The organism is Marinobacter sp. bablab_jr008 (assembly GCF_016464145.1).
Lineage (GTDB): Bacteria > Pseudomonadota > Gammaproteobacteria > Pseudomonadales > Oleiphilaceae > Marinobacter > Marinobacter nauticus.
This window is the reverse complement of sequence record NZ_JACDWW010000070.1, coordinates 115344-211135: the sequence shown is the minus strand read 5'-3', so window position 1 is coordinate 211135 and position 95792 is coordinate 115344. Positions and strand designations below refer to the sequence as shown.

86 protein-coding genes and 1 pseudogene (1 of these 87 only partly in view) are annotated in these 95792 nt (G+C 59.1%); 42 read left to right on the top strand and 45 right to left on the bottom strand.

Going from position 1 to position 95792, the window contains the following annotated elements; genetic code table 11:
- Positions 1-52 precede the first annotated feature (52 nt).
- The 6 genes from JIF53_RS19490 to JIF53_RS14085 all read right to left on the bottom strand — a co-directional run bounded on the left by JIF53_RS19490 (position 53) and on the right by JIF53_RS14085 (position 4467).
- Positions 53-421: a histidine kinase sensor domain-containing protein gene (locus tag JIF53_RS19490; protein WP_323127187.1), complete on the bottom strand. Its 369-nt coding sequence runs from the start codon at positions 419-421 to the stop codon at positions 53-55.
- The gene (locus tag JIF53_RS14105; protein ID WP_023012034.1) at positions 418-1122 is read right to left on the bottom strand and encodes a response regulator transcription factor; all 705 of its coding nucleotides are present in this window, start codon (positions 1120-1122) and stop codon (positions 418-420) included. The genes JIF53_RS19490 and JIF53_RS14105 overlap by 4 nt, the downstream gene beginning before the upstream one ends.
- A 71-nt stretch (positions 1123-1193) precedes the next feature.
- Entirely contained in the window at positions 1194-1811 is a 618-nt protein-coding gene (locus JIF53_RS14100) for a DUF4202 domain-containing protein (protein ID WP_199452996.1), read from the bottom strand.
- 109 nt (positions 1812-1920) lie between these two features.
- A complete protein-coding gene (locus JIF53_RS14095; RefSeq protein WP_199452994.1) occupies positions 1921-2538 on the bottom strand; it encodes a glutathione S-transferase family protein in 618 nt (205 codons plus the stop codon).
- Between the two features lie 80 nt (positions 2539-2618).
- A complete protein-coding gene (locus tag JIF53_RS14090) occupies positions 2619-3365 on the bottom strand; it encodes an alpha/beta fold hydrolase (protein ID WP_199452992.1) in 747 nt (248 codons plus the stop codon).
- 1 nt (position 3366) lies between these two features.
- Positions 3367-4467 carry a M14 family zinc carboxypeptidase gene (locus JIF53_RS14085; RefSeq protein ID WP_199452990.1) on the bottom strand — a complete coding sequence of 367 codons (1101 nt, stop codon included), beginning with the start codon at positions 4465-4467 and terminating at the stop codon, positions 3367-3369.
- 144 nt (positions 4468-4611) lie between these two features.
- On the opposite strand from JIF53_RS14085, the gene JIF53_RS14080 reads away from it, so the two are divergent.
- On the top strand, positions 4612-5445 hold the full coding sequence (locus JIF53_RS14080; protein WP_113879149.1) for a substrate-binding periplasmic protein: 834 nt from the start codon (positions 4612-4614) through the stop codon (positions 5443-5445).
- On the opposite strand, the gene JIF53_RS14075 is transcribed toward JIF53_RS14080, so the two are convergent.
- On the bottom strand, positions 5421-6398 hold the full coding sequence (locus JIF53_RS14075; protein ID WP_023009513.1) for an META domain-containing protein: 978 nt from the start codon (positions 6396-6398) through the stop codon (positions 5421-5423). The genes JIF53_RS14080 and JIF53_RS14075 overlap by 25 nt on opposite strands.
- 129 nt (positions 6399-6527) lie before the next feature.
- Entirely contained in the window at positions 6528-6965 is a 438-nt protein-coding gene (locus JIF53_RS14070; protein ID WP_011786952.1) for an META domain-containing protein, read from the bottom strand.
- Positions 6966-7074: 109 nt separating this feature from the next.
- On the opposite strand from JIF53_RS14070, the gene JIF53_RS14065 reads away from it, so the two are divergent.
- The 7 genes from JIF53_RS14065 to JIF53_RS14035 all read left to right on the top strand — a co-directional run bounded on the left by JIF53_RS14065 (position 7075) and on the right by JIF53_RS14035 (position 13326).
- Positions 7075-7812 (top strand): glutathione S-transferase family protein, encoded by a 738-nt coding sequence (locus JIF53_RS14065; RefSeq protein WP_199452988.1) that lies wholly within the window; start codon positions 7075-7077, stop codon positions 7810-7812.
- Positions 7813-7923: 111 nt separating this feature from the next.
- Positions 7924-8907, top strand: a complete 984-nt coding sequence (locus tag JIF53_RS14060; protein ID WP_153740232.1) for a sterol desaturase family protein — start codon at positions 7924-7926, stop codon at positions 8905-8907.
- A complete protein-coding gene (locus tag JIF53_RS14055) occupies positions 8873-9826 on the top strand; it encodes an alpha/beta hydrolase (RefSeq protein ID WP_199452986.1) in 954 nt (317 codons plus the stop codon). The genes JIF53_RS14060 and JIF53_RS14055 overlap by 35 nt, the downstream gene beginning before the upstream one ends.
- 9 nt (positions 9827-9835) lie before the next feature.
- A complete protein-coding gene (gene modA, locus JIF53_RS14050) occupies positions 9836-10603 on the top strand; it encodes a molybdate ABC transporter substrate-binding protein (protein ID WP_199452984.1) in 768 nt (255 codons plus the stop codon).
- Entirely contained in the window at positions 10603-11283 is a 681-nt protein-coding gene (gene modB, locus JIF53_RS14045) for a molybdate ABC transporter permease subunit (protein WP_199452982.1), read from the top strand. Before modA ends, modB begins: the two co-directional genes overlap by 1 nt.
- Positions 11280-12359 carry a molybdenum ABC transporter ATP-binding protein gene (gene modC / locus JIF53_RS14040; RefSeq protein WP_199452980.1) on the top strand — a complete coding sequence of 360 codons (1080 nt, stop codon included), beginning with the start codon at positions 11280-11282 and terminating at the stop codon, positions 12357-12359. Before modB ends, modC begins: the two co-directional genes overlap by 4 nt.
- An 85-nt stretch (positions 12360-12444) precedes the next feature.
- On the top strand, positions 12445-13326 hold the full coding sequence (locus JIF53_RS14035) for an alpha/beta fold hydrolase (RefSeq protein WP_199452978.1): 882 nt from the start codon (positions 12445-12447) through the stop codon (positions 13324-13326).
- An 89-nt stretch (positions 13327-13415) separates the two neighbouring features.
- On the opposite strand, the gene JIF53_RS14030 is transcribed toward JIF53_RS14035, so the two are convergent.
- Positions 13416-14324, bottom strand: coding sequence for a PEP-CTERM sorting domain-containing protein (locus JIF53_RS14030; RefSeq protein ID WP_199452976.1), 909 nt, complete (start codon positions 14322-14324; stop codon positions 13416-13418).
- 269 nt (positions 14325-14593) lie between these two features.
- Positions 14594-15235 (bottom strand): cAMP-activated global transcriptional regulator CRP, encoded by a 642-nt coding sequence (crp, locus tag JIF53_RS14025; RefSeq protein ID WP_007153756.1) that lies wholly within the window; start codon positions 15233-15235, stop codon positions 14594-14596.
- A 249-nt stretch (positions 15236-15484) separates the two neighbouring features.
- Between crp and JIF53_RS14020 the strand changes: the two genes are divergently transcribed.
- The 3 genes from JIF53_RS14020 to JIF53_RS14010 all read left to right on the top strand — a co-directional run bounded on the left by JIF53_RS14020 (position 15485) and on the right by JIF53_RS14010 (position 17936).
- On the top strand, positions 15485-15907 hold the full coding sequence (locus JIF53_RS14020; protein WP_199452974.1) for an OsmC family protein: 423 nt from the start codon (positions 15485-15487) through the stop codon (positions 15905-15907).
- 233 nt (positions 15908-16140) lie between these two features.
- Positions 16141-16932, top strand: a complete 792-nt coding sequence (gene speD, locus JIF53_RS14015; RefSeq protein ID WP_011786962.1) for an adenosylmethionine decarboxylase — start codon at positions 16141-16143, stop codon at positions 16930-16932.
- A 149-nt stretch (positions 16933-17081) separates the two neighbouring features.
- Complete coding sequence (locus tag JIF53_RS14010) at positions 17082-17936, top strand: pirin family protein (protein ID WP_199453004.1); 855 nt, start codon at positions 17082-17084, stop codon at positions 17934-17936.
- On the opposite strand, the gene JIF53_RS14005 is transcribed toward JIF53_RS14010, so the two are convergent.
- Positions 17937-18803 (bottom strand): phosphoribulokinase, encoded by an 867-nt coding sequence (locus JIF53_RS14005; protein WP_199452972.1) that lies wholly within the window; start codon positions 18801-18803, stop codon positions 17937-17939.
- Positions 18804-18829: 26 nt separating this feature from the next.
- Positions 18830-22579, bottom strand: a complete 3750-nt coding sequence (locus JIF53_RS14000) for a DUF1631 family protein (RefSeq protein ID WP_199452970.1) — start codon at positions 22577-22579, stop codon at positions 18830-18832.
- Positions 22580-22765: 186 nt separating this feature from the next.
- Between JIF53_RS14000 and JIF53_RS13995 the strand changes: the two genes are divergently transcribed.
- Entirely contained in the window at positions 22766-23836 is a 1071-nt protein-coding gene (locus JIF53_RS13995) for an aminopeptidase (protein WP_199452968.1), read from the top strand.
- On the opposite strand, the gene argA is transcribed toward JIF53_RS13995, so the two are convergent.
- The 7 genes from argA to coaBC all read right to left on the bottom strand — a co-directional run bounded on the left by argA (position 23810) and on the right by coaBC (position 32997).
- Positions 23810-25117, bottom strand: coding sequence for an amino-acid N-acetyltransferase (gene argA, locus JIF53_RS13990; RefSeq protein WP_199452966.1), 1308 nt, complete (start codon positions 25115-25117; stop codon positions 23810-23812). The two genes, JIF53_RS13995 and argA, sit on opposite strands and share 27 nt — an antisense overlap.
- 84 nt (positions 25118-25201) lie before the next feature.
- Positions 25202-26365, bottom strand: coding sequence for an acetylornithine deacetylase (gene argE / locus JIF53_RS13985; protein ID WP_014422828.1), 1164 nt, complete (start codon positions 26363-26365; stop codon positions 25202-25204).
- A gap of 21 nt (positions 26366-26386) precedes the next feature.
- Positions 26387-27628, bottom strand: a complete 1242-nt coding sequence (locus JIF53_RS13980) for an acetylornithine deacetylase (protein ID WP_199452964.1) — start codon at positions 27626-27628, stop codon at positions 26387-26389.
- Between the two features lie 23 nt (positions 27629-27651).
- Positions 27652-28548 carry an acetylglutamate kinase gene (gene argB, locus JIF53_RS13975; RefSeq protein WP_014422830.1) on the bottom strand — a complete coding sequence of 299 codons (897 nt, stop codon included), beginning with the start codon at positions 28546-28548 and terminating at the stop codon, positions 27652-27654.
- Positions 28549-28582: 34 nt separating this feature from the next.
- Positions 28583-31228, bottom strand: coding sequence for a phosphomannomutase/phosphoglucomutase (locus JIF53_RS19660; protein ID WP_323127183.1), 2646 nt, complete (start codon positions 31226-31228; stop codon positions 28583-28585).
- A 96-nt stretch (positions 31229-31324) separates the two neighbouring features.
- Positions 31325-31786, bottom strand: coding sequence for a dUTP diphosphatase (gene dut / locus JIF53_RS13965; RefSeq protein ID WP_011786972.1), 462 nt, complete (start codon positions 31784-31786; stop codon positions 31325-31327).
- Complete coding sequence (gene coaBC / locus JIF53_RS13960) at positions 31783-32997, bottom strand: bifunctional phosphopantothenoylcysteine decarboxylase/phosphopantothenate--cysteine ligase CoaBC (protein WP_199452962.1); 1215 nt, start codon at positions 32995-32997, stop codon at positions 31783-31785. Before coaBC ends, dut begins: the two co-directional genes overlap by 4 nt.
- A 172-nt stretch (positions 32998-33169) precedes the next feature.
- Here coaBC and radC point away from each other — a divergent pair, with 172 nt between their 5' ends.
- The 3 genes from radC to rpmG all read left to right on the top strand — a co-directional run bounded on the left by radC (position 33170) and on the right by rpmG (position 34468).
- On the top strand, positions 33170-33844 hold the full coding sequence (gene radC, locus JIF53_RS13955; protein ID WP_199452960.1) for a RadC family protein: 675 nt from the start codon (positions 33170-33172) through the stop codon (positions 33842-33844).
- A gap of 220 nt (positions 33845-34064) precedes the next feature.
- Entirely contained in the window at positions 34065-34301 is a 237-nt protein-coding gene (gene rpmB / locus JIF53_RS13950; RefSeq protein WP_011786975.1) for a 50S ribosomal protein L28, read from the top strand.
- Positions 34302-34312: 11 nt separating this feature from the next.
- Positions 34313-34468 (top strand): 50S ribosomal protein L33, encoded by a 156-nt coding sequence (gene rpmG / locus JIF53_RS13945; RefSeq protein WP_008173465.1) that lies wholly within the window; start codon positions 34313-34315, stop codon positions 34466-34468.
- 69 nt (positions 34469-34537) lie between these two features.
- Here the strand turns inward: rpmG and JIF53_RS13940 are convergent, their stop codons facing one another.
- The 3 genes from JIF53_RS13940 to JIF53_RS13930 all read right to left on the bottom strand — a co-directional run bounded on the left by JIF53_RS13940 (position 34538) and on the right by JIF53_RS13930 (position 36871).
- Entirely contained in the window at positions 34538-35398 is an 861-nt protein-coding gene (locus JIF53_RS13940; protein ID WP_011786976.1) for an endonuclease/exonuclease/phosphatase family protein, read from the bottom strand.
- A gap of 54 nt (positions 35399-35452) precedes the next feature.
- Complete coding sequence (locus JIF53_RS13935; protein WP_011786977.1) at positions 35453-36091, bottom strand: thiol:disulfide interchange protein DsbA/DsbL; 639 nt, start codon at positions 36089-36091, stop codon at positions 35453-35455.
- A 171-nt stretch (positions 36092-36262) separates the two neighbouring features.
- The gene (locus tag JIF53_RS13930; RefSeq protein WP_199452958.1) at positions 36263-36871 is read right to left on the bottom strand and encodes a c-type cytochrome; all 609 of its coding nucleotides are present in this window, start codon (positions 36869-36871) and stop codon (positions 36263-36265) included.
- A 182-nt stretch (positions 36872-37053) separates the two neighbouring features.
- Here JIF53_RS13930 and yihA point away from each other — a divergent pair, with 182 nt between their 5' ends.
- Positions 37054-37698 carry a ribosome biogenesis GTP-binding protein YihA/YsxC gene (gene yihA / locus JIF53_RS13925; protein WP_153740240.1) on the top strand — a complete coding sequence of 215 codons (645 nt, stop codon included), beginning with the start codon at positions 37054-37056 and terminating at the stop codon, positions 37696-37698.
- A 200-nt stretch (positions 37699-37898) separates the two neighbouring features.
- On the opposite strand, the gene JIF53_RS13920 is transcribed toward yihA, so the two are convergent.
- Positions 37899-38576: a TetR/AcrR family transcriptional regulator gene (locus tag JIF53_RS13920; protein ID WP_199452956.1), complete on the bottom strand. Its 678-nt coding sequence runs from the start codon at positions 38574-38576 to the stop codon at positions 37899-37901.
- 180 nt (positions 38577-38756) lie between these two features.
- On the opposite strand from JIF53_RS13920, the gene JIF53_RS13915 reads away from it, so the two are divergent.
- The 4 genes from JIF53_RS13915 to coaD all read left to right on the top strand — a co-directional run bounded on the left by JIF53_RS13915 (position 38757) and on the right by coaD (position 43451).
- Positions 38757-40202: a coniferyl aldehyde dehydrogenase gene (locus JIF53_RS13915; protein WP_199452954.1), complete on the top strand. Its 1446-nt coding sequence runs from the start codon at positions 38757-38759 to the stop codon at positions 40200-40202.
- Between the two features lie 197 nt (positions 40203-40399).
- Positions 40400-41035, top strand: coding sequence for a hypothetical protein (locus tag JIF53_RS13910; protein ID WP_199452953.1), 636 nt, complete (start codon positions 40400-40402; stop codon positions 41033-41035).
- A 37-nt stretch (positions 41036-41072) separates the two neighbouring features.
- Entirely contained in the window at positions 41073-42671 is a 1599-nt protein-coding gene (locus JIF53_RS13905) for a GMC family oxidoreductase (RefSeq protein WP_199452951.1), read from the top strand.
- Between the two features lie 297 nt (positions 42672-42968).
- Positions 42969-43451, top strand: coding sequence for a pantetheine-phosphate adenylyltransferase (gene coaD, locus JIF53_RS13900; RefSeq protein WP_199452949.1), 483 nt, complete (start codon positions 42969-42971; stop codon positions 43449-43451).
- Positions 43452-43528: 77 nt separating this feature from the next.
- Here the strand turns inward: coaD and JIF53_RS13895 are convergent, their stop codons facing one another.
- The 5 genes from JIF53_RS13895 to JIF53_RS13875 all read right to left on the bottom strand — a co-directional run bounded on the left by JIF53_RS13895 (position 43529) and on the right by JIF53_RS13875 (position 48734).
- A complete protein-coding gene (locus JIF53_RS13895) occupies positions 43529-44821 on the bottom strand; it encodes a DUF945 family protein (RefSeq protein WP_199452947.1) in 1293 nt (430 codons plus the stop codon).
- Between the two features lie 41 nt (positions 44822-44862).
- A complete protein-coding gene (ppk1, locus tag JIF53_RS13890) occupies positions 44863-47001 on the bottom strand; it encodes a polyphosphate kinase 1 (protein ID WP_199452945.1) in 2139 nt (712 codons plus the stop codon).
- Positions 47002-47053: 52 nt separating this feature from the next.
- Entirely contained in the window at positions 47054-48103 is a 1050-nt protein-coding gene (gene hemB / locus JIF53_RS13885) for a porphobilinogen synthase (protein WP_199452943.1), read from the bottom strand.
- Between the two features lie 149 nt (positions 48104-48252).
- Positions 48253-48474, bottom strand: a complete 222-nt coding sequence (locus JIF53_RS13880) for a hypothetical protein (protein ID WP_199452941.1) — start codon at positions 48472-48474, stop codon at positions 48253-48255.
- A complete protein-coding gene (locus JIF53_RS13875; RefSeq protein WP_199452939.1) occupies positions 48471-48734 on the bottom strand; it encodes a hypothetical protein in 264 nt (87 codons plus the stop codon). Before JIF53_RS13875 ends, JIF53_RS13880 begins: the two co-directional genes overlap by 4 nt.
- A gap of 9 nt (positions 48735-48743) precedes the next feature.
- Here JIF53_RS13875 and JIF53_RS13870 point away from each other — a divergent pair, with 9 nt between their 5' ends.
- The 4 genes from JIF53_RS13870 (at position 48744) to panP (ending at position 53460) form a co-directional block, all read left to right on the top strand.
- The gene (locus JIF53_RS13870; RefSeq protein WP_199452937.1) at positions 48744-49373 is read left to right on the top strand and encodes a TetR/AcrR family transcriptional regulator; all 630 of its coding nucleotides are present in this window, start codon (positions 48744-48746) and stop codon (positions 49371-49373) included.
- Positions 49374-49375: 2 nt separating this feature from the next.
- Positions 49376-51067, top strand: a complete 1692-nt coding sequence (locus tag JIF53_RS13865; RefSeq protein WP_199452936.1) for an isovaleryl-CoA dehydrogenase — start codon at positions 49376-49378, stop codon at positions 51065-51067.
- 187 nt (positions 51068-51254) lie between these two features.
- Positions 51255-51602, top strand: coding sequence for a DUF503 domain-containing protein (locus JIF53_RS13860; protein ID WP_199452934.1), 348 nt, complete (start codon positions 51255-51257; stop codon positions 51600-51602).
- A gap of 181 nt (positions 51603-51783) precedes the next feature.
- Positions 51784-53460: a pyridoxal-dependent aspartate 1-decarboxylase PanP gene (gene panP / locus JIF53_RS13855; protein WP_199452932.1), complete on the top strand. Its 1677-nt coding sequence runs from the start codon at positions 51784-51786 to the stop codon at positions 53458-53460.
- A gap of 225 nt (positions 53461-53685) precedes the next feature.
- Here the strand turns inward: panP and JIF53_RS13850 are convergent, their stop codons facing one another.
- Both JIF53_RS13850 and JIF53_RS13845 read right to left on the bottom strand, forming a co-directional pair.
- Positions 53686-53952, bottom strand: coding sequence for a hypothetical protein (locus tag JIF53_RS13850; protein ID WP_031210303.1), 267 nt, complete (start codon positions 53950-53952; stop codon positions 53686-53688).
- A 100-nt stretch (positions 53953-54052) separates the two neighbouring features.
- Positions 54053-55618, bottom strand: coding sequence for an inorganic phosphate transporter (locus JIF53_RS13845; protein WP_199452930.1), 1566 nt, complete (start codon positions 55616-55618; stop codon positions 54053-54055).
- A 195-nt stretch (positions 55619-55813) separates the two neighbouring features.
- On the opposite strand from JIF53_RS13845, the gene JIF53_RS13840 reads away from it, so the two are divergent.
- The 3 genes from JIF53_RS13840 to JIF53_RS13830 all read left to right on the top strand — a co-directional run bounded on the left by JIF53_RS13840 (position 55814) and on the right by JIF53_RS13830 (position 60093).
- On the top strand, positions 55814-56917 hold the full coding sequence (locus JIF53_RS13840) for a GGDEF domain-containing protein (RefSeq protein WP_199452928.1): 1104 nt from the start codon (positions 55814-55816) through the stop codon (positions 56915-56917).
- Between the two features lie 66 nt (positions 56918-56983).
- On the top strand, positions 56984-57430 hold the full coding sequence (locus tag JIF53_RS13835; protein WP_199452926.1) for a flavodoxin: 447 nt from the start codon (positions 56984-56986) through the stop codon (positions 57428-57430).
- Positions 57431-57537: 107 nt separating this feature from the next.
- Positions 57538-60093 carry an EAL domain-containing protein gene (locus tag JIF53_RS13830; protein WP_199452924.1) on the top strand — a complete coding sequence of 852 codons (2556 nt, stop codon included), beginning with the start codon at positions 57538-57540 and terminating at the stop codon, positions 60091-60093.
- On the opposite strand, the gene tesB is transcribed toward JIF53_RS13830, so the two are convergent.
- The 3 genes from tesB to JIF53_RS13815 all read right to left on the bottom strand — a co-directional run bounded on the left by tesB (position 60060) and on the right by JIF53_RS13815 (position 62384).
- Positions 60060-60920: an acyl-CoA thioesterase II gene (gene tesB, locus JIF53_RS13825; RefSeq protein WP_199452922.1), complete on the bottom strand. Its 861-nt coding sequence runs from the start codon at positions 60918-60920 to the stop codon at positions 60060-60062. The two genes, JIF53_RS13830 and tesB, sit on opposite strands and share 34 nt — an antisense overlap.
- 123 nt (positions 60921-61043) lie before the next feature.
- Complete coding sequence (locus JIF53_RS13820; RefSeq protein ID WP_199452920.1) at positions 61044-62201, bottom strand: NAD(P)/FAD-dependent oxidoreductase; 1158 nt, start codon at positions 62199-62201, stop codon at positions 61044-61046.
- A gap of 15 nt (positions 62202-62216) precedes the next feature.
- Positions 62217-62384: a rubredoxin gene (locus JIF53_RS13815; protein WP_008173532.1), complete on the bottom strand. Its 168-nt coding sequence runs from the start codon at positions 62382-62384 to the stop codon at positions 62217-62219.
- Positions 62385-62665: 281 nt separating this feature from the next.
- Between JIF53_RS13815 and JIF53_RS13810 the strand changes: the two genes are divergently transcribed.
- The 5 genes from JIF53_RS13810 (at position 62666) to phoR (ending at position 66943) form a co-directional block, all read left to right on the top strand.
- Positions 62666-63223 carry a hypoxanthine-guanine phosphoribosyltransferase gene (locus JIF53_RS13810; protein ID WP_011787001.1) on the top strand — a complete coding sequence of 186 codons (558 nt, stop codon included), beginning with the start codon at positions 62666-62668 and terminating at the stop codon, positions 63221-63223.
- The gene (locus tag JIF53_RS13805; RefSeq protein WP_199452918.1) at positions 63204-63770 is read left to right on the top strand and encodes a chorismate--pyruvate lyase family protein; all 567 of its coding nucleotides are present in this window, start codon (positions 63204-63206) and stop codon (positions 63768-63770) included. Before JIF53_RS13810 ends, JIF53_RS13805 begins: the two co-directional genes overlap by 20 nt.
- A gap of 66 nt (positions 63771-63836) precedes the next feature.
- Complete coding sequence (gene ubiA, locus JIF53_RS13800) at positions 63837-64721, top strand: 4-hydroxybenzoate octaprenyltransferase (protein ID WP_199452916.1); 885 nt, start codon at positions 63837-63839, stop codon at positions 64719-64721.
- A 121-nt stretch (positions 64722-64842) separates the two neighbouring features.
- Positions 64843-65535, top strand: a complete 693-nt coding sequence (phoB, locus tag JIF53_RS13795) for a phosphate regulon transcriptional regulator PhoB (protein ID WP_199452914.1) — start codon at positions 64843-64845, stop codon at positions 65533-65535.
- Positions 65536-65620: 85 nt separating this feature from the next.
- Complete coding sequence (gene phoR / locus JIF53_RS13790; protein ID WP_199452912.1) at positions 65621-66943, top strand: phosphate regulon sensor histidine kinase PhoR; 1323 nt, start codon at positions 65621-65623, stop codon at positions 66941-66943.
- Positions 66944-66954: 11 nt separating this feature from the next.
- Here the strand turns inward: phoR and JIF53_RS13785 are convergent, their stop codons facing one another.
- Positions 66955-67851 carry a response regulator gene (locus JIF53_RS13785; protein WP_022993202.1) on the bottom strand — a complete coding sequence of 299 codons (897 nt, stop codon included), beginning with the start codon at positions 67849-67851 and terminating at the stop codon, positions 66955-66957.
- A 218-nt stretch (positions 67852-68069) separates the two neighbouring features.
- On the opposite strand from JIF53_RS13785, the gene JIF53_RS13780 reads away from it, so the two are divergent.
- From JIF53_RS13780 to JIF53_RS13765, 4 genes and pseudogenes are all read left to right on the top strand, one after another.
- Entirely contained in the window at positions 68070-69302 is a 1233-nt protein-coding gene (locus tag JIF53_RS13780) for a lytic murein transglycosylase (RefSeq protein WP_199452910.1), read from the top strand.
- Positions 69303-69455: 153 nt separating this feature from the next.
- A pseudogene (locus JIF53_RS13775) lies at positions 69456-70193 on the top strand (THxN family PEP-CTERM protein).
- Positions 70194-70310: 117 nt separating this feature from the next.
- Positions 70311-71339: a metal-dependent hydrolase gene (locus JIF53_RS13770; protein WP_199452908.1), complete on the top strand. Its 1029-nt coding sequence runs from the start codon at positions 70311-70313 to the stop codon at positions 71337-71339.
- A complete protein-coding gene (locus JIF53_RS13765; RefSeq protein ID WP_199452906.1) occupies positions 71339-72034 on the top strand; it encodes a pseudouridine synthase in 696 nt (231 codons plus the stop codon). The genes JIF53_RS13770 and JIF53_RS13765 overlap by 1 nt, the downstream gene beginning before the upstream one ends.
- Positions 72035-72045: 11 nt before the next feature.
- Here JIF53_RS13765 and JIF53_RS13760 read toward each other — a convergent pair whose 3' ends face one another.
- Together JIF53_RS13760 and pbpG are read right to left on the bottom strand one after the other, a co-directional pair.
- On the bottom strand, positions 72046-72525 hold the full coding sequence (locus tag JIF53_RS13760; protein WP_199452904.1) for an asparaginase domain-containing protein: 480 nt from the start codon (positions 72523-72525) through the stop codon (positions 72046-72048).
- Positions 72526-72541: 16 nt separating this feature from the next.
- Positions 72542-73468: a D-alanyl-D-alanine endopeptidase gene (gene pbpG / locus JIF53_RS13755; protein ID WP_199452902.1), complete on the bottom strand. Its 927-nt coding sequence runs from the start codon at positions 73466-73468 to the stop codon at positions 72542-72544.
- A gap of 229 nt (positions 73469-73697) precedes the next feature.
- Between pbpG and JIF53_RS13750 the strand changes: the two genes are divergently transcribed.
- Both JIF53_RS13750 and JIF53_RS13745 read left to right on the top strand, forming a co-directional pair.
- Positions 73698-76301, top strand: a complete 2604-nt coding sequence (locus JIF53_RS13750) for an EAL domain-containing protein (RefSeq protein ID WP_199452900.1) — start codon at positions 73698-73700, stop codon at positions 76299-76301.
- Between the two features lie 150 nt (positions 76302-76451).
- Positions 76452-78872, top strand: a complete 2421-nt coding sequence (locus JIF53_RS13745) for a xylulose 5-phosphate 3-epimerase (protein WP_199452898.1) — start codon at positions 76452-76454, stop codon at positions 78870-78872.
- Here the strand turns inward: JIF53_RS13745 and JIF53_RS13740 are convergent.
- From JIF53_RS13740 to JIF53_RS13730, 3 genes are all read right to left on the bottom strand, one after another.
- Complete coding sequence (locus JIF53_RS13740; protein WP_199452896.1) at positions 78853-81585, bottom strand: cation-translocating P-type ATPase; 2733 nt, start codon at positions 81583-81585, stop codon at positions 78853-78855. The two genes, JIF53_RS13745 and JIF53_RS13740, sit on opposite strands and share 20 nt — an antisense overlap.
- A 103-nt stretch (positions 81586-81688) precedes the next feature.
- The gene (locus JIF53_RS13735; RefSeq protein ID WP_199452894.1) at positions 81689-83416 is read right to left on the bottom strand and encodes an alkaline phosphatase D family protein; all 1728 of its coding nucleotides are present in this window, start codon (positions 83414-83416) and stop codon (positions 81689-81691) included.
- Between the two features lie 211 nt (positions 83417-83627).
- On the bottom strand, positions 83628-84239 hold the full coding sequence (locus tag JIF53_RS13730; protein ID WP_199452892.1) for a Yip1 family protein: 612 nt from the start codon (positions 84237-84239) through the stop codon (positions 83628-83630).
- A gap of 260 nt (positions 84240-84499) precedes the next feature.
- On the opposite strand from JIF53_RS13730, the gene JIF53_RS13725 reads away from it, so the two are divergent.
- The gene (locus tag JIF53_RS13725) at positions 84500-85303 is read left to right on the top strand and encodes a dienelactone hydrolase family protein (RefSeq protein ID WP_199452890.1); all 804 of its coding nucleotides are present in this window, start codon (positions 84500-84502) and stop codon (positions 85301-85303) included.
- 62 nt (positions 85304-85365) lie between these two features.
- Here JIF53_RS13725 and JIF53_RS13720 read toward each other — a convergent pair whose 3' ends face one another.
- From JIF53_RS13720 to cysZ, 5 genes are all read right to left on the bottom strand, one after another.
- Positions 85366-85572 carry a cold-shock protein gene (locus JIF53_RS13720; RefSeq protein WP_008172950.1) on the bottom strand — a complete coding sequence of 69 codons (207 nt, stop codon included), beginning with the start codon at positions 85570-85572 and terminating at the stop codon, positions 85366-85368.
- 260 nt (positions 85573-85832) lie between these two features.
- On the bottom strand, positions 85833-86213 hold the full coding sequence (gene crcB / locus JIF53_RS13715; RefSeq protein ID WP_114433684.1) for a fluoride efflux transporter CrcB: 381 nt from the start codon (positions 86211-86213) through the stop codon (positions 85833-85835).
- Positions 86214-86227: 14 nt separating this feature from the next.
- A complete protein-coding gene (locus tag JIF53_RS13710; RefSeq protein ID WP_199452888.1) occupies positions 86228-88675 on the bottom strand; it encodes an acyl-CoA dehydrogenase in 2448 nt (815 codons plus the stop codon).
- Positions 88676-88813: 138 nt separating this feature from the next.
- Positions 88814-91675 (bottom strand): RNA polymerase-associated protein RapA, encoded by a 2862-nt coding sequence (rapA, locus tag JIF53_RS13705; protein WP_199452886.1) that lies wholly within the window; start codon positions 91673-91675, stop codon positions 88814-88816.
- 18 nt (positions 91676-91693) lie between these two features.
- Positions 91694-92443, bottom strand: coding sequence for a sulfate transporter CysZ (gene cysZ / locus JIF53_RS13700; protein WP_011787023.1), 750 nt, complete (start codon positions 92441-92443; stop codon positions 91694-91696).
- Positions 92444-92538: 95 nt separating this feature from the next.
- Between cysZ and JIF53_RS13695 the strand changes: the two genes are divergently transcribed.
- Positions 92539-92943 carry a VanZ family protein gene (locus JIF53_RS13695; protein WP_199452884.1) on the top strand — a complete coding sequence of 135 codons (405 nt, stop codon included), beginning with the start codon at positions 92539-92541 and terminating at the stop codon, positions 92941-92943.
- Between the two features lie 463 nt (positions 92944-93406).
- On the opposite strand, the gene JIF53_RS13690 is transcribed toward JIF53_RS13695, so the two are convergent.
- Positions 93407-94063: a 50S ribosomal protein L11 methyltransferase gene (locus JIF53_RS13690; protein ID WP_199452883.1), complete on the bottom strand. Its 657-nt coding sequence runs from the start codon at positions 94061-94063 to the stop codon at positions 93407-93409.
- A 114-nt stretch (positions 94064-94177) separates the two neighbouring features.
- Between JIF53_RS13690 and mnmH the strand changes: the two genes are divergently transcribed.
- Together mnmH and JIF53_RS13680 are read left to right on the top strand one after the other, a co-directional pair.
- Positions 94178-95281, top strand: coding sequence for a tRNA 2-selenouridine(34) synthase MnmH (gene mnmH, locus JIF53_RS13685; protein ID WP_199452881.1), 1104 nt, complete (start codon positions 94178-94180; stop codon positions 95279-95281).
- A gap of 133 nt (positions 95282-95414) precedes the next feature.
- Positions 95415-95792, top strand: partial view of a mechanosensitive ion channel family protein gene (locus JIF53_RS13680; RefSeq protein WP_011787027.1) — the 5' end (the start) only. It continues 456 nt past the right edge of the window; the window shows 378 of its 834 coding nt (coding positions 1-378); the start codon lies at positions 95415-95417; its stop codon lies off the right edge, out of view.

Below are 95792 nucleotides of genomic sequence, written 5' to 3'. Positions count from 1 at the left end.
TGAGGTGTGAAAGCTCGGAAACTGGGGGGAATTCAATCGAGAAGAGCGGAATTCAGCCCTGGTTTGAGGCTATCAGGTAATGAAGCGAGGGATAGAACCGAGGGATAGAACGACAGCAGTCTGCGCGGGTTCTCTGGAAAAAGGCTTTTATTCTTCCTATCCTCTCAGACTGAACCACAGCGGCCCAGGTGTTTTCCTCACGTTGCAGTTGCTCCAGCCAACGGGCAAAGGCCTGTTCGTCGCCGGCCAGGTACAGACGCTCTGCTGTGTGCCCCCAGTCTTGCAGGGTCTCCTGATGCTTGCGGGCGATAAAACTTATCTGCTGTTCGGTGGTGGTCCCCAGAAAGGAAATCACCCAGAACAACACCAGGGTTCCCAGCGCCAGGGTGCCTGACAGCTTCCACCACAAACGGTGATTCACTGGAAGCAATACCCCTTGCCGTGCACCGTCTGGAGACGATCGCCGGCAACACCAGCCTCCACCAGCTTGCGACGTACCCGGCTCAGGTGCATGTCCAGACTTCGGTCATAGCGACTGAATTCCTTCTCCAGCACCACCTGGTAGAGATAGGGTTTGCTCAAGGGTTCGCTCTGGTGCAACACCAGAATCCAGAGCAGGCGAAACTGGATCGGAGTCAGGACGACCGGATTACCCTGAACGCTGACGGTCATGGCGTGGCGGTCAAGCTTCAGCTCACCGGCAGACAGTGTCGCAGGGTCTGCACGTTGATCGGTTTCGCCCAGGGTGCACCGCAGCAACGCCTCGATTCGCAGCAGCAATTCGGTGAAACTGAAAGGCTTTGGCACATAGTCATCGGCCCCCTGCTGATACCCCATAATGCGCTCTTGCTCGGCACCACAGGCGGTCAGCATCATGACCGGGGTCTGGCGGGTTTTACGGAGCTTCTCCAGGAATTCGAACCCGTTCATCCGCGGCAGCAGCACATCCAGAAGAATCAGGTCCAGCCGTTGGCCCAATGCGGTAACCAGTGCCTGATCACCCTCATAGCGCTGCACCACGTGATAGCCGCGGGAGGCCAGTAATCCGGACAGCTGATCACTGAGGGATTGGTCGTCTTCGACAATCAGAATCTTCGGGTTTCGGTTGGCCAGCGTTGCCATGGTTTGACATCCATTACCAAATGATAACGAATATCATATGCAACAGAGGGCGGTAGCTCAAGTGTCAGGGCTCACTCGGCAGGCGCAGAAAGCGCTTCCTGCAGCAAAGCCAACAAATGGGCGGGCATGCCCTCGGCCAGCTTCAGGGCAGCACGGTGGCCACGGGGCGTCATTTTGGCCCAGGTCCGGCGCACAATGCGCAGCCATTTTTCTTTGTCGTAATCGGGATTATCTTCAAAGAACTGCGCAAAATAGCGCTCCAGAAACACCATACACGCCACGTCTTCCAGCAACTGGGTATCTTCGTCTTCCCGCAGTTTACGCTTGGTCAGAATGGTTTCGACCCGCTCGCACTCGGCTTGCGGATAGCCGCACTTCGCCATGATCTCAGCCGCCCGGCGGCCATGCATTCGGCCGCACGCCTGTCGCCACTGATAGTAATTCTTGCGGCCCTCACCATAGTCACTCCGGGGCATGGTCCAGCGCTCGATATGCTGGGCCCGACAGGCAATCTGCATGCGTTCGGAAGGTTCCGGCTCCAGCTCAAACAGCCAGCGGGTCATGTGCAGGCTATAGGCGTATTCCCTGGGAAGGGATTCACCGCCTATTTCCTCACGGTTGGGATCCTGCTGGTTTGCCTGGTCGATGGCATTGATCGCACATTCAAGGTTGGCACTGTTGCTCATCATTCAGTCCTTCAAGTCGCACGGCTCGCTCCTGGCGCCCCCGTGTGAACAGGGCGCGCCATCCCATCAAGCGATACTATCAGCCGGCTGGACTTCAGGTCACCGGCAAACGTCAGGCCTGCGCCGAAGGCCGAGCCTTGATCCGGTCGAACCAGGCCTGCAGGTGTTCCTGTTCCGGCTTGATACGGATATTGACCACCCGGGCAAAGGCTACGGTGGTGAAAGCGTTAATGTCGGCGGCGGTGAACCGGTCACAGCAAAGGTATTCCTTGCCCTCGAGCTGCTTGTTCAGGAAATGCATGAATTTCTCGACACCCTGGCCGCACTCATCCCCCCACTCCTTGATGGGATTCATCCGATCCTTGAAATAGCCGGTGGTGTGCTGAAAGCACATGCCGGTGGGCATCATGAAATAGAACTCGATCCAGCGCAGCCACTGCTCCACCAGAGCTTTCTCCAGCGGTGATTCACCCAACAGACTGGGCGTGTCCGGATAGCTTTCCTCAAAATAGCGGCAGATGGCCATGGTTTCGGCAATGCAGGTGCCGTCGTCCAGTTCCAGTACCGGCACTTTCTTCATCGGGTTGCGGGCAACAAATTCCGGGCTCAGGTTCTCCCCTTTTTCAATATCCACCTGCACCAGTTCAACCTGGTCCAGCAAGCCTTTCTCGGCCAGGAACATGCGCACCCGGCGTGGGTTGGGGGCGGTTCGGGTCTCGAAGAGTTTCATCTTGTTATTGGCTCCGTTCACTCAATGAATTGACGGCAATGAGCGTGACTGCAAAAAACAGTTGCGTCAAGCAACCCCTATTAGCCAGACAGGGCACCGGGCAACCAGTTTTTCATCTGCCGGATGATCCAGTCGGGTTCATCCAGCGGCAGATCGTGCCCGGCATCCGGATGCAGCCGGAGCGTCCAGCACCAGCGTCGTTCCAGTTCGGCGCTGCAATGCCAATGCACAATACGGTCACCCTTACTGGCAAGCAGCAGGGCATCTGCCATGGGCCGCTCGGGCAAGGGCTGAAACCGGGCCGCCGCCCGCAACTGGTTTAACGCCGTGCGATAGCTGACCGGGCGCTGGCGCTGGATGCTGTACCAGGCTTTGCACAAAGACAGGGGAATTTCACGATTTGACGTCAGGCGCAAGATATCCCGCTCCCGGTGAAACAGCTCTCGACGGGCCAGCAGCTGAGTGACGCGCGGCCAGGCCAGCGGGCGCATGCGTTTCCAGAAAGGACTGAAACCGGAACTGGTGTTGACCAGAACCAGGTGCTGGAGCTCCCCGGGTTCGGCATGCTGGGCCCAGTCAAGGGCCACCATACCGCCCATTGACAGAGCCAGCAGGCTGAAGGGCCTGGGTATGTGATTCACCTGTTCACAGACGCGCCGCCGGATCTCAGGGATGGAGTCGGGTGAATCCTCGCGGAACAGCGTGCCGGTGCCCGGCAGATCGACGGTGTAAAACCGGTGTTCAGGAAAGGCCGAGCGAAGCTGTGCCGGAAAATGGCCCCAGTGGCCCTGCTCCCGAGTCAGGCCTCTCAGAAGGATCCAGTGCATGTCATCGGCTATCCCTGTACCAGTGCATAATGGCAGCTTCCCTCAGCATGGACTCTTCCTCCGGCCCGGGCAACCAGTTCTCATAACTGGCGGCGGCGTTAAGCAGAAAATCGATCCACGGCATATGACTGCGCAACACGCGCTGGTGACGATGGGGAACCAGTGGATTGAAGAAGCCTTCCAGCCGGAACAGCTGACGCGGGCGTTTCCGAATCCAGCGCCAGGATCCCATTTCCAGGGTGAGCGGCAGAAAAACACCGTCGCTGGTTCGGTTAACCTGTTTGTAAAAGTAGTCCCATAGATCACCATGGGTCAGATAGTGGGTAGATTGCGGCTCAAACCGGTACGTGTGATTGGGGTAGGCCTGTTCCCAGATCAGCTTGAGCGCCATGACCGAGCCAATACGGCGCATGGGCCGGCGGCGGTAGGCGTAGGGAAACCATATCTGGTCCTGCCAGCCAAACCCGGAGTGACAATCCAGCGCCAGGCTGAATGGACGGCCCGGGAGCAGTTCCCGGATCACCGACTCGAGGGCCAGGTTCTCGGCTTCCATCCTCTGTTCGGGATCACCGGTATACCAGGGCAAGCGTGGTGAAAGCCGCTGCCCTCCCAACAGGAAGGCACTGCGATCCTGGGCCGTAATCGGCGCATTGCGCATCAGATCAACCCCGTTCGGATTGCTGCGCTGGTTCAGGTACATGCCACCCGGGTTCAGCATGGGCAGGAGCGTGATGTGCACCCGTTCCAGCAGCGCCTGCACGCTGTCGTCCCAGGCCATCCGGGCGAGGAATGAGGCCAGCCAGGCCATCACCACCTGCGTACCAATACGTTCCAGCCCGTGGACACCGCCAATCAGCACGACAACGGGCGCATCCGGACGCTCGGTACCCAGGTCGACCCGATAGACCGGCAGCTCCAGGTCCCGAACGTTCACACGGGACAGGACAGAACTGGAGACACCCTCCGGCGCCTCCGCCAGCAGCCGCTCCAGCTGGATCAGCTCCGGCAGGAAGGTGCGAAGCCTTCGTTTCTGGCCTCTGTCCCGGCGGGCTTGCTCCGCTGGTATCACAGCGTGGGGCGTCAATGCTTTCAGTTCGGTCATTTCAGGCTCTCTGGCAACGGCTGCTGACAGTGTGCGCCAGAAATGCTTCAGTCCGTTGACAGTGCCGAACCTGTTATTGCAAATAGTATGCAAGGGTATACTATGAAAATGCACCTTCGCAGATTACCGTGACCCAGTCCGCTCATGCCCAGATTCCCGTTGCTCATCCTGGCCCTGTTGATGGCCGCCTGCTCACCCGATGAGGCTACAGAACCAGGGCGGCATGAAGCCACGGAAAGCGCCACGCGTCAGCAACCTGCCCCCCACCCTGATCAACACCGGATCATTCTCGCCGCCGACCCCTGGTGCCCCCATAACTGCCGGGCTGGTGCGCCGGAGGAAGGTTATATGGTGGATATTGCGCGGGAGATTTTTGCCGCATCCGGCTTTGACGTTGAGTACAGAAACTATGGCTGGGCCCGTTCCCTGAGCCTGGCCCGGGAGAACCGGATTGATGGCGTTATCGGCGCCCTGAAAGGCGACGCCCCGGACTTTGTCTTTCCGGAGCGCCCCATGGGCACCGCCCGTATCGGCTTGTACACGCATCCGGAGAGTCAATGGCAATACCGGGGGCTGGAGTCGCTTAACGGAAAAACCCTGCTGGTGATCAACGGTTACTCCTACTCTCCGGAGCTGGATCGTTATATTGCAGACTATACCGATGATCCCGAACGAGTGTGGGTCCTCTCCGGAGCAGCGCCCCTCGGGCGAGCCCTCAGACTACTGGCACAGGAACGTACCGATACCTTCGCCGAAGACCAGGCGGTCATGAGCTGGTTTTTGCGGGAGCATTCAGGATATCCACCTCCAAGACTGGCCGGGATCGCCCACCAGGCCCCCGTCTACATCGCCTTCTCGGCTGGCAACTCAAGATCGGAGGAACTGGCCAGACTACTGGATGCAGGTCTGGCCAGGCTGGCTGAAACTGGCCGTCTGGACGTGATCAAGGCGTCCTACGGGCTTTCCACCTCAGACTGAAAAGCCTTTATGGTATCGCCAGCGGGTGTTTGCAGCAGCAATTCACCATGCCGGCCGATCCGGCCATCCGTTACCTCTTCCAGCAGCTCCAGGAAACGCCTTTCCTGATTCATCAACGCCGGCGCACAGGCCATCATGGTGGTGGCCTGGAGACTGAAGGACAGCCCTTCTCCCGTCAGGTTATAACTTCCCATATAGCGATTACAGGAAGCCCGGCCAGCTACCCGGTTGTCCGCCAGAAACCTCAGGGTCATTCTGGAGCGGTCAATAATGCCGGCACCGGCAAGGTCTTCCACCACCCATTCGGCACCCCGGAACAGTCGCTGACGATCCCCGCCACAACCCTCAAACGTCTCATCGCCGAGTGTCAGACGCACCTGAGCCGGATACTGAGCACCGGCCATCTGGTCTTCACACAACTGATGAGCGATCCGCACTTCCATCCGCTCGTCACCCAGCGTGGCTTCATAGGCGCGACCATGACGATTGGCAAGAATCTCGTTCAGGCGGATATCTTCGGTGACTTGCTGGTCGTAAGGACGGGTCAGCCGCATCTGGCCATTCTCGATGACAACAGACCAGAACGGTTCCGTGCCTATCCCACGAAACGAGGATTCAATGGCGCCCGGCTCCAGGCACTCGGGAAGCGTCTCGCCACGCAGGCTCAGCGTTGCCCGCTCCCCCTTGCTCCAGAACCGGGTATCCGGGTCGCCGGGCGCGACAAACAAGGCGCCGGAGGCGCTCTCGGCCGGCTTGAGCAGAACCCGGCGATTCAGGTATTCCAGCCCTACCAGTTCGTCGTCACCGGAGCTGGTGACCGTAACTTCGAGCTGGCCACACTGGTAACGGCCAAACTCCGACAGGCCCGTTTTCGTCGGGCTGGAGACACAGGCACTGATCAGTGCACCCGCAAGAACCACGACAGACAGCGATACACCTTGTCGCAAAAACATGAACACATCCTCTGTTGTTCCAGACTACAAGTCGCCATTGTAGAGATTCCATCCTGGATTCACCACGATCGAGGCAAAGCGCTGAGGCAGAAGCGTATCTGTGTCACGTCATCGCCAAGGCGACCGGAACTACTCCTGTTCAGCGGCTGGCGAGGCCAGGATGGTAACGCCCTGCCCGGTCTCAAGCACCAGACGGCCATCTGCGGCGAACTGATACCCGTGAACGTCGCCCAGCAGTTTCAGAAACCGGTTTTCCTGCTGCATCAGGGTCTCGGGGCAGGCCATTCGCGTCGCGGCCATCTGGGAAAACACCAGTTCTTGACCCTGAATGTGCCAGCCTCCGTTGTAACGGTTGCAGGACGATGAGCCAAACACCCGCCCTTCATCGGTGAACCCGATGGTAACCTCACTACCCTCAAGCACCGGCTCACCATCAATCTCTTCCACCAACCACTGGCTACCGGCCAGCGACCCGGGCTTTCCACCCTCTTTCTCGGCATTGAGGGAGCAGCCCCAGAGCGACCCGGTAATCAGCAACATCGCCATGACATTCTTTGCAAGACTCATATAACCCCCTGATAGATAGTGAGATAACCATTACATTCTACGCCTGCCGTCTTGGGAATTCGCATACAGAAAGGTTAATCTTGAGTTACCAGACATCCGGAGCAACACCATGGCGATCAAACTCTATCAGTTCTGCATTTCGCACTACTGCGAAAAGGCGCGTTGGGCCCTGGACTACAAGGGCATCAACTATCAGACCGTCAACCTGCTCCCGGGCCAGCATGTAAACACGATTCGCAAACTGACCGGGGCCGAGTCGTCTGTACCGGTACTCGAACACGACGGCCAGATCATCCAGGGGTCCGCACAGATCCTGGACTACCTCGACAAGGTCTTTCCAGACAAGCCCCTGTTGCCGACGGATCCAAGCCTTCAGGCCAGGGCCCTGGAATGGGAACAAAAGCTGGACGAACAGGCCGGCCCCGCTCTGCGCACCTGGGTGTACCACTATTTTCTGCAGCGCCCGAAAGTGGTGGTACCCATGCTGGCAGCGGGTACGCCGTTCTATAATCGCATCCTGCTTAGCCTGGCCTTCAGCCGGGTTGATGAGATCATGCGCAAGTGGATGAAGATCAACCAGAAAACCGCCGATAGCTCACAGGCAACCCTGGAGGCCCTGGTCAAGGAACTGGCAGAGATCTACCAGCAACGTCCGTTCCTCGTCGGTGACCAGTTTACCCGCGCCGATCTCACTGCATGCTCACTGCTGGCGCCGTTGTTCCAGCCGCCCGAGTACCCGGTACCATGGCCAAAGCCAACCAGGGTTCCGAAGCCTGTGCAGGCCTGGCTATCCGAATGGCAGGCTGCCATCGATCCCATCGCCGCGGTGTATCGCCAGAACCGGTGACGCTGGCCAGGCGGTGGCGGAATAGGCCAGCAACCCTGGCGCAATAGGACATCGCCTTTACCCGGCGCTGTGCGATGATGACTCCCAACAAAAATAATTCGGGGAGCGGCCATGGTGTTGATCGACATGATGCGGACAGTGCTGGAAGACAGCGGGCTGATCAGCCTCTGGCAGTTCCTGGCCCCCTGGCTGGCTCTTGACGAACGACAGCTGATTTTCGTCATCGCCACCCCCGTGTTCATTGCCGTTACCTTGTGGGAATACCTGAAGATACGGCATGACCCACGGTTGATGAACGTGCCGGAGGCTATTCGCAACTTCGCCCTCGGTGCCGGCTACCAGGTTACGGAGCTACTTTTTGCCGGCCTGATCGCCTTTCCCGTCTACGCGCTCTGCTATCACTATCGCTTGCTGGAACTGGAGCTGAACTGGGCGACCGGATTTCTGACCTTTCTCGGCGTGGATTTCTGTTTCTACTGGATGCACCGTGCCAGCCACCGCATGCGCTGGTTCTGGGCCGCCCATGTAGTCCATCATTCGTCCGAACGCATGAATTTCTCCACCGCCATGCGCCAGAATGCCACCAACATTTTCAACGGCATGTGGATTTTCTATTTGCCCATGGCGCTGATCGGTTTCAACCCGGTGTGGATCGGCATCGCCTATGCTTTCTCCCTGGTGTACCAGTTTTTCGTGCATACCACGCTGGTGGGGCACCTGCCGGCCTGGGTCGAATTCCTTTTCAACACCCCGAGCCATCACCGGGTACACCATGGCCGCAATCCGGAATACATCGACCGCAATTACGGTGGCACACTGATTATCTGGGATCGCCTGTTCGGAACCTTTGTCCCGGAGAGCGACAGCAACCCACCGGAATACGGCATTACCCGGCAGATTCATTCCAATAACCTGATTGTGCTCTGGACCCACGAATATGTGGACATGTTCCGCGACATGGCCCGCCCCGGCAGCTTATTGTCCCGTCTTCAGCATTTATGGAATCCGCCGGAGTGGCAGCGCCCGGCACCTCAGAACAACAAGGATGCGGGCCGAAACCATGACCGAACACCCTCTGACGCTGAATACCCCTGATGGCCACACCATTGCCGGACGGCAATACCGGCCGGCACAGCCAGTTGCCATTCTGGTGATCAGCCATGGCATGGCGGAGCACGGTGATCGCTACCAGGAGCTGGCCCGCTGGCTCGGGGCTCACAACATTCTTGTCATCACCTATCACCACCGGGGCCATGGCCCCCACTGCCCGGCCGAACATCAGGGGCACTATGCTGATCAGAACGGATGGCAAAGGGTGGTGGACGACCTGACGCAAGTGGTAGAGACTGCCCGCAAGCAGCATCCAGGCCTGCCAGTAAATCTGCTCGGCCACAGCATGGGCTCGTTCATCGCTCAGAGTTATGCCCAGCAATACGGCGACCGTATCAACGCCCTGATCCTCAGTGCCACCAACCGCATCCACCGGCCCCAACTGCTGGCCTCGCGGCTACTGGTTAACCTGATTGCCGGCGTCCGTGGCCGGCGCCATCGCAGCCGGCTCATCGGCAAGATGACCTTTGGCCAGTTCAATCGTGCTTTCCGGCCCAACCGTACCGGCAGCGACTGGCTGAGCCGTGATCCCGAGCAGGTAGACCGCTACGAAGCCGATCCTTGCTGTGGTTTTGATTGCTCCGTGGGGCTCTGGCAGGACTTCATTGCCGGCATGCTGAGCATCCGACCGGCAACCTGGCATCGGGATCTGCCGGTACACTTGCTGTCCGGCACCGCCGATGCCGTGGGCGAGATGGGGAAAGGCGTCCGCCAGCATTTTCAGACCATCCGGGAGTCGGGCATCGAGCAGGTAACGCTGCGGTTGTTCGACGGCGGGCGCCATGAGATGCTCAATGAAACCAATCGCATGGAAGTGTGGCAATACGTGCTAACCTTATGCCGTATTCAGTCGCCCGCTCGCTCGGAGGCCGGCGACCTGCCACTGGCCCAGTCACTACCATAAGGAATCGCTATGAGCCGCCGTACCTGCTGGCGTTTTTTCCGTTTGCTGGCAATCTGGCTGCTTCTGCCCCTGAGCAACGTTTACGCGGGGAATCTGACCCTCGCCGTCGCTGCCAATTTCACCGACACCACCGCCAGTCTGGTGGAGACATTCGAGGCTGCAACCGGCCACCAGGTCACCGCCAGTTTTGGCTCCACGGGCAAACTCTACGCCCAGATTCGCAACGGTGCTCCGTTTGATGTGTTCATGGCAGCCGATGCCCAACGCCCCCAGTTACTGGAATCCGAGGGGATGGCCGTTCCCGGTTCGCGTTTCACCTATGCCAGAGGCAAGCTGGTGCTCTGGAGCCCCGAAACCGCGGCCTTCCTCTCGCCCATCGCTTACCTGAACGAACAGCCGTTCTCCCGGCTGGCCATCGCGAATCCTAAAACGGCCCCCTATGGCCTGGCCGCACAGCAGGTCCTGGAACACCTGGAACTCTGGTCACCTCTGCAACCCAAACTGGTCCGTGGCGACTCCATCGCCCAGACCTTCCAGTTCATTGCCAGCGGCAATGCCCAGGCCGGTCTGGTGGCGCTGGCTCAGGTCAAAGCCTGGCCAGATCAGGACGGAACACTCTGGCGCATTCCTCAAAGCTATTACGCCCCCATCGACCAGCAGGCGATTCTGTTGAAGCGTGGTGCCGACAATACTGCTGCCAGAGACTGGCTCGCCTTCCTGCAATCCCCGGAGGCTGTTGCGATTATTCAGGGCTACGGATACGACACGGCGGACTGATGCTGGAAACCTATTGGCAGCCGGTCTGGCTGACCCTGAAGCTGGCTTCACTGACAACCCTGGTACTGCTGCTGGTGGGAACTCCGATCGCCTGGTGGCTGGCGCGATCCCGTCACTGGCTGCGCCAGCCCATCGCTGCCGTCGTCGCCTTGCCACTGGTCTTGCCGCCCACCGTGCTCGGATTTTATCTTCTGCTGCTGCTTGGCCCGAACGGCTGGGTCGGCCAGCTGACCGAACGTCTTGGTCTGGGTTTACTGCCGTTCACCTTTGAAGGCCTGGTAGTGGCCTCGGTTATCTATTCCCTGCCCTTTACGGTGCAACCCCTGCAGAACGCTTTCGAGGGTATCCGTGAAGGCTTTCTGGAGACCGCTGCCACCCTCCGGGCCGGGCCCTGGGACCGGTTTTTCTTTGTCGTGATTCCACTGGCCCGCAACGGTTTCATCACCGCCAGCGTGCTGACCTTCGCCCACACGATCGGCGAATTCGGCGTCATCCTGATGATTGGCGGCAATATCCCCGGCGAGACCAAAGTGCTGTCGGTGGCCATCTACGATCACGTGGAGTCCCTGGAGTACACCCAAGCCCACTGGCTGGCAGCGGGCATGGTGGTGTTCTCCTTCCTCGTTCTGGTCACCCTGTACGCTCTCAATGGCAGGGCTCGGGCGGGGGCACTGCGATGACTTCCACAGCCATCGAGGCGCGCTTTGTCTGCCGGTTCCCCGGATTTGAACTGGATGTCGACCTGAAACTGCCGGGCAACGGAATTACCGCGTTGTTTGGTCACTCCGGATGCGGCAAGACCACGCTGCTCCGCTGCATCGCCGGGCTGCAGCAGGCCCAGGGACAACTTTCCGTATTCGGCACGCCCTGGCAGACAGACACCCTGTTCAGGCCGGTTCATCAAAGGCCCCTGGCCTATGTGTTCCAGGAGACGCATCTGTTTCCTCACCTGTCGGTGCGCCGGAACCTGACGTTCGGGCAACGCCGGGTTCCAGCCCAGCAACGCCAGATCCGGTTTGACGATGCCGTCTCCTGGCTCGGGCTGGCCCACCTTCTTGAGCGTATGCCAGCCGGACTGTCCGGTGGCGAACGGCAACGGGTAGCCATTGCCCGGGCCATACTCACCAGCCCTCGACTGCTGCTGATGGATGAACCTCTGTCGGCGCTGGATCAGAACTCAAAGCAGGAGATACTGCCCTACCTTGAGCGCTTGCGAGACCACCTGGCGACTCCGATGCTCTACGTTTCCCACTCCACCAGCGAAGTGGCGCGCCTGGCCAACCATATTGTGATGATGGACAAGGGGCGTGTTATCGCACAGGGACCACTGCAAGAGACTCTCGCGCGGGTAGACCAGCCGTTTCGGCTGGAGGAAGATGCTGGCGTGCTGGTTCAGGCAACACTGGACACACTGGATGACCAATGGCACCTCGCCCGTTTCAGCTTTGACGGTGGCAGCCTGTGGCTGCGACAGGATCCGCGCTTCCGGCCCGGCGACCCGGCCCGCATACAGGTACTGGCAAGAGATGTGAGTATCGCGTTGACGGAGCATCGCGACCAGAGTATCCAGAATCTGCTGCCCGCGCGGGTGGACCGTGTCGAGACAGACGTCACCCCCGGCACCACCCTGGTGCGACTGCTGGCCGGCAATACCCCGTTTCTATCCCGGCTCACCAGCCGCTCCGCGGCCCAGCTGGCACTCACCCCCGGCCAGCCGGTGTGGCTCCAGATCAAATCGGTTGCCCTGGTGGACTGAACGACTTCTGGCCCCTTCGGCCACAGAGTGTGACCAGTGATACCGCTACTCTGGCGTTTGAACACACCATGCCGGGAGCAGAGACATGCCGACCAAACGTGAACACTGGGTGACCAGTGGAGACCTTCTTCTCTACGCCGTTGCGGAGGGCAACCCCGAGGCAACGCCCATTGTTCTGGTACACGGCTACCCCGACAACCACAGTGTCTGGGACAAGGTGGCGGCAGCACTCAGCCAGGAATATCTGGTGATTCGTTATGATGTCCGCGGGGCTGGCCGCTCCGACAAGCCAGCTCGCACCCGGGACTATCGCCTGGCGCTGCTGGCAAAAGATCTGCAAGCAGTCGTCAACGCCATTGTCCCCGACCAGTCATTTCATCTGGTTGCCCACGACTGGGGCTCCATCCAGAGCTGGGAATCAGTGACGGACCCCGATCTTCAGCAGCGTATTCGCTCCTACACCTCCATTTCCGGCCCCTGCCTGGATCATGTCGGCTTCTGGATTCGCAATCAGATAGGCTCACCTGCGAACGGAGGCACCACCAAAGTACTGCGTCAGTTGGCGAGCTCCTGGTATGTTTTCCTGTTCCAGCTGCCGCTGCTACCGGAAATGATCTGGAAAGCCGGGCTTGACAAAGTCTGGCCGAACTATCTGAAGACACAGGAACAGGTTGAAGACGCCCGTTTCAGCCCCTGGCAGAAAGCAGACGGACAATATGGTGTGAAGCTCTATCGGGCAAACTTCCTGCCCAGGCTGCTGCGCCCAAGGCCCCGGCACACCCGCTGCCCCGTTCAGGTGATCATTCCCACGCGGGACGCCTACGTCGGCCGCCACCTGACCGAACACCTGGTGCACTGGACCGGTAAGCTCACGCTGCAGGAACTGGATGCCCCGCACTGGGCGCCACTGACCGAGCCCGACGCCATCTGTCAGTCTGTATCAACGTTTGTTGGGAATAACGCTTAGCGGACTTCAAAGCCCCTGATGATAACATTTACAAAAACAACAAGGGCGCCCGGAGGGCGCCCTTGTTACTGCAAGCCTCAATCGAACGATCAGGCTTTCTTGCGGCGGAATGCCAGGCCAGTCAGACCCAGACCCAGCAGGGCCAGGGTACCGGGCTCCGGCACAGAAACCGGAGGCTGCTCGGTAATTTCCTGTACCTTGGTGTCAACAAACGATGCGGTGAACGAATCTGCGTTAGTACCACCGGAACGGAGAATGTTCAGGTTCCAGGCGGCACCGCCGGAATTCAGGGCCAGATCGACGTAGTCGCTGCCAGTGGTTCCGTTACCACTACCGATGTTGCCAGCGCCTTCACACTTGGTGAAACCACCCAAACCATCGGTCAGAAAACCGTTATCATCGCTGTCGATACCAATGGCATTGGTAGAGGACCCACCACAACCAAAGCGGTTGTTTACTACCACGTTGAGCAGGGCGTTCTTGCTGCCCAGACCCGCCAGCAAACCCTCTTTAGTAAGGTTACCATTGGTGTTGTCACGATCCTCGTCGGTAACCAGCACGAAGTTAACTGCGGCATCCGCGCGATAGCTCAGTTTATTCAGTGCCCAGTCCAGCGCGCTCCAGCCGTCTTCCGTGCCACCGTTGGTAACCAGCGTCGACGTTGCAGCAGCAAAATCGGTGGAACTGCCCCACTCCTGAGTGCCCGCCGTTACTGAATCCATATCATGGGCATGGGGATCCAGATGGTTGCTGGATGACCTGCCCCCGAAACCAACCAGCGAGTACCGGTTGCTCACCGAAGAGCCAACGCCCTCACCGACCAGACCACTCTCAAGGCTTGCAATCATATTGCTGAGCCAGGCGTGCTCTCCACCCATGGAGCCGGATTCATCGACCAGAAACACAACATCTGCCGTAATCGGCGCGGCAACAGAAGCGGAACTCATCAGGGCGGCTGCGGCCAGGCCAGCAGTGCCGGCAATCCATTTTCTTTTCATGGTTAAACTCCTTTTTGTGAGTCAATGTGTGACTCAACCGTCCCTGCGCGATTCCTGCCAGAATTCAAAAGATGATTATATTTCAGTTAGTTAGAAACCACACACTTAATGTGTCTGCGCACAACTGTAAAGTGCTTCGACACCATCAAAGCTGAGAAGGTAACGGAGCAGAAAACGGCAAATATACCGACGGAGATGCTGGGAAAAAGCGGTGCCCGTCAACAGCGGAGCACCGTTTTATGCAGAGATTACAGGGAGGGAGAGAGCAATCAGCGGGTACCGTAAACCACCATGGTTTTACCCTTGACCCGCACCAGACCTTGATCTTCAAGAGTTTTCAGAACCCGACCGACCATCTCCCGGGAGCAACCAACAATGCGTCCAATTTCCTGACGGGTAATCTTGATCTGCATGCCGTCCGGGTGAGTCATGGCATCCGGCTCTTTGCACAGATCCAGCAGTGTTCTGGCAACCCGGCCAGTGACATCAAGGAACGCCAGGTCCCCTACCTTACGGGTAGTCTGGCGCAGGCGCGAGGCCATCTGTTCACCAATAAAGTACAACACCCGCGGATCCTGCTGAGCGATTTCCCGGAACTTGGTGTAGCTGATTTCTGCCACTTCGCACTCAGTCTTGGCCTTGACCCAGGCACTCCGGGAATCCATGTTGTCGAACAGCCCCATCTCGCCGAAGAAATCACCGGCATTAAGGTACGCCATGATCATTTCACGACCATCGTCGTCTTCAATAATGACAGTGACCGAGCCCTTGACGATGTAGAACAGGGAATCGCTTTTATCACCCGCATAGATGATGGTGCTTTTGGCTGGGTAACGCCGGCGATGGCATTGGGAAAGGAAGTAATCCAGGTGTTTGGTCTTCTGCTCAACCGGCTTGACAATGGTAGCCATAATGCGAGACATGCCTCCTCAGAGTCTGGCGATTCCTGATCGTTTTTATATCCCCGCCTGTCCGTGCGGGTTAGGGGTTTTACTGATATGCCACGCAACTTATAACAAGAAGGTAACTTCTGGGCAACTCAAAAGCGGATACAGGATGTATCTGAAGGCAATACCGCTTTGGTCCCAACCACATCATGCCGCAGGGAGTTAACTGTGCTAGCATCCTGCCCATTCATTCAGGCACCAGGGGTAACTCCGATGAAAGCAACCGTCGACTGGACAGGCAATGCCAGCTTCAAAGCAACCAGTGGCAGTGGCCACAGCGTTCAACTGGACGGCCCCCCGGATCACGGTGGCGAGAATCTGGGTCCGCGCCCGATGGAGTTGCTGCTGATGGGCGTGGGCGGCTGCTCCTCCTTCGATGTGATGAGCATCCTGAAGAAAAGCCGCCAGGACGTGATCGCCTGTCACTGTGAGCTTGATGCGGAGCGCGCTGATGAGGTGCCGGCTGTGTTCACCCGCATTCATCTTCATTTTGTGGTTAGCGGAAACAACCTGAAGGAAAAGCAGGTGGAGCGCGCAGTCAGCCTGTCTGCCGACAAGTACTGTTCAGCCTCGATCATGCTGGGCAAAGCCGGTGTCGAGATCACGCACAGCTTCGAAATCCAGGCCGCCAGCTAGAACGGCAGGTCAGATTCCGGCCAGCGCCCTGCAACCGCGGCTTTCCGTTATAAAAAATGTCATTGCAAATACTATTCAATGACACCTGCGGTATGCATAATACGCAACTTTCTCCGCCGGTCTGCGCAAAAGGTGAACAGCTCCATTCACCCGGTCAGTAGTCGGTGGCGGCCTCGGCAGGGAGAGTTCCTCTCCCTGTGATCATTCATCTCCATTTCCCGGAGGGGCTGAGCATGGAAACCAAACTCCAGCTGCACGGTTTCAACAACCTGACCAAATCCCTGAGCTTCAACATCTACGACATCTGTTACGCGCAGACCGAAGAACAACGCGAAGCCTATATTGATTACATCGACGAGATGTACAACGCCGAGCGTCTGACCCAGATTCTGACCGACGTGGTCAAGATCATCGGTGCCAATGTTCTCAACATTGCCCGCCAGGATTACGAGCCTCATGGTGCGTCCGTCACCATGCTGATCGCCGAGCACGAACTGTCCGACAGCGAAGCCAATAACGAAGAGTCCCCTGGTCCGCTGCCGGATACCATTGTGGCGCATCTGGACAAGAGCCACGTGACGGTGCACACCTATCCGGAAAGCCATCCCCATGACGGCGTGAGCACCTTCCGGGCCGATATCGACGTGTCCACCTGCGGTCTGATTTCACCGCTGAAGGTACTGAACTACCTGATTCACAGCTTCGACTCGGATGTGGTTACCGTTGACTACCGTGTACGCGGTTTCACCCGTGACGTGGACGGTACCAAGCATTACATCGATCACGACATCAACTCGATCCAGAACTACCTGACCGAGGATACCCAGAACGCGTATCAGATGATCGACGTCAACGTGTATCAGGAAAACCTGTTCCACACCAAGATGATGCTCAAGGAGTTCAATCTGGACAACTATGTGTTCGGAGTGAACGCCGGCGACCTGGACCCGGCAGAAGCCCAGTCCATCGAGGATCGCCTGCGCCGGGAAATGCTGGAAATCTTCTACTCCCGCAACGTGGAATAATCGCTCCGGAGGTGACGACGGGGTTCCCGTCGTCACCTTTTGATGCCTTCGTCAGTTTTTTTGACTTCCCCCGCCAGAATTCTGCGTTTTCATCCCTTCCACCATCCCGGTTAAATAGCCCCATGACTAACCGAGAGGAGGACGGGATCATGCTTCGCTCCCTGAAACAAACCATTCCCGCACTGGCCACATCCGATGGCGCCGGGGTTCGCATCAAACGCTCACTGGGCCAGCGCCAATCCGTGCGAATGGACCCATTTCTGATGCTGGATGAGTTCGGCTCTGACCAGCCACAGGATTACATTGCCGGCTTTCCGGCCCACCCGCATCGGGGCTTTGAAACCGTCACCTATATGATTGAAGGGCACATGCTGCATGAGGATCACCTGGGGAATCGAGGCAACCTTCGCAACGGCGGGGTGCAATGGATGACCGCGGGCCGGGGCATCGTGCATTCGGAAATGCCACAGCAGGAATCCGGGGTCATGCGGGGCTTCCAGCTCTGGCTCAACCTGCCTGCCGCCGAAAAAATGAAGGCCGCCGGTTACCGGGACATTCAGCCAGAGGAGATTCCGGTGGCGCGCCAGCAGGGCGTATCCGTCCGGGTCATTGCCGGTGAACTGGAGATCGGCGGCGGTTCCGTCACCGGTGCAGTCACCGGCGGCAGCACGGAGCCTCTGTATGCCGATGTCCACCTGGAATCCGGAGCGAGGGTATCGCTGCCCGTCCCCCAGGCGCTCAATGCCCTGGTTTACCTGTATGAAGGTGGCGCAAGCCTGGTAAGCGAAGACCGGAACCAGGCTCTGGCACTGTCCTCGGCAAACATTCTGGAGCAGGGGGACGAAGTTCTGATTGAGGCCGGAGAGGCCGGGGCACAGCTGCTACTGATTGCAGGCCGGCCCATCGGCGAGCCAGTTGTCCAGTATGGTCCGTTTGTGATGAACAAACCTGCTGAGATTGAGCAGGCGCTGGCCGACTACCGCGATGGCACCCTGACGGTCTGATCAGGCAAAGGTTTTGCCGGCCATCAGGCTCTGGACCATGGGCCGGATAATCAGGTCCATGGCCAGGGCCATTTTCGGCCCCGGAATCACCAGGGTATCGTGACGGGAAAGGCTGCTCTGGGGAATGGCCTGCAGTAACCACGGGAAATCCACATCCGTCGTTTCCCGAAAGTGAATCACCACCATGCTCTCGTCTTCACTGGGCACATCCCGGGCAACGAAGGGGTTGGAGGTGTCCACCAGCGGAATTCGCTGGAAGTTGATGTGGGTGTGAGAGAACTGCGGCACGATGTCGTGCACGTAATCGTCCATCCGATTGATGATGGTCTGAACCACGGCATCCTGGCTGTAGCCCCGCTGATGGGTGTCCCGATGGATTTTCTGGATCCACTCCAGATTGACAATGGGTACCACACCAATCAACAAGTCAACGTACTGGGCAATATTGTAGTTGTCGCTCACCACCCCGCCGTGAAGCCCCTCGTAGAACAGGGCATCGGTATCCGCAGGTAACGGGCCCCAGGGGGTGAAGGTTCCGGGTTTGTGGCCAGCGGCGATCAGGTCACGGTCTTCGTCATGAACGTACTGCCGGTATCGGCCATTGCCGGTATGGCTGTAGTCATAGAACAGAGCCTCCAGCCTATCGATATGATTCGCTGCCAGGGCAAAGTGGTTGCGTTCACCAAACTGCCCCTTGGCGGCAAGTCGGGCCATTTGTTCCCGGGTATACCGATGAAAGCTGTCGCCACTGACCATGGCGGCATCGATGCCCTCACTGGCAAACATGCGGCTGAAGATCTGCCCGGTTGTGGTAGTACCTGCCCCGGAAGATCCGGTAACGGCAATAATCGGATGGCGTCTGGACATAAAAAGCTCAGGTTCCCGGATGTGCGTCAGACAAGACTGGTCAGCAGTCGGGGCTTCTCAACCACAAAACCCTGAGCGTAATCCACGCCCAGTTGCCTCAGCATATCCAGAACCTCACGGGATTCAACCTGAGAGGCAATCACTTCCCGTTCCATATAATGCGCCATATCCACCATGGATCTGACCATGGCCTGATCCGTCTGGTTGGCTGCCAGCTGACCGGTAAAGGCACTGTCGATCTTGATCAGATCTACCGGCAACGATCGCATGAACTGGAAGGAGCTGGGCCCGCTGCCAAAGTTACCCAGGCAGAACCGGCAGCCAAGCTCTTTCATTTCCAGCATGAAATCCGCCACCGATTGCAGATCATGAATGGCAGAGGCTTCCGTCAGCTCGAACCAGAGACGCTCAATCGGTGCATCCTTCTCACTGAGCTTTTCGTAAATGAATTCCAGCAGTGACTGGTCGTTCAACGAATAGCCGGACAGGTTGATGCAGACACCACCCACATGGCGCGGATCCGGAGACTGGTCCCGCAGCCAGTCCAGCATGTGCCCCACCACCCAGCGATCCACTGCCTGCATGCGGTCATAGCGCTCGGCCATGCGGACAAAATCCTGGCCGGTAATCAGCTGCCCGCTGTCGTCGTACATGCTGATCAGAATTTCATACTGGGCCGCCATTCGGGTGTTGGCATGCAGAGGAATGATTTTCTGGCAACGCAGCAGCATGCGCTCTTCGTCCGGGTTACTCAGGCCGGCCACACGGGCCGCAATCTGTTCCTGCCGGGCCTGGTCGTCTGCGTCGAGCGTGTAGATCGAGAAACGTCCCGGGCCCTTGTCGCGAGCGGAATTGAGCGCCTGCTCGGCGGCTTTCAGCCATTTTTCGGCGCTGATCAGCGCGGGCAGTTCCGGCGCCAGGCCAACATTGGCATTTAATGTGTAACGCCGACCACCGTACTCAAAGGGTTCCGCTGCAATGGCTTCCAGCAGTGCCTTGGCAATTTCCGGCCCCTGTTCTTCAGGCACCAGCATGGCAAATTCATTGCCCCCGGGACGAGCCACCGGCATGCCGTCGCCCACATGCCGACAGATGAGCTCCGCCACCCGTTTCAGGGTTTCATCCCCGGCCTGGTAGCCCGCTGTGTCATTCAGCAATCGGAACCCGCGCAGGTCCAGTTGCAGCAATGCACGACTGTCTTCCCGGCGGGCCAGTTGCTGCTCCAGCATGCGCTCGAATTCCCGGCGGTTCAAAAGCCGGGTCAGTTCATCATGGGTGGATGCCCAGGACAGCTGGTCATAGACGTTGCGAACCATGCGGTCGATGCTCTCGTCTACCAGCGGCCGGTCATACTGATTGTCCGGTACGATAATGCCTTTGCGCATTTGTCTGGCCAGAGCCTCCAGCTCCAGCTCAACCACCCGCATACCCTGGTGGTTAACGAAGACAAACCGGCTGAAACCACGGGCAATCCACACCAGGCGGATGTACTGGGGATCTTCTGCCTTGGTCTGATCCCGCAGCCAGTCGCCGGTGCGCAATTGCTGGGCCCGGTTGATCCAGCGTTGCAGGCTGCGCTGTTCCCGTTCACTGAGCACCTGTTTGTCCGGGCGAGCACCACTGACCGCAGGCATCTCAACCATTTCCGGCGCCTTGTCAGGCCGACGCACCAGAAACTGCTTCAATTCATCCCGGATCTGGGAGGACGGCATGTGGTTACTGGAGATCGACGCCAGCCCATCCTGAATCAGCCGTAACAGTTCGGGCAGGTTAATGCTGCTGTCCGGGTCCTCGGCAAAAGCCATCAGCGAATCGATCACCGCCAGGTAGTCCTGCCATAACTGACTGTCTGGTCCCTGGCGAATCCAGGTCAGCGACAATAAATCCCTCCAGCCGCCTTCAAGCAGGCTGACCAGGGCCCTGGGAACCTTGCGGCCAGCCAGTTTGCTTTCCAGCGCGCTGGCCACGGCGGTTTTGGATTCGGCAACCTTCTGGGCACCCTCTGCGGCAGCAGTCACCCGCTCAACGTTGCGGCGATACACGAGGTTCTGCCGGTCAATCAGCGTGTCCAGCTCACCTACGGTCTGCTCAAACACACCGGTATCCTGTTCGAACTCGGTAGCAATGCGGTGAATCAGCTCATCCACCCGGCGCTGCACCACCGGGTTCAGCCGGCCACCCTTCACGCCCAGTTGTGCCAGGCGGTTCATCACACCACGAACCGGGCTGTCCTGGTCCTCAAAGAATTCGGGATCACGCATCACAACTTTCAGCACCGGCACTTCCAGCTGACGCATTCGGCTCTGGGCGTAGTCACTGAGCTTGGGGCTATCGACCACGCTCCGGAAAAACCGATCGACAACGTCCAGAGTGTCCTGCTGCTCAGCATTGAGCCGGGTGTCACCGGTTTCACGTATCTTTTCAACCACCCGGTCCCGCAAGGGCACGGCCGGCTCTTCCGGAGCCGCAGCGCGTAGCTGCAGCTCCTGCAATTCCCGGTGCAGTTCACCCTGAGACAGCGGACGGGCATTGGCCGCAAACGGCTCTGGCGTCGCCTCTCCATTCTCCACACGACTGGCCTGCAGTGTTGTCAGCAGATTCCTCACCGTGGCAAAAGCCGTCTGGGCTGCGCGGGCATACCCCCGGAACTCTCCAGCTACCCGGTTTTTCAGCCCGCGGGCCGTTTGCCCGGGTTTGCTTTCCGGCGCCTCAGGCTGCGGCTTTTCCAGAGGTGTTTCGGGCTCCCGCTTCAGCACCTCGGTCGGCGGTTCCTTCCTGGCCGGCGCCTGTTCGCTCAGATAACGGGACAGGTCCAGATCCGGCAACACACCATGCCGGATCAGGATATTGTTCAACTCCCGATACAACGGCTCCAGCTGTTTGATCACCGTCTGCTCAAACGTCTTCAGGCAGACCTTTTCAACGTCCCGGCTGACTTTCAGCTGGGCAAGCGCGTTATGGAAGGCTTCGCACACGAGGGCGGGACCGAGGGGATTATGATGGCCGGTGCGATTGGCGATACCTAACTTGTCCAGCCTCAGCTTGAGCTGCAGCAGGTCGCCACGGTACTGGGTATCAGCACGGGTAACCATCACCCGAATTGCCAGCCAGTCCTCAAACTCGTTTTTGTCTACCACCGACAACACTGAACCGGGCGCGCCTTTGGGCTCCGGTTTTAAGGGCGACTCCAGACTGCGGCTCATGTAATGCCAGAGCACCCGCTGGCGCCCCTGAATCTGGCCGGATGCATCCATCAACTCATTGGCAAGCTGGTCGTTTGGGGCTTTCTGGGCCGCAATACGCAGTGCCTCCACCGTCTGGACAAAACAGGCATCCATGAGTGGTTCAATAAACCGCGTGACGGTTTTGGCACACTGGTGAAGCACAAACTGAACGCGTTCACTGGGAGCGCGAAGTGATGACCGGGCCTGATCCCCGGAACTGCCACACAACTGCAGCATGGCGCTGAAGGCATCGGAATCGGGGCGGGTAAAATGCACGCCCATGGCACCGTCAATACGCCGCACCGGGCTGACATGAAGCTCGTATCGACGATTGCCCTCAAGACCGCGGAACCGAACCACCAGCTCGGTAACGCTGCCGCCGGCAAAGGCCCGCTCGATTTTGCCGGAGGTTTCACCCGAATAACGAATGAACATGCCTTCGGCACAGAAATCAGCAATCTGGCAGGGCCACGCCTCACCATTGCCGGCATCTATCTGAGCGGCAAGTTTTATCGGCTGTCGGGGGCTGCTGCGACGCTCTCTCGGATCCATGAACTACCTGACCAGTTGCAAAGCCGGCATGTTGCCGGATGCGGAAATCCGGCCAACGTCCCTGAGTGGGTGTAGGTTCGAGCTGTTATGATAAGGCCTGTGGCGGTCGGTTAAAAATCTGTAACAGCCGTCGGCGAATAAGGAATTGTACAGCCTCATACCCACAACATCATAATATGATGATTCATGAGACAGCTTAGTCAGATCTATCTCTTTTTGCTACTGGTAACACCCCTGAGTGGCTGTACGACCATTGGCTACTATAGCCAGGCCATCGGCGGCCACGTGTCCCTGATGATGAAGGCCAGGCCCATCCACCAGGTGATCACGGCACCGGAAACCGACCCGGAACTTCGTCGACAGCTTGAGCTGGCAGCGCAGGCGCGGGCGTTTGCGGCTCAGGAACTGGCCTTGCCCGTGGACGACGTCTTCAGTGAATACGCAGCTCTGGGCCGCCCATGGGTGGTAGTGAATCTGGTCGCCGTGCCGGAGTTTTCCCTTACCCCCCACCAGTGGTGTTATCCGTTTGTGGGCTGCCAGTCCTATCGCGGGTACTTCCGCCTGGCCGATGCCCGGCAGGAACAGACGGCCTTCCAGGAGCGCGATTACGATACCTTTATCGGCGCTGTTACCGCCTACTCCACCCTGGGCTGGTTCGATGATCCACTGCATACCGGGTTCACCTCCCTGGCGGATGACCGCATGGTCGCCCTGATGTTCCACGAGCTGGCCCACCGCGTGCTCTATATCAACGGTGATACCGCCTTTAACGAGAGCTTTGCCACTGCCGTGGAACTGGAAGGGCTTCGGCTCTGGCTGAAGCGGCAAGGGGCATCTGAGGGTTTTGAGCGCGCTCTGGCGCGATTACAGCACCGGCAAAAGACTCTGGAACTGGTCGCCGCCACCAGCGAGCAACTCCAACAACTTTATGCCCGCCAGGATACGATGGACAAATCCACGCTGCGGGCGCGCAAGGCCCAACTGCTCGACGAACTGGCCCGGGACTACGCCAACCTGGCCGACCAATATGAAGAGCCGGGGCCTTTCGGCCCGCCGCCGGTACGGCTGAATAATGCACAGCTGGCACTGTTCCGCCAGTACAATCAGCACGTTCCCGCCTTCCGACAGATGCTGAAAGAGCTGGACTACCACTTCAGCGAGTTTTACCGGGCCGTCGGGGAGCTTTCCCGGCAACCGGCGGACAGTCGATCTGCGCGGTTGAAATTGCTGTCAGAGCGGTTTGTAGAAAACCTTTGAATTGCGCTGGGTGTTGTATGAGGCCAGCTTTGGACCCGGCAGATCCTGCACGGCGGTGGGTACGAAACCGCGTTCCCGGAACCAGTGTTCGGTTTGGGTAGTCAGCACAAACAGTTTGTGGACACCCTGGCCCCGGGCCAGCTTTTCAACCATGGCGAGAATCTCGTCACCACGGCCGGCACGGCGGTAGGAGGGGTCGACCGCAAAACAGGACAACTCTCCGGCGCCCTCCTCCGGATAATGGTACAGCGCGGCGCAGCCGACAATGGTGCCGTCCCGCTCCGCCACCACAAACCGGTCAATTTCGGTTTCCAGCATTTCCCGTGAACGACGAACCAGCACGCCCTGCTCTTCCAGGGGCTGAATCAGCTCCAGAATACCCCCGATGTCTTCTACCCGTGCCTGGCGAATCTGTTCGTAGTTATCACCGCTGACCAGGGTGCCGGACCCATCGCGGGTAAACAGCTCCTCCAGCAGAGCGCCGTCTTCTACGTAGCTGATGATGTGGGCACGCCGAACGCCTTTGACACAGGCATCGCAGGCGGCCTTGAGCAAGGCCGCATCGTGGCCGGTGACGGCATTGTCGTTCAAGCGTTCGGACGCCTGACGGGCGGACAACTCACGTATCAGGCTACCATCTTCTTCGAGCAGGCCTTCATCGTCGATGAAGACAATCAGCTTCTCCGCCTGCAGCGCCGCGGCCACCTGGCTGCCAACGTCCTCATAGGAAAGGTTGAAGGCATCACCGGTGGGCGAATAGCCCATTGGAGGCAACAAAACAATATGCCCCAGCTCCAGCAACTGCTCGATGCCACGGGTATCAACACGGCGGACGCGGCCGGTGTAGCCAAAATCAATGCCATCCAGCACGCCAACGGGTTTGGCGGTGACGTAGTTGCCGCTGCTGACCCGAATCCGGGCGTTGTGCATGGGTGAATTCACCAACCCCATGGAAAGCTGGCTTTCCAGGTAGGCCCTGAGCCCGCCAATGGCTTCCATAACCATCGGTAGATGGTTATCGGGGGTGATGCGCAGACCCCGTGCGAAGGAGGATTCCAGGCCGGCATCATCCAGTCGCGACTGGATCTGGGGGCGGCCACCGAACGCCACCACCAACTTGACGCCAAGGCTGCTAAGCAAAGCGATGTCGTGGATGATGTTGATAAAATTGCGGTGCTCAATGGCATCCCCGGGCATGGTCAGGACGACGGTCCGGCCGCGATGGGCGTTGATGTACGGAGAGGAATGGCGGAATCCGTGCAGCCAGTCGTTTGATTTCAAACCTTTATTCCTTATACCCTGATAATGCTTGCCAAGAATGGAGAATGCCGGGACGGTTTTCCGCCCGCCTTACCGCTAGTCTACTCAAAGACAGAACCTTTTGATCAATCCCTTGAGGATATCCACCGTCGGCTGCAACTGGGACAGTTCAAGAAACTCGTCCGGCTGGTGCGCCTGGTCGATCGAACCAGGCCCCATCACCAGGGTCTCCAACCCCAACTGCTGCAGCCAGGGTGCCTCCGTGGCAAAAGCAACGGCGTGTGCCGTGTGGCCCGTGAGTTTCTCACAGGCTTTGACCAGAGCGGCGTCGGCCGGGGTTTCAAACGGCGGTACGCCGTCAAACAGGGGGGCAAACGTGAGTTTGAGTTCCCGCCGCTCGGCCAGAGGCTGCATCCGGTCAAGAATCGCCTGGCGCAGGGTCTCCATGTTCATGCCCGGCAGCGGACGCAGGTCGAAGTGCAATTCGCATTGGGCGCAGATGCGATTGGGATTGTCACCACCGTGGATACAGCCCAGGTTCAGGGTGGGCACCTGTACCTCGAAGTTGGGGTTGCGGTACTTTTCCTGCCATTCGCTGCGCAGGGCCAGAAGTTCGCCGAGCGCCTCGTGCATGCCTTCCAGCGCGTTGCGGCCCAGGGCCGGGTTGGAGGAATGGCCCGATTGCCCGTCAAACCGCAACCGTTCCATCATGATGCCCTTGTGCATGCGCACTGGTTTGAGATTGGTGGGCTCGCCGATCACCGCGTAACGGGCTTTCGGTTTGCCGGCTTCTGCCAGTGCCCGGGCGCCATTCATCGAGCTTTCTTCGTCAGCAGTGGCCAGGATAATCAGCGGCTGCTGCAAGGGCTCGCCGGCAAAGGCTCTGGCGGCTTCAATGGCCAGCGGGAAAAAGCCCTTCATGTCGCAGGTGCCCAGACCGTACCAGCGGTTGTCCTTTTCCGTGAGACTGAACGGATCACTTTGCCAGCGTTTGTCGTCAAACGGTACGGTGTCGGTATGGCCTGAGAGTACCAGTCCACCCGGACCGCTACCCAGAGTGGCGATCAGATTGAACTTGCCGGGCATGCCCGGCACTTCCATGATCTCGACGGTAAACCCCAGGGGTTCGAGCCACTCTGCCAGCAGGCGGACCACACCTTCGTTACTGTGATCCCACTCCGGCGAGGCACTGCTGATGGATGGCAATGAAATCAGCCGGGCCAGCATTTCCCTGATACCCGGCACCCCTGTGCTTGCGCTTGCGGTCACTTATTGCCTCCCGTCCCGGCGCTATTCCGGGCGGCCCCGGCGCCAGACTTCAAATTGTGTAATGGCACGAATCAGAATGGGGTACGCCACTTCGCCCCCGGCCACTGTGCGGGCGATTTCCATATCCCGCTCGCCAACGCTGACCAGTCGCCCCTCAACCTGGTTTTCATTCGAGAGCGTAACCCTTACGCGCCGGCCAAGCCAGGTATTGGCGTTCTCAACACTGTCAGGGTACCACTGCTCAAAATCCGGGTCTTCCGGCGGTACCACAGGCTCCATTGCCTGCGCAGGCAATGCTGGTTCCACCCGTTGCATTTCGGTCAGGTACACATCCGGCACGGTGGCACCGTTATAGGATACGCGCAGGCTGACGGTGTTTTCCGAATCGGTGCGTACGGGCAGCCCGAAGGTTTCCGAGCCGGGTGCAAGCATCATGGTCACCTCACCCCCTTCGGTCAGCCATTGCCGATACAGTGCCAGCAATTGCGGACTGGCTTCCAGGCCCCGAGCCTGCAGCCCTTTCTCCAATGCCGCGACACCCCGCCCGGCCCAGTCGCTGACCTCCAGCCCGGTCTCGCGGGCACAATAGGCAGAGAGGCGGCGCATCAGACCCGCGTCACGAACGGTCAGTTGCAGTGGCCCGGCCCCCATGGAGGCCGGGTCGGCCAGATTGCCCAGGGTCAGTCTGGCGTCTGGCCAAACCAGCTCCAGGCTTCCGGTTTCACGGGTATTCAGTTCAAAACGCAGGGCATCGGGGGTCTGCTCCAGCAACATGTCGCCCCGGATATCAGGAATCCCCATACGCATCAAATCCCCACTGCCCAGTTGCTGCCTTGGGTCCGGCGCACAGGACAGATTGGCTAGCGGGGCCTGGCTGGTTTCATCCGGCGCCGCTGTCACCCAGTTCCGGAACATGGTGGGTTCCAGCATGATGCTGGCGCGCTCAACGGACATCCGCCAACTGGCCGGCAAGCCCTCCGGGCTCATCAGTGTGGTCACCAGGGTGACCGGAGAGCCGGTTTCCAGCTCCATCAGGCCCATCTGCAGTGGCTGTGTGAGCCGGAAATCCTCCCAGTGCGCCTGCCGGAGTATGACCCGACCATCCACGGAGGAGCTGATGCTACCCCGCTCAAGTACACCGTATTCCGATAATGCCGTGCGCGCCTCTGCCAGGCGCTGGTCCGTCAGCCACCAGACGCCGGCTTTAAAGCCGGCGAAGGCCACTATTCCTGTGATAACGAGAAATGACAGCAGGCGTTTCATCCGGTAACTCCCGGCCAGAAGTATCAGTTACGGGAAATCAGCGTACCGACACCCTCGTCGGTGAAGATTTCCAGCAGGCAGGCGTGGGCCACTCGTCCGTCGATAATGTGGGAGGTGCGCACGCCATTTTCCACCGCACTCAGGGCACAGCGGATTTTTGGCAACATGCCGCCATGGATGGTGCCGTCTTCAATCAGGTCGTTCACCTGCTGGGCGGTCAGACCAGTCAGCACCTTGTCTTCCTTGCTCTTGAGGCCGGAGACATTGGTCAGCAGGATCAGCTTCTCGGCCTTCATGGCTTCTGCCACCTTGCCGGCCACCAGGTCCGCATTGATGTTGTAGGAGGCGCCATCCGGCCCGACTCCGATAGGCGCGATGACCGGGATCACGTTGCTGCGGGTCAGCATGTCGATAACATCGACGTTGACGCTTGCCACCTCGCCAACATGGCCAATATCGATGATTTCAGGTCGCTCCAGCTCCGGCGAACGATTGACCACTTCCAGCTTCCGGGCCCGGATCAGATTGGCATCTTTGCCGGTCAGGCCCACCGCGGTGCCGCCGTGGGCATTGATCAGGGAAACGATTTCTTTGTTCACCTGGCCACCGAGCACCATTTCAACCACATCCATGGTCTCGGCATCGGTAACGCGCATGCCGTTAACGAAGCGGGACTGGATATTCAGGCGCTCCAGCAGCTCCCCGATCTGGGGGCCGCCGCCGTGAACCACGATGGGGTTGATCCCCACCAGTTTCATCAGCACCACGTCCCGGGCAAAACTGCTCTTGAGGTCTTCGTTCTCCATGGCGTTGCCGCCGTATTTGATCACGACCGTCTTGCCGGTAAACCGTTGGATATAGGGCAGGCCCCGGCTCAGTACCGAGGCCACCTGCATTGCTGTTTCACGATCCAGCGCCATGATGTTGTGTTAATCCTTACGACAGTAATGGGTTTCAGAATTCCGCCACCAGGTCTGGTGCCGCTTTCTGCAGTTGCTCCCGGAAAACGGATTTGATCCGCTCCAGTGCCTGTTCGGTTTCGGCTTCGAAGCGCAGAACCAGAACCGGCGTGGTATTGGACGCACGGCATAGCCCCCAGCCATCGGCATAATCTACCCGAATGCCATCGATGGTACTGATATTGCCGTCACCAAAATCCGCCTGCTGACCTAGCCGTTCAATGATGGCGAACTTGTCTTTCTCGGTCACCTCGACATTCAGCTCAGGGGTGCTGATATCCTCGGGGAAGTCTTCAAAGACCTCATCAGAGTGGCGATCCTCAATGCCCAGAATTTCCAGCAGCCGGGCCGCCGAGTAAAGGCCATCGTCAAAGCCGTACCAGCGTTCGCCGAAGAAAATGTGTCCGCTCATTTCGCCGGCCAGCAGGGCTCCGGTTTCCTTCATTTTCGCTTTCATCAGGGAATGGCCGGTTTTCCACATGATCGGGCGCCCTCCGGCCTCCGAGATCACGCTGGCCAGCCGGCGGCTGCACTTCACGTCATAGAGCACATCCGCGCCGGGATTGCGGGACACTACATCCCTGGCAAAGAGCATCAGCAGACGATCCGGCCAGATGATCTTGCCGGTATTGGTGACCACGCCCAGGCGATCGCCGTCGCCATCAAAGGCCAGCCCGATATCGGCACCGGTCTCCTTAACCTTGGCAATCAGATCCTGCAGGTTCGCCGGTTTGCCGGGGTCCGGGTGATGATTCGGGAAATCACCGTCCACTTCACAATACAGTGGTGTGACTTCACAGCCCAGCTCCTCAACCAGCATGGGGCCCAGCTCTCCGGCAATGCCATTACCGGCATCCACCACCACTTTCAGCGGCGCGGCCACAGCAATATCACCGACGATACGGTCCAGATAGGCGCGGCGCACGTCGTCCCGGGATTGCTCCCCCTGCCCGCTGACAAGGTCGGCGGTCTGGATGCGCTGGTGCAGCTTCTGGATAGCTTCACCAGACAGAGTCTCTCCCCCCAGCATGATCTTCAGGCCGTTATAGTTGGCCGGGTTGTGGCTACCGGTCACCATAACGCCAGAACCGGTCTGCAGGTGATGGGTTGCAAAGTACAGCACCGGCGTGGGGATGGCGCCCAGGTGAATGATGTTGCAACCGGTCGCCATGATGCCCCGCCCCAGCGCATCGGCCAGTTCCGGGCTGGAATGACGGCCATCATAACCAACACAGATATCCGTAACGCCACGCTCAGTCGCTTCCGAGCCGATCGCGCGACCAATGACTTCAACCACCTCGGCCGAGAGGGTCTGGCCAACGATGCCCCGGATGTCATAGGCACGGAAGATTTCCGGGTTGACCTGAACAGCAGGCAACTCGGTTTCTGCTACTTCTGGAATGTCCTCGTCAAACAGGGAATCGTCGGAGCCACCAAAGCCGAGCACATCCTCGTCACCATCGAGCATGTCAATGTCGGGCATGTCCTTGTCCTGAAACAGCGGTTCCTCCTCCGCCGTCGCTGCCTTGCGGCGGGCAGGAGCCGTTTTGGGGGCGGCCGACTCCGCCGCCTTGGCCACCCGTTTCTCAACCATCTGGGACAAACGAAACAGCACTTCTCCTGTGGACGCCACCATATCCCAGCGCAGGGCGGGCAATTTCATCCGCTCGCCCCCGAACACCTTATGGGCCCACTGAATGAGCGCGGTCACATCCTGGCGAATACCACGCTGGGCATTACCGAGAAGCACCCAGACCAGAACCGCCGCCACCAGCGCCGGCACCCCCACCAGAATCGCCAGGAGGATGGTGCTGACCGGCGCCACCGGCGCCGAAGCGGGTTGATAACTGACGGACCAGTCCGGATTGATCAAAGTGCGGGACAGCTCCGGGCCGCTGCCATTACCGACGCTGGCCACGGTTCGTGAAGCACCGGATACGGATTGGACCAGTGACAACTTGCCACCAAGTTGCGAATTGCTCACAGCCAGCAATGGCTGAATATGGGACGCCTCAAAGACCGCCAGTACGCTACCGACCACGGCATTGCTGGTAGGGTGACGTACCGCCGCGGCAAACTGCAGATACCACTGATTGTCCCGGGGGAAGGCATCAGGCAACAGGTTCTGGCCATTTTCTGCCCGTCGTGCCAGTTCCAGGCCTGCAAATCCCAGCAGGGTATCGCCGTTACCGGTCCGGGGCACTTCCCGGTATGGGAAGACAAACACCTGAGCGGAACCGGGCAGCGCCGTTTGCAGTTGCCCGGCAAGATTGGTCAGATCAGATCGCTCCGCCAGAGCAAGGGCGGCGTAGCGCTGGTTGGCCACCGCCCGAACCTGTTCCTGCAGCGCCGTCAGTGACTGATTCAGGCGCCGCTGGGCACTGTCCACCTCCATGGCACTGGCCGCGTCATAACGGGCTTCCCCGGCAGGCACCACTACCAGAAAATGCGCCAGCACCACCGCGACCACGCCGGCCACCAGCACCACCAGTGATTGATTCAGCCCGACCGATCCGAGTTTCTTTAGCCCGGAGCCAGCCGCTTCTTTGGACGCTTTGGACGGTTTCTGTTTCTTTCCGGGCTTCTTCTCCGGCTGCTCATCACCGGAAGACGCTTTGGTTTTTTTCTTGGCGAATTTCATAATGCATCCCGCAGTTATTTTCTTTCCCGGATAGTTCTGTATCCGCTGAGTATAGACGCCGGCCAGTCAACTCGCTGCCAGGTAAACAGGCCCGGCTCAGTGGCTCCCGGTGGAGCCAAAGCCACCTTCGCCCCGGTCACTGGCATCAAATTCGGTCACAATCTCGAAATCCGCCTGTACCACAGGCACCAGCACCATCTGGGCAATACGTTCACCCACCTCGATGGTGAATGGCGTCTGGCCCCGGTTCCAGCAGGACACCATCAACTCGCCCTGATAGTCGGAATCAATCAACCCCACCAGATTACCGAGCACGATCCCGTGTTTGTGCCCGAGCCCGCTACGGGGCAGGATCATGGCGGCCAACTCCGGGTCGGCAATATGCACAGACAGGCCGGTGGGAATCAAAAAGGTCTCGCCCGGCATGATGGTCTTGGCTTCTTTCAATGCCGCCCGGAGATCAAGGCCTGCAGAGCCTTCCGTGGCATATTCGGGAAACGGAATCCCGGTGCCAATGCGGTCATCCAGAACCCGTACCTGAAATTTTCTTTTGCTCATGCCTGTTCAATCCTGTTGCTGTGGTCTGCAATCAACGCCACCAGACGGGCAGCGATCGACTGTTTGCTTTCTGGCCCGATGGATTCCGACCCCTCAGGCCAGAACACCGTAACCGCATTACGGTCGCTGCTGAAGCCGAGCCCGGGCACGGACACATCATTGGCGACAATCATATTGAGTTTCTTGCGTTGCATCTTGTCGGTCGCATAACGCGCCACGTCCGTGGTCTCGGCCGCAAAGCCGACCGTGAACGGCGCATCGGCCCGGGCCGCGATGGTCGCCAGGGTATCGGGGTTCCGGACCAGCGAAAGACTCATGTTGTCGTTGGTTTTCTTGATTTTCTCGCTGGCGGACACCTCGGGCCGGTAATCCGCCACGGCGGCCGTGGCGATAAAGATATCGCAGCCTTCATCGACCGCTTTGCTGGCAGCTTCGAGCATTTCCTGAGCAGTACTGACCGGCCGGAGATCAACCCCCGCCGGCACCGCCAGACTGACAGGCCCGCTGATCAGCACCACCTCGGCCCCGGCGGCAACGGCCGCACTGGCCAGGGCGTAGCCCATCTTGCCCGAGCTGTGATTGGAAATGTAGCGCACGGGATCGATCGGCTCCCGCGTTGGCCCGGCCGTGACCACCAGGCGCTTGCCCGACAGCGGCCCGGTCGTTTCAGCCACGCCTTCTCCGTTTACCAGACGCGCCAGACGTTCCGGCTCCAGCATGCGCCCCGGACCGGTATCGCCGCAGGCCTGCTCGCCCTGACCCGGCCCCCACAGGGTAATCTGCGGATCTTCCATCAACAGCGCCAGGTTCCGCTGGGTACGAAAGTTCTTCCACATGGCCTGGTTCATCGCGGGAGCCAGCGCTATCGGCGCTTCGGTGGCGCAACAGACCGTCGTCAACAGGTCATCGGCCAGCCCGTGGGCCAGCCGGGCCATAAAATCCGCAGACGCCGGCGCCACCACAACCTGATCGGCCCACTTGGCCAGCTCGATATGCCCCATGCCAGCCTCGGCTTCCGGGTCGAGCAGGGATGTGCGTACCGGTTCGCCACTCAGAGCCTGATAGGTTAACGGCGCAACAAATGCCTCCGCACCACGGGTCATGACAACCCGGACTTCGTGCCCCGCTTTTTTCAGCAGCCGAACCAGCTCCGCACTTTTATAGGCGGCAATACCACCGGTAATTCCCAACAATATTCGCTTGGCGGTCATGCGGGCTCCGTAATCCCGTAAAATGAAAGAGTTATAAGATAGCATGCCGAGCGCAGACGGGCAGCCTGCCAGCGCCCCTGTTCGTTTACCAAATGTTACCTTTTGGAGTAACCTTTGTAATTTCGAGAACCCGGTGCAGGACGCATCCCCCAAAACCAGCAAGGACGCAAACATGACCACCAGCCACTGGCCCGCCGATGAGCGGCCCCGTGAGCGACTGCTCACTCATGGCCCTGAATCCCTGTCTGACGCCGAACTCCTGGCCATTTTCCTGCGGACCGGTACTACCGGCATGCCGGTGATGGCCCTGGCCCGGCACCTAATCACCGAATTTTCCGGACTGCGCGGCCTGATGACCGCCTCCCGCCGACAGTTCTGCGAGGTCAAAGGCCTGGGCACCGCCAAGTACGCCCAGGTGCAGGCTGCCATGGAAATGGCGAGGCGAGTGATGGACGAGCCTCTGCGCCAGGGTGACCCGCTGCGCTCACCGGAGGATACCCGGCGCTTTCTCACCAGCCGCTTAGGTACTTATCCTCATGAAGTGTTCGCAGGCCTGTTCCTGGACAATCGCCACCGGGTCATTCAGTACCGGGAACTGTTCCGGGGCACGATCGACGGTGCCGCCGTCTATCCCCGTGAGGTGGTACGCCAGGCTCTGGAGGACAATGCCGCCGCGGTCATCTTTGCCCACAACCATCCGTCCGGCGTGGCCGAGCCAAGCCAGGCTGACATTTCCCTGACCCGCCGGCTGAAAGAAGCCCTGGGACTGGTCGATATCAGGGTTCTTGACCATATGGTTATCGGCCACGGTGAGGTAATATCCCTCGCTGAACGTGGATTGATGTAGCCCCGTGAAGGATACCGCCCCGAAACTGGCCAAATTCCCAACAATTTTTTGCGTTGGTCGGCCAGTTCTGGTATAAAAGCGTCCCTTTCTGGCGGCGTCTGGCGAGCAGCGTTCTGTTTCAGAAGCGCAAACCGGCAGCAGGTATGGCTCCGGAGCAACCAGAGACGCATTAAAAACGAATTCGTATTGATAGAGACCATTGCTCAGGTCGGAGGCAAGTATGTCCAGAGTTTGTCAGGTTACCGGTAAGCGTCCGGTTACCGGTAACAACGTTTCCCACGCGATGAACCACACTCGTCGTCGTTTTCTGCCGAATCTGCAGAACCACCGTTTCTGGGTTGAGTCCGAGAAGCGTTTCGTGAAGCTGCGCGTTTCCACCAAGGGCATGCGCATCATCGACAAAAAAGGCATTGACGCTGTGCTGGCCGATCTTCGTGCCCGCGGCGAGAAAGTTTAAGGAGCCGCATCATGCGCGAGAAAATCAAGCTGGTATCTTCAGCAGGCACTGGTCACTTCTACACGACCAAAAAGAACAAGCGTAACACCCCGGAAAAAATCGAGATCAAAAAGTACGATCCGGTTGTCCGTAAGCACGTTGCGTACAAAGAAGCCAAGATCAAGTAATTGATCCTGCCTCCACAAAAAACCCGGCATCTGCCGGGTTTTTTATTGCCTGGACGCATCAGACAAGACTCAGAATGTTTCCAGATAGCCTTTGGGCAGCGCCACATCCATGGCAATGGGAAGGTGGTCGGAAACCGGATAGCTCACCACTTCAGAGCGCCGGATTTCCAGAGAGGGACTGACAAGAATATGGTCAAGCGCCTTTTCCGGGCGCCAGCTCGGGAAGCTGTGCGCGGTGTCGGGCAGCGGAATCAGATCGGTTTCTTTCAGCGGTGTTCGTGTCAGCAACTGCTCTGCATGAGCATTCATGTCCCCCATCAGCACCACATGCCGATAGCTCGCAATCTGCTCGCGGATAAATCCAAGCTGCTTCTGCTGGGCCGACTTGCTGAGAGAGAGATGCATCAGCACCAGTACCAGCGGGTCTTCCTCATCCCCGTAGCGCGCAATGATGGCGCCACGCCCGGGAATCAGTCCCGGCAACTTGTGTTCAGTGACATCCAGCGGGCGGAAACGGCTCAACAGGCCATTACTGTGCTGGGCAATCTGGCCGAGGTTGCGATTTAATTGCTGATACCAGTAAGGAATCCCGGCCGCCTCGGCCAGGTATTGCACCTGATTGATGTAACCACTGCGGAGACTGCCGCCATCACACTCCTGCAGGGCAACCACATCATACTGGCTGAGCAGGGTGGCAATCCGATCCAGGTTTTCGTAGCGCCGGCGATTGGGCAGAAAATGCTGCCAGCTGCGGGTCAGGTAATGGTGATAGGACGAGGTGTTGATACCAACCTGAATATTGAAAGTCAGTAGCCGGATGTGCCTGTGAGCTTCAAACTCCGGCACATGCTCGCTCCCGGAACAAGTGCCCCGGGAGCTTTCCTGGTTTCTGAGTATACCGTTCAGCTGGTTACGGATTCGCTTGTACATTATCAGCCGCTTCTCCGGTCAGCCCATCCAGCGCCCGGCGAACCGCATGGCGCCTTACTCAGACCCGCTGCGCTCTTTTTCCGCCAGATACTCGACCACCTTCAGGGTGTTTTCGTGACTACCCGCCATGGAGGCACTTACCACGTACTTGCCATCAACCAGCATAGTCGGTGTACCGGTAATGCGCGCGCCACGAATCTTGGCCTGGGCCTGCTGCACTCTGGCACGCACCCCGAAACTGTTGTAGTTTTCCAGAAACTTCTCGGCGTTCACGCCATACCCGGCAACAAAATCAGCCAGAGCTTCCGGGGTATTGAGGGGGCGGCGCTCTCCGGCCAGGGCATCGAACAGCGCGTCATGCACCTTGTCCAGCTCGCCCATCGCCTCAAGGGCATAGAATGCGTAGGCATGCGGCTCCCAGCTGCGACCCAGTGCCGCTGGCAGCTTCACATAGTTGATGTAGTCCGGAGCCTCCGCTTCCCAGGCTTCAGCCAGCGGCTTGAAGTTGTAGCAGTGCGGACAGCCGTACCAGAAGACTTCCGCCACTTCGACACCGTTATCCGATGCCGTTCTTACCGGATTATCCAGTACCCGGTAATGCTCTCCGGCCACCCAGGGCTGGGCATTGACCAGGGAAGCAGCAGACAACAGTGAAAGCGCCAGAACGGCGGAAGACGTCAGGGTTCTGATCATCGGGAATCTCCGAGCCATCAATGAATTTTAACGGGGATTATGACCCAGGGATGCGGAAAAGTTCCACCGGAGGGCCAAAGGAATGCGTTACCGAACGGTTAGGTATTATGAATACCGGATACCAAAAACCCCGCCGAGGCGGGGTTTTCAGTCGTAACTGACGGCTGTCGATCAGTTCAGGCCGGATACGTAGCTGGCGACCGCCTCAATCTCAGCGTCTGTCAGCTTGGAGGCAACATCCATCATGATGCCGGCATTCGCGCCTCCGGCGCGCTCACCCGCCCGGTAAGCTTTCAACTGCTTGATAACATATTCTGCAGTCTGTCCGCCCAAGGCAGGGTAACCTGCCGGCTCGTTGCCAATGCCGGAGGGGTTATGGCAACCGGAACAGGCCGGTACACCGGAGGCCATATTGCCGCCGCGGTACATTGCCTGACCCTGCTCAACCAGATCCGGATTGGCCTGACCAACAACCATTTCCTGGCTGTTGAAATAGGCAGCCAGATCCTGCAAATCCTGATCGGACATGGCGTTGAGCAGGCCCGTCATTTCAGGAATGGCACGATCCCCGGATTTGATGTCAACCAGCTGGTTGTACAGATATTTCTCGCCCAGACCGGACAGTTTTGGATACACAGCCATTACCGGCTTGGCTCCACCCTGACCATGACAGCCCGCACACACTGCTGCGTTCTGTTCACCCGCTGCCGGATCTCCTGCCCCGTGAGCCATCGCTGTAAGGCCAACTCCGAGAACAACTCCTGCGATCAGTCTTTTCATGCTCGCTCCGCTTCTCTCATCTTTGCATCTTGAAAGTATTCTTCGTTGTGCAGCCGGCAGGCACTGGGTCGTCAGGTGCAAAACCGGGGCATACAGCGGCAACGCGAGGCGTCCCGCCGGAAATTGGTGTAGCATTATACATTAATCGCCGATAACTGAAATCCAAAGGAACACCAACCGTCGTGGACCCTGATCTGACTCAAAAAAGCCTCTCGTTCAACAGCGCCCGTTTTCTCATCAGCGCCTCCAAACTGGACGAATGCCCCCCCGACCATGGCGCTGAAGTTGCCTTTGCCGGCCGCTCCAATGCGGGCAAATCCAGCGCCCTGAACGCTATCACCGCCAACGGCAAACTGGCCCGCACCAGTAAAACGCCCGGCCGGACCCGGCTGATCAACTTTTTCAGCCTGAACCGGGAACATGCCCGTCTGGTCGACCTGCCCGGTTACGGCTACGCGAAAGTGTCCCGGGACATGAAAGACGACTGGCAACAGCATCTCGGCCATTACCTGAATGATCGCCGCTGCCTGCGTGGCCTGGTTCTGGTGATGGACATCCGGCACCCGCTCACCGATTTCGACCAGATGATGGTGGAATGGTGTGAACATAACCACCTTCCGCTCATGATTCTGGCCACGAAGGCCGACAAACTGAAGTTTGGTCAGGCAAAAACCGCCATGCTGGGTATCGCGAAAAAGCTGAAGGAATATCAATGTGTGGAGCACCTCATCATGTTCTCTGCCACCTCCAAGCGCGGAGTCGACGAGTGCCGGGAAGCGCTGACCCACTGGCTGGAAGCCTCGGAACAGGAGCCGGTTGAGGCATAAAAAGCCGGCCTGAAGAAGACAGGCCGGTGAAAACGTCAGGGTTTGCGACGTGCTATGTGCCTCTGCAACCACAGAGGCCGAAAACCTGAGAACTCACTCAGGAGACGCAGGGAGTGTCCGGTTCCCAACGTCATTAGCTGTGACTGCGCCGCATTCAAAAAGTTCAATATCAGATCAAACTTTGACCAGACCAGCCAGGCTCATGCCTCAACGCCAGAGATACCCTGGGCCTCAGGCAAGGTAGGACGGTATTTTTCTCGCAATGCCAGCACCCGCTCACGATACTCCGGCGTGAGATAGGGCACTTCCAGTGTCAGCACCTGATAGATCCCCTGCTTTAACTCGGTCAGGGACAGACTGGCAGGCTCCTCGGCCGCATGAGCCGTCTTCAGAAACGCCATCCAGTTGGTAATCACCAGCCAGACATTCAGTGACATGGCCGAACGCAGATCCTCCGGCTGAGGCTGGATAATGCCGGCATCCGCCAGCTTTGCGAAAATCCGGTTGATGGCCGCCAGACAGCGATTGGTAAACTCCCGGTAGTCCCGGCGCAGCCGCGGGTCACTGTCGAGCAGGTATTCCAGATCCCGGTGGAAGAAGCGATAGCTCCAGAGGCCGTCAAACACCGACTCCAGATAGAAGGTCATATCCTCCAGGGTGATCGGTCGGTCTTCCGGAATATCCAGGTAGTAGTCCACCAGCTTTTCATATTCCTGGAAAATCTCGTAGATGATGTCGGACTTGTTGCGGAAGTGGTAATACAGATTACCCGGCGATATCGCCAGGTGCGCGGCAATGTGATTGGTGGTGATATTGCGCTCACCCTTGTCATTAAACAGCTCCAGGCTGGATAAAAGTATCTTGTCTCTGGTTTTCATCGTCATGCCGGTGTTTGTTGTTATCAGTGTCACGGATGGCCTAAAGAGCCATCCGGCTTTCTTGACTGCCTAGAGTATATACTCTAATAATAGCCTCAAGCGCAAATCGCACAGATTTTGGCCAACGACAATAACCGACTGCCAGCGCCTGTCGCTCCAGGCAGTCAGGGGGAGAAAACCATGGGTGCCACCGTCGTCCAGCTCACAGAGAGCAAGAAGCAGATCCAGCATACGCATCACGTCTTTGAGGACCAGAAGAAGGCCTTCCGCAACAACCCGATGCCGTCCCTGACCGAGCGCAAAGAGAACGTCAAGCGTCTGAAACGGGCGCTACTGGCGCATCAGGATCGCCTGGTCGAGGCCATCGATCGGGATTTCAGCTGTCGCTCCAAAGACGAATCCCTGATTGCCGAAGTCATGCCGTCTATTCAGGGCATCAATTACACGCTGAAGAATCTCGGCGACTGGATGAAGCCCTCCAAACGCCATGTTTCGGTTCTGTTCCAGCCCGCCAGCAACAAGGTTTACTACCAGCCCAAAGGGGTTGTAGGCGTCATCGTGCCCTGGAATTACCCTCTGTATCTGGCGGTCGGTCCACTGGTCGCTTCCCTGGCGGCTGGCAACCGCACCATGATCAAGATGTCGGAATTCACTCCGCACACGTCAGCCCTGTTCAAGGAGATCATCGAGTCGATGTTCCCGGAGGATCTGGTGTCGGTGATCACTGGCGAGGCCGATGTGGCTGCTGATTTCTCCCAACGGCCTTTCGATCACCTGCTGTTTACCGGTTCTACTTCAGTAGGCAAACTGGTGATGCGCGCGGCGGCCGAAAATCTGACCCCGGTAACCCTGGAGCTCGGCGGCAAGTCCCCGGCCATTGTGTCGCCGGATGTCCCCATGGAAGATGCGGCCCAGCGTATCGCCTTCGGCAAGGCCTTCAATGCCGGCCAGACCTGCGTAGCACCGGACTATGTGCTCTGCCCTACCGACCGGGTGCAGGCGTTCGTGGATGAATTCCGGGCACGGTTTGCCGAGATGTACCCGAGCCTGCGGGATAACGACGACTACACGGCCATCATCAATGAGCGCCAGTACCATCGTTTGCAGGGCTATCTGGAAGATGCCAGGGCCAAGGGGGCTGAACTGGTGGAGATCAATCCCGCCAACGAGAACATGAAGGACGGTACCCGGAAGATTCCGTTGACGCTGGTGCTGAAGACCACGCCGGACATGAAGGTGATGCAGGACGAGATTTTCGGCCCGATCCTGCCGGTCATCAGTTACGGCAGTCTGGACGAGGCAATCCATTACATCAATGACCGGCCACGGCCGCTGGCGCTGTATTTCTTTGGCTATGACAAGTCCCACCAGCAGCATGTGGTGGACAACACCCATTCTGGCGGCATGTGCATCAATGATGCGCTGATGCACGTGGCCCAGGACGACCTGCCGTTCGGCGGGATTGGTGATTCCGGTATGGGGCACTATCACGGTAAGGAAGGCTTCCTGACCTTCTCTCATCACCGGGCGATTTTTACCAAGCAGAAGTTCAACAGCGGCAAATACGTGTATGCGCCCCATGGCACCGCAGCGCATCGGTTGGTGTATAAGCTGTTTATTCGCTGACAAAACACGCCTGCCTGCTTGGCTGGGAGCAAGGCCAAGGTGCAGGATGTCTCTCCAGGACACGCCGTTAATACGTCCATGTAGGCTTGAGCAAAACATCCCTGTTTTGCACAGTCCCGGAGAGACACCCTGCACCCTGGCCACCAGACGTTCTAGCAAGCCTGAACAGAATAATAAAAGACAAAGAAGCTTCTACAATGACAAGCCAACACGATACGAAGAATTCCTGTCAGTCGGATGTTAGCCGTCGCAGTTTCCTCAAAACCGGTTTAGGCGGCGCGGTGTTTCTGAGCACCGTCAGCCTCTCTGCCGGGCTAACCGGCTGCGCTACGGCCCCCGCGGGCCGGGTCAGCGCGGTCGACAGCCGCATGGACGCCCGCTACCAGTTCCAGTTTCTGAGCCGGGATGACATCGCCCTGTTCGAGGCCCTGTTGCCCGCCATGTTTGCCGGAGCTCTGCCGGAGGAACCGAACCAGCGTCGCTTTGCCATTGCCGGAACGATTGAACGGATCGACCAGGGCATTGTGAAATTCGGCCCGGCAAATCAGCAGGAGCTGCGCAAGCTCTTTGATCTGCTTAACTTTGCCCCCACCCGGATCGCCCTGGCGCGGGTATGGTCAGACTGGCCTTCAGTCAGTACCGCCGATGCCGACGCGTTTCTGCGGCGCTGGCGCGACAGTCGGATCGGACTTTTGAATAACGGCTACATTGCCCTGACCAAGATCAGCAACGTCGCCTTCTATGGGCATGAAGACCACTGGCACCTGTCTGGTTACCCGGGGCCTCCCGCCTGGATGGTGGATGCCTTACCACAGTTCAATCCTGCCGCTTGATAAAACCCCGGATACCCATCGTATTAAGGAGCGAAGTATGTCCATGAACGATCCCATTGCCCGGGGACTGGCTGCCGGCTGGAATGTGACCGACGCCAGCAAACTGAGCGAAAACCGCACGGTAGAGGCGGATGTTGTGGTTATCGGCACCGGTGCCGGAGGCGGCACAACCGCGGAGATCCTGGCCCGTCAGGGCTTGTCAGTGATTCTGGTGGAAGAGGGTCGACTGTATTATCAGAAAGACTTCAAGATGGACGAGCTGACGTCCTACGCCAATCTGTACCAGGAAGGCATGAGCCGGGTCACCGCCGATGGCGCCATCGCGATTTTACAGGGCCGCTGCGTCGGCGGCTCCACGACGGTGAACTGGACCAGCAGCTTCCGCACCCCGGAGGAAACGCTCACCTACTGGAGCCAGGAACTTGGCCTGGAAGGACTGGCGCCGGACGCCATGGCCCCCTGGTTTGAGGGCCGTGAGCAGCGCCACAACATGGCGCCATGGGAAACCCCACCCAATCTGAACAACGACATCCTGCGCCAGGGCTGCGAAAAACTCGGCTATTCCTGGCAGGTGATTCCAAGAAACGTCAAAGGCTGCTGGAACAGCGGCTACTGCGGCGTGGGCTGCCCCACCAACGCCAAACAGGGGGCGCTACTCACCACTATCCCCGGCGCGCTGGATCACAAGGCACAACTCTTCCACGGCCTGCGGGCAGAACGCCTGGTGGTGAATCAGGACCGGATCGACCACCTGCTCGCCTCCGCCATGGGCCCGGACGGCGTCACCCCATCCGGCATCACGGTCACCCTGAAAGCCCGGCAATTCGTGGTCGCTGCCAGCGCCATTGGCTCCCCCGGCCTGCTGCTTCGCTCGCAACTGCCCGACCCATACCAGCGCGTGGGCAAGCGATCGTTCATCCATCCGGTCAACGCCACCGTCGCCCGCATGCCGGCGAAAATCGACCCATTCTACGGCGCTCCCCAGTCCATCTACTCGGACGAGTTCAACTTCAAGGCAGGCATCGACGGCCCGGTAGGTTACAAACTGGAAGTACCGCCCCTGCACCCGGCCATGGCCGCCGGCGTGGTACCCGGCCACGGCCAGCCACAACGAGACAACCTGGGCCAGCTGCCCTGGATGCAATCGGTCATCGCCCTGCTGCGCGACGGCTTCCACCCGGACAGCCCGGGCGGCACGGTGTCACTCAGAGACGACGGCAGCCCGGTACTGGACTACCCGATCACCGACTATCTCTGGCAAGGCTTGCGCAAGGCCTACCTCACCATGGCCGAAATCCAGTTCGCCGCCGGCGCCGAAGCCGTCCAGGCCATGCACCTGGATTCCGACTGGTACACCAGCTGGAACCAGGCCAGAGACGCCATCAACAACCTGCCCATGAAACCCCACCGTGTTCGCCTGTTCACCGCGCACCAGATGGGCGGCTGCAGCATGGGCACAGACCCGGAAACCTCGGTAGTGAACAGTTTCGGTGAGCATCACCACATCGCCAACCTGAACATCCACGATGCCTCCATCTTCCCCACCAGTATCGGCGCCAATCCGCAGTTGTCAGTGTATGCACTGGCGGCGAGAAACAGCAACCGGTTGGCGCAGAAGCTAAAACAGGCAGGGTAAACGAAAATGGCTATTGACTGCTTCCCTGACGACCAGGAGAAAGCAGCGATGCTTCAGAAAGCGCCGGGGATGCATGCAGATAGCATGAGAGCGCGGGCCGGGGGTGGCTTTCGGGAGTCTTGAGGGCCATGGACGGCCCGAAAGAAGCGCACAGGGAAGTGCTCGTAGCGTCTCCCGAAAGCCACCCCCGGCTCGTGCGGCAGCCTCCAGCTAACAGCAGCCATCATCAGAAGCCCCGGACTACAGTACGCCCTCCGATCCTGCTATCCTACGGCTCACCATAAAAAGGAGCTGTGCATGCCCAAAGTCATCTATCCCGGCACCTTCGACCCCATCACCAACGGCCACACCGACCTCATCGAACGGGCCGGCCGCATGTTCGATGAAATTGTCGTCGCCGTCGCCTACAACCCGAAAAAGCAGCCACTTCTCAATCTTGAAGAACGCTGCGAACTGGTCCGCAAGGCCACCGCACACCTCCCCAACGTCAGCGTCACCGGCTTCAGCAACCTGCTCGCCGACTTCGTGCGCGAGCAGAACGCCACCGTTATCCTGCGGGGATTGCGCGCAGTTTCTGACTTTGAATATGAATTCCAGCTTGCCGACATGAACCGCCGGCTGGCGCCGGAAGTCGAAAGCGTGTTCCTGACACCCGCCAACCACCTGTCCTACATCTCTTCCACCCTGATCCGCGAAATTGCCTCGCTGGGCGGGGACATTTCCGAGTTTGTAGACCCGGCCGTGGCAGAAGCCCTGCAACAGAAGTTCAGCGAATCCTGAGAAAAACCCGAAGGGCGTTGGTGATCACCGAAGCGCAGCTGATGGCGAAGTACCAGCAGTTGGCAGGTGACTGAAATTCAGAGCAACGGTGGCAGGGGGATTTCCACGTCATTGACGGTTAATACCAGATCCTCCATCCGGCCATCCATCACCAGGCGCTCACCGTCCTGAACCAGCAGACCCTGCTTGATCAATGGCGCCACCTGCATGCGCACGGCAGGATAGTCTTCTGCAAGGGCAACCGGCATGCTGAGATTCACGCTGCCGGTCAGCGCCTGCATGACCATCAGCATGCTGTCACGCTGCTGATCGGAGAGCTCCGGATGGCTGATGTCCATTGAGCCAGTGACTTCCCCTTCAGGCGTGGCCAGACTGAGCTCCCGGATGCCGATGGAAAACCCTTCGGCGGCAAGACTGCGGAGCGCCTCGTTAAAACGCTGCATCACCGCCATCTGTTGTTCAAACGCAGCCCTGGGGTCGTCCCCGGCGCTCAACGCCAATGACTGCATATCCGCCATGGCGCCACTGAAGTCATTCCAGCTGGCCACGTCCAGATTATCCAACGCCACCTCCAGCCGATGCGGCCCAAAGGCCTGATCAGCCAGCGCGGCCGATTCCAGTGACAGGGTAACCCGCGAATCCAGGCGCTCGCCGTTCTCGCGAGCCTCGCTTTCGCTTTCAAGCGACATTCCGCTCAGCGTCATTGCCGGAGACTGAGCCCCCTGCAGGGTCAGGCTATCCACGGTCATCACGCCAGAGCCGGTCCAGATATCCCCCACCAGCCATTCCATGCTCTGTTCCATATGGACGTTATCAATTGTCACATCCATTTTCGGATCGCTGAGCCGGATCGCCGGCCACACCACCAACAGCTCCGCCGCTTCGCCACGGCGCCCGACATCAACCCGGACCAGACCGCCACTGCTCTGGAGGGCCGTTTCCCGCTCCGGGTTATCAATGTTCATCACCGGCGCTTCCAGCTCAAGCGTGGCACTGCCCCAAAGGCGGGTTTCCAGCGTCAGGCTGGGCTCATCGTCCGGAAACCAGTCCGCGCCCTCGGGCTGCCAACCCTGGCGCGGGCGGAAATCCATCAGGCTGCCGGTGACACCATGGGACACCTGGATTTCGATCGCAAGGGTATGAGAGTCCCCGGTTTCAGGATCTCTCAGGGTCACGGTAGCGGACACCTCGGACCCAAGCACACCACGACGATACTGCTCGGTCTCAAGGTTCAGAAAGGGCTGGGCCCGGTTTACTTCCAGCGTTGCTTCACGCCAGTGCTGCTCGGTGACATAGCCCACACCCCACGGGGCGCCACCAGCCACCAGCAGTACGGCCAGACCGGCCAGCGTCCATTTTTTCAGTTTCAAGGTATCCGTCCTGTGATTTTTTCGGTGCCGGCCCGCCGGCCTCAGTTAGGTTTGCCGGTCAGGCGTTCCAGCAGGACCAGCTGTGATGCCAGTCGCTCTTCGCCTTCCCCGGGCTGATTCTGAATGTAACTGCCATCGGGCTGCAACACCCAGGCCTGGCAATTGTCCGCCAGATAGGTATCCAGATCTTCCCGCAGGCGGGCAATCAGGGCGGGTTCCTCAACCGGGAATGCGGTTTCGACCCGGTGCAGCAGGTTGCGCTCCATGCCATCGGCGCTGGAACAATACACCTCGGGCCGGCCGCTATTACCGAAATAGTACACTCTCGTGTGCTCCAGGAAGCGCCCGATCACCGAGCGCACCCGAATGTTGTCCGAAAGCACCGGTACTTCCGGCCGCAGGCAGCATATGCCGCGGATGATCAGATCTATCTTGACCCCGGCCTGTGAGGCCCGATACAAGGCCTTGATCATCTGCGGTTCGGTCAGGGCATTGAACTTGAAGATAATCCGCCCCTTCTCACCGTAGCTGGCCTCCCGTTCAATCAGACTGATCAAACGGTTGTGCAGGGTAAATGGCGCGTGAAACAGCTTCTTGATCTTCAGGGCCTTGCCCATGCCGGTCAACTGCTGGAACAGCTTGTTGACATCATCGCCAATGGACTCGTCGCAGGTCATGAAACTGTAGTCGGTGTACAGGCGTGCGTTCCCGGCGTGGTAGTTACCGGTGCCCAGATGCACGTAGCGCCGCAGGCGGCCTTCTTCCCGACGGACAATCAGGATCATCTTGGCGTGGGTTTTGTACCCGACCACACCGTACACCACAATCACGCCAGCTTCCTGCAGCCGACTGGCCAGCTCCAGGTTCTCGGCCTCACTGAAACGGGCTCGCAGCTCGATAACCGCCGTCACTTCCTTGCCTCGACGCGCGGCATCGGCCAGGGCCTCGACAATTTCCGAGTCGGCACCGGTGCGATAAAGCGTCTGGCGAATGGCCAGCACCTGTGGATCCTTGGCTGCCTGGCGCAGCAGATCCACCACCGGGCTGAAGTTTTCATAGGGATGTAACAGCAGCAGGGGCCGTTTGCGAATGGCATCGAACATGGATTCCTTGCTGCGAATCTGGCGCGGAATCGACGGCGAGAAGCTGGAATAGGTCAGGTCTGGGCGGTCCACCAGGCCACCCACCGCCATCAGGCGGGTCAGGTTTACCGGGCCGTGGACCTGGTACAGATCCCGCTCGGTCAGGCCGAATTCCCGGAGCAGGAACTGCACCAGCTCTTCCGGGCAGTTATCCGCCACCTCAAGGCGAACGCCATCGCCAAACCGACGGCTCAGCAGCTCGCCGCGCAGGGCCGAGGCCAGGTCTTCCAGATCGTCTTCAAGCTCAAGGTCCGCGTTCCGGGTCAGCCGGAACTGATAGCAGCCCTTCACTTCCATCCCCGGGAACAGCTCATCAGCATGGGCGTGAATCATGGACGACAGGAACACCAGGTTGTCACCACCCTCGCACACCTCATCCGGCAAGCGCACCAGGCGCGGCAGGGAGCGAGGCGCGGGCACAATCGCCATCCCGGTCTCACGACCAAAGGCATCCTTGCCGTCCAGCTCAACGATGAAGTTCAGGCTCTTGTTCACCAGGCGGGGGAACGGGTGTGATGGGTCCAGCCCGATCGGGCTGACCACCGGCAGAATTTCCTCGTCAAAGTAATTGCGCACCCACTCGGCCTGGGCCGGTGTCCACTCGCGGCGCCGGACAAAGTGGATGTTCTCCTGCTCCAGCTCCGGAATCAGGACATTATTGAGAATATCGTACTGTTCGTGGATATAGTCGTGGGCAACGCGGCTGATCTCCGCCAGCACCTGTTCCGGCAACATGCCGTCGACACCCACCGTTTCGCGGCCATACTTCATCTGCTGGCGCAGGCCCGCCACCCGGATTTCAAAGAACTCATCCATGTTGCTGCTGAAAATGCAGCAGAAGATCAGACGATTGATCAGAGGATGCGTGGTATCCAGCGCCTGCTTCAACACCCGGTAATTGAACTGCAGCTGGCTCAGTTCGCGGTTGAAGTAGTTCTCGCTGGCATCCAGATTCACTTCCTCACCAACGGGAGGAAGATCCACCGGCGCCGGGACGCTCTGTTCACTGCCTGTCTCTGTCACGGTTTCGCTTGTCATTGCTCTTTATATCCATCGTTGAGGCGGGCTTCGGCCACCAGCCGCTGCCCGCTTATGATCGCTGTCGTTCCCGCATCAGTCTGGCGGCGCGCACGGCGAAATAGGTCAGAATGCCATCGGCACCGGCACGGCGCATGGCCATCAGGCTCTCCATCATGACCGCGTCGCCATCCAGCCAGCCGTTTTGAGCTGCGGCCATATGCAGGGCGTATTCGCCACTGACCTGGTACACAAACGTTGGCACCTGCAGTTCGGTTTTCACCCGGCGCACGATATCCAGATAGGGCATGCCCGGCTTGATCATCACCATGTCGGCGCCTTCAGCCAGATCCATGGCCACCTCATGAATGGCCTCATCACTGTTGGCCGGGTCCATCTGATAGGTGGCTTTGTTACCCTTGCCGAGGTTGGCAGCAGAGCCGACCGCATCCCGGAACGGGCCGTAATAACTGGACGCATACTTGGCAGAGTAGGCCAGAATCCGGGTGTTCACATAGCCTGCCCCTTCCAGGGCCTCACGAATGGCCGCCACCCGACCATCCATCATGTCGGACGGTGCCACCACATCGGCACCGGCATCGGCATGGGACAGTGCCTGATTGACCAGGGCTTCGACCGTGACATCGTTCAGCACATAGCCATCGTTGTCGATAATGCCGTCCTGACCGTGGGTGGTGAAAGGGTCCAATGCCACATCGGTAATCACCCCCAGTTCCGGATGCGCCTTTTTCAGGGCACGAACCGCCCGTTGGGCCAGGCCATCAGAATCCCACGCGCCGGAGCCGGACAGGTTCTTTTTCTCCGCCGGCACCACCGGGAACAGCGCCACGGCGGGAATACCCAACTCTACCAGTTCCGCCGCCTGCTCCACCAACAGATCGATGCTAAGACGCTCGACCCCCGGCATGGAAGGCACGGCTTCACGCTGATTCTCGCCTTCCAGCACAAACACCGGAAAAATCAGGTTATCGGGTGACAACTGGTTCTCCCGAACCAGACGCCGGGAAAAATCACTGGCACGATTGCGACGTAAACGGGTGAACGGATAGGCTCGACTGGAGTGCGCAAGACTCGGCTTCGACACGGATAACCTCCTGAACATGGATGGCCTTGGAAAGTGATGACATCATACACCCCAGAAGCCGCCCGTTGCAGGCCTGAGCCGAGTGTGCCGTTGACAGATGACAAAGAGATGACAGATAAACGGAGTTGCCGGGACAACGGAAGCCGCTGCCCGGCGAGAAAACGCCATCAGAGGGAACGGTTGTTGAACCCGATCTCCACCTTGCGCGGGGTATCAGAACGGAAGGTGGTGTCCACCTCCTGTATCTTTCCGCCGCCTTGCAGAAAGGCTTCAATATCTGCCTGCAACTGGGCCCGAACCCGGGCACGGCCGGCAATGGAATGGTTATCGTCGCTGTCGCTGGTCCAGCTGCTGGACTGCTCCAGATTGCTTTCGTCGAATTCACTCATGGTTTATCTCCATCAACGAAAACAGCTTTACGGGTGGCCAGATGCTCTGGAAGACGCACCCCGTCTCGACTGCCGGCCATCTGACGGCCCGTCTTGGCGTCTTTATAATCTGCTTTCATGACTGACGCTATTTCCTGACAACCACTTTTTTGTAATTTTTTGTAATCACAGATAACCCATTGTTTTGAAAGCTCAGATAACAGCACTTCAACGGCACTGAGAATTGACACAAAGAATGAATATTGATTCAATGCTTGCAAGGAGCCGGCATGGCCTATCGTGAAACTGAAAAAATGCGCCAGCGCAAAGCCGAGGCGCGAAAAAAGATCATTGAATGCACCTGGGAGTGCGTATCCGAAGGCGGTTTTCGCAGCGCACGCATTACCCGCATCGCGGGGCTGGCGGGCGTTGCCACGGGCACCATCTACCGCCACTTCGAGTCACGGGAGGACCTGTTCGCGGAAATCTTTCGCCTGGCCACCCAGCGTGAAGTCGACAAGGTTGCCGAAGCACTGGCAGTAGACGGCAATGCCGTTAAACGCCTGGATAACGCCCTGCGCCAGTTCGCCCGCCGGGCCCTGAAAGGCCCGATGAAAGCCTGGGCACTGATTGCCGAGCCGGTAGACCCGAAAGTGGAAGAAGAGCGACTGGTGTATCGCAAAGCCTACGCCAGCCTGTTTGAACAAGCGATCCGGAGCGGCATAACCGAAGGCTGCATACCGGACCAGGATGCCCGCCTCACCAGCACCTGCCTGGTTGGCGCCATCTCGGAATCCCTGGTGGGGCCGCTGTCACCGACCCAGACAGAAACACCGCCGGGACACGACAACAACGAAGATGAGCTGGTCGACACCATCGTTTGCTTCTGCCTACGGGGGTTAGCCGGCACCAGGAGCTAACCATGAACAGCCCGCAGCGCAAGACCGAGTCCACCGACGATAACCGCTACCTGTCGGCCACCCACGAGGTCATCAACCAGCCCCGACCGCTGGAGAACTACAACCTCTACGAACAGGACACCGCGCTGCGGGAAGCCGTTCTGCGGGAAGGCGCAGGCTTCGCCAACGACGACCTCACCCGCTTTGGGGCCTGGGCCGGCCTGGCCGACACCATCGAACTCGGCAACCAGGCCAACGCCAACAAACCCAGCTTCCGCACCCACGACCGCTACGGCCACCGGATAGACGAAGTCACCTTCCACCCGGCCTACCACGAACTCATGCGCGTAGCCCTGGAAAACGGCCTGCACAGCTCCCCCTGGACCAACCCGGGCAAAGGCGCCCACGTGGCCCGGGCCGCCAAGTATTACCTGCACTCCCAGGTGGAAGCCGCTCACTGTTGCCCGATCACCATGACTTTCGCAGCGATCCCGTCGATCCAGAACCAGCCGGACCTGGCCAGGCTCTGGGCCCCGAAAATCCTCGCCAACGAATACGACAGCCGCAACCTGCCGGATAGCGAAAAAACCTCCGTCACCATCGGCATGGCCATGACCGAAAAACAGGGCGGCAGCGACGTGCGCGCCAACACCACCCGCGCCTACGCCATCGGGCAGGAAGGCCCCGGCCAGGCCTACGAGCTGGTCGGCCACAAATGGTTCGTCTCCGCCCCCATGTGCGACGCCTTCCTGGTACTGGCCCAGACCACCAGCGGCCTGTCCTGCTTCCTGATGCCCCGGTGGCGCCCGGACGGCACCAAGAACCCCTGGCAGGTACAGCAACTCAAGAACAAAATGGGTAACGTTGCCAACGCCTCCAGCGAAGTGGAAATCCGCGGCGCATTGGCCTGGATGGTCGGTGAAGAAGGCCGCGGCGTCAGAACCATCATCGAAATGGTCGCCATGACCCGCTTCGACTGCATGATTGGCAGCGCCGCCGGCATGCGCCAGGCCGTGGCCCAGGCTACGCACCACTGCCACAACCGCAGCGCCTTCGGCGCAACCCTCAGCGACCAGCCGCTGATGCAGAACGTCCTGGCCGACCTGATCATCGAAAACGAAGCCGCCCTCGCCTACACCATGCGCGTCGCCCGGGCCATGGACAACCAGAACAACGAACACGAACGCCTGCTGGCCCGCCTGGCCACCCCCGTAGGCAAATACTGGATCTGCAAACGCACCCCCAACCACGCCTACGAAGCCATGGAATGCATTGGCGGCAGCGGCGTGATGGAAGACTGCATCATGCCCCGACTGTTCCGGGAATCCCCGGTTAACGCCACCTGGGAAGGCAGCGGCAACGTCCAGTGCCTGGACACCCTCCGCGCCCTGCAAAAAGAACCCGAAACCCTCGACGCCTTCTTCAAAGAAGCCGCCGAAGCCCGCGGCACCGACCGCCGCTTCGACCAGTACCTGGCACAACTGCAGCACGACTTCGCCGACATCAGCGACTTCCAGTACCGCGCCCGCAACCTGGTCGACCGCATGGCCCTGACCATGCAAGGTTCATTGCTGCTGCGCTTCGGCGACAAAGACGTCGCCGACGCCTTCTGCGCCTCCCGCCTGCAATCCGGCGGCGGCATGAATTATGGCAACCTGCCCTCCGGCACCAACCCGGCGGCGATTATCAAACGGGGGACGCCTGTAGTAGGCTGAAGACATTCACGGAGGCAAAACGGTTATGCAAACCGGACTCCCCCTATAAGGTTCATGAACATGCGGGTGATGCCTTTCCAAAACCTTGTGGAGCCATGGATGGCGGAACAGAGCGTACAGGGAAGTATTCACAGCGTGTTTTGGAAAGGCATCACCCGCATGTTCCAACTCCAAGGTTAAGGCCACGATGTCGGACGCCCTGAGAAAACTGCTAAAAGAAGGCAAAACCCCACAACAGCACCAGGATATTACCCCCCACGTAGGCGTCCTCACCCTGCACTTCCAGCTCTACGGCTGCGAAGACCTCAAAGCCAAACGCAAAGCCTTCACCGCCATGAAAGCCATCTGGGGCAAAGAACCCGACCTCGCCGTCGCCGAAACCGCCGACCAGGAAGCCCTCGACTGTGCCACCTGGACCATCGCCGCCCTGGGCGCCAGCGCCCAGCAGATCACCCAGCGCCTTGACCAGGTCGAAAAAGACATCGAGGACCGCATCGACGCCGCCATCCTGGATGTACACCGGGAAATTCTCTAACCCGGACCGCTGGCCCGGCAGGCATGGCGTCATTGCCTGACAGGTCTTATACTACGCAGCCTCAGGGAACCAATGCCCCGCTTGGCGGCTGGCAGACATTTTCGCAACCGGGCCATGCCCGGCTCCATCCGATGGGTTTCCGGAACCAACCCATCGGATACCACTGAATGTGTGTGGTGCTATGACCGGAAAGAAAAAATCCGCCCAGGCCTCGTTGGAGGCAATGTATCGCGTGTTCACGGTGCCCGAAGCGCCGGAGTCGACCCTGAGCCGGATCGACCAGGACATCTCCCGCAACCTGGCCGGATTCCTGCAGGAACACATCGTCGCCATCGAACGGGACCTGTCCGAAGTCGAGAAAGACTTCTCCGACTACGTCATCCCGGAGAAGCCCGTTTTTGTCTCCGAGCAGACCCAGTTTCTGCTCGACAAACTGGTGGCCAACTCCGTTCATACCGCGTCACCCGCGTTCATCGGCCACATGACCTCGGCACTGCCCTACTTCATGCTGCCGCTGTCGAAGATCATGATCGCCCTGAACCAGAACCTGGTGAAAACCGAAACCTCCAAGGCGTTCACGCCCATGGAACGCCAGGTACTGGGGCAGATACACCGGCTGGTGTACCAGGAAGACGGTTCTTTTTACCGGAAATGGATGCACGACCCCCGGCATGCGCTGGGCGCCATGTGCTCGGGCGGCACGGTCGCCAACCTTACCGCCCTGTGGGTTGCCCGCAATCGCGCCTTCCCGGCCGAAGGCAGCTTCCGCGGCCTGCACGAAGAAGGCCTGTTCCGCGCCCTGAAATACTACGGTCATGAAGGCGCCGCCATCGTCGTCTCCAAACGCGGCCACTACTCGCTGCGCAAAGCCGCCGACGTCCTCGGCCTTGGCCGGGATGCCCTGGTGCCGGTGGAAACCGACGAATTCAACCGGATCCAGACCGACGCCCTGCGCGACAAATGTCTGGAGCTGCAGAAACAGAAAATCAAAGTCATGGCCATCTGCGGCGTGGCCGGCACCACCGAAACCGGCAACGTCGACCCGCTGGACGCCATGGCCGACATCGCCCGGGAATTCGGCGCCCACTTCCACGTCGACGCAGCCTGGGGCGGGCCAACCCTGTTCTCCCGCACCCACAAACACCTGCTGCGCGGCATCGAGAAAGCCGACTCGGTCACCTTCGACGCCCACAAACAGCTTTACGTACCCATGGGCGCCGGCCTGGTGGTCTTCAAAGACCCCGGCCTCGCCAGCGCGGTAGAACACCACGCCCAGTACATCATCCGGAAGGGTTCCCGGGACCTCGGCAGCACCACCCTGGAAGGCTCCCGCCCGGGCATGGCCATGCTGATCCACTCAGGCCTGAAAATCCTCGCAAGAGAAGGCTACGAAATTCTCATCGATCAGGGCATCGACAAAGCCAAAACCTTTGCCAACATGATCGATGAACAACCGGATTTTGAACTGGTCACCCGCCCGGAACTGAACATCCTGACCTACCGCTATTGCCCGGAAGATGTACGCCAGGCACTGGCCATGGCCGATGAGCTGCAGGCAGAAAAGATGAACACCTGCCTGAACCGCATCACCAAGTTCATCCAGAAAACCCAACGGGAACGCGGCAAAGCATTCGTCTCCCGAACCCGACTGGAGCCAGCCCGTTACTATCACTTCCCGTGCATTGTGTTCCGGGTGGTTCTGGCCAACCCGTTAACAACGCCGGATATTCTGGAAGATATTCTCAGGGAGCAGAGGGAACTGTCGAAGGATGATGGGATTGCCGATGAAATGGCCATCCTGCACCAGATGGCTGCGGCGGTTTTGAAGCAGAACCAGAAAGAAGCCAGGCAGGCCTGAGTTAGCCGGAATACTGCACCATCATCTGATGGCTAGGGGCGCGGGAAGTCTTTCCAAAACCTTGCGGAGCCAGTCGGGGCCCCACAAGGGGATGGGGAGCTTCTCCCAAAACACGCTGTGAATACATCCCTGTACGCTCTGCTCCGCCATCCATGGCTCCGCAAGGTTTTGGGAGAAGCTCCCCATCCCCTTGCTCAGAGTTCGTCGTTCAATACCGGGGATTAATCAATAAAGCGCCTCTTCGTCATCCAGCACCTCGTGCAGGATCTCCAGAAACATCTTGTCGGCCTCACTCCAGCTCTCCGGAATCCGGATCGTGGTATTGGCACTGATCTCACGAGCCATCAGCTCATCGGCATTGGCCTCGCCCTTGTACTTGCGGGCAATCTCCATGGACTTCACGGCAATCGTCGGATCGCTCATCACTTTTTTGATGAACACCCGCAACTCTTCAATCATCCGCGCCTGACGGCTCTCGACAGATGAACTCATGTTGTACTCCCCGAATATGGATAGCGACAGGCCACGCCTGCCGGATGCATTGCCTATAGTATGGACAAAGCGCGGGGCCATCACCAGCCCCGCACGACGGTCAGACCATCAGGCCACGCAAGGTAAAGAACAGGAACGCCGCCATAATCGCCGACGCCGGCACGGTAATGATCCAGGCCGCGGCAATTTTCACCAGATGGGAGCGCTTGACCATCTCCTCACGGTATATCTTCTTCAGGCGCTTGCGCTCCGACTTGGACAAAGGCACCTGCTGCTTTTTCTTCTTCGCCTGCTTCAGCAGCTTCTCCATTTCCTCCACAGAGGCATTACGGAAATCATCCAGGAACGGCTTGAGGCGCTCCTGATCGGTCGGGTCATGCTGTTCGATGATTTTGTGCAACTGGGTCGCGTAGTTGGATTTCAGGTACTCACGCAGGAAGCCGACACCGAAAACGCCGCCAATGGCAATGTGGGTGGAACTGACCGGCAAGCCAAGCTGGGAAGCCAGAATCACCGTCAGTGCCGCAGACAGTGCAATACAGAAAGCCCGGGTCTTATCAAGCTCAGTAATCTCGGAACCCACGGTTTTAATCAGGCGCGGGCCGAACAGCATCAGCCCGACCGCCAGCCCCAGGGCACCGACCAGCATCACCCAAAGCGGGATCTTCGCTGAGGTAACCACACCACCACCGGCCTGAATGGCATCATTGATGGCCGCCAAAGGGCCAATGGCATTGGCCACGTCGTTGGCGCCGTGAGCAAAGCTCAGCAGGGCCGCGGCGAAGATCAACGGCCAGGTGAACAGGGTATTCACCCCCTGCGCACTGTTTTCCATGGTCGAGGCTTTGCGGCCCACCAGGGTCCGCATCACGAAAAACACTACCCCCGCCACAATCAGGCCGATCACCGAGGCTTCCACCATATCCACTTTGACGATCTTCTTGACGCCCTTGATCATCAGATAGGTGGCAAAGGCCCAGGCCATAATCGCCACCAGCCAGGGCACAAAGGTACGGGCAGAAGACACCAGATTCTGGCGGTACAGTACGGTTTTCTTGATTGCGAACAGGAACAACGCCGCCAGGGCACCGCCCAGCACCGGTGAGATCACCCAGCTTGCAGCAATTTTGCCCATCACTGCCCAATCGGCAATGGTCCACCCACCAGCCGCAATACCGGCCCCCAGGACACCGCCCACGATGGAGTGAGTGGTTGAAACCGGCGCGCCCATCCAGGTGGCCAGGTTCAGCCACAAGGCGCCCGCCAGCAGGGCCGCCGTCATTAGCCAGACAAAAGCGCGCGGATCTTCCAGGCTAGTCGGATCAATAATTCCGCCCTTGATGGTCGACACGACATCGCCACCGGCGATCAACGCGCCGGCCGCCTCGAATACCGCGGCAAGAAGAACGGCAGCCCCCAGCGACAAGGCGCCGGAGCCCACCGCCGGCCCGACATTGTTGGCCACATCGTTGGCGCCGATGTTGATGGCCATATAGCCACCAATGACCGCGGCGGCCATCAATAGCATGGCGTTAGGCAGGCCCTGGCTGAAGGAGCCAACCACAAGCCAGACACAAAGAAGGAAAAGTACACTTAGTCCGACCCTGTACCGTTCCGTGGAGGGGCTGGTGAGAAGGTTATCCAGAAAGCTGCTGGAACGGGCCATACCAATTGATTCTCTTGTCTTGTGGACAGAAGGGGTTTGGGCAGTATTCGCCGGGGGCAAACTATAAATTTTTTGCCATCAAATTGAAACAAATCCCGGTTGATGGCCCCCTTCACAATCCTGATAGTTAATGCTGCAATTCAGATGGTTTTTGACGCATAATTCCAGAAAATATGTCAAAAAGAACATCAGTTAATGACAGATACCAGCCTCACCAGCCAAATCCAGTCCAGCGAGCAAGAGGAGCTCCAGATCTCCCGGCTGCTCAATGGCCTCTCAGCCATGGCGGTCCTGTTCCTGGCCGGTATCGGCACTAAAGCCTGGTATGCCGAGCACTATATGCACGCCTGGGTACTCTGGGCCTTCGTTGTTCCGATCATTCTCAACATTGGCTGGTACGCCTGGAGTCGGGACCAAACGGTCCAGAAAGGGGGCCTGCTGGTTATTGTCGGGCTGCTGTTCACCTATCTGATTGCCTCCGGCGGCGAGGGCAATACCGGCCCGCTCTGGTTTTATGTGTTCCCGCCCCTGCTGTTCTACCTGACCAGCCTCAAGGGTGGCACCGCTATCCTGCTGTTCTGCTACCTGCTGGCCATCCTGGTGTTCCAGTTTCCCGACATGCCGGGGGTCAGCGCCGAATACAGCACCGACTTCAAGATCCGTTTCTTCGCCACACTCACCTTCGAGTCGATCTTCTGTTTCGTGCTGGAAGCCGGCCGTTTGCGGGCCCGCAACAAACTGGTGGCACTCGCCCAGGCCCACGAACACGCCGCCCGCACCGACGAGTTGACCGGGCTGGCAAACCGGCGAGACATGCAGAGCCGGCTGAACACCGAGTTCTCCCGGTTCGAGCGCTCCGGCCATCATTTTTCCGTCGTTCTGATTGATCTGGATCTGTTCAAACGCATTAACGATGATTTCGGCCATGATGCCGGCGACGAGGTTCTGCGCCAGTTCGCGGATCTGGTCAGACAGATGGTCCGCCAGTCGGATGTGGCTGCCCGCTGGGGCGGTGAGGAATTTCTGCTGCTATTACCCGACACCACTTTGCTACAGGCCCTCACCCTGGCTGAGCGCCTGCGCGCCGAAGTGGCGGCCACCCGTTTTCATCATCGGGAACAAACCCTGCCAGTCACCATCAGTGCCGGGGTATGCTCCATTTCCAAATCCGGATCGATCAACGAACTGCTCAAGCAGGCAGACGTGCAGCTCTACAACGCCAAGGAGAGTGGCCGGAACCGTATTGCCCCCAGGGTACGGAGCCAGGACGCCAGGCCCGGCCCCCAGACTCCGGCTTGAGCCAAACCAGTCACGCCATTACTATCTGCCCCGAACATTCCTACCCCATCAACACAGGCAGTCGTTATGGCAGCAATCCGCATTCTTACCGGCAGCGTTTACGGGGGCGCCCTGCTGACAGCGCGCCGTATCAAGCAGGAACTGGAACCCGAAGGCCACACCGTCACGGTTCTGGAAAATCCAACCCTGGCCGATATCACCGACAACCAGGACGCGTTGCTGGTGTGTACCTCCACCACTGGCCAGGGTGAAATCCCCGACAACCTGTTGCCGTTTTATCTGGACTTGCGCGAACAATTGCCTCAGCAGCCTGGCCGCCCCTTTGGCGTGATCGTGCTGGGCGACAGCTCCTATGGCGACACCTTTTGCGGTGCCGGAGACCTGATGGAAGAGGCGCTGTATGAAACCGGCGCCCGCAAGGTCGGTGACACCCTGCGGATTGATGCACTGGAAACCATGGAGCCGGAGGCCGAAGCCCTGCCCTGGGTCCGGGATTGGATTAACGGGATTTGACCAATAATTACACAAGTTACCAAAAGTCTGCCGGTTACGGCTTGAGCCGCCCCAGACGACAGGCCATACTCAGGCCATAACGACAAGAACGGTAACCTGTGATTCTGATGCAACTGGCCCGACCCCTGGCAGCCCTGCTGATTCTTCTGGCGCTTTCGCTTCCCGCCATGGCTGCCAGTGATGGCTATATTCCGGCCATTGAGTACCTGAGACTGGCGCCGGACGACCAACGCAGCCCGCAACAGGCCCTGGAATCCGGCGACTGGCAAATCCTGAACGAACAAACGCCCAATTTCGGTTACACCCGGGACCAGGTCTGGCTGCAGTTTCCGATCAGCCAGCCCCGAACCACCAATCTCCTGGAGATCACCTACCCGCATCTGGATCGAATCGATTTCTATCTGTTACGGGACGGCGAAATCCAGCTGAGCTATCAGACCGGCGACCGCATGCTGTTCTCGGAGCGCCCGGTGGAACATCCCCATTTCCTGTTCCCGTTCCAGCTTGAAGCTGATCACAACTACCGCATTTTGCTGAGAATCGACACCGACGGCGCCATGCAGGTGCCACTCCGGCTCTGGAACAATCGCAGCTTTTTTGAGAAGACCTCCGTTGAAAGCCAGGTTCACGCCCTGTACTACGGCATCCTGATTACCGCCATCTGCTTCAACCTGTTTGTGTTCCTGGCGCTCAGGGAATCCATCTACCTGTATTACGTGCTCTCGACCCTGGGCTACCTGATCCTGATCGGCACCCTGAACGGTACTACCTACCAGTTCCTGTGGCCGACACTCCCTGCAGTTCAGAGCAACGCCATGGTGCTGTCGATACCATTGGCCATACTGTTCACTCTCATGTTCTCACGGTCGTTCCTCAAGCTGCGCGAGTGCAGCCCCCGGCTCGACCGTCTCATGCTCGCCACTATCTTGCTGAACGGAGCACTGGCGCTGTCGACCATGGTGATTGATTACGGCACTGGCATCCGGCTAACCGTGGCCCTGGCGATTCCCAGTTGCCTGCTGCTTACTGTCGTCGGCCCCCTGCAATGGGCCCGAGGCAACCCACAGGCGGTGTACTACACCCTGGCCTGGGGGGCTGTGACCCTGGGCAGTGCCATTACCGCCGCCAACAAGTATGGCCTGATTCCCACCAGTTTCTTCTCGGTCTATGGCATGCAGCTGGGTTCTGCCTTCCAGGCGATCCTGCTCAGCCTGGCTCTGGCCATCCGGATCTATCACGAGCGCCAGGAGAAAGTGCTGGCCCAGGAGGCGGAACTCAAGGCACTCGAAGCTCGGCGCACAGCCGAACTCCGGCTGATGGACCAGGCCTTGCACCATCCGCTCACCGGCCTGCCCAATCGCAGCAGCTACGAAATGCGCCTGAACGAACTGATCCGGAGTCAGCGTGGTAAACGCTTTGGTGTCGTAATCATCCACCTCAACAACCTGTACCCGGTGACCAAAACCCTGGGCCACCGCAACACCGACCGCATACTGGAACTGGCCTCCAAACACTACAACGCGGTGATCAAGGATGTACCCGGCGCCATCTCCCTGGAGCAGACCGACAACCGAACCTTCTTCCTGGCCAGCCTCGACCCGCAAACCTTTGCCTTTGTGGTGGATGCTGACCAGGCGCTGTCGGTACCCAGAATCGTGCTGCGCAGCATTGAAGAGATCCGCTACCCGGTGGATTTCCTTGGCATGCAGGTTCCCCTGAATCCACAGCTCGGCGTGGCTTTCTACCCGACTCACGGAAACGATGCCAACACCCTGATTCGCAGGGCGGTGATCGCCGAAGGTTCTGACCGCGCCCGAGACCGCGGAATTGCCTACTACAAATCCTCCCGGGACTCCTACAGCGCCGACCGACTGACCCTGGTCTCCGACCTGCGCCACGCCATCGATCACAACGAGCTGACTCTGTACCTGCAGCCCAAGCTGTGCCTGCGTACCCACGCTATTACCGGATTTGAGGCACTGATTCGCTGGCCAAGGCGGGAACAGCCGGTTCGGCCCGATGAAATTATCGCGGTGGCCGAACAGACCGGGCTGATCAAACCCCTGACCCGATGGGTGCTGAAAGAGGCCTTGGAAATGCGCGGGCGGCTGCTGGAGATCGGCTGGGATGCCGGAATCGCCGTCAACATCTCGCCCAACAATCTACGGGAACCGGATTTTGCCGTGTTCGTGCAACGGTTGATGCAAAGCTACCAGATCCACTCCGGGGCCATCACCTTTGAGGTCACGGAGACCTCCATGATGCAGGACCCCACCAATTCCCTGCGGGCGCTGAATGCGCTTGATGCCGCGGGCATTCCGCTCTCCATTGACGACTTCGGGTCCGGCTATTCGTCCCTGTCCTACATCAAGCAGTTGCCGGCCGGCGAAATCAAAATCGACCGTTCACTGATTACCGATATCGCGGAACGGGAGCAGGATAGAGTGATCGTGCGCACCACCATCGACATGTGCCACAGCCTCGGCTACACCGTCGTGGCCGAGGGGGTGGAGGATGAGGAAACCCTGTCACTGCTGCACGACATGGGGTGCGATCTGGTACAGGGCTACTTCCTAACCCGACCGCTACCCTTTAACGAAATGGTTGACTGGCTCGGCAACTACAATCCTCAGGCCTTACGTTCCCGGATCAGTGCTTCCTGAGTGGTGGAGGCCACCAACACACCATCCCGGGTAAAGAAATTGCCCCGATTGAAGCCCCTGCCCGCCGATGCACTCGGACTGTCCTTGTCATAAAGTAGCCAGTCATCCATACGGAAATCCCGATGAAACCAGATGGCATGGTCCAGGCTGGCAACCTGCATGTTCTTGCTCATGAAGGTGCGCCCGTGAGGAGTCAGGGACGTCCCCAGAAACGAGAAGTCAGAGGCATAAGTCAACAGACACCGATGCAGCACCGGGTCATCCGGTAAAGGCCCGAGGGCCCGGAACCAATTCTGGCGATGGGGTGGGCGCTTTTCCGGTTTGAACGGATTCATCGGGTCGACCGGACGGATCTCTATAGGCCGGTCGCGGGTCAACATATCCCGCATTTTCTCCGGCACTTTATCTGCGATCAGCTTGCCCCAGTCCTGCTCGGACTTGAGCGTATCCGGGTCCGGCGCTGCCGGCATGTCCACCTGATGGTCCAGCCCGTCTTCCGCGACCTGGAATGACATGGAGCCGGTCAGGATCTCCTTGCCGTCCTGACGGGCAATCACCCGGCGCACCGAGAACGTGCCGCCATCCCGAACGCGCTGGACTTCATAATCAATGGGCATGCTGTGATTGCCAGGGCGCAGGAAATAGGCATGCAGGGAGTGACAGAGGCGATTTTCGACGGTCCGGCTGGCCGCCATCAGGGCCTGCCCCAGAACCTGCCCCCCGAATACATGCGGAAAACCCAGATCCTCGCTGTCGCCCTGAAAATGATCGTCTCCGATCGGGGAAAGATCCAGCAACTCCACCAGTTTTCGGGTTACATCCAGCATGCGCGCTCCTGTCTTTTGTTAGCTCACGAACGGGTTTTACCCCAGACAGGAAAGTTTCGCAACGGCTGAAACTGCCAAAGACGACAAACGGCTGCCAGCCATCCTCACTGGCAGCCACAGGCTTCAGGCCCGGTGAATAGGGGGGACTTCCTTCGCCAGTGCCTGCTTTTCCAGAGCAAACCGGCCGGTCACCGCGAAGCCAAGCGTGTCGCCGTCCGGGCTCCGGAACAGGGCTTTGACGTCTGTCCCTTCCTGTTCCACCTGCCATTCGCCCTCGGCATCCATGGGCGGTGGGCAGACGGCGGTCGGGCAACAGGGGGTTTTTACCATCACCGGCATGGTGCCGTAGCTGACTTCCGTGCGCTCACCGGCCAGAGTTTTCGCCAGCGCCCGGGCACAGGCCATCAACGGCAGCACGTAGAGCAGAACGCGCCCATCCACTTCGGCACAGTCACCCAGGGCATAGACATCCGGTGCGGAGGTTTCCAGAGCCCGGTTCACCTGAATGCCCCGGCCTGCATTGATCCCGGCAGAGCGAGCCAGTTCAGTACGGGGGCGCAGGCCCACTGCCGACACCACAAGGTCAGCCTGTAATGGCTCACCATTACCGAGTGTCAGCTCAACGCCACTGCCCTGGTGCTCTACCCGCTCAACCACCGTACCCAGGTGGAACCGAACGCCAAGCTTCTCCAGCTCGGCCTGCACGGCACCTGCAGCCGCCTCCGGCAGCAGGCTGGGCATCAGAGATGAATCCGGGGCGATAACGTCCACTTCGTAGCCACCGTTACGCAGATCATTGGCAAACTCACACCCGATCAGGCCCGCCCCCATAATCGCAACCCGCTTGCCACCGGCGAGGGCTTTACGGAAGGCCCGGTAATCCATCAGGTCGTTGATGGAATGAACCCGATCCTGCGCGTTGCCATCCAGACTCAGGCGGATGACGTCGGCGCCCCAGGCCAGAACCAGCTTGGCATAACGTATGCGCTGGTCGCCCAGTTTGAGCTCATGGGCATCGGTATCAATGCCCGTGACCGTGGACCAGGGACGAATCTCCACCCCCAGCTGCTCGGCCATAGCCTCAGGGTTGGCCTGGGCCAGACCATCCGCATCCTTGTCTTTGGTAAAGCCGGTCGACAACATAGGCTTGGAATAGCTGACGCCGTCGTCGGCAGTCACCATAATGACCGGGGTTTCCTTATCCAGTTTGCGAAATTCCCGTACCAGTGAGTAACCCGACAAACCGGTACCAACGATCACAATAGGTGTCTGCTCGGTCATGACTCTGTCCTGCCTTTAGCCGATTTCGATCATTTCAAAATCTTCCTTGCCCACACCGCAGTCCGGGCAAACCCAATCCTCGGGCACATCTTCCCATTTGGTGCCAGGCTCAATACCGTCCTCCGGCCAACCCTCGGCTTCATCGTAAATCAGACCACACACCACACACTGCCACTTCTTCATAACTAACTCCCACCGATTTGTCTGCGAGGATATTATTGTCGAACAATAAAGCAATCAAGCACAAAGGTCACAAAATGCGACCGAGTTCCAGCCGACCACCACTCACCCGATCGGCTGCCATCATAACCGCGACACCGGCGTTGACCAATGCCACCACCGACAGCCCGGATCGGGGTTTTCTGCCAATAGCCACAATTACAGACCCGGCAATACCGCCGCGCCCCTCCCTTCGATCGCCCCACTTCGGTATAATCCGCCGTTTTGGACAGGACCCGATCGTTATGACCGATACCGTCGCTGAAATGAACCAGGTCATGGCAGACGCTGACTGCCTGGTTCCCGAAGAGCAGGTGCATGCCGCCATCGACACCATGGCCAGCGCCATCACCGATCGCCTCAAAGACAGCAACCCATTGTTGTTCTGCGTCATGAACGGCGGCCTGATCCTGACCGGTCAGCTCCTGCCACGACTGAAATTTCCGGTGCAGGCGGAGTATCTGCATGCCACCCGCTACCGCCAGGAGACCACCGGTGGCATTCTGGAATGGAAGCTGCAGCCGGAAGCCGACATGAAAGGCCGCACGGTTCTGATCGTCGACGACATCCTTGACGAGGGTACGACGCTGTGCGCCATTGCAGATTACTGCCTGGCTCATGGTGCCAGCGAGGTCCTGACTGCGGTGCTGGTAGACAAGGAGCACGATCGCAAGGCACGCCCCGGCCTGAAGGCAGACTTTACCGGCCTTTACGTTGAGGATCGATTCCTGTTCGGCTATGGCATGGATTATAAAGGCTATTGGCGCAACGCTCCGGGAATCTATGCCGTTAAAGGACTGTGACCAGCCCCCCGAGCTGAGCATACCTCCCACGTTCTGGTACCGGTCGCTGGTGGCGGCCGGCCTTTACTGTCCTGAGGTTCATGGCCCGGCCCGCTACTGGCTAACGGTGGAGGGATCGTTTACCCGGGCCCTGCAGCAAAAATGTCAGGAACGCTTTCACGTTGAGATTCTCAGGGAGGGTTTTTCGACCCCAACCCCTGAAGAGGCAAAGCGCCTGAACCTGGCACCGCGCCAGCTCGCCTGGGTACGGGAAGTTCGCCTTTGCGGTGACGGCCGCCCTTGGGTGCTGGCCCGGACTGTTATCCCGCAGAACTGTCTGCATGGCCATGGCCGCCGCCTGCGCAATCTTGGCAACAAGCCCCTGGGTGCCTATCTGTTCAGCAGCCCGGAGTGGCAGCGGGGGCCTCTGGAAACAGGCCTCTGCAAAGTCCGTAGCAACGGTCACCCTCGCCTTGCCCGCAGATCCCTGTTCCACCGGGGTTCCTGCGCTCTTCTGGTTGGGGAATATCTTCTGCCCCGGTTATACCAGTCGCCCAACCGGGGTTAACCCTACCGCTACCGCTGGCTATAATCGGATGCACTCTCACGCATCAACACGCGGATACCAGCTCCTATGTTGCAGATCACCCTGCCCACCCACGTTCATGCCCGCCTGGCTGATTACGCACGCCTGCTGCGCATCGACCGCCCGATCGGCACTTTGTTGCTGCTGTGGCCAACTTATTGGGCACTCTGGCTGGCGGCCGAGGGGGCCCCGTCATTTGCCAACCTGCTGATCTTTACCCTGGGCGTATTTTTCATGCGGGCCGCGGGCTGTGCCATCAACGATTTTGCCGACCGGGACTGGGATCGCCATGTCAAACGCACCAAAGACCGCCCGCTCACCGCCGGCCGGGTCCGTGCCTGGGAAGCCGTCGCCCTGTTTGCCGGGCTATGCCTGGTGTCGTTTCTGATGGTGGTGCTGTTCACCAACACCCTGACCCTGTATCTGTCATTCGGTGGTGCACTGCTGGCCTTTATCTACCCGTTTATGAAGCGTTACACCCATTTGCCCCAGCTGTTTCTGGGCGCCGCCTTTTCCTGGGCCATTCCCATGGCCTGGGCAGCTGAGGCCAACCAACTCAGTCAGCTCACCTGGTTGCTGTTTACCGCCAACGTGCTCTGGACGGTCGCCTATGACACCCTCTATGCCATGGTCGACCGGGATGACGACCTGAAAGTCGGCATAAAATCGACAGCCATCCTGTTTGGTGATGCAGATCGGGCGATCATTGCTCTGCTGCAGACCATGGTGGTGGTGATTCTGGTGATGGTGGGCCAGCGGGCGGAACTGGGGTCTTTCTATTATCTCGGTGTCGTGGCCATGGCCACGCTCTTCGTCTACCACCAGTACCTGGCCAGGGAGCGGAACCGGGAAGGATGCTTCAAGGCATTTCTCAATAACAACTGGGCCGGCTTTGCGGTGTTTCTGGGCCTGGCGCTCGATCTGGCGTTCTGACTACCCGCCCATGTCATATACTTGTAACAAAGACGCGTTGTAATGACTCGGCAACATTACAAGGGAGTGTGTTCGCACCTCTGATCAGAGAACTCCCGAGGTCTGACACAGGTTGATGCATATGAGTGGAAAAACTGTCCTGATCATCGATGACGAAGCGCCCATCCGGGAAATGATTGCGGTCGCGCTCGAAATGGCGGATTACGACTATCTGGAGGCAGCGGACGCCCGTGAAGCCCACGCCCTGATTATCGACAAGCAACCCGACCTGATCCTGCTGGACTGGATGCTGCCGGGCACCAGCGGTGTCGAACTGGCTCGCCGGCTGAAGAAAGAAGAGGCCACCGCGGATATCCCGATTATCATGCTTACCGCCAAGGTAGAAGAGGATAACAAGATCCAGGGCCTGGAGGTCGGTGCTGACGATTACATCACCAAGCCCTTCAGCCCCCGCGAGCTAGTGGCCCGTCTGAAGGCGGTCCTGCGTCGTGCGACGCCTCCGGGTGTCGACAGCCCCATCGAAGTGGAGGGCCTGACCCTGGACCCGGTCGGCCATCGCGTGACAACCGCCGACGGTGCCATCAACATGGGCCCTACCGAGTACCGCCTGCTGCAGTTCTTTATGACTCACCAGGAACGGGTCTATACTCGGTCTCAACTGCTGGATCAGGTCTGGGGCGGCAACGTGTATGTCGAGGAACGCACCGTCGATGTTCACATCCGTCGCCTCCGCAAAGCGCTGGGAGACAGGTACGACCATCTGATTCAGACCGTGCGGGGAACAGGCTACCGGTTTTCCACCAAAGCAGCCTGATTTCTCCCTCAAGGCAGGCCCGGGCCGCCCATCATCGTCCGGCGATCACCGCATCAGCGCCGGCAACACGACAAGGCAGTAGTGGATGCAACACAACTGGTCCCGTTACCTGAGACTGATCATCACCGCGCTCGCGGGCACCACCCTGGTGGGGTTCTATTTCGGCGAGCCGCTCTACGGGCTGTTGATTGGGCTTGTTGCCTATCTTTGGTGGACCCTGGTCCAGGCCCGACGCCTGTACCAGTGGTTGGGCAATCCCAGCGCGGCTGATGAAGCCCCACAGAGCATCGGCTTGTGGGGTGATATCTTCGACAACCTGCACAAGCTGAACCAGAATCATCTGTTGACCCAGGATCGACTCCGGGCCCGTATCAACCGGGTTCAGGAATCCACCAACGCCATGCGCGACGGTGTGATCATGACCGACGCCCGGGGCGCCATGGAATGGTGGAACGGTTCGGCCGAATACCTGCTGGGCTTCCGTCGCAGCACCGATCAGGGCCAGTACATTCATAACCTGATCCGCAACCCGGCGTTCAAGGCCTATTTCGACGCCCGGGATTACCGCGAGCCTCTGGAAATCAATTCTCCTGCCAAGCCTCACATCCATCTGCAGATCCAGATCAGCCTGTTCGGCGACGATGACCGACTGATCGTGGCCAAGGATGTCACCCGGCTGTATCAGCTTGAACAAATGCGGCGGGACTTTGTCGGCAACGTCTCCCATGAAATGCGCACACCGCTGACCGTGATCAGTGGCTACCTTGAAACCCTGGTGGATCATGGCGAAGAGCTGCCACCCAAGTGGCGCCGGGCCATCAATACCATGGCGGCTCAGGCTTCACGGATGGAAGCCCTGATTACAGACCTGATTCTGCTGTCCCGCATCGAGACCGGCGAACATACGGTGGACGACACACTCACCGATGTCGACGCCCTGCTGAACCAGATCTGTCATGATGCCCGGGCCCTGAGCGGTGACAAGGGCCACCAGATCAGTGTTCAGATCAGTGACCACCGCCTGCTGCAGGGCGATGAAAGCCAGCTACGCAGTGCGTTTTCCAACCTGGTGTTTAATGCGGTGAAATACACGCCGGCCGGCGGAGCCATCACAGTTGCCTGGAGCACAAATCGCGAAGGCGCCCATCTGTCCGTCAAGGATACCGGCATCGGCATTGATCCGATCCATATCCCCAGGCTGACCGAACGGTTCTATCGCGCCGACCCCAGCCGCCACAAGGACACCGGCGGAACCGGCCTCGGCCTGGCTATCGTCAAGCATGTGCTGATCAATCACGACGGCAACCTGGAAATTCGCAGCAAAGTCGGCGAAGGCAGCGAGTTTATCTGCCATTTTCCAAGGGAGCGCCTGGTCGAACGGATTCCCGAGCAAGTCCCGGAGGACTGAGACACCCTCAGTTAACGGTTTGAGGCCCGGAACCTGGCCACGAACCGTGACAGGTCCTCCAGCTTCTTCGGGTCTTCATCGACAAAACGAATAGTGACACTGACAAAGTCGGTATCCTGGCGCTTATCCACCGCCTGCAACTGATGCACGTAGCCGTTCAGGCGAGCCATCTGGCCATCCCCCATGTCGATATCCACCACGGCCTGATCAAGAATACCCGGGAATTCCTGATCCCGCTTGGCGATCACCCGCACTTCCGTCAGGTTTATGTCCTTGACCACCGACTTCAGGGTACTGTCGGAAAACCTTACAGATGCCATACTCATGGCACCACGGGCCTGAGGCTTGCCTGCAGCCGCTTTTGCGCTACCAGCATTCAGCAGCGGGTTATCAGCCGCGGGTTCAGGCTTTGAGGCTTCAGGCCTTGGCGCCGGCGCCTCCCGCTTCTGGGTGAGCAGGGTGGCGGATTCCTTGAACGCATCCGCCGGCCCTTCCAGTGATTTGCCGCTGCGATCCATGGCGTCCTTCAGGCGGCGGCCCATCACCTTGATGATTTTCTTGCTCAACCCCTCCGGGCTAAAAGGCTTGCCCAGGTATTCAGACACCCCTTCCTTGACCGCCTCAATCACATGATCCTTGTCGCCGCGACTGGTGATCATGATGAATGGCACCTTCTGGTACTGCGGTTGCTGGCGCATCCACTGCAGCAGCTCCAGCCCGGACATCTCCGGCATTTCCCAGTCACACAACACCAGGTCAAAACTGGTTCTGGACATCAGGGACTGGGCCCGCCGGCCATTCTGGGCGTCCGTGGTTTCAATGACGGGAAAGCGCTGGCGCACTGTCCGTTTCACCAGATCTCTTACAAAACTGGCGTCATCGACGACCAGCGCCTTCAGTGTTGCCATAACGACATCTGCTCCGGATTCCACTCATGCTCCAACTATAGAACATCCCGGTCTTGACGTGACCGGAGTGCTACAAAAAGACGACAAAACCGGAGGGCGATAAGTAGATTCCCAACCGAAAAAACACGCGACACTGTAGGTTATGGCGGTATTTTCCAACACGGAAAACGCGCTAACATGGCAGCCAATGCCTTTATGACTCTATTGCGAGGATTCCCGTGCCCGACCTGACCTTCCGGACTGCCATTCGCCGCTCCCTGGTGGCGATTTCCCTGAGCACGCTGGCGCTGGTTGCCAGGGCAGAAACCGAAGCAACCAACACACCGGAGTTTGAGCAGTGCAAACAGGCACTCGGAGAGAAAGCCGTCGCCGCCGGTGTGCGTGAATCCACGGTGCAGTCGGTGATGGCCGGCGTGGTGCACCTCGACAGAGTGATTGAGCTGGACCGGAGACAGCCCGAATTTACCACCACCTTTGCCGATTACCTGAACCGACGGGTTAACGACACCCGGGTCGGCAAAGGCCGGGAATTGCTGGCCGAACACCGTGAACTCCTGAACCGCGTGACCGCGGAAACCGGCGTTCCGGCGCCCTATCTGGCGGCATTCTGGGGCTTGGAAACCAACTATGGCAGCTACTTCGGCAAGATGCAGGTGCCCAGCGCCCTCGCCACCCTGGCTTGCGATGCCCGGCGCAGCAGCTTTTTCACCGAACAGTTGATCGCCGCATTGCGCATTATTGACGAAGGCGCCATTCCGGCTGACCAGATGGAAGGTTCCTGGGCCGGTGCCATGGGCCATGTTCAGTTCATGCCGACGGTATTCCTGAAACACGCGGTCGACGCCGATGGTGATGGGCGCCGGGATCTCTGGAACAGCCTTCCAGACGCCATGATGTCTGCCGGTCGTTTTCTTCAGTCCATGGGTTGGGATGGCGACTATCGCTGGGGGCGGGAGGTGCTATTACCCGACAACTTTGATTTCAGTCTGGCCGATGGTCGCCGTCTGCCCCTGGCAGACTGGCGCAAGATGGGCATCACCGATGCCTTCGGTAACCACCTGGCCAACGAGCCCATTGAGGCGGCCCTGATCGTGCCCAGCGGCCACCAGGGCCCGGCCTTCCTGGTTTACAGTAATTTCCGGGTGATCATGGGCTGGAACCGGTCCGAGTTCTACGCCATCGCCGTTGGCCATCTGGCAGACCGGATTGCCGGCGCCGGAAAGCTTCAGAACCCACCACCAGAGGATCAGCCCGCGCTGTCACGGAATCAGGTGCTGGAGCTTCAACAGGCACTGAATGACAAAGGCTACCCGAGCGGCGAACCCGATGGCATCCTCGGCTCCAACACCCGCAAGGCCATACGCGCGTACCAGAAAGCGGAAGGCCTGGTGGCTGACGGCTTTCCATCAGAACAGGTATTAGCGGCTCTCGGGGTTTACAGCGGCTCATGAAAACGTCGAACTTTTTTACACTTAAAGAAGCGATAAACTATAAGGGATTGTATTTCTTAGACAAAAAATATTGGCACGCATTTAGCTACACACCTTAGCAGCGCCTGGCCATTTCCAGGCAATCCTACAACTGTGAGCAGTAAGGTGTGAACAATGCTTAAATTAATGAAAGGAATCGTAGCGGCGGTCACTTTTGGATTCGCCGCAACTGCCTGGGCCTTCCCGGTCGATCTTGATTCTGTATCAGGATCTTGGGGTACACCAAGCAATGGCAGCAACATTCAAGGCGTTGGTACGGATACACTCCAATGAGGCACTGGCGAGAAGACCTGCTCTGGTCCGTGGTGGTGGCAGACATGCTCAAATGGACCTCAAAGTGGCTTCAGCTTTCAGGGACCGGCCAATCTGCCACAAACCATCACCTCAAACGACCCATTTGTGTTGGGAACCTTTACACATTTCAACAACCGGATTACCGGTGAAAGCATCACCGGCGTGAGCCTGGATGTATTCGCCACCTTCTCCACAACGGTAAGCAACAACACGGTAACCGGCCCCTATACCTTTGACTTCATTCACAACGAAACACCGAATGTCGGTCAGGAATGCTGGTGGGTATTCTGCTGGAGCGTCGAACAGGACGTTGATGATGTCGTTATTCTTGACAACATGATCGAGAGTTCCGAGTTCCAGTTCGGCTCCAACATCTATTCTCTGTCTCTGCTTGGCTTTGCCAATGGCCTGAATGAAATTGAAACCCAGGAAGGCAAGGCAACCTCTGTCGATCTGCTGGCCAAGCTGAACGTTCGCTCCGTTCCGGAACCCGGTACTCTCGCGCTGCTGGGCCTCGGCCTGGCCGGCCTGGGACTGGCGCGCCGCCGTAAGGTCTGAGCAATCCCCTCTTCGCCGGCAGTACCCTGTGCTGCCGGCGATTCCTACCTCCCGTGATCTGAATCCCGAATCCGCGCATAATACTGGTATCACCCAGTTACCACGAATCGGGACATTATGGACTCCATCACACAGGCCGCCCTTGGCGCTTCCATTGCGGGCGCGGTTGCCGGCAAAACCCTGGGGCGATCGGCCCTTCTTACCGGTGCGTTGCTCGGCACATTACCCGACCTGGATGTGGTCATCGACTATGGCACAGCCGTTGCCAACTTTACCCAGCACCGGGGGTTCAGCCACTCTCTGTTTATTCTGGCACCACTGTCTCTGCTTATCGCCTGGGGCCTGTGGCGCTGGAAACCGCTCATTTCCTATCAGCGATGGCTGGCACTGGTTGGCCTGATCCTGATCACGCACCCGTTGCTGGATGCCTTTACCACCTACGGCACCCAGCTGTTCTGGCCCATTGGCCCGCCCGTGGCGATCAACAGTATCTTTATCATTGATCCGCTCTATACCTTGCCACTGCTGGCAGGATGCCTGGCCTTTCTGTATCGACCGCCAGCGTCGAGAACCGTTGCCGCCGGATTGCTTATTTCCAGCCTTTATCTCGGCTGGACCCTGGTTGCACAACAGATCATCACCGAGCGGGTGCGACCAGCGCTGGCGAACGCCGGTATGGAGCAGGCAGCCCTGATGGTTCAACCGATGCCATTCAACACTGTACTGTGGCGTGCCACGGCGGTCAGTGCAGAGCAAAGAATCGAAGTGGTGACCGGCTTTCTTGATGCCAGCGGTGAGCTGGTGCTGGAGCGCTTCCCTCGGCAACCAGAGCTTGCCCGCCTTGTCGCCGAGCTGCCGGAAGCCCGGCGACTGGAATGGTTTACCGGTGGTTTTCTCGACTACCAGCAGAACGGCACCCAGATAACCGCAACGGATATCCGGCTGGGCATACCCGGCGCTCACCCTTTCACCTTCATCCTGGCTGAAACCGCCGAAGACGGACTGCAGCCGCTGGCCAGCGATCGTCTGCCCCGCCCGGCGCTTAACCGGGCCGCACTGCCCCTGTTGTGGGATCGAATGACCGGCCAGGTGCCGGTACTGTGCCTGGCGACCCTATCCGTTCCCAACCAGGGGAGCTCTTGCTGATGCGGCTGGACCAGTATCTGGCGAACGCTACAGAACTTTCCCGCAAGGAGGCAAAAAAGGTGGTGTCGGCGGGGCGTGTGAAGGTGAACGGAGAAACTTGTCGGCAAGCCAACCGCCGGGTGGAGGCCGAACAATCTGTTCATCTTGACGGTACGCCGGTTACCTTACCTGGCGATATCTACCTGATGATGCATAAACCCGCCGGGGTGCTCAGTGCCACCACTGACAGCAGTCAGCCAACCGCTCTCGACCTGCTGCCCGGTAATCTGGCCAGTCGGGTTCATATGGCAGGGCGTCTGGACAAGGACACCACTGGCCTGCTGTTGCTGACCAGTGATGGCCAATGGTCCCATGCGGTCACTTCACCCCGGCGGGAATGCCGCAAAAGCTATCGGGTCTGGCTGGCCGAGGCTATCCCGGACGAGGCCCGCCGGGCGCTTGAAAAAGGCGTCATGCTAAACGGTGAAACCACGGCGACCAGGCCCGCCGAGGTCCGTGTACACAGCGACAAGGTCATCGACCTGACCATCAGCGAGGGCCGTTACCACCAGGTTAAACGAATGCTGGCCGCCGTTGGCAATCGTGTTGAGGCTCTGCACCGCTTTCGCATCGGCAGTATCGAGTTGGACGATAATCTGGCGCCCGGTGAATTCCGGGCTCTGACACCTCAGGAAATCCGCTCAGTGACCGAGTGACCACCACCCACCTAAGCGCGCTCGAACCTCTGGGCTTCCAGATTTTTCCGCACCGAACCTGCCTCAAACACCTCACCATTCATGGCAATGTAGACCCCCGCCGGTAACAGCGACACCGCAGCCCAGGCAAAGCCAACGTTGAAGGTAGCATCGCTGCGCCGCATGCGCGCAGGTTGCATGGCGCCCGTCAGCACAATCGTGCGATCGGCTACCGATTTCAGTACCTCGGCGGTCTGCGCCATGGTATCGGTGCCATGGGTAATCAGGATACGCTGGCTGGCTGAGGCCTTGACTGCGGCCAGAATGGTTTGACGGTCCGCATCGGTCAGTTCCAGGCTGTCCTTGCGCATCAGGGGGCGAACCTCATAGCCGTCATGGATGTTGGATTCCGTCAACAGTTCCGGCAACAGGCTGTCCCCGATTTCAAACTTGCTGTTGGCATCAAAATAGACCTTATCGATGGTGCCACCGGTGGTCAGTATCTCAATCATGGTCTGAGCTGTTCCTTTATTGTGAGGACGCCGTGGTGGTTCGAGACTGTTCTGCCTCTGCCGCCATCAGAGCTGAATTTTTTTCCTGTGCATAACGCTTCGCGGCCGGCGCCACCGAACCTGGTTGACCCGTGGCAAGCCAGCGCTTGATTCGGCCGGCATCCCCCATCGGAGACCGGGTACCCAGAGAGTCCAGCAAAACCGTGATCACGGGCGTTCCGTTCATCTCCGACACCATCACCAGACAACGCCCCGCCTCTGTCAGGTATCCGGTTTTACTCAGGCTCACGCCCCAGCTGTCCCGATGCACCAACGCATTGGTATTGCCAAACGACAGGCTGTACCGGGGTTTGCGGAACTCGGCCCGGTAGTAGCCGGTGGTCGAGGCTTCACGAATTTCGGGATGCTTGAGCGCAGCACGTGCCAGGATCACCAGATCCGCTGCCGTGGACACATTGCCGGTAGAGAGACCGGTCGGGTCAACAAATCGGGTCTGAAGCATCCCCAGGGCTTTGGCTTTGGCGTTCATCTCGGCCACAAAACCGTCAAAGCCGCCGGGATAAGTACGTGCCAGAGTGTAGGCAGCAAAGTTCTCGGATGACATCAGGGCAATCCGCAGCACGTCGCGGCGCCGAAGCTGAGAGCCCACCCGGATCCTGCTCCAGGCGTTCGCAGCAGCCTCGACATGACGCTTCTCGAAGGTCAGCCACTCGTCCATGTCCTGTCCGGATTCCACCACCACAAGTGCGGTCATCAGTTTGGTGATCGACGCCACAGGTACCGGACGATCGGCATGCTTCCCGAACAGCAAGCCCTCCTGGCCAACCTCCGCCACAGCTGCCTGCACCGACGCCAGGTTCGGAACCCGCTCCGGACTGGCAGCACTCTGGCAGGACACCGCCAGGAGAAAGACGACAACAGTGAGAAATACGGAGTAACGCATGGTGAACTACCTGCCTCTCAGGCCTTAACTGGGAATTGATCGATAGCGCGAACTATATCAGCGCACATGGGCCGGGCGCAGGTCTCATTTTCAATCATGCGTTTTAAACAGCAAATGCAAAAAACCTTAAATTCATGTAAAATATTAGTCAAATCAATTCGTTACATATCGTTAATCATTGTAACCAGAGTGTAACGGTGCCGCTTTTCAGTTTCAGGATGCGTTCAGGATGGACTCTCCGTCGCTCGGCCAGACTCTCTCCAGGGAAACCCGCTCGGGCAGATTACCGGCGTGGCTGCACCAGTCATTTCCGTTTGTCATCCTTCTCCTGGCCATCACGTACGGACTTGCCACCACCTTCTGGCAGGAACTGCCGACCCTGTCGGTCAGTCCTTCGGTTCAAACCGACAGCTCCGCAACCGGCCCCCGGATCACTGGCCAGATCGAATATCTGATCCACCCTCTGGGCAAAGTACTGCAAGACAAACTCTGGCAATCCCAAGCCTGGAGCCGCACGGATACCGGCTATTCCGGAATCGGCTACCCCTACAAGCCCGCCACGTTCCGGCTGACACTTGAGAACCCGGCGTCAGAACCTGCGACCAGCCAGGTGACGGTGCCCGCACCCTACCTGGATCACCTGCAGCCGGCCCTGATTCACCCGGACGGCCAGATTGAACGCCTGCCTGCGATGGGCGATCGATATCCCTTCGATCAACGCTACCTGGCGTTGCCGCAGTGGGTCTGGCCGGTCACGCTGCAACCGGGCACCACCACCCTGCTGATGGAAGTGCAGAATCGCGGCCCGGTGCTGTTGCCGGTCACCCTGTCAGACAGCGCTGAGGCGCTCGGTGCTGGCACTGCCATCACCGCCTGGAAATCGTTTGTCACCGGCCTGTTGGTGTTTGCACTCTTACTCAACCTGAGTATTGTGGCCAAGCTCCGCCGACCAGGCCTGGCCTGGCTGAGCGTGCTGATGATCAGTGTTATCTACAGCCAGCTGGTGATGGACGGCCTGGGCCTGTGGCTGATCTGGCCGGCAGTGCCAGAGCTCAATGCCCTGCTCAGCATCAGTCTGCCGCTGTGCCTGATCGCGCTATGCGAGTTCACCCCACACTTCCTCCAACTGGCCCGCACTGAAGCCCGGATACTCCGGGCCTTCAGTCTTCTTGCCGGAGCGCACCTGCTGGCTGCGCCTCTGGGGTTTCATTTCCTGGGGCAACATGCCTTCCTGATGAGCAGTGCCGTCGGCGGGCTGTTCATCTTTGCCCTGAGTCTGCGCCAACTGAACAGCCACGTTTACGCCCGCTACTATGCCCTGTCGGTACTGGCGATCGTGATCGGGGCTGTCACGTCATCACTTCGTACCGTTGGCTGGCTACCCGTGAATGCGGTGACCGACTCCGCCTTTTTCCTGGGCGCAGCCACCGGCTCCCTGATCCTGACCAGTGGTGTGGGTAAACTGCTGCTGGAAGAGCGCAAGAAACGTCTGAGCTCGGACATACGTGTGCAGGAGGAACAGAAACTCCGGGCCAGCATCGAGCGTGATTATGACCGTTTGCTGAAAACCCACAGGGTAACCGGAAAGCCAAACAGGCCCATGCTGGAGGAAACCCTGGGCGCGCTGGACTGCCACAAAACGCCCTACACCCTGTGCATGATCCGCCTGGCCCGGTTCAATGAACTGGAACAGGCCCTGGGCTACCGTGCCGCAGAAGAGCTCCTGAAGCAGTATCTCCGGCAACTCAACCGGTATCTCAAGCAAACGGTGGGCGATCAACTGGTCATGATCAACGGTTACAGCGTGGCTACCCTGGATACCGTCAACCATGCCTTTGCCCTGTTGCGCCACCCCGACGAGGCGCTGGAGAGACAACGCCTGCAGGCCATCAGCCGCTGGTTATCCGAAAATTTCCGAGAAGGCCGTTTTTCATTTTCCTGGGCCGCCTCGGTTGGCGTCGCCCACGCCCCGGAACACGGTGCGGAACCGGCCGGCGTACTCGCCTGTGCCGGCTTTGCTTCACTGGACGAAAGCCTGCCGCTGGTGGTTTATGATCCGGCCATTGCCGAATGGCAATACCGCCAGCAAATGCTGATGCTGGATGTGGAACAAGCGCTGCGTTCCGGCGAAATGTGGCTGGAGTACCAGCCCAAGATCAACATCCGCGATGGCCGGATTGGCTCACTGGAAGCCCTGATTCGCTGGCAGCACCCGGAATTCGGCAGGATATCGCCCAGCCAGTGGATTCCCCTGGCCGAGGAAGTGGGGATCATTCACACGGTTACACTCTGGGTGCTGGACCGTGCCTGCAGGGACAGTCACCAGCTCCGTGAACAGTATGGCCGCGATATCACCGTAGCTGTGAACATTTCCGCCAAGGATCTGGCCCACAGCCTGTTCCACGAGGAAGCCGGTGCCATCGTTCGACGGCACAAGCTGGAACCGGCCAATGTCAGCCTGGAGATTACTGAAACCGCCATGATGACCGATCCGGACACGGCCCGCAGTACCATCCGAACCCTGAGCGCGATGGGCTTCCGGATTGCACTGGATGACTTCGGATCCGGCCACTCCTCACTCGGAGCCCTGGCACAGTTCGAGCTGGATGAGCTGAAAATCGACCGGAGTTTCCTGGAGGGTGTGCTGGATTACCCGTCGAGACAGAAAATCCTGCGCGCGGCCCTGGAACTGGGCACAGCCCTGGATCTGGATGTGGTGGTCGAGGGCGTGGAAGACGAAACCATCGCCCTCTGGCTACACCAGTTCCCGGGCTTGCATGGGCAGGGCTATTACTGGGGCCGCCCGTTCAGCCTGGAACACAAAAACCGTTAACTGCCGACATCGCCCAATCCTACCCTCCCCCCGAGATACAGCACCAGCTCAGTGCATGCTAAAAGATGCAGATACGACTGACCTGCATCAAGGGGGCTGCCCGCGGTCCGTTTTACACTTCTTTCACACTCATCAGCCATGGAGGCCGTCATGTCATCGCCAATTGAACAAGCTCCGGCGCCCAACGAGGCAACACCAGGCTCAGCCTTCCAGTGCTGGCAGCAGGGCTATGGCGTTATCCGGCACTCCGAACAGACCTCCGCCAGAGTCCGGGAACTGGCCAGCAAACTGGTCAGCGCCGGGCACCAACCGGATGAAGACACGGTTTACCGGAAGCTGATTGCCCTGGACCGGCTCACCAGCGCCGGCCTGTGGCTGGTGGTACATATGACCTATTGCAACCGGGTGGACATTGCCGGTGCGCCCCTGGCTGCCCAGGATTTCAAGGCCTCACCGGAAGGCCATACCGGAGGCGCCCTGAACATGGTGCCCGCCTACGCGGCCTATCTGGCCCTCAACAATCTGACCGGAACAACCCGCAGCTGGCTGATGGGGCAAGGGCATTGCGTGGCCGCCGTGGATGCCCTCAACGTGCTGACCGGCAATCTGCATCCCGAGCAACGCACCCGTTACCTGGCACCCGAGGGCTTGTCGCGGCTGGCCTCCGACTTCTACAGCTATCGCCAGAAACCGGACGGTACCATGGCTGCGCCCCTGGGCAGCCACGTGAACCCCCACACCGCCGGAGGCATTATCGAAGGTGGCTATCTCGGGTTTGCCGAGTTGCAGTACGCCCATATGCCGCTGCCCGGGGAATCCCTGGTAGCCTTTCTCTCCGATGGCGCCGCTGAAGAGCAGCGCGGCAGTGACTGGATACCCCGATGGTGGCGGGCCGAGGACTGCGGCCTGGTCCTGCCGGTGATGATCGCCAATGGCCGGCGCATTGAACAACGAACCGAGCTTGGTACCCGTGAGGGTCTGGAACGGTTTGAGCAGCACCTGCAACACCGGGGTTTTGATCCGGTACGATTCGACGGCCGTGACCCCGCCGCCTTTGTCTGCGCCATGTACGACATGGAGCAGGCTCTTGCAGCCCATGGCGCCGCCGCGCAACAAGGTGAGACCAGCTACCCGGTTCGCATACCCTACGGCATCGCCGAGACCGTAAAAGGCTATGGTTTCTTTGGCGCCGGAGAAAACGCAGCGCACAATCTGCCTCTGCCGGGTAGTCCACGCATGGATGCCCGATCCCGGGAGCTGTTCAATGAGCATACCGCTCCACTCTGGGTCAAACCGCAGGAGCTGCACCTGGCGGTGGACGAGCTGAACGAACACGGCCAGCAAGGCCGGCCGCTGGAGCGGGATCACCCGCTGGCGCTGCGCCGCCCCGCCGAACCCGCCATTCCGGTTTTGCCCTGGGCTCAGAACAAATGTTCCCCCATGACCGCCGTTGATGAATTCTTCAAGGCGCTGGTCGCGGACAACCCGGAACTCCGGCCCCGGGTCGGCAACCCGGACGAACTCGCCAGCAATCGACTCAAAGGCGTGCTCGACAGCCTCAAGCACCGCGTGAACGACCCGGAGAACGAGGCCGAGTCAGTACACGGCAAGATCATTACGGCACTGAATGAAGAGGCGGTCGTCTCTGCCTGCCTGGCCAATAAAGCGGGATTGAATCTGGTGGCCAGCTACGAAGCCTTCTGCGTGAAAATGCTCGGCGCTATCCGCCAGGAGTTGATCTTCGCCCGACATCAGAAAGAAGTGGGCCGGCCACCCCAATGGCTGGGACTGCCAGTGATTGCCACCTCGCACACATGGGAAAACGGCAAGAACGAGCAATCCCACCAGGACACCAGCTTCTGTGAGGCTTTACTGGGAGAAATGAGCGATGTCTCCCGGGTGATTTTCCCGGCTGACTACAACAGCGCCCTGGCGATTCTGCCATCGGTTTACCGGGAGCGGGGCCGCATCAGTTGCCTCGTTATCCCGAAACGGGAGCGCCCGTGCGTGTTCAATGGCAGCGAAGCTGAAGCATTGGCCCGACATGGCGCCCTGGTGGTGGACGAGGATACCTCGGCTGGCGAGGAGCCCCTGCTGCTGATTGCCAACGGCGCCTATCAGCTTTCCGAGGCCATACGGGCTTGCGAGCGTCTGCGCGAGACCGGCACACCGTTCCGGCTGGTCTACCTGCAGGAACCCGGGCGCTTCCGCCAACCCCGGGATCCGATGGAAGCGGCCTCCTGCCTGACCGAGTTTGAGCGTGAGCGCCTTTTCCCTCATCGCATGCACCGGCGGGTCGCCCTGACCCATATGCGGCCGGAAGTGTTCCGCGGACACCTGCACACACTGTTCCCGCAACCCGGACAATCCCGGGTGCTGGGTTATATCAACCGGGGCGGCACGCTGAATGAAGCAGGCATGCTGTTCGCCAACCGCTGCTCATGGGGCCATGCCCTGGCGGCCTGCGCCGAGGTGATGGACAAACCTCCCGGAGAATGGCTTTCCAGCGCCGAACTGGCCGCTGTGGAGGGCCGAGGGGATCCGGGAGTGATTACCCGCGGGCTGCCTTGAGCCGGTTGCGTATCGCGGTTTCCAGCTCCAGCACCACCAGGACCACGACACCGGCCACCACGGAAAATGCCAGCTGCTCCAGGCTCAGAGCAGCGGTGGTAAAGGTGCTCTGGAACCAGGGCAGATAGGTGAACAACAGCTGCAACGCCACGACCGCCGCGATCGCTGCCAGCACAACGGGCGTGCCGAGAACCCCCCGCAGGGTAATTGAGGCGCTATCAAGATAACGCACCGCAAACAGATAAAAGACCTCCATCGCCACCAGGGTGTTGACCGCTAATGTGCTGGCCAGCACCGGATCCTGATGGCGATGCATCACCCAGAACCAGGCCGCGAAGATACCCACCAGAAACAGCAGGGAGACAAACGCTACCCGCCAGACCACAAAACCCTGCAGCAAGGATTCATCCCGGGGTCTTGGCGGTTGTCGCATGACGCCGGGCTCCGGCGGCTCAAACGCCAGCGTCATGGCCAGCAGCACTGAGCTGACCATATTCACCCACAGAATCTGCAAGGCGGAAATGGGCAGCGTGAGTCCCAGTAACAAGGCAGTGATCAGGCTGACGGATTCACCGCCGTTAATCGGAAGCATGAAGGCGATGCCTTTGCGCAGGTTGGTGTAAACCGTGCGCCCTTCCCGGACAGCCGCAGCAATGCTGGCAAAGTTGTCATCCAGCAGCACCACCGATGACGCCTGCCGGGCCGCTTCCGAACCCTTTACGCCCATGGCAATACCGACATCAGCGCGCTTCAGTGCCGGTGCATCGTTGACCCCATCACCGGTCATGGCCACCACACCGTGCAGTGCCTGCAGCGCTTTCACTAACCGAAGTTTGTGCTCGGGGCTGGTGCGGGCAAACACATCCACCTCGCCGGCCAGATCCCGGAGCTGGTCTTCATCCAGCTCATCCAGCTCATTGCCGGTCAGTACCCGGTCGGTATTGCGCAGCCCGAGTTTTCGGGCAATGGCACCGGCCGTCAAGGCATGGTCGCCGGTGATCATCTTCACCCGAATACCGGCATCATGGCACTCCTCGATAGCCCGGATAGCCTCCTGCCGGGGCGGGTCCAGCAAACCCACCACCCCCAGCAGTTCCGCGCCCTGTTCCAGCTCCTCCACCACCAGCTCCCGGCTGCCTTTCGCCATTGGCCTGCGCGCCAGTGCCAGCACTCTCAGACCTTCGGAAGCCATCTCCGTAATGACCTGTTCCCAGTGCTCTTTGCTCAGCGACTCGGTTCCACCATCCGGGGACACCTGGTGCGCGCACATAGCCAGGATCCGTTCCGGAGCACCTTTGAGATAGGCAATACCGTGGCCGTGGTGGTCGTGGTGCAATGTGGCCATGAACCGTATGCGGGTATCGAAGGGAACCTCATCCACTCGCGGCCAGGCGGTGGCACTGTTCAGGTGATCAAATTCCGCCTTGCCGGCAAACACTTTCAGCGCGGCTTCCATGGGGTCACCATGGATAGAAGGCTGCCCGTCTTTGCCAATGATGCTGGCGTCATTACACAGCGCAGCTGCCCGGGCAAGCTCAGCCAGCACCCCATCGCCAGTGACCGGCTGGCCCTCCCGGCAGACCCTGCCGTCGGTACCATAACCTTCGCCGGTAATCTCATAACGCTCACCGCCAGTCACGGCCGTGGTCACCATCATTTCGTTACGGGTGAGTGTGCCGGTCTTGTCCGAGCAGATGACCGATACCGCACCCAGGGTTTCGATCACCGGCATCCGGCGAACTACCGCCTTGCGACGGGCCATCTGGCGCACCCCAATGGCGAGGGTAATGGTAAGAATGGCCGGCAAGCCTTCGGGAATGGCCGCCACCGTCAGGCCCACCACGGCCATGAACAGCTCCCGGAATTCCAGACCACTGAACGCCAGTCCGCCAAAAAAGATGATAATGCCGGCGGCTACAACGATCAGCGAAAGCACCCGCGCAAACCGGTCCATCTGTTCAAGCAGGGGAGTTTTCAGGCTTGTGGTATCCGCCAGCAGGCCGGAAATGCGGCCGATCTCGGTATGCGTACCAGTGCGCACGACAACGCCCCGGGCTGTGCCTGTGGCCACCATGGTTCCGGAGAACGCCATGCCTGTCTGGTCGCCGAGAGCCGACTGCTCCTCCACCGGGTCGGGGGACTTGTCCACCGCCTCGGATTCGCCGGTCAGTATGGCTTCCTCAATCTTGAGGTTGTTGGTTTTTTCCAGGCGAATATCGGCGGGCACACGGTCACCGGCTTCCAATAGCACGGTATCCCCGGGCACCAACTCACTCGCATCCACCTGATGCTGGCCGCCGGCCCTGACAATACGGGCGCGGGGAGCCAGCATATGACGGATAGCCGATAAGGCCTGCTCGGCCCGCCCCTCCTGGATAAAGCCGACCAGGGTCTGAATAATCACTACCGCCAGAATCACCCCGGCATCCACCCAGTGCCCGAGGGCACCGGTGATGGCCGCTGCGGTCAGCAGTACGTAGATCAGGAAATTACGTAACTGGCGCCCGAGACGGGCCAGGGGGCCGGACGTCCTACCCTCTGGTAACTGGTTGGGACCAAAGGTCTCCAGCCTGGCCTGCGCGCTTTCGTCGGTCAAAGGCTCCGGTGCATCCAGAAACACCCGCGCCTGTTCTGCGGCTATGGCATGCCAGGCCTGAGACTGCTCCCCCCTGGCCACCGAACCCTTTGAACCCGACGTACTGACTTCTGACATATCCCTGCTCCCTGCATAAGGCCTGGGTTAACTACACAGGATTCTGCCGATACCGCCAATGCGCCAGATCAAACCGATGGCCGGTATAGCCGCGCCCGGTTGGCTATACCGGATCGACCGTTCGATTCCCGGCGCCCGGCAAGCTCTTCCGCGCCGCGGACCGGCTGTTATCAACGGTGTATTCCCGGCTCTTGACGGTATCCACGAAATACCAGTTGGCCCGGGCTTCTTCCTGTGTGAAGGTAACCACCATATAACCACGTTGATTGATGTTCAGGTAGTCCAGACCATCCACCAGCAGGCCAATGCCCTGCTCCGCATCGGCAATCATGGCATCAGGCAGTCCCAGATAGTCCTCCAGTCCGGGCGAAGACACTGAGGCGGTGGCAAATTCCACACCCACCTGGTTGCCATTCATATCTTTCAGGTTATTGGCCCAGGCGTTATGTGTGTCTCCGGCCAGCACCACCAGGTTTTTGTCGAGTTGCCGCGCCATGCCCAGAACGACTTCTCTTTCTGCCTGATAGCCGTCCCAGGCGTCGAGATTGTAGGGTGCGGCTGTGCCGATTCGGGCTTCCTGCTCTTCCGTCAGTGGCATACCCTGCAGCTGCATTCCTTTTAATGTCGCGAGTTCTTGAAGTGTTGCCGGCAAATCGTCAAACGTTTCAGTGGCAATCGCCAGCAGCAACTCAGCAGGCAGATCCATACGCCCCATCAACACCTGCTGTCCCAGCACCTGCCATCGCCCGGTCGACGTGGCCAGCTTGTTCTGCAACCACAGGCGCTGTTCAGCGCCCAGCAGTGTCCGGTTTGGATCGGTCACATCGGCCGTGAATTGATCCACATTCAGGCCGGCTTCGCTAAGATAGTTCAGGTAATCCAGTTGCTGATCGCGCCCGATAATGCGCGTATCCAGCATATGCAGATCCACCAGATCGCCAAAGCGGAAGCTGCGATAGATGGCCTCGTCGTTGCCTTCGATTACCGGCCGGATCGGCATCCATTCGAAGAAGGCCTGCAGAGCAGCCAGTTTGCGTTGCTCAAAATCGCCTTCAGAGTCATCGTGATTTTCAGCACCATTGCGCCAGGTGTCGTTGGCCACTTCATGATCGTCCCACACCACAATGAATGGTAGCCGCTGATGTGCCAGCTGCAGGTCCGGATCCTCCCGGTAAATGGCATACCGGCGGCGGTAATCGGCCAGTGTCAGCAACTCCCGGTTATTGTTCTCCGGGAAGGTACGGCCCAACTCCTGAGCGTCTTCCGAGGCATAGCTGTCCGGGTCACTGCTGTACTCATAGATATAGTCACCGAGGTGAACCACAGCATCCAGGTCCGTCTGGTTTGCCACTTCCCGGTAAACGTGGAAGTAACCGGCCGGGTAGTTCGAGCAGGACACCACGGCCAGTCGAACCTGCTCTACCGCCCCTTCCGGCAAGGTAGACGCGGCACCTACGGGAGAGGTGGCACCAGAAGAGCGGAAACGGTAGAAGTAGCGCTGGCCCGGAATCAGCCCCTGGGCATCCACCTTGATGGTGAAATCATGGGCGTCGGTGGTTTCGGCGGTTCCTGAGCGCACCACCGAGGCAAACTCCGCATCGGTGGCGATTTCCCAACCTACTTTCACCTTGCTGCCGCGCTCGGGCACGGCCCGGGTCCAGAGAATAACGCTGTCCTGTAGCGGATCACCACTGGCCACACCATGGGTAAAATCAACCCGCCGTTTGTCGTCGCTGTCCAGCACACACCCCGCCAGGCCGCTGGAAATCGCCACCGCCCCCATACCCAGTGCCGATGCTTTCAGAAAATCCCGTCTCGTCAGTCTAGCCATTGTCCACCCCTGTCATGTTCGTCATATGCTTTTTATCGTGCCCGGAAACCAAAACCGGTTGGCCTGAAAAGCTAGACCAGAGATATGAAGAACGCGTTGCCGGATTGCGACAGGGCTGTGGCAAATTCCGACAGGTGCATCGCAAGCAGACGGCAGTCACAAAAAACGGGAGCCGAAGCTCCCGTTTTGTCAGAGTGAACAACGTTTTTGGCTAGCCGCTGACGAACACCGGCCCGAGCCCCAGGTTCCAGAGAATGACGGAACCGACTCGGGTGGATACCAGGATCACCAGTGCCACCGTGAGCAGAGCCCCTCCGTACATGACCGCCCGCTCCTTCTCGATGCCCATGACGATCGGCAAGCCGTCGTACATCAACCAGGCGCCATAACAGGCCGCTGCCAGGAACACCACCGCATTGAACCAGGGTACCGGGTACAGCAGCGCGAAACCGGCCAGGAACAGTGGAGTGCAGGAATAGGCAGCCAGGGCAATGCCGTTGGAGGGCACGTGTTCTTCCTTGGCGCCATAGGTTTTCGCCATCCAGTTAATGGCATAACCCAGGGCAAAGACGCCAACCAGCATGGCGAGGTAAGTCAGAACACTCATCTGGAGCGCGCTGATTTCGGTGAGTTTGATCAGTCGTTCGTTACCGATAGACCAACCAAAATGGGCCGTCGAGATGTAAGCACAGATCGGCGCTATGGCCGCCAGAATGACTACGTACGCCACATAAAGACGAGTTGGATGTTCGTGTTCTTTCTTAATGGATACCCACTCATCTTCCGGGTGGGTGAAGAGACCAAACGCATGGGACAGAAGCATAAACCACCCCCTTTATTGCTGTTGTTGGTATGGGTGGATACGGTGCCCGAACCATTTCGGACTTAAAACCGTTCCTGCTCTTAACTATAGTCAAGAATCAGATTCGGGAAAGCCGGCATTGATGCTCTTTACTTATCAGATCTGGCCTATAAGACCGTTTAGTTCTGAAAATATGGCATGCCTCCAGGCCTGCATCGGTTTTCTGGCTGCCAACGTAACCATGGAAGTGTCACCAACCCTGGCAAGGAGTACCAAACGCGATGATCCGTATCAGAACCGCAGTACCAACAGCAATCCTCTCTCTTTTTATGACCAGTACACAGGCGCTTGCCGAAATGCAGACCGAAACCATTGAATACACCGTAGATGGCGAAACCTTCACCGGCTACCTGGCCTGGGACGACGAGTTCGACCAGAAACGCCCCGGCGTGCTGGTAGTACACGAATGGTGGGGCCACAACGACTTTGCCCGGGAACAGGCAGAAAAGCTGGCGGCCTCCGGCTACACCGCCTTCGCACTGGATATGTATGGCTCCGGCAAGCAGGCCGACCATCCGGATACCGCCCAGAAGTTCATGCAGGAGGCGACCCGCAATATGGAGCAGGTCAAAGCCCGCTTCCTGAAAGCCAAGGAACTTCTGCAGAACCATGACAGCGTGGATCCGGACCGTATTGCCGCTCAGGGCTATTGCTTCGGTGGTGCCGTGGTCCTGAACATGGCTCGCATGGGCGTGGATCTGGATGGCGTAGTCAGCTACCACGGTGCCTTGGGCAGCCCGCTGCAGGCCGAAGCTGGCACGGTGAAAGCAAGAGTGCAGGTTTACACAGGCGGCGCAGATGACATGGTTCCCTCGGAACAGGTGGCCGGGCTGGTTCGGGAAATGCAGAATGCCGAAGTGGATCTGACGCTGGTCAGCTTCCCTGGCGTGAAGCATTCCTTTACCAATCCCAATGCCGATAAGGTGGCGGCAGAGTTCGACATGCCAATCGCCTATGATGAAGCGGCTGCGCGGCGCTCATGGCAGGGCACCATGCGCTTTTACGAGGAAATTTTCGGGGAATAAACAGGCAACAAAAAAGGCAGCCTCGGCTGCCTTTTTTGGGTTATTGCTGAATCCTCAGGGGATTACAGAGCAACAACGTTCTCCGCCTGAGGACCTTTCTGGCCCTGAGTTACGGTGAACTCGACCTGCTGGCCCTCGGCCAGGGTCTTGAAACCAGAGCCCTGAATGGCGCTGTAGTGAACGAATACGTCCGGGCCGCCTTCACGAGTGATAAAGCCAAAGCCTTTTGCTTCGTTGAAGAACTTAACAGTACCGGTAGTAGTAGACATACTTAAACTTCCTGAAATCAATCATATTATCTGCTGCCACACACTCATAGGGTGCTGGTCAGCGTGTAACGGAAAAACAGAACTCGCGGGATCAAAAACAGGACGGTCACTACTAACTGCGGAGGTACGTCTTATTCATGAACTGCTTTACTGATTCTTTCCTACGAACCCACTCTACTCTGGAATTTCGGGCTTGCCAAGCGTAATTTCAATAATTTGTGTAGGTAGTGATACCCACAGATTCTGACTGGCCCGCAGGCTTACCCACGCACCAGGGAAAAGGTCAGAAACCCGAGTGCTGTCATCAGGATAGAGCCAACCACGTGGGCCAGAATTCCGACCAGGGCCATGCCCCACTTGCCTTCCTGAAGCGCGGCGAACATCTCCAGCGAGAAGGTCGAGAAAGTCGTCAGGGCGCCACACAAACCTGTCACCGCAAACAGACGCCATTCCGGCGAAAGCACACTGCTCTGGCTGAAAAAAGCCATCAACAGGCCAATCAGCCAGCCACCACTAAGGTTGGCAACCAGTGTGCCCCAGGGAACGGCGTGATAACTGGCATTGAGCCATAGCCCAAGACCCCAGCGCAGGTTGGCGCCAATGACGGCGCCAACGCTGACTGCAAGAACCGACCACCACATGCTACCCGGCCGCCTCAGGCCGGGTTGTGGTCGATCAGGGTTTCCCGGTTACGGGCAAACTCGTCAAACGGGAAATCATCCACGGTGAGCATTTCCAGCACCACCTCTTCATACTGCCGCATGAAGTCGGCCTCCTCCTTGCTGAATACGCCCGCCTCCAGGGCCGCCTCGAAACGCTCTTCCGGGTGCAGTGCGGTCATCGGCAGTTCGCCCTTGGCGTAAGCCTTGGTGACTTTACGATATAGCTGCTCGGCCTTGTCGTAGTCCTTCAGCAGACCGTTATAGCGGGCGACCGGATTTTCCACCGTGCCTTCGCCGTCGGTGGTCCAGGCACCAGCCATCAGCTTGTTGCGAACCGGAGTATCCGTGGTGATGGAACGGGCCAGCTTGCGCGCCAATTCATCATGGGGCGCATCCCAACGGCATCCCAGCGGCAGGGTGATAGCCCGCAGCGCCAACGCCACCGGCCGGTTCGGCAGGTTCTGGAGGAACTCGTCCAGCGCCAGCTCGGTGCGATGCAGCAGGTAGGCCAGGCTGTACTGCATCAGCTCTTTCTCGCCGTCCACCGGCTGGGTTTCGTGCCAGTTCTTCAGCACCATGGAAGCCAGGTACAGATTCGCCAGCATGTCACCCAGGCGTGCCGAAATCAGCTCACGCATTTTCAGCTCACCACCCAGGGTTGTCATGGCCGCATCGGCACACAGGCCGAAGGCAGAGCTGAACCGCGCCAGAGCCTGGGCATATTTGCGGGAGGCACTGTCGAACGGTACATCAGCCTTGCCCAGCCCCAGTGCCTGGGTAAAGGCACGGGCCGCATTACCAAAGATCAACCCGGCATGACCAAAGAAGGCCTCATCAAACGCCTTGATATCATCATTGTCCTTCGCGGCAAGCTCTTTCAGCACGTACGGATGACAACGGATGGCGCCCTGACCGAAGATCATCAGGCTGCGGGTCATGATATTGGCACCCTCAACGGTGATAGACACCGCCGCACCGCTGTAGCCGATGCCCAGGTAATTACGGGGACCAAGGGTCACCGTTTTACCGCCGTGCACATCCATGGCATCGGTCAGAATTTCACGCTGGAACTCAGTCAGGTGATACTTGAGGATGGCCGAAGGTACTGCCGGCTTCTCGCCCCGGTCGATCATGTTGGCGGTGTGATTGACCGCCGCCTGAGCAATGTAGGTTTTAGCCGCAATGCGGGCCAGCGGGGCTTGTACCCCTTCCATTTCCGCCACCGGCGTATTGAACTGACGCCGGATTCGGGTAAAGCCACCGGCCGTGCCCACAGCATAGGCGGCGGCGCCGGCCGCACCGGACGGCAGGGTGATACAGCGACCTACCGAGAGGCATTCAACCAGCATACGCCAGCCCTGACCGGCCATTTCCTGGCCACCAATGATGTAGTCCAGCGGAATGAACACATCCTTGCCCTTGATCGGGCCGTTCATGAACGGGGACCCAATCGGGCAATGGCGCCGGCCGATTTCCATGCCCTCGGTATCCCGGGGAATCAGCGCACAGGTAATGCCATAATCTTTGGTCTCGCCCAGCAGGCCGTCGGGGTCAAACATCCGGAAGGCCAGCCCGACCACGGTGGCCACCGGCGCCAGCGTAATCCAGCGCTTTTCAAAGTTCAGGCGGATACCCACCACTTCTTTACCATCCACTTCCTGCTTGCAGACGATGCCGGTGTCTGGCAGCGAAGTGGCATCAGAGCCGGCGCGAGGCCCGGTCAGGCCAAAACAGGGGACTTCCCGGCCATCGGCCAGTCTCGGCAGATAATAGTCTTTCTGCTCCTGGGTACCGTACTTCACCAGCAGCTCGCCCGGGCCGAGGGAGTTGGGCACCCCGACGGTGACCATCAGCATTTCGTTGGCGGCCAGCTTCTGCAGCACTGCAGTCTGGGCCTTGGCGGAAAACCCGAGGCCACCGTATTCCTTCGGAATGATCATGCCGAAGAACTTCTCTTTCTTCAGGAAATCCCAGAGCTCCTTGGGCAGATCGGCACGCTCAACCGCCAGATCCCAGGCGTTACACATGGAAATGGCCTGGGTGCACTGGTTGTCGACAAAGGCCTGTTCTTCCTCACTCAGACCGGTGTGACGGTTAATCAGCAGGTTGTGCCAATCCGGGCGGCCGGTAAACAGTTCGCCATCCCAGCCAACGGTGCCAGCTTCCAGGGCTACTTTCTCAGTGTCAGACACCTTGGGCGCCACCTTCTTGAACATGGCAAACACCCGCGGGGTGAGCCAGCTCTGCCGGAACTGGGGCAGACCCGCCAAAGCAGTAATGGCCGCACCAGCCAGCAGTACAAAGGCAAGCCAGCCAGAGGCCATAAACAGGGACAGCACACCCACCACGACCATCACGCCAATGGCGGGCTTGGCACCGGATTCCCGGCGCATCACGTACAACAGGCCGGCCAGAGCCACCAGAAAAAGAATCAAAGTCATCTCAGGATCTCTCTGTCTTCCATGGATTGGAGTCTCCGGCCAGTGCCGGAGCCCTTTGACTACACTTCGTTACGTTCAACTTACCCTAACAGATGTCTGTTCGCCAGATAATGACCGGCGCTCAGTCGGTTAGCACCATTACGATGTGACAATCACCCGGATACCTTCCAGGGCCAGAGACGCATGTTCTACGGCACTGCGAGCGGCCTCCAGCTGGCTGCGCAGGAAGTCGATTTCTTCGTTGCGGATGGCCGGGTTCACTTTCTGCAGTGCTTCCAGACGCCGAATCTCCGGTATGAAGCTGTCATCTACCCTCGCCAGCGCCTGTTCGCGGAGCGGAGACAGATGCGGCTCCGCCAGTGTCTCGGCGTGGTCGACCATGGTTTCCACCTCGGCCCGGATTTTCGGCACGATGGCCTGGGCCGTGCGTCGACGGATATTGGAGCAAAGCTCATTCAGCCGTTCATGGGGCAGAGCCTTGGACAGATCCCGGCCATTCACATCCACCACCAGGCGCAGGGGTGAAACCGGCAGGTATCGGGTCAGCTGAAGGGATTCGGGCGCCGGACAGTGCACCGCGAATACGGCTTCCAGCAGCAGCGTACCCGGTGGCAGGGCCTTGACCGAAAGATTGGCCAGGGCAGCCTTGCCCAGCCCGGAGCTGTTCACCGAATCCATCACGCCGGTGACCATTGGGTGCTCCCAGCTCATGAACGCCATATCTTCGCGCTGCAACGCCTGCTGACGATCCCAGGTAACGGTCAGCCCGTCTTCGGGAAGCTCCGCCACCAGGCCGGCCTGGAACTGCTCGCCAGGCTTCAGGATATCCGCGTGCTCACTATGGTCTTCCAGGTCAACGCCGAGGATATCGAAAGCCTGAATCATGTAGTCCCGGACTTCAGCGGCGTTCTCCTCTTCCTCGATCCCGGCGATCAACGCCTCAGCCTCATCAACACGACAGGAATTCAGTTCAATCAGCGCGTCCCGACCGTTGTGCAGCATGTCTTTCAGGCGCGCCGTCTCGGCTGCACTGGCCGCCAACAAAGGCTCCAGCTCGCTCTCGTCACCGCCCAGGGCCTGCTGCCACTGGTCATGAACGTGTTCCTGAACGGCAACCCCCACCGCGCAACTCTCGGCAAACGCATTCAGCCCTTCCTGGAACCAGCGGTACTGAACCTCCTGACTGGTTCCCTGAAGATAGGGGATGTGAATACGGATCGCTTCGGTCTGGCCGATCCGGTCCAGGCGACCAATGCGCTGTTCCAGCAGGTCCGGATTGGCCGGCAGATCAAATAGCACCAGATGGTGGGCAAACTGGAAGTTGCGGCCCTCGCTGCCGATTTCCGAACAGATCAGCGCCTGTGCCCCCTGCTCTGTATCGGCAAAATAAGCCGCGGCCCGGTCGCGCTCAATCAGACTAAGGTGTTCGTGGAAGGCTGCACTGCGAATACCGGCCCGTAACTGCAGATAATGCTCAAGTGCCATGGCCGTGCTGGCTTTGGCACAGATCACAACCACCTTGGCCGGGCGCAGGCTGACCAGTTTCTTCTCCAGCCAGCTCACCCGGGGATCCTGGGCCAGCCAGTCTTCTTCATCCACTGCCTGCTCAGGCGCCAGCCCGGTGACACCGTATTGATGGTGTTCATACAGGTCCGGGCACGGCAGGGGTTCCGGTAACGGCTGTCGCTCCGGGAAGCCCTGAATGGCGGCCCGGGTATTCCGGAACAACACTCGCCCGGTGCCGTGACGATCCAGCAACGCATCGATCACCGCCTGGTGGGCATCATCCCGGGCCAGCAATTCGTCCAGCTCATCTCCCAGCCAACCGGCCAGGGCCTGCCGATCGTCTTTTGAGATAGTATCCGGCGCCTGCTGCAGGCGCCGAACCACCTGATTGATCACTTCATAGTGCTGTTCTTCTTCCCGGAAGGTCTCCAGATTGTGGAACCGGGCCGGGTCGAGCAAGCGCAGGCGCGCAAAGTGGCTCGCCACGCCGATCTGTTCCGGTGTTGCGGTCAGCAGCAGCAGGCCCTGGCTGGCACCGGACAACTGCTCAACCACATCGTATTCCGGGCTGGACTGTTCCGGCGACCAGGCCAGGTGATGAGCTTCGTCCACCACCATCAGATCCCAGCCCGCCGCCACCGCATCTTTGCGGGCCTTCTCGCTGCGCACCAGGAAGTCGAGGCTACACAGCACTAACTGGTCAGACTCGAAAGGGTTAACCGCATCGTCATCGCCAAAAATATGGTTAACCAGAGCGTCGACATCATCTTCTTCGGCCTTGAGGTCGTCGTACCGGGCCTGATCAATAATGGAAAAGCGCAGATTGAAACGCCGAAGCATTTCCACTAGCCACTGGTGGATCAGAGAATCGGGCACCACAATCAGCGCCCGGCGGGCTCGACCGGTCTGCAGCTGATAATGGAGAATCAGACCTGCCTCAATGGTTTTTCCCAACCCTACCTCATCGGCCAGCAACACCCGGGGGGCATGCCGACGCGCTACTTCGTGGGCAATGTAGAGTTGGTGTGGCAGGTGCTGGGTGCGTGCCCCAATCAGCCCCTGGGCCGGCGACGCCCGCAGACGGTCCATGTGCTGCAGGGTGGCGACGCGTAGCCGGAAGGCACCGTTGCGGTCAAACTGGCCGGCAAAGAGGCGCTGATGGGGCGCGGAAAAGTTCACAGAGCCCGCCAGCTTAACCTCGGAAATCGGCTGGATATTCTCACCGTCATCGGCGTGGTACACCAGAACGCCATCGAGCTCTTCCACTGCCCGCACGGTATAGCGCTCACCGTCAAAGGTCTCTATTTCCTCGCCCTGTTGATACACGATCCGTGACAGGGGCGCATTATCGATGGCATAGGTGCGCTCTTCATCGGCAGCGGGGAACCCCAGGGTGACTCTGCGCCCCGAGATGTCCGTTACGATACCCAGACCCAGGGCAGTATCGCTGTGGCTGACCCAACGCTGGCCGATGACAAATTCCGATGTTTCCAAGAAACCTCCGATGACTGATTACTGAGTGTTTGAACCGTTTTCCCGAACCCAATAGGCCGTTGCACCACACACCGCCGCTGGCACCACAAACAGGTTGAGCACCGGCACCATCGCCGCCAGGGCAACCGGCAGGCCGAAACCGAGAGCCGACAGCCGGGTATCGCCCAACAGTTTACGAAGAGCCGGAAAGCTGACCTTGTGATTGTCGGCCGGATAATCCACATACTGCAGCGCCATCATCCAGCTGTTGAACAAAAACCAGAGCACAGCGGCCACCAGGTTGACCACAGGAATCAGGCCAATAATGAACAAGCCCAGGGCCCTGGGCAGGTAATAGGCAATCTTCTGAACCTCCCGCCAGAGCGCGCGGGGAATGTCCTTGATAATGGCGGACCAGCTATCGTCCGTAGACACTTCCTGGCCAGTCAGCTGTTTCTCGGTGAGTTCTGCCAGATAGCCGTAGAAGGGAGAGCCGATCAGGTTGGCCACGATCACAAAGCCATAGGCCAGCATCAGCAGAATCACCACGCCGTACAGCAGCCAGAAAAGCCAGTCGAGTGCCTGCAACCAGGCCCAGTCTGGCAACCAGGCCATGGCCGCGGCGATCATGGCGGTGAACAGCTCGGCCAGAAAATAGAACAGCAGACCGAAAAGCAGAATGTTGATGATCAGCGGAATGACCACAAACAACCGGAGGCCCGGCTGGCGAATCAGCCCGAAGCCTTCCCCCAGATAGCCCAGTCCACGAAAAAAGTTACCCTTGAGCATTACTGGTGTTCCTCCGCTGCCATGACAATAACGGGGCGCAAAGCATATCATGTCGAAACCATTCCCACAGCCCGCGAGGACGCCTGGATTCCACTATGCCCCGCATCCGTTCCATTATTGTTTCCATTCTGACCATGCAACGGCTCTGGCAGGCAGCACTGTTTGTTTCCATTGCTGCGATCCTTTATCTGGCTACCACCAGCAACAGCTACCCCATCCCCGCGGCGCCCAATGACAAGATCAATCACCTGATTGCCTTTCTGGAGCTCACCCTGTTGACCCGCCTGGCATGGCCGCGGCTTTCGGTGCTCTGGTACGCCCCCGCCTTGCTGGCTTTCGGCCTGATACTGGAGGTGGTGCAAGCCAACCTGCCGTACCGGGATTTCTCCCTCGCGGATCTGACAGCGGATGCCGTTGGCATCGGCCTTGGCCTGCTACCCTGGCCTGGGTTGCGACTGGCTCAAGAATCGGATTTGCGAAAATCGCCCGAATCTTTGTGAGATATTTCCTACATACCTGTAGGAACTCCCTGTGATATCTCGTACGCAGTCTGTAATTCCAGTTACAAACCAAAGTCTACATGAATGATTTGTAACAACTTTCCCATGTTTGACGAGTTCGGCAACGCGTTCTGCGTGCATAGTTCACACGTTTGTAAAGCTGGCATTGGTAATATGAACACCGTCAAGGATGACAGGGAAAGGACGACGCACTGGATGCACCCCGGCACGGACTGCGGGGAGAAGCAGGGACACAGGGACGCTTCGCTTAAGGGATAACGAATCGGATCGCCGGCTCGGATGCTGGCACCAGGGAACGGCAGCAAGGAATGGCAACACGGCAGTTGCCCATCGCGCACGGAGGCGCCAACCTGTTCCGAATCTGAACTGCCCCGGACGGCGGTTCAGTACCTGTTCAAGGGCAGCTTGATGGCTGCCCTTTGTTTTTTCTGGTCAGAAAAATTCAGTCACCGCCGGCCAGATAGATCCTCACCTTGTTGAATTCCTCAAACTCATTCAGATCCGGCCAGGTTCTGGCTTCGATCACAGCCTGCTGCACATAACCGGAATGACCAAGATCCTTCACTCGCGAATCCGCCAGCAGCACTTGGGGCGCGGCTGCTTCGAAGGCCGCCAGTAACGGGCGATTTTCAGGGTCGTACAGAACATCCGCAGCGGTAATCAGATCGACGCTCCCGGGCCGGTTTGCCCAGTCGTCACACAGATCAATCTCCACATTGTTCAGGCGGGCATTGGCGGCCGCGGCATCCCGCGCTGCCGCGTCGATGTCGCAGGCTATGGACCGGGCAGCACCGGCCAGTGCGGAGGCGACAGCCACGACCCCTGAACCGGAGCCAAAATCCAGCACGGTCTTGCCAGCCACCACGTCCGGATGCTGCAGAATCCACCGGGCCAGCACCTGCCCGCTGGCCCAGCAGAACGACCAGTACGCCGGCTCGGCCACCACAGCCTGGGCTTCATCATGGCTCAACGGTCCATCCAGCACCCCCGGGTCAAACAGATACAGCTGGATATCCGGGCAGCCCGCAGGCGCCGAAACCGCCACCCGGCCTTGGCTCAGCGTTTTCTGAAGATGCCGGTTGAGAACATCGGGGCTCATAATTTTCCCTCGTCAGTGCTGAAAGGACGTGGGATTGTACCCTTGTCCGGGATGCCGGGATATCGCCGGTTCGGTATACTGCCGCCTCACCCTGAATCACAGTGATCCGTTGATATGGCCAGCAGACCCGATACCGACGACTACCTCAACCTGTTCCTGAACGATGTGCCGCTGATGGACGTCCGGGCGCCGGTGGAATTTTCCAAAGGTAGCTTCCCGTCTGCAGAAAATGCCCCGCTGATGAACGATGAAGAGCGGCACCGGGTGGGTATCTGTTATAAGGAGAAGGGCCAGGACAAGGCCATTGAACTGGGGCACCAGTTGGTCTCCGGCGACATCAAGGCCCAGCGAATTGAAGCCTGGAAGCGCTTTGTGGCACGACACCCGGAGGGGTATCTGTTCTGTTTCCGGGGCGGATTGCGCTCGCGCCTGACCCAGCAGTGGATCAAGGACTCCGGCATTGACTACCCGCTGGTGAAAGGCGGCTACAAGGCCCTGCGTCGCTTCCTGATTGACAGCCTGGAAGCACAGATCGAATCAGGTCAGTTCCGGATTCTCAGCGGCCGCACCGGTACCGGCAAAACCCGGGTACTGATGCAACTGCCCAATCCGGTCGATCTGGAGGGCCTGGCGAATCACCGGGGCTCCAGCTTTGGCCGGCAGGTAACTCCCCAACCCTCCCAGATCGACTTCGAGAACCGACTGGCGGTGGCCATGCTCAAGGCCAGGCACCGGGTGGGAGGGCCAATCTACCTTGAAGACGAAAGCCGCCTGATTGGCCGCTGTGCCCTGCCGGAAACCCTTCGGGCCCGGATGTCTGAATCACCCCTGCTGATTCTGGAACAGGCCATGGAAGAGCGTATTGCCATCATCCGGGCCGACTACGTTGAAGGCATGCTGGCCAGTTACCGGGCCAGGGACGGTGAAGACGCCGGCTGGCTGAATTTCCGGGACTACCTGTTGAGCGCCATCGACCGCATTCGCAAACGACTGGGCGGCGAGCGTTACCAGAAACTCCGTAACCTGATGCTACAGGCTCTGGATCAACAGGAAGCCAATGGCTCCCTGGAAGGGCATCATGGCTGGATTGAGGCCCTGCTGACCGACTACTACGACCCCATGTACGACTACCAGCTTACCCAGAAACATGGCGAAATACTGGTACGGGGCGGCCCCGAAGTCATCACCGAGTGGGCCAGATCCCGCGCCAGCGCGTAATTCTGGCCGTTGGCGGTAATGCCGTGTACAGCTTTGTCTGCTATATAGTTGGTTCAGACAAATCCCGCTGAACCACGTCATTTGTCGATAAGAACTCACTCAGAAAATATTAACGATCAAGGAGTTTTTCCCTATGGAAGAGTTATTCGGTGCTAACGGGCAGGCCTCTGAATGGGCGGATCAGGCCATTGCCCTGATCATGGCTTATGCCCCAAAGGTTCTGCTGGCGATTGTTACGCTGATTATCGGCCTCTGGCTGATCAACCGGTTCGTCAGGGTGCTGGACAACCGCCTTGGCAAAAAAGATCCGACCCTGAACAAGTTTCTCTGTGGCCTGATCAGCGCCATTCTGAAGATTCTGCTGCTGATCTCCGTCGCCTCCATGGTGGGCATCGCTACCACTTCGTTTGTCGCCATCATCGGTGCCGCCGGCCTGGCGGTGGGCCTGGCCCTGCAGGGCAGCCTGGCCAACTTTGCCGGTGGCGTGCTGATCCTTATCTTTAAACCCTTC

What these genes read in the sequence shown, in the direction of transcription:
- JIF53_RS13870 (WP_199452937.1), top strand. Translation starts at nt 48,744, where the DNA reads ATGGCCTATCGTGAAACTGAAAAAATGCGCCAGCGCAAAGCCGAGGCG.
- JIF53_RS13860 (WP_199452934.1), top strand. Translation starts at nt 51,255, where the DNA reads ATGTCGGACGCCCTGAGAAAACTGCTAAAAGAAGGCAAAACCCCACAA.
- JIF53_RS13740 (WP_199452896.1), bottom strand. Translation starts at nt 81,585, where the DNA reads ATGTCAGAAGTCAGTACGTCGGGTTCAAAGGGTTCGGTGGCCAGGGGG.
- pbpG (WP_199452902.1), bottom strand. Translation starts at nt 73,468, where the DNA reads ATGCGTTACTCCGTATTTCTCACTGTTGTCGTCTTTCTCCTGGCGGTG.
- cysZ (WP_011787023.1), bottom strand. Translation starts at nt 92,443, where the DNA reads ATGCTCAAGGGTAACTTTTTTCGTGGACTGGGCTATCTGGGGGAAGGC.
- JIF53_RS14030 (WP_199452976.1), bottom strand. Translation starts at nt 14,324, where the DNA reads ATGAAAAGAAAATGGATTGCCGGCACTGCTGGCCTGGCCGCAGCCGCC.
- JIF53_RS13690 (WP_199452883.1), bottom strand. Translation starts at nt 94,063, where the DNA reads ATGAGCCCCGATGTTCTCAACCGGCATCTTCAGAAAACGCTGAGCCAA.
- JIF53_RS13910 (WP_199452953.1), top strand. Translation starts at nt 40,400, where the DNA reads ATGACAAGCCAACACGATACGAAGAATTCCTGTCAGTCGGATGTTAGC.
- JIF53_RS14100 (WP_199452996.1), bottom strand. Translation starts at nt 1,811, where the DNA reads ATGATGAGCAACAGTGCCAACCTTGAATGTGCGATCAATGCCATCGAC.
- crcB (WP_114433684.1), bottom strand. Translation starts at nt 86,213, where the DNA reads ATGTGGTGGTCGGTTCTTGCAGTCAGCGTTGGCGCCGTCATTGGCGCC.
- JIF53_RS14075 (WP_023009513.1), bottom strand. Translation starts at nt 6,398, where the DNA reads ATGTTTTTGCGACAAGGTGTATCGCTGTCTGTCGTGGTTCTTGCGGGT.
- JIF53_RS13760 (WP_199452904.1), bottom strand. Translation starts at nt 72,525, where the DNA reads ATGATTGAGATACTGACCACCGGTGGCACCATCGATAAGGTCTATTTT.
- JIF53_RS13905 (WP_199452951.1), top strand. Translation starts at nt 41,073, where the DNA reads ATGTCCATGAACGATCCCATTGCCCGGGGACTGGCTGCCGGCTGGAAT.
- JIF53_RS14055 (WP_199452986.1), top strand. Translation starts at nt 8,873, where the DNA reads ATGACCGAACACCCTCTGACGCTGAATACCCCTGATGGCCACACCATT.
- rpmG (WP_008173465.1), top strand. Translation starts at nt 34,313, where the DNA reads ATGCGCGAGAAAATCAAGCTGGTATCTTCAGCAGGCACTGGTCACTTC.
- JIF53_RS13930 (WP_199452958.1), bottom strand. Translation starts at nt 36,871, where the DNA reads ATGAAAAGACTGATCGCAGGAGTTGTTCTCGGAGTTGGCCTTACAGCG.
- JIF53_RS13785 (WP_022993202.1), bottom strand. Translation starts at nt 67,851, where the DNA reads ATGGCAACACTGAAGGCGCTGGTCGTCGATGACGCCAGTTTTGTAAGA.
- phoR (WP_199452912.1), top strand. Translation starts at nt 65,621, where the DNA reads ATGCAACACAACTGGTCCCGTTACCTGAGACTGATCATCACCGCGCTC.
- modC (WP_199452980.1), top strand. Translation starts at nt 11,280, where the DNA reads ATGACTTCCACAGCCATCGAGGCGCGCTTTGTCTGCCGGTTCCCCGGA.
- modA (WP_199452984.1), top strand. Translation starts at nt 9,836, where the DNA reads ATGAGCCGCCGTACCTGCTGGCGTTTTTTCCGTTTGCTGGCAATCTGG.
- ppk1 (WP_199452945.1), bottom strand. Translation starts at nt 47,001, where the DNA reads ATGACAAGCGAAACCGTGACAGAGACAGGCAGTGAACAGAGCGTCCCG.
- JIF53_RS14065 (WP_199452988.1), top strand. Translation starts at nt 7,075, where the DNA reads ATGGCGATCAAACTCTATCAGTTCTGCATTTCGCACTACTGCGAAAAG.
- modB (WP_199452982.1), top strand. Translation starts at nt 10,603, where the DNA reads ATGCTGGAAACCTATTGGCAGCCGGTCTGGCTGACCCTGAAGCTGGCT.
- JIF53_RS13845 (WP_199452930.1), bottom strand. Translation starts at nt 55,618, where the DNA reads ATGGCCCGTTCCAGCAGCTTTCTGGATAACCTTCTCACCAGCCCCTCC.
- JIF53_RS14085 (WP_199452990.1), bottom strand. Translation starts at nt 4,467, where the DNA reads ATGACCGAACTGAAAGCATTGACGCCCCACGCTGTGATACCAGCGGAG.
- JIF53_RS13750 (WP_199452900.1), top strand. Translation starts at nt 73,698, where the DNA reads ATGGACTCTCCGTCGCTCGGCCAGACTCTCTCCAGGGAAACCCGCTCG.
- coaD (WP_199452949.1), top strand. Translation starts at nt 42,969, where the DNA reads ATGCCCAAAGTCATCTATCCCGGCACCTTCGACCCCATCACCAACGGC.
- JIF53_RS14080 (WP_113879149.1), top strand. Translation starts at nt 4,612, where the DNA reads ATGCCCAGATTCCCGTTGCTCATCCTGGCCCTGTTGATGGCCGCCTGC.
- JIF53_RS13695 (WP_199452884.1), top strand. Translation starts at nt 92,539, where the DNA reads ATGCCCCGCATCCGTTCCATTATTGTTTCCATTCTGACCATGCAACGG.
- JIF53_RS13840 (WP_199452928.1), top strand. Translation starts at nt 55,814, where the DNA reads ATGACAGATACCAGCCTCACCAGCCAAATCCAGTCCAGCGAGCAAGAG.
- JIF53_RS13835 (WP_199452926.1), top strand. Translation starts at nt 56,984, where the DNA reads ATGGCAGCAATCCGCATTCTTACCGGCAGCGTTTACGGGGGCGCCCTG.
- JIF53_RS13820 (WP_199452920.1), bottom strand. Translation starts at nt 62,201, where the DNA reads ATGACCGAGCAGACACCTATTGTGATCGTTGGTACCGGTTTGTCGGGT.
- JIF53_RS13815 (WP_008173532.1), bottom strand. Translation starts at nt 62,384, where the DNA reads ATGAAGAAGTGGCAGTGTGTGGTGTGTGGTCTGATTTACGATGAAGCC.
- JIF53_RS13710 (WP_199452888.1), bottom strand. Translation starts at nt 88,675, where the DNA reads ATGACTTTGATTCTTTTTCTGGTGGCTCTGGCCGGCCTGTTGTACGTG.
- dut (WP_011786972.1), bottom strand. Translation starts at nt 31,786, where the DNA reads ATGAGCAAAAGAAAATTTCAGGTACGGGTTCTGGATGACCGCATTGGC.
- JIF53_RS14090 (WP_199452992.1), bottom strand. Translation starts at nt 3,365, where the DNA reads ATGCACTGGATCCTTCTGAGAGGCCTGACTCGGGAGCAGGGCCACTGG.
- JIF53_RS13720 (WP_008172950.1), bottom strand. Translation starts at nt 85,572, where the DNA reads ATGTCTACTACTACCGGTACTGTTAAGTTCTTCAACGAAGCAAAAGGC.
- JIF53_RS13725 (WP_199452890.1), top strand. Translation starts at nt 84,500, where the DNA reads ATGATCCGTATCAGAACCGCAGTACCAACAGCAATCCTCTCTCTTTTT.
- JIF53_RS13805 (WP_199452918.1), top strand. Translation starts at nt 63,204, where the DNA reads ATGCCGTTAAAGGACTGTGACCAGCCCCCCGAGCTGAGCATACCTCCC.
- crp (WP_007153756.1), bottom strand. Translation starts at nt 15,235, where the DNA reads ATGGCTACCATTGTCAAGCCGGTTGAGCAGAAGACCAAACACCTGGAT.
- JIF53_RS14095 (WP_199452994.1), bottom strand. Translation starts at nt 2,538, where the DNA reads ATGAAACTCTTCGAGACCCGAACCGCCCCCAACCCACGCCGGGTGCGC.
- JIF53_RS13865 (WP_199452936.1), top strand. Translation starts at nt 49,376, where the DNA reads ATGAACAGCCCGCAGCGCAAGACCGAGTCCACCGACGATAACCGCTAC.
- JIF53_RS14060 (WP_153740232.1), top strand. Translation starts at nt 7,924, where the DNA reads ATGGTGTTGATCGACATGATGCGGACAGTGCTGGAAGACAGCGGGCTG.
- JIF53_RS13940 (WP_011786976.1), bottom strand. Translation starts at nt 35,398, where the DNA reads ATGTACAAGCGAATCCGTAACCAGCTGAACGGTATACTCAGAAACCAG.
- JIF53_RS13765 (WP_199452906.1), top strand. Translation starts at nt 71,339, where the DNA reads ATGCGGCTGGACCAGTATCTGGCGAACGCTACAGAACTTTCCCGCAAG.
- JIF53_RS13920 (WP_199452956.1), bottom strand. Translation starts at nt 38,576, where the DNA reads ATGAAAACCAGAGACAAGATACTTTTATCCAGCCTGGAGCTGTTTAAT.
- speD (WP_011786962.1), top strand. Translation starts at nt 16,141, where the DNA reads ATGGAAACCAAACTCCAGCTGCACGGTTTCAACAACCTGACCAAATCC.
- JIF53_RS14035 (WP_199452978.1), top strand. Translation starts at nt 12,445, where the DNA reads ATGCCGACCAAACGTGAACACTGGGTGACCAGTGGAGACCTTCTTCTC.
- radC (WP_199452960.1), top strand. Translation starts at nt 33,170, where the DNA reads ATGACCACCAGCCACTGGCCCGCCGATGAGCGGCCCCGTGAGCGACTG.
- tesB (WP_199452922.1), bottom strand. Translation starts at nt 60,920, where the DNA reads ATGCTGGATGTAACCCGAAAACTGGTGGAGTTGCTGGATCTTTCCCCG.
- JIF53_RS13745 (WP_199452898.1), top strand. Translation starts at nt 76,452, where the DNA reads ATGTCATCGCCAATTGAACAAGCTCCGGCGCCCAACGAGGCAACACCA.
- JIF53_RS13730 (WP_199452892.1), bottom strand. Translation starts at nt 84,239, where the DNA reads ATGCTTCTGTCCCATGCGTTTGGTCTCTTCACCCACCCGGAAGATGAG.
- JIF53_RS13830 (WP_199452924.1), top strand. Translation starts at nt 57,538, where the DNA reads ATGCAACTGGCCCGACCCCTGGCAGCCCTGCTGATTCTTCTGGCGCTT.
- phoB (WP_199452914.1), top strand. Translation starts at nt 64,843, where the DNA reads ATGAGTGGAAAAACTGTCCTGATCATCGATGACGAAGCGCCCATCCGG.
- rpmB (WP_011786975.1), top strand. Translation starts at nt 34,065, where the DNA reads ATGTCCAGAGTTTGTCAGGTTACCGGTAAGCGTCCGGTTACCGGTAAC.
- JIF53_RS14105 (WP_023012034.1), bottom strand. Translation starts at nt 1,122, where the DNA reads ATGGCAACGCTGGCCAACCGAAACCCGAAGATTCTGATTGTCGAAGAC.
- mnmH (WP_199452881.1), top strand. Translation starts at nt 94,178, where the DNA reads ATGGCCAGCAGACCCGATACCGACGACTACCTCAACCTGTTCCTGAAC.
- coaBC (WP_199452962.1), bottom strand. Translation starts at nt 32,997, where the DNA reads ATGACCGCCAAGCGAATATTGTTGGGAATTACCGGTGGTATTGCCGCC.
- JIF53_RS13810 (WP_011787001.1), top strand. Translation starts at nt 62,666, where the DNA reads ATGACCGATACCGTCGCTGAAATGAACCAGGTCATGGCAGACGCTGAC.
- JIF53_RS14010 (WP_199453004.1), top strand. Translation starts at nt 17,082, where the DNA reads ATGCTTCGCTCCCTGAAACAAACCATTCCCGCACTGGCCACATCCGAT.
- JIF53_RS14020 (WP_199452974.1), top strand. Translation starts at nt 15,485, where the DNA reads ATGAAAGCAACCGTCGACTGGACAGGCAATGCCAGCTTCAAAGCAACC.
- panP (WP_199452932.1), top strand. Translation starts at nt 51,784, where the DNA reads ATGACCGGAAAGAAAAAATCCGCCCAGGCCTCGTTGGAGGCAATGTAT.
- JIF53_RS13880 (WP_199452941.1), bottom strand. Translation starts at nt 48,474, where the DNA reads ATGAGTGAATTCGACGAAAGCAATCTGGAGCAGTCCAGCAGCTGGACC.
- argB (WP_014422830.1), bottom strand. Translation starts at nt 28,548, where the DNA reads ATGGCGCTGGATCGTGAAACAGCAATGCAGGTGGCCTCGGTACTGAGC.
- JIF53_RS13735 (WP_199452894.1), bottom strand. Translation starts at nt 83,416, where the DNA reads ATGGCTAGACTGACGAGACGGGATTTTCTGAAAGCATCGGCACTGGGT.
- JIF53_RS13850 (WP_031210303.1), bottom strand. Translation starts at nt 53,952, where the DNA reads ATGAGTTCATCTGTCGAGAGCCGTCAGGCGCGGATGATTGAAGAGTTG.
- JIF53_RS13995 (WP_199452968.1), top strand. Translation starts at nt 22,766, where the DNA reads ATGAGACAGCTTAGTCAGATCTATCTCTTTTTGCTACTGGTAACACCC.
- JIF53_RS19660 (WP_323127183.1), bottom strand. Translation starts at nt 31,228, where the DNA reads ATGAAATTCGCCAAGAAAAAAACCAAAGCGTCTTCCGGTGATGAGCAG.
- JIF53_RS13980 (WP_199452964.1), bottom strand. Translation starts at nt 27,628, where the DNA reads ATGAAACGCCTGCTGTCATTTCTCGTTATCACAGGAATAGTGGCCTTC.
- JIF53_RS14000 (WP_199452970.1), bottom strand. Translation starts at nt 22,579, where the DNA reads ATGGATCCGAGAGAGCGTCGCAGCAGCCCCCGACAGCCGATAAAACTT.
- JIF53_RS13915 (WP_199452954.1), top strand. Translation starts at nt 38,757, where the DNA reads ATGGGTGCCACCGTCGTCCAGCTCACAGAGAGCAAGAAGCAGATCCAG.
- JIF53_RS14070 (WP_011786952.1), bottom strand. Translation starts at nt 6,965, where the DNA reads ATGAGTCTTGCAAAGAATGTCATGGCGATGTTGCTGATTACCGGGTCG.
- JIF53_RS13935 (WP_011786977.1), bottom strand. Translation starts at nt 36,091, where the DNA reads ATGATCAGAACCCTGACGTCTTCCGCCGTTCTGGCGCTTTCACTGTTG.
- JIF53_RS13770 (WP_199452908.1), top strand. Translation starts at nt 70,311, where the DNA reads ATGGACTCCATCACACAGGCCGCCCTTGGCGCTTCCATTGCGGGCGCG.
- hemB (WP_199452943.1), bottom strand. Translation starts at nt 48,103, where the DNA reads ATGTTCAGGAGGTTATCCGTGTCGAAGCCGAGTCTTGCGCACTCCAGT.
- JIF53_RS14005 (WP_199452972.1), bottom strand. Translation starts at nt 18,803, where the DNA reads ATGTCCAGACGCCATCCGATTATTGCCGTTACCGGATCTTCCGGGGCA.
- ubiA (WP_199452916.1), top strand. Translation starts at nt 63,837, where the DNA reads ATGTTGCAGATCACCCTGCCCACCCACGTTCATGCCCGCCTGGCTGAT.